109 protein-coding genes and 2 tRNA genes (1 of these 111 cut by a window edge) are annotated in these 114,123 nt (G+C 69.6%); 75 read left to right on the top strand and 36 right to left on the bottom strand.

What is annotated here, in order from left to right:
• Positions 1-220: the 3' portion of a cell division protein CrgA gene (locus tag ACFRAL_RS02370; protein WP_336393996.1), read on the top strand. Its footprint begins 20 nt before the window's first position; the window shows 220 of its 240 coding nt (coding positions 21-240); its start codon lies off the left edge, out of view; it ends in the stop codon at positions 218-220.
• Between the two features lie 182 nt (positions 221-402).
• On the opposite strand, the gene ACFRAL_RS02365 is transcribed toward ACFRAL_RS02370, so the two are convergent.
• Positions 403-1,296, bottom strand: coding sequence for a rhomboid family intramembrane serine protease (locus ACFRAL_RS02365; protein ID WP_336393997.1), 894 nt, complete (start codon positions 1,294-1,296; stop codon positions 403-405).
• 9 nt (positions 1,297-1,305) lie between these two features.
• A complete protein-coding gene (locus tag ACFRAL_RS02360; protein ID WP_336393998.1) occupies positions 1,306-1,878 on the bottom strand; it encodes a peptidylprolyl isomerase in 573 nt (190 codons plus the stop codon).
• 93 nt (positions 1,879-1,971) lie between these two features.
• Here ACFRAL_RS02360 and ACFRAL_RS02355 point away from each other — a divergent pair, with 93 nt between their 5' ends.
• Both ACFRAL_RS02355 and ACFRAL_RS02350 read left to right on the top strand, forming a co-directional pair.
• On the top strand, positions 1,972-2,487 hold the full coding sequence (locus ACFRAL_RS02355; protein ID WP_336393999.1) for a DNA helicase: 516 nt from the start codon (positions 1,972-1,974) through the stop codon (positions 2,485-2,487).
• Positions 2,480-2,977 carry a YbaK/EbsC family protein gene (locus tag ACFRAL_RS02350; RefSeq protein WP_336394000.1) on the top strand — a complete coding sequence of 166 codons (498 nt, stop codon included), beginning with the start codon at positions 2,480-2,482 and terminating at the stop codon, positions 2,975-2,977. Before ACFRAL_RS02355 ends, ACFRAL_RS02350 begins: the two co-directional genes overlap by 8 nt.
• A gap of 52 nt (positions 2,978-3,029) precedes the next feature.
• Here ACFRAL_RS02350 and ACFRAL_RS02345 read toward each other — a convergent pair whose 3' ends face one another.
• The 3 genes from ACFRAL_RS02345 to ACFRAL_RS02335 form a co-directional block, all read right to left on the bottom strand.
• Positions 3,030-3,470 (bottom strand): NUDIX hydrolase, encoded by a 441-nt coding sequence (locus tag ACFRAL_RS02345; protein ID WP_336394001.1) that lies wholly within the window; start codon positions 3,468-3,470, stop codon positions 3,030-3,032.
• Between the two features lie 83 nt (positions 3,471-3,553).
• Positions 3,554-3,626 (bottom strand) — tRNA-Ala (locus tag ACFRAL_RS02340).
• Between the two features lie 11 nt (positions 3,627-3,637).
• Positions 3,638-3,711, bottom strand: a tRNA-Ile gene (locus ACFRAL_RS02335).
• A 73-nt stretch (positions 3,712-3,784) separates the two neighbouring features.
• Between ACFRAL_RS02335 and ACFRAL_RS02330 the strand changes: the two genes are divergently transcribed.
• A complete protein-coding gene (locus ACFRAL_RS02330) occupies positions 3,785-4,510 on the top strand; it encodes a VIT family protein (protein WP_378879315.1) in 726 nt (241 codons plus the stop codon).
• 56 nt (positions 4,511-4,566) lie between these two features.
• Here the strand turns inward: ACFRAL_RS02330 and ACFRAL_RS02325 are convergent, their stop codons facing one another.
• The 7 genes from ACFRAL_RS02325 to dnaA all read right to left on the bottom strand — a co-directional run bounded on the left by ACFRAL_RS02325 (position 4,567) and on the right by dnaA (position 14,656).
• Positions 4,567-4,971 carry a DUF3566 domain-containing protein gene (locus ACFRAL_RS02325; RefSeq protein WP_336394003.1) on the bottom strand — a complete coding sequence of 135 codons (405 nt, stop codon included), beginning with the start codon at positions 4,969-4,971 and terminating at the stop codon, positions 4,567-4,569.
• Positions 4,968-7,598: a DNA gyrase subunit A gene (gene gyrA / locus ACFRAL_RS02320; RefSeq protein WP_336394004.1), complete on the bottom strand. Its 2,631-nt coding sequence runs from the start codon at positions 7,596-7,598 to the stop codon at positions 4,968-4,970. The genes ACFRAL_RS02325 and gyrA overlap by 4 nt, the downstream gene beginning before the upstream one ends.
• A gap of 49 nt (positions 7,599-7,647) precedes the next feature.
• Positions 7,648-9,684, bottom strand: coding sequence for a DNA topoisomerase (ATP-hydrolyzing) subunit B (gene gyrB / locus ACFRAL_RS02315; protein ID WP_336394005.1), 2,037 nt, complete (start codon positions 9,682-9,684; stop codon positions 7,648-7,650).
• A 121-nt stretch (positions 9,685-9,805) separates the two neighbouring features.
• Positions 9,806-10,330: a DciA family protein gene (locus ACFRAL_RS02310; protein WP_336394006.1), complete on the bottom strand. Its 525-nt coding sequence runs from the start codon at positions 10,328-10,330 to the stop codon at positions 9,806-9,808.
• A complete protein-coding gene (recF, locus tag ACFRAL_RS02305) occupies positions 10,323-11,531 on the bottom strand; it encodes a DNA replication/repair protein RecF (protein ID WP_336394007.1) in 1,209 nt (402 codons plus the stop codon). The genes ACFRAL_RS02310 and recF overlap by 8 nt, the downstream gene beginning before the upstream one ends.
• Positions 11,532-11,590: 59 nt before the next feature.
• Positions 11,591-12,745, bottom strand: coding sequence for a DNA polymerase III subunit beta (gene dnaN, locus ACFRAL_RS02300; RefSeq protein ID WP_336394008.1), 1,155 nt, complete (start codon positions 12,743-12,745; stop codon positions 11,591-11,593).
• Between the two features lie 477 nt (positions 12,746-13,222).
• Complete coding sequence (gene dnaA / locus ACFRAL_RS02295) at positions 13,223-14,656, bottom strand: chromosomal replication initiator protein DnaA (RefSeq protein ID WP_336394009.1); 1,434 nt, start codon at positions 14,654-14,656, stop codon at positions 13,223-13,225.
• Positions 14,657-14,966: 310 nt separating this feature from the next.
• Between dnaA and rpmH the strand changes: the two genes are divergently transcribed.
• The 9 genes from rpmH (at position 14,967) to ACFRAL_RS02250 (ending at position 22,498) form a co-directional block, all read left to right on the top strand.
• Positions 14,967-15,104 carry a 50S ribosomal protein L34 gene (rpmH, locus tag ACFRAL_RS02290; RefSeq protein WP_055952712.1) on the top strand — a complete coding sequence of 46 codons (138 nt, stop codon included), beginning with the start codon at positions 14,967-14,969 and terminating at the stop codon, positions 15,102-15,104.
• An 8-nt stretch (positions 15,105-15,112) separates the two neighbouring features.
• Positions 15,113-15,451: a ribonuclease P protein component gene (gene rnpA / locus ACFRAL_RS02285; RefSeq protein WP_378879306.1), complete on the top strand. Its 339-nt coding sequence runs from the start codon at positions 15,113-15,115 to the stop codon at positions 15,449-15,451.
• Positions 15,448-15,804: a membrane protein insertion efficiency factor YidD gene (gene yidD, locus ACFRAL_RS02280; protein WP_378879303.1), complete on the top strand. Its 357-nt coding sequence runs from the start codon at positions 15,448-15,450 to the stop codon at positions 15,802-15,804. Before rnpA ends, yidD begins: the two co-directional genes overlap by 4 nt.
• 8 nt (positions 15,805-15,812) lie before the next feature.
• Positions 15,813-16,949 carry a membrane protein insertase YidC gene (gene yidC / locus ACFRAL_RS02275; protein ID WP_378879300.1) on the top strand — a complete coding sequence of 379 codons (1,137 nt, stop codon included), beginning with the start codon at positions 15,813-15,815 and terminating at the stop codon, positions 16,947-16,949.
• A gap of 36 nt (positions 16,950-16,985) precedes the next feature.
• Positions 16,986-17,504 (top strand): protein jag, encoded by a 519-nt coding sequence (locus ACFRAL_RS02270; protein WP_378879297.1) that lies wholly within the window; start codon positions 16,986-16,988, stop codon positions 17,502-17,504.
• A gap of 46 nt (positions 17,505-17,550) precedes the next feature.
• Positions 17,551-18,174, top strand: coding sequence for a 16S rRNA (guanine(527)-N(7))-methyltransferase RsmG (gene rsmG, locus ACFRAL_RS02265; RefSeq protein WP_378879294.1), 624 nt, complete (start codon positions 17,551-17,553; stop codon positions 18,172-18,174).
• A gap of 1,283 nt (positions 18,175-19,457) precedes the next feature.
• Positions 19,458-19,748, top strand: coding sequence for a GIY-YIG nuclease family protein (locus tag ACFRAL_RS02260; protein WP_378879291.1), 291 nt, complete (start codon positions 19,458-19,460; stop codon positions 19,746-19,748).
• An 867-nt stretch (positions 19,749-20,615) separates the two neighbouring features.
• Complete coding sequence (locus ACFRAL_RS02255; RefSeq protein ID WP_378879288.1) at positions 20,616-21,551, top strand: ParA family protein; 936 nt, start codon at positions 20,616-20,618, stop codon at positions 21,549-21,551.
• Positions 21,551-22,498, top strand: coding sequence for a ParB/RepB/Spo0J family partition protein (locus ACFRAL_RS02250; RefSeq protein WP_336394016.1), 948 nt, complete (start codon positions 21,551-21,553; stop codon positions 22,496-22,498). Before ACFRAL_RS02255 ends, ACFRAL_RS02250 begins: the two co-directional genes overlap by 1 nt.
• Positions 22,499-22,502: 4 nt before the next feature.
• On the opposite strand, the gene ACFRAL_RS02245 is transcribed toward ACFRAL_RS02250, so the two are convergent.
• A complete protein-coding gene (locus ACFRAL_RS02245) occupies positions 22,503-23,762 on the bottom strand; it encodes an RNA polymerase sigma factor (RefSeq protein ID WP_378879284.1) in 1,260 nt (419 codons plus the stop codon).
• Positions 23,763-23,824: 62 nt separating this feature from the next.
• Between ACFRAL_RS02245 and ACFRAL_RS02240 the strand changes: the two genes are divergently transcribed.
• The gene (locus ACFRAL_RS02240; protein ID WP_378879281.1) at positions 23,825-24,172 is read left to right on the top strand and encodes a tryptophan synthase subunit alpha; all 348 of its coding nucleotides are present in this window, start codon (positions 23,825-23,827) and stop codon (positions 24,170-24,172) included.
• Between the two features lie 8 nt (positions 24,173-24,180).
• Here ACFRAL_RS02240 and ACFRAL_RS02235 read toward each other — a convergent pair whose 3' ends face one another.
• The 5 genes from ACFRAL_RS02235 to ACFRAL_RS02215 all read right to left on the bottom strand — a co-directional run bounded on the left by ACFRAL_RS02235 (position 24,181) and on the right by ACFRAL_RS02215 (position 30,249).
• Complete coding sequence (locus ACFRAL_RS02235) at positions 24,181-24,597, bottom strand: YciI family protein (protein WP_378879278.1); 417 nt, start codon at positions 24,595-24,597, stop codon at positions 24,181-24,183.
• Between the two features lie 210 nt (positions 24,598-24,807).
• Complete coding sequence (trxA, locus tag ACFRAL_RS02230; RefSeq protein WP_336394020.1) at positions 24,808-25,200, bottom strand: thioredoxin; 393 nt, start codon at positions 25,198-25,200, stop codon at positions 24,808-24,810.
• 19 nt (positions 25,201-25,219) lie between these two features.
• Positions 25,220-26,206 carry a thioredoxin-disulfide reductase gene (gene trxB, locus ACFRAL_RS02225; protein ID WP_336394021.1) on the bottom strand — a complete coding sequence of 329 codons (987 nt, stop codon included), beginning with the start codon at positions 26,204-26,206 and terminating at the stop codon, positions 25,220-25,222.
• A 150-nt stretch (positions 26,207-26,356) separates the two neighbouring features.
• Positions 26,357-27,970, bottom strand: coding sequence for a murein biosynthesis integral membrane protein MurJ (gene murJ / locus ACFRAL_RS02220; RefSeq protein ID WP_336394022.1), 1,614 nt, complete (start codon positions 27,968-27,970; stop codon positions 26,357-26,359).
• On the bottom strand, positions 27,967-30,249 hold the full coding sequence (locus ACFRAL_RS02215) for a DUF6049 family protein (protein WP_378879273.1): 2,283 nt from the start codon (positions 30,247-30,249) through the stop codon (positions 27,967-27,969). Before ACFRAL_RS02215 ends, murJ begins: the two co-directional genes overlap by 4 nt.
• Before the next feature lie 163 nt (positions 30,250-30,412).
• Here ACFRAL_RS02215 and ACFRAL_RS02210 point away from each other — a divergent pair, with 163 nt between their 5' ends.
• From ACFRAL_RS02210 to ACFRAL_RS02195, 4 genes are all read left to right on the top strand, one after another.
• Positions 30,413-31,942, top strand: a complete 1,530-nt coding sequence (locus ACFRAL_RS02210; RefSeq protein ID WP_378879270.1) for a methyltransferase — start codon at positions 30,413-30,415, stop codon at positions 31,940-31,942.
• A gap of 40 nt (positions 31,943-31,982) precedes the next feature.
• The gene (locus tag ACFRAL_RS02205; protein ID WP_378879267.1) at positions 31,983-33,410 is read left to right on the top strand and encodes a CCA tRNA nucleotidyltransferase; all 1,428 of its coding nucleotides are present in this window, start codon (positions 31,983-31,985) and stop codon (positions 33,408-33,410) included.
• A gap of 61 nt (positions 33,411-33,471) precedes the next feature.
• Positions 33,472-34,821, top strand: coding sequence for a transcriptional regulator (locus ACFRAL_RS02200; RefSeq protein WP_378879264.1), 1,350 nt, complete (start codon positions 33,472-33,474; stop codon positions 34,819-34,821).
• 109 nt (positions 34,822-34,930) lie between these two features.
• The gene (locus tag ACFRAL_RS02195) at positions 34,931-36,481 is read left to right on the top strand and encodes an aldehyde dehydrogenase family protein (protein WP_378879261.1); all 1,551 of its coding nucleotides are present in this window, start codon (positions 34,931-34,933) and stop codon (positions 36,479-36,481) included.
• A 243-nt stretch (positions 36,482-36,724) separates the two neighbouring features.
• Here the strand turns inward: ACFRAL_RS02195 and ACFRAL_RS02190 are convergent, their stop codons facing one another.
• Positions 36,725-37,918, bottom strand: a complete 1,194-nt coding sequence (locus tag ACFRAL_RS02190; protein WP_336394028.1) for a hypothetical protein — start codon at positions 37,916-37,918, stop codon at positions 36,725-36,727.
• 89 nt (positions 37,919-38,007) lie between these two features.
• Between ACFRAL_RS02190 and ACFRAL_RS02185 the strand changes: the two genes are divergently transcribed.
• The 5 genes from ACFRAL_RS02185 (at position 38,008) to rplI (ending at position 41,046) form a co-directional block, all read left to right on the top strand.
• Complete coding sequence (locus ACFRAL_RS02185) at positions 38,008-39,207, top strand: acyl-CoA dehydrogenase family protein (protein ID WP_336394029.1); 1,200 nt, start codon at positions 38,008-38,010, stop codon at positions 39,205-39,207.
• Between the two features lie 149 nt (positions 39,208-39,356).
• Positions 39,357-39,725 (top strand): 30S ribosomal protein S6, encoded by a 369-nt coding sequence (gene rpsF, locus ACFRAL_RS02180; protein WP_336394032.1) that lies wholly within the window; start codon positions 39,357-39,359, stop codon positions 39,723-39,725.
• A gap of 5 nt (positions 39,726-39,730) precedes the next feature.
• Complete coding sequence (locus tag ACFRAL_RS02175) at positions 39,731-40,261, top strand: single-stranded DNA-binding protein (RefSeq protein WP_336394033.1); 531 nt, start codon at positions 39,731-39,733, stop codon at positions 40,259-40,261.
• Positions 40,262-40,327: 66 nt separating this feature from the next.
• Positions 40,328-40,582, top strand: coding sequence for a 30S ribosomal protein S18 (gene rpsR / locus ACFRAL_RS02170; protein WP_045301896.1), 255 nt, complete (start codon positions 40,328-40,330; stop codon positions 40,580-40,582).
• Between the two features lie 11 nt (positions 40,583-40,593).
• Positions 40,594-41,046, top strand: a complete 453-nt coding sequence (rplI, locus tag ACFRAL_RS02165) for a 50S ribosomal protein L9 (RefSeq protein ID WP_336394034.1) — start codon at positions 40,594-40,596, stop codon at positions 41,044-41,046.
• 336 nt (positions 41,047-41,382) lie between these two features.
• Here rplI and ACFRAL_RS02160 read toward each other — a convergent pair whose 3' ends face one another.
• Both ACFRAL_RS02160 and ACFRAL_RS02155 read right to left on the bottom strand, forming a co-directional pair.
• Positions 41,383-42,735 carry a chaplin family protein gene (locus ACFRAL_RS02160; RefSeq protein WP_378879254.1) on the bottom strand — a complete coding sequence of 451 codons (1,353 nt, stop codon included), beginning with the start codon at positions 42,733-42,735 and terminating at the stop codon, positions 41,383-41,385.
• Between the two features lie 117 nt (positions 42,736-42,852).
• A complete protein-coding gene (locus tag ACFRAL_RS02155; protein ID WP_378879251.1) occupies positions 42,853-43,833 on the bottom strand; it encodes a hypothetical protein in 981 nt (326 codons plus the stop codon).
• Positions 43,834-44,421: 588 nt separating this feature from the next.
• Here ACFRAL_RS02155 and dnaB point away from each other — a divergent pair.
• Positions 44,422-45,795, top strand: coding sequence for a replicative DNA helicase (gene dnaB / locus ACFRAL_RS02150; RefSeq protein ID WP_336394039.1), 1,374 nt, complete (start codon positions 44,422-44,424; stop codon positions 45,793-45,795).
• A 62-nt stretch (positions 45,796-45,857) separates the two neighbouring features.
• On the opposite strand, the gene ACFRAL_RS02145 is transcribed toward dnaB, so the two are convergent.
• Together ACFRAL_RS02145 and ACFRAL_RS02140 are read right to left on the bottom strand one after the other, a co-directional pair.
• Entirely contained in the window at positions 45,858-46,388 is a 531-nt protein-coding gene (locus ACFRAL_RS02145) for a putative immunity protein (RefSeq protein ID WP_378879248.1), read from the bottom strand.
• Positions 46,388-46,828 (bottom strand): DUF6194 family protein, encoded by a 441-nt coding sequence (locus ACFRAL_RS02140; protein WP_378879245.1) that lies wholly within the window; start codon positions 46,826-46,828, stop codon positions 46,388-46,390. The genes ACFRAL_RS02145 and ACFRAL_RS02140 overlap by 1 nt, the downstream gene beginning before the upstream one ends.
• 88 nt (positions 46,829-46,916) lie before the next feature.
• On the opposite strand from ACFRAL_RS02140, the gene ACFRAL_RS02135 reads away from it, so the two are divergent.
• From ACFRAL_RS02135 to ACFRAL_RS02120, 4 genes are all read left to right on the top strand, one after another.
• A complete protein-coding gene (locus tag ACFRAL_RS02135; protein ID WP_378879243.1) occupies positions 46,917-47,624 on the top strand; it encodes a MerR family transcriptional regulator in 708 nt (235 codons plus the stop codon).
• Between the two features lie 231 nt (positions 47,625-47,855).
• On the top strand, positions 47,856-48,080 hold the full coding sequence (locus ACFRAL_RS02130) for a hypothetical protein (RefSeq protein WP_378879241.1): 225 nt from the start codon (positions 47,856-47,858) through the stop codon (positions 48,078-48,080).
• A 120-nt stretch (positions 48,081-48,200) separates the two neighbouring features.
• On the top strand, positions 48,201-48,617 hold the full coding sequence (locus tag ACFRAL_RS02125) for a hypothetical protein (protein ID WP_336394044.1): 417 nt from the start codon (positions 48,201-48,203) through the stop codon (positions 48,615-48,617).
• Between the two features lie 361 nt (positions 48,618-48,978).
• A complete protein-coding gene (locus ACFRAL_RS02120; protein ID WP_378879238.1) occupies positions 48,979-49,881 on the top strand; it encodes an Abi family protein in 903 nt (300 codons plus the stop codon).
• Between the two features lie 118 nt (positions 49,882-49,999).
• On the opposite strand, the gene ACFRAL_RS02115 is transcribed toward ACFRAL_RS02120, so the two are convergent.
• The gene (locus ACFRAL_RS02115; protein ID WP_378879235.1) at positions 50,000-50,128 is read right to left on the bottom strand and encodes a hypothetical protein; all 129 of its coding nucleotides are present in this window, start codon (positions 50,126-50,128) and stop codon (positions 50,000-50,002) included.
• A gap of 77 nt (positions 50,129-50,205) precedes the next feature.
• Here ACFRAL_RS02115 and ACFRAL_RS02110 point away from each other — a divergent pair, with 77 nt between their 5' ends.
• From ACFRAL_RS02110 to ACFRAL_RS02095, 4 genes are all read left to right on the top strand, one after another.
• Positions 50,206-50,475: a hypothetical protein gene (locus ACFRAL_RS02110; RefSeq protein WP_378879233.1), complete on the top strand. Its 270-nt coding sequence runs from the start codon at positions 50,206-50,208 to the stop codon at positions 50,473-50,475.
• A 346-nt stretch (positions 50,476-50,821) separates the two neighbouring features.
• On the top strand, positions 50,822-51,805 hold the full coding sequence (locus ACFRAL_RS02105; RefSeq protein ID WP_378879231.1) for an ABC-three component system protein: 984 nt from the start codon (positions 50,822-50,824) through the stop codon (positions 51,803-51,805).
• Positions 51,802-52,278: an ABC-three component system middle component 2 gene (locus ACFRAL_RS02100; RefSeq protein WP_378879229.1), complete on the top strand. Its 477-nt coding sequence runs from the start codon at positions 51,802-51,804 to the stop codon at positions 52,276-52,278. Before ACFRAL_RS02105 ends, ACFRAL_RS02100 begins: the two co-directional genes overlap by 4 nt.
• Positions 52,279-52,281: 3 nt before the next feature.
• A complete protein-coding gene (locus ACFRAL_RS02095; protein ID WP_378879227.1) occupies positions 52,282-54,144 on the top strand; it encodes an AAA family ATPase in 1,863 nt (620 codons plus the stop codon).
• An 840-nt stretch (positions 54,145-54,984) separates the two neighbouring features.
• Here ACFRAL_RS02095 and ACFRAL_RS02090 read toward each other — a convergent pair.
• The gene (locus ACFRAL_RS02090) at positions 54,985-55,977 is read right to left on the bottom strand and encodes a LacI family DNA-binding transcriptional regulator (RefSeq protein WP_378879226.1); all 993 of its coding nucleotides are present in this window, start codon (positions 55,975-55,977) and stop codon (positions 54,985-54,987) included.
• A gap of 104 nt (positions 55,978-56,081) precedes the next feature.
• On the opposite strand from ACFRAL_RS02090, the gene ACFRAL_RS02085 reads away from it, so the two are divergent.
• From ACFRAL_RS02085 to ACFRAL_RS02065, 5 genes are all read left to right on the top strand, one after another.
• A complete protein-coding gene (locus tag ACFRAL_RS02085) occupies positions 56,082-57,419 on the top strand; it encodes an MFS transporter (protein WP_336394051.1) in 1,338 nt (445 codons plus the stop codon).
• A gap of 34 nt (positions 57,420-57,453) precedes the next feature.
• On the top strand, positions 57,454-62,499 hold the full coding sequence (locus tag ACFRAL_RS02080) for a family 78 glycoside hydrolase catalytic domain (protein WP_378879223.1): 5,046 nt from the start codon (positions 57,454-57,456) through the stop codon (positions 62,497-62,499).
• Between the two features lie 69 nt (positions 62,500-62,568).
• Positions 62,569-63,402 carry an SDR family NAD(P)-dependent oxidoreductase gene (locus tag ACFRAL_RS02075; protein ID WP_378879220.1) on the top strand — a complete coding sequence of 278 codons (834 nt, stop codon included), beginning with the start codon at positions 62,569-62,571 and terminating at the stop codon, positions 63,400-63,402.
• A gap of 42 nt (positions 63,403-63,444) precedes the next feature.
• A complete protein-coding gene (locus ACFRAL_RS02070) occupies positions 63,445-64,329 on the top strand; it encodes an alpha/beta fold hydrolase (protein WP_336394054.1) in 885 nt (294 codons plus the stop codon).
• 17 nt (positions 64,330-64,346) lie between these two features.
• Positions 64,347-66,983 carry a family 78 glycoside hydrolase catalytic domain gene (locus ACFRAL_RS02065; RefSeq protein ID WP_378879216.1) on the top strand — a complete coding sequence of 879 codons (2,637 nt, stop codon included), beginning with the start codon at positions 64,347-64,349 and terminating at the stop codon, positions 66,981-66,983.
• Positions 66,984-67,300: 317 nt separating this feature from the next.
• Here the strand turns inward: ACFRAL_RS02065 and ACFRAL_RS02060 are convergent, their stop codons facing one another.
• Positions 67,301-67,561 carry a hypothetical protein gene (locus tag ACFRAL_RS02060; RefSeq protein WP_378879214.1) on the bottom strand — a complete coding sequence of 87 codons (261 nt, stop codon included), beginning with the start codon at positions 67,559-67,561 and terminating at the stop codon, positions 67,301-67,303.
• A gap of 72 nt (positions 67,562-67,633) precedes the next feature.
• The gene (locus ACFRAL_RS02055) at positions 67,634-67,759 is read right to left on the bottom strand and encodes a hypothetical protein (protein WP_378879211.1); all 126 of its coding nucleotides are present in this window, start codon (positions 67,757-67,759) and stop codon (positions 67,634-67,636) included.
• A 130-nt stretch (positions 67,760-67,889) separates the two neighbouring features.
• Here ACFRAL_RS02055 and ACFRAL_RS02050 point away from each other — a divergent pair, with 130 nt between their 5' ends.
• From ACFRAL_RS02050 to ACFRAL_RS01990, 13 genes are all read left to right on the top strand, one after another.
• Positions 67,890-68,183 carry a hypothetical protein gene (locus tag ACFRAL_RS02050; RefSeq protein WP_378879209.1) on the top strand — a complete coding sequence of 98 codons (294 nt, stop codon included), beginning with the start codon at positions 67,890-67,892 and terminating at the stop codon, positions 68,181-68,183.
• 249 nt (positions 68,184-68,432) lie between these two features.
• A complete protein-coding gene (locus tag ACFRAL_RS02045; RefSeq protein WP_378879206.1) occupies positions 68,433-69,707 on the top strand; it encodes an endo-1,4-beta-xylanase in 1,275 nt (424 codons plus the stop codon).
• A 193-nt stretch (positions 69,708-69,900) separates the two neighbouring features.
• Positions 69,901-70,743, top strand: a complete 843-nt coding sequence (locus tag ACFRAL_RS02040; RefSeq protein ID WP_378879200.1) for a MerR family transcriptional regulator — start codon at positions 69,901-69,903, stop codon at positions 70,741-70,743.
• Between the two features lie 248 nt (positions 70,744-70,991).
• On the top strand, positions 70,992-71,288 hold the full coding sequence (locus ACFRAL_RS02035) for a hypothetical protein (protein WP_378879198.1): 297 nt from the start codon (positions 70,992-70,994) through the stop codon (positions 71,286-71,288).
• Between the two features lie 76 nt (positions 71,289-71,364).
• Positions 71,365-71,793: a hypothetical protein gene (locus ACFRAL_RS02030; protein ID WP_378879195.1), complete on the top strand. Its 429-nt coding sequence runs from the start codon at positions 71,365-71,367 to the stop codon at positions 71,791-71,793.
• 133 nt (positions 71,794-71,926) lie between these two features.
• Entirely contained in the window at positions 71,927-72,604 is a 678-nt protein-coding gene (locus ACFRAL_RS02025) for a phosphatase PAP2 family protein (protein WP_378879192.1), read from the top strand.
• 118 nt (positions 72,605-72,722) lie between these two features.
• Positions 72,723-73,205 carry a DNA alkylation repair protein gene (locus tag ACFRAL_RS02020; RefSeq protein WP_378879189.1) on the top strand — a complete coding sequence of 161 codons (483 nt, stop codon included), beginning with the start codon at positions 72,723-72,725 and terminating at the stop codon, positions 73,203-73,205.
• A 60-nt stretch (positions 73,206-73,265) separates the two neighbouring features.
• The gene (locus ACFRAL_RS02015) at positions 73,266-73,583 is read left to right on the top strand and encodes a hypothetical protein (RefSeq protein WP_336394070.1); all 318 of its coding nucleotides are present in this window, start codon (positions 73,266-73,268) and stop codon (positions 73,581-73,583) included.
• A 126-nt stretch (positions 73,584-73,709) separates the two neighbouring features.
• On the top strand, positions 73,710-74,462 hold the full coding sequence (locus ACFRAL_RS02010; protein ID WP_378879185.1) for an SDR family NAD(P)-dependent oxidoreductase: 753 nt from the start codon (positions 73,710-73,712) through the stop codon (positions 74,460-74,462).
• Positions 74,463-74,538: 76 nt separating this feature from the next.
• A complete protein-coding gene (locus tag ACFRAL_RS02005; protein ID WP_336394072.1) occupies positions 74,539-75,777 on the top strand; it encodes an amidohydrolase in 1,239 nt (412 codons plus the stop codon).
• Between the two features lie 16 nt (positions 75,778-75,793).
• The gene (locus tag ACFRAL_RS02000; protein ID WP_378879181.1) at positions 75,794-77,041 is read left to right on the top strand and encodes an MFS transporter; all 1,248 of its coding nucleotides are present in this window, start codon (positions 75,794-75,796) and stop codon (positions 77,039-77,041) included.
• Positions 77,042-77,179: 138 nt separating this feature from the next.
• The gene (locus ACFRAL_RS01995; protein WP_378879177.1) at positions 77,180-78,697 is read left to right on the top strand and encodes an MATE family efflux transporter; all 1,518 of its coding nucleotides are present in this window, start codon (positions 77,180-77,182) and stop codon (positions 78,695-78,697) included.
• 33 nt (positions 78,698-78,730) lie between these two features.
• Positions 78,731-79,981 carry an alpha/beta fold hydrolase gene (locus tag ACFRAL_RS01990; protein ID WP_378879174.1) on the top strand — a complete coding sequence of 417 codons (1,251 nt, stop codon included), beginning with the start codon at positions 78,731-78,733 and terminating at the stop codon, positions 79,979-79,981.
• Positions 79,982-80,034: 53 nt separating this feature from the next.
• Here ACFRAL_RS01990 and ACFRAL_RS01985 read toward each other — a convergent pair whose 3' ends face one another.
• Positions 80,035-82,317, bottom strand: coding sequence for an esterase-like activity of phytase family protein (locus tag ACFRAL_RS01985; RefSeq protein WP_378879171.1), 2,283 nt, complete (start codon positions 82,315-82,317; stop codon positions 80,035-80,037).
• A gap of 127 nt (positions 82,318-82,444) precedes the next feature.
• On the opposite strand from ACFRAL_RS01985, the gene ACFRAL_RS01980 reads away from it, so the two are divergent.
• A complete protein-coding gene (locus ACFRAL_RS01980; protein WP_378879168.1) occupies positions 82,445-83,380 on the top strand; it encodes an aldo/keto reductase family oxidoreductase in 936 nt (311 codons plus the stop codon).
• Positions 83,381-83,479: 99 nt separating this feature from the next.
• On the opposite strand, the gene ACFRAL_RS01975 is transcribed toward ACFRAL_RS01980, so the two are convergent.
• Complete coding sequence (locus tag ACFRAL_RS01975) at positions 83,480-83,659, bottom strand: CsbD family protein (protein WP_336394078.1); 180 nt, start codon at positions 83,657-83,659, stop codon at positions 83,480-83,482.
• Between the two features lie 63 nt (positions 83,660-83,722).
• Positions 83,723-84,508: a hypothetical protein gene (locus ACFRAL_RS01970; RefSeq protein WP_336394079.1), complete on the bottom strand. Its 786-nt coding sequence runs from the start codon at positions 84,506-84,508 to the stop codon at positions 83,723-83,725.
• 127 nt (positions 84,509-84,635) lie between these two features.
• Here ACFRAL_RS01970 and ACFRAL_RS01965 point away from each other — a divergent pair, with 127 nt between their 5' ends.
• Entirely contained in the window at positions 84,636-85,433 is a 798-nt protein-coding gene (locus ACFRAL_RS01965; protein ID WP_378879164.1) for an alpha/beta fold hydrolase, read from the top strand.
• A 25-nt stretch (positions 85,434-85,458) separates the two neighbouring features.
• Here ACFRAL_RS01965 and ACFRAL_RS01960 read toward each other — a convergent pair whose 3' ends face one another.
• Positions 85,459-85,899, bottom strand: coding sequence for a hypothetical protein (locus tag ACFRAL_RS01960; protein WP_336394081.1), 441 nt, complete (start codon positions 85,897-85,899; stop codon positions 85,459-85,461).
• 165 nt (positions 85,900-86,064) lie between these two features.
• Here ACFRAL_RS01960 and ACFRAL_RS01955 point away from each other — a divergent pair, with 165 nt between their 5' ends.
• From ACFRAL_RS01955 to ACFRAL_RS01945, 3 genes are all read left to right on the top strand, one after another.
• The gene (locus ACFRAL_RS01955; RefSeq protein WP_378879162.1) at positions 86,065-87,441 is read left to right on the top strand and encodes a pyridoxal phosphate-dependent decarboxylase family protein; all 1,377 of its coding nucleotides are present in this window, start codon (positions 86,065-86,067) and stop codon (positions 87,439-87,441) included.
• 103 nt (positions 87,442-87,544) lie between these two features.
• A complete protein-coding gene (locus ACFRAL_RS01950) occupies positions 87,545-88,258 on the top strand; it encodes an acyl-CoA synthetase (protein ID WP_336394083.1) in 714 nt (237 codons plus the stop codon).
• Positions 88,255-88,599, top strand: coding sequence for an amino acid transporter (locus ACFRAL_RS01945; RefSeq protein WP_336394084.1), 345 nt, complete (start codon positions 88,255-88,257; stop codon positions 88,597-88,599). Before ACFRAL_RS01950 ends, ACFRAL_RS01945 begins: the two co-directional genes overlap by 4 nt.
• A gap of 23 nt (positions 88,600-88,622) precedes the next feature.
• Here ACFRAL_RS01945 and purB read toward each other — a convergent pair whose 3' ends face one another.
• Positions 88,623-90,005, bottom strand: a complete 1,383-nt coding sequence (gene purB, locus ACFRAL_RS01940) for an adenylosuccinate lyase (protein ID WP_378879159.1) — start codon at positions 90,003-90,005, stop codon at positions 88,623-88,625.
• A gap of 44 nt (positions 90,006-90,049) precedes the next feature.
• A complete protein-coding gene (locus tag ACFRAL_RS01935; RefSeq protein ID WP_336394086.1) occupies positions 90,050-90,556 on the bottom strand; it encodes a low molecular weight protein-tyrosine-phosphatase in 507 nt (168 codons plus the stop codon).
• Between the two features lie 166 nt (positions 90,557-90,722).
• Here ACFRAL_RS01935 and ACFRAL_RS01930 point away from each other — a divergent pair, with 166 nt between their 5' ends.
• The 3 genes from ACFRAL_RS01930 (at position 90,723) to ACFRAL_RS01920 (ending at position 96,053) form a co-directional block, all read left to right on the top strand.
• Positions 90,723-93,968, top strand: a complete 3,246-nt coding sequence (locus ACFRAL_RS01930) for an ExeM/NucH family extracellular endonuclease (protein ID WP_378879156.1) — start codon at positions 90,723-90,725, stop codon at positions 93,966-93,968.
• A gap of 154 nt (positions 93,969-94,122) precedes the next feature.
• Positions 94,123-94,425 carry a hypothetical protein gene (locus ACFRAL_RS01925; protein WP_378879153.1) on the top strand — a complete coding sequence of 101 codons (303 nt, stop codon included), beginning with the start codon at positions 94,123-94,125 and terminating at the stop codon, positions 94,423-94,425.
• Complete coding sequence (locus tag ACFRAL_RS01920) at positions 94,422-96,053, top strand: hypothetical protein (RefSeq protein WP_378879150.1); 1,632 nt, start codon at positions 94,422-94,424, stop codon at positions 96,051-96,053. Before ACFRAL_RS01925 ends, ACFRAL_RS01920 begins: the two co-directional genes overlap by 4 nt.
• Here ACFRAL_RS01920 and ACFRAL_RS01915 read toward each other — a convergent pair.
• Positions 96,028-96,417, bottom strand: coding sequence for a phage holin family protein (locus ACFRAL_RS01915; protein ID WP_336394090.1), 390 nt, complete (start codon positions 96,415-96,417; stop codon positions 96,028-96,030). The two genes, ACFRAL_RS01920 and ACFRAL_RS01915, sit on opposite strands and share 26 nt — an antisense overlap.
• A 99-nt stretch (positions 96,418-96,516) precedes the next feature.
• Here ACFRAL_RS01915 and ACFRAL_RS01910 point away from each other — a divergent pair, with 99 nt between their 5' ends.
• The 11 genes from ACFRAL_RS01910 to ACFRAL_RS01860 all read left to right on the top strand — a co-directional run bounded on the left by ACFRAL_RS01910 (position 96,517) and on the right by ACFRAL_RS01860 (position 107,920).
• Positions 96,517-97,638 (top strand): histidinol-phosphate transaminase, encoded by a 1,122-nt coding sequence (locus tag ACFRAL_RS01910; RefSeq protein WP_336394091.1) that lies wholly within the window; start codon positions 96,517-96,519, stop codon positions 97,636-97,638.
• Complete coding sequence (locus ACFRAL_RS01905; protein WP_378879146.1) at positions 97,635-98,801, top strand: thiamine pyrophosphate-dependent enzyme; 1,167 nt, start codon at positions 97,635-97,637, stop codon at positions 98,799-98,801. Before ACFRAL_RS01910 ends, ACFRAL_RS01905 begins: the two co-directional genes overlap by 4 nt.
• Before the next feature lie 62 nt (positions 98,802-98,863).
• Entirely contained in the window at positions 98,864-99,829 is a 966-nt protein-coding gene (locus tag ACFRAL_RS01900) for an alpha-ketoacid dehydrogenase subunit beta (RefSeq protein WP_336395027.1), read from the top strand.
• A gap of 76 nt (positions 99,830-99,905) precedes the next feature.
• Positions 99,906-101,300, top strand: coding sequence for a dihydrolipoamide acetyltransferase family protein (locus ACFRAL_RS01895; RefSeq protein WP_378879144.1), 1,395 nt, complete (start codon positions 99,906-99,908; stop codon positions 101,298-101,300).
• A 61-nt stretch (positions 101,301-101,361) separates the two neighbouring features.
• A complete protein-coding gene (locus tag ACFRAL_RS01890; RefSeq protein ID WP_378879141.1) occupies positions 101,362-102,378 on the top strand; it encodes a metal ABC transporter solute-binding protein, Zn/Mn family in 1,017 nt (338 codons plus the stop codon).
• Positions 102,375-103,205 carry a metal ABC transporter ATP-binding protein gene (locus ACFRAL_RS01885; protein ID WP_378879139.1) on the top strand — a complete coding sequence of 277 codons (831 nt, stop codon included), beginning with the start codon at positions 102,375-102,377 and terminating at the stop codon, positions 103,203-103,205. The genes ACFRAL_RS01890 and ACFRAL_RS01885 overlap by 4 nt, the downstream gene beginning before the upstream one ends.
• A complete protein-coding gene (locus ACFRAL_RS01880; RefSeq protein ID WP_336394096.1) occupies positions 103,202-104,080 on the top strand; it encodes a metal ABC transporter permease in 879 nt (292 codons plus the stop codon). Before ACFRAL_RS01885 ends, ACFRAL_RS01880 begins: the two co-directional genes overlap by 4 nt.
• Before the next feature lie 45 nt (positions 104,081-104,125).
• A complete protein-coding gene (locus ACFRAL_RS01875) occupies positions 104,126-104,539 on the top strand; it encodes a transcriptional repressor (RefSeq protein WP_336394097.1) in 414 nt (137 codons plus the stop codon).
• 58 nt (positions 104,540-104,597) lie between these two features.
• Positions 104,598-105,605 (top strand): permease, encoded by a 1,008-nt coding sequence (locus ACFRAL_RS01870; protein ID WP_378879134.1) that lies wholly within the window; start codon positions 104,598-104,600, stop codon positions 105,603-105,605.
• Positions 105,598-106,488, top strand: coding sequence for a TIGR03943 family putative permease subunit (locus ACFRAL_RS01865; RefSeq protein ID WP_378879131.1), 891 nt, complete (start codon positions 105,598-105,600; stop codon positions 106,486-106,488). Before ACFRAL_RS01870 ends, ACFRAL_RS01865 begins: the two co-directional genes overlap by 8 nt.
• On the top strand, positions 106,478-107,920 hold the full coding sequence (locus tag ACFRAL_RS01860) for a hypothetical protein (RefSeq protein WP_378879128.1): 1,443 nt from the start codon (positions 106,478-106,480) through the stop codon (positions 107,918-107,920). The genes ACFRAL_RS01865 and ACFRAL_RS01860 overlap by 11 nt, the downstream gene beginning before the upstream one ends.
• Before the next feature lie 166 nt (positions 107,921-108,086).
• Here the strand turns inward: ACFRAL_RS01860 and ACFRAL_RS01855 are convergent, their stop codons facing one another.
• Positions 108,087-109,727: an MFS transporter gene (locus ACFRAL_RS01855; protein WP_378879126.1), complete on the bottom strand. Its 1,641-nt coding sequence runs from the start codon at positions 109,725-109,727 to the stop codon at positions 108,087-108,089.
• Positions 109,728-109,801: 74 nt separating this feature from the next.
• On the opposite strand from ACFRAL_RS01855, the gene ACFRAL_RS01850 reads away from it, so the two are divergent.
• From ACFRAL_RS01850 to rpsN, 4 genes are all read left to right on the top strand, one after another.
• Positions 109,802-110,500 carry a DNA-3-methyladenine glycosylase gene (locus ACFRAL_RS01850; RefSeq protein ID WP_378879124.1) on the top strand — a complete coding sequence of 233 codons (699 nt, stop codon included), beginning with the start codon at positions 109,802-109,804 and terminating at the stop codon, positions 110,498-110,500.
• Between the two features lie 140 nt (positions 110,501-110,640).
• Positions 110,641-110,877 (top strand): 50S ribosomal protein L28, encoded by a 237-nt coding sequence (gene rpmB / locus ACFRAL_RS01845; protein ID WP_013584774.1) that lies wholly within the window; start codon positions 110,641-110,643, stop codon positions 110,875-110,877.
• Entirely contained in the window at positions 110,877-111,047 is a 171-nt protein-coding gene (rpmG, locus tag ACFRAL_RS01840; protein ID WP_018173550.1) for a 50S ribosomal protein L33, read from the top strand. Before rpmB ends, rpmG begins: the two co-directional genes overlap by 1 nt.
• A gap of 3 nt (positions 111,048-111,050) precedes the next feature.
• Positions 111,051-111,356, top strand: coding sequence for a 30S ribosomal protein S14 (rpsN, locus tag ACFRAL_RS01835; protein ID WP_127820367.1), 306 nt, complete (start codon positions 111,051-111,053; stop codon positions 111,354-111,356).
• A 65-nt stretch (positions 111,357-111,421) separates the two neighbouring features.
• Here rpsN and ACFRAL_RS01830 read toward each other — a convergent pair whose 3' ends face one another.
• Entirely contained in the window at positions 111,422-112,291 is an 870-nt protein-coding gene (locus ACFRAL_RS01830; RefSeq protein WP_378879119.1) for a potassium channel family protein, read from the bottom strand.
• A 60-nt stretch (positions 112,292-112,351) separates the two neighbouring features.
• Here ACFRAL_RS01830 and ACFRAL_RS01825 point away from each other — a divergent pair, with 60 nt between their 5' ends.
• Both ACFRAL_RS01825 and ACFRAL_RS01820 read left to right on the top strand, forming a co-directional pair.
• The gene (locus tag ACFRAL_RS01825) at positions 112,352-113,494 is read left to right on the top strand and encodes an alpha/beta hydrolase (RefSeq protein ID WP_378879116.1); all 1,143 of its coding nucleotides are present in this window, start codon (positions 112,352-112,354) and stop codon (positions 113,492-113,494) included.
• A 260-nt stretch (positions 113,495-113,754) separates the two neighbouring features.
• Complete coding sequence (locus tag ACFRAL_RS01820) at positions 113,755-114,042, top strand: HU family DNA-binding protein (RefSeq protein ID WP_336394104.1); 288 nt, start codon at positions 113,755-113,757, stop codon at positions 114,040-114,042.
• Positions 114,043-114,123 lie beyond the last annotated feature (81 nt).

Genomic DNA, 114,123 nt, shown 5'->3' with positions numbered 1-114,123 from the left:
CGACGACCCGCTCGTCGAGCGCGCAGAAGGCGAAGCCGCACCCAACCCGGTGTGGTTCAAGCCGATCATGATCGGACTGATGCTCATCGGTCTCGTGTGGATCCTCGTGTTCTACCTGAGCGGAATGGCGTGGCCCATTCCCGGCATCGGTGCGTGGAACCTGGTGATCGGCTTCGGCATCGCCTTCATCGGCTTCCTCATGACGACACGCTGGCGCTAGCGCGTCGCCAGCAGAAGCCCCGGTCTCTGATGACCGGGGCTTTTCCGTGTGCCGATGCCGTCCGTCGTGGCATCCGACGGTTGTTAACAACCCTGTTAACAGGTGTGAATTACACAGGTGTGATTCTCCCCACCTGTGGATGAACCTGTGGATAAGTCCACCCGGCCGCTCGAACGGGCAGGCTACAGGAGGATCAGCGAGGGGAAGACGACGGGCACGAACAGCAGTGCCACGAGTCCTGCGCCGACGACGACGAGCAGGCCGATCTGCAGGCCGCGCTGACGCACCGCACGCGTGCGCGTGAAGATGAACGCCACGAGCAGGCCCACCAGAAGGCCGCCGATGTGCGCCTGCCACGAGACGTTGAAGCCGGGGATGAACCCGATGACCAGGTTGACGCCCAGCACGATCGCGATCCCCGCGATGTTCGCGCCGATGTGGCGGCCGATCACCAGCAGCGCGCCGAACAAGCCGAAGATCGCTCCGGATGCCCCGACCACGGGTGTCGTGAACGACAGCAGCGTGACCGCCACGGAGCCGCCGAGCGTGCTGAGGACATAGAGGGTGAGGAATCGCCAGCGACCGAGCAGCGGCTCGAGGCTGCGGCCGATCATCCACAGCGCCAGCATGTTGAGGCCGACGTGCCAGAACCCGGAGTGCACGAGCGAGACGGTGACGAGCCGCCACGGCTGGAATTCACCGTTGAACTGCGGGTAGAGCGCGGGGGCCCAGTAGAGGAGCGCGCCCTGCACCGCGTCGCCGACGCCGCCGGGGATCAGCGACAGCAGGAAGACGAACGCGGTCAGCGCGATGATCGTGTAGGTGACGACCGGCTGCCCGGCAGACGCCGACAGCGCCCGCGGGCGAGACCACCGACGCTCGGCCTTGCGCTGCGCAGGGGACTGCGCCTTCTGCTGGTCGCGCAGGCACTCCGGGCAGATCACGCCGACGGCGGCGGTGGTCTGGCACTCCGGACAGATCGTGCGCAGGCACCGCTGACAGAGCACGAAGCTCTGGCGATCGGGGTGCCGGTAGCAGAAGTTCTCGCGGTTGCGGCTGAGGTCGTCGGTGGTCACGCGCTGCGGTCAGACCGTGGCGACGTCGATCGACTCGATTACGACGGGCTCCACCGGACGGTCGCCGGCAGCGGTCGGGACCTCGCTGATGGCGTCGACGACGGCCTTCGACGCGTCGTCGGCGACCTCGCCGAAGATCGTGTGCTTGCCCTGCAGCCACTCCGGGCCGCGGCCGCCCTGACCGGGAACCGTGATGAAGAACTGCGAGCCGTTGGTGCCCTCGGGCTGGCCGGTGATGGCGTTGCGGCGAAGACCGGCGTTGGCCATGGCGAGCTTGTACGGCGCGGTGAAGGTGAGCTCGCCGTTGATCTCGTCGTTGAAGTTGTAGCCGGGACCGCCGACGCCCTGACCCAGCGGGTCGCCGCCCTGGATCATGAAGCCCGAGATGATGCGGTGGAAGATGACGTCCTTGTACAGGGGGCCCTCGCCGGGCTTGCCCGTCGCGGGGTGCGTCCACGCCTGCGAGCCGTCGGACAGGCCGATGAAGTTCTGCACCGTGCGCGGCGCGTGGTCGCCGAACAGGTTGACGACGATGTCGCCGTGGTTGGTGTGGATCGTTGCGACTGCGGTGTGAAGCGGCATTCATACATTGTCTCAGAGTTCCCTGCAACCCCTGCCGTCCGGGCGGAGGTCTGGCAAGATGAAGGAGACCGACATCCCCAAAGGGAGGGCACCGTGAGCCTCAGCCGCAAGCGCAAGAAGGAACTCGTGAAGCTGCAGAAGCAGGCCAGCAACCTGTGGGAGACGCAGCAGGTCCTGGTCGGAGAGGCGGCATCCATGGCCCGCGAGGCCAGCCGCCAGCTCGGCAACTACGGTCGCGAGCAGGTCAAGCCGCAGGTCCAGGCCAACTACGACCGCTACGCCGCGCCGTATGTCGACAAGGGCAAGAAGGTCGTCAACAGCACGATCATCCCCGCCGCCGGTGCCGTCATGGGCTCTGCGATGTCGGTGTGGGATGCCGCGAACGACACGCGCGAGCGTCTGGCGGGCGGGCGCGGCCTCGATCTCAAGGCATCGTTCCGCAAGGCGGCTCCCGAGCCCGTCAAGAAGGGCATCGGCGCCGGCGGCTGGATCGCCATCGTCCTGGGCGTCGCCGCGGCTGTCGGTGTGCTGTACGCGGCATGGCAGACGCTGCGTGCCGACGACGAGCTGTGGGTCGCGGACGACCCGCTGCGCGCGCCGGATGCCTGAGTCCGCGACCGACGAGAGTTCCACCGGCACCGACCGCGTCCGCGCGGCCGCTGCCGCGCGCGGTCTGGCGATCGAGATCCGCGAACGCCCCGCGGCGAACAGCCTCCCGGAGGCGGCAGCCATCCTCGGCATCCCGCCGTCGGGGATCGTGAAGACGCTCGTGGTCAAGCGCAGCGACGACACGTTCCTGTTCGCGCTGATCCCGGGGGACCGCGCGATCTCGTGGCCGAAGCTGCGCGCCGTCGTGGGGGTGAACAAGCTCCAGTTGCCCGACCCGGCGCGCGCCCTGGCCGCGACCGGCTACGAGCGCGGCACCATCGTGCCGCTCGGCAGCACGCACGACTGGCCGGTCTACGCCGACAGCGCGATCGTGGGTGAGCGCATCGCGATGGGCGCCGGCGCGCACGGTTACAGCATGTTCGTGGACGCCGACGATCTCATCGCCGCGTACGGGGCCACGGTCGCCGACATCTCGCAGCCGATCGACTGACGGCTCGAAGCGCCGCGCCGCTCGACCGGGCGGCCGCGTCCCCCGCCGGGCCTCAGCGTTTCCGGGGCAGTTCGATGCCGGCCATCTCGATCGCGATGTCAACGAGCTTCACGCGCTGGAGCCCTTTGACATCCGAGAGGGGGAACCACTCCGCCCGGTCGGTCGAGCCGTCCTGCTCGTGGCGCAGGCGTCCGCCGGTGACACGGGCGCGGTAGACGATGCGGAGGGTATGCAGCGGTGCCTCGGCCTGCGGCGTCAGCCGCCGCCCCGGCGGGATGACGCGGGAGTGGATGCCGAGAAGTCGCTCGATCGCGACCCGGTAGCCGGTCTCCTCCCGCACCTCGCGGCGCGCCGCCCGCTCGGGGTCCTCGCCGGGCTCCAGCCCGCCGCCCGGCATCGTCCACGCTGACCGGCGCCCTTCGTTCCAGTGGGCGAGCAGGATCCGGTCATCGTCATCGACGATCACCGCGTAGGCAGCGACGCGGAGGTCCATGATTCACCCTAACCGCGGGGCGGTCGTGAGAACGAGAAGCCGGCCCTGGTCGGGACCGGCTTCGTGTGGAGGTGCATCTTCTGTGGAGCCTAGGAGATTCGAACTCCTGACATCCTGCTTGCAAAGCAGGCGCTCTACCAACTGAGCTAAGGCCCCGGGGCTTACGGTGGGGCTACCAGGACTTGAACCTGGGACCTCTTCATTATCAGTGAAGCGCTCTAACCGCCTGAGCTATAGCCCCGTCGTCGCGGCGCTTGCGCCCCGCAACCTCCAAGACTTTACCCGACGGATGGCGATTTCACGAATCGGGCTGGTTGACTGGTGCCGTGACCACGAACGCGCACCCGGACGAGCCCCACGGCGCAGGAGTGGGGCAGCGACTGAACTGGTTGCGCGCGGGCGTCCTCGGCGCCAATGACGGCATCGTCTCGGTCGCGGCGCTCGTCGTCGGCGTCGCCGGCGCGACCACCGACACCGGCGCTCTCTTCACCGCCGGCATCGCCGGGCTCGTCGGCGGCGCGATCTCGATGGCGCTCGGCGAGTATGTGTCGGTCAGCAGTCAACGGGACTCCGAGCGCGCCCTCATCGCCAAGGAGCGCGGTGAGCTGCGCGACATGCCCGAGGCCGAGCTGGACGAGCTGACCGGGCTGTACCGGGCCCGCGGCCTCTCGGACGCGACCGCCCGCCAGGTCGCCGAGGAGCTCACCGCGCACGACGCGCTGTCGGCACACCTGGAGGTCGAGCTGCACATCGACCAGGAGGACCTCGCCAACCCGTGGCACGCCGCGATCTCGTCGGCGATCGCATTCACGCTCGGCGCTCTGCTGCCGCTCTTGGCGATCCTGCTTCCGCCGCCGGAATGGCGGGTGCCCGTGACCTTCGTCGCGGTGCTGCTCGCCCTCGCCGCCACGGGCACGCTGTCGGCGGTCCTGGGCGGTGCGCCGCGCCTGCGCGCGGCCGCCCGGCTCGTCATCGGCGGCGCGCTGGCGCTCGCGGTGACGTGGATCATCGGCACGATGCTGGGCACGGCCGTCGTCTGACCCGCCAACGCGAAGCGCCGGCACCCGAATCGGATGCCGGCGCTCGGACGTTACGGTCAGTTGGAGGTGAACCCGACCAGCAGGCCGCCGGTCACCTTGACCGCGAGGTTGTAGATGCCCGCGATGACGGCGCCGAGGACGGTGACGACGACGAGGTTGAGGATCGCCACGACGGCCGAGAAGGCCAGCACCTGGGGGAAGCTCACGAAGTGCGACAGCAGGATGCTGCCGTCGGAGAAGCTCGAGAAGAACTCGTCCGCCTTCGCGATGAGGCCGGTGGTCTGCACCACCAGGAACACCATCACGAACGCCACGACGGTGACCACGGCGATCGCGATGGCGGCGAGGAAGGACAGCTTCACGGCCGACCAGAAGTCGATGTACACCAGGCGCAGGCGGACCTGCTTGGCGCTCGTCTTGTGGCTGGATTTCTTGGCGAGCTTGTCGGCTACTGTGCTCATGAGTCGGTGCTCTCTTCGGGGGTCTCGGGCGAGGCATCCGTCCCGGCGGGGACCTCGGGTGACGGGGCCTCTTCGGCGCCGTCGGCGGCTGCGTCGTCTGGTTCTTCGGCCAGGCCCCGTTCGCCGTTGCGTGCGATCGCGAGGATGCGATCGGCTTCGTCGGAGCGGGCGAACACGACTCCCATCGTGTCTCGACCCTTGGCGGGGACCTCGGCCACGGCAGAGCGTACCACCTTGCCGCTGGCAAGAACCACCAAGACCTCGTCGTCCTCCGAGACGATGAGACCGCCCGCGAGATCGCCGCGATCCTCGCTCAGCTTGGCCACCTTGATGCCCAGTCCGCCCCGGTTCTGCACCCGATACTGGTCGACCGAGGTCCGCTTCGCGTAGCCGCCCTCGGTGACCACGAAGACGAATCCCTCGTCGCTGGCGACGGATGCCGACAGCAGGCTGTCGCCCGCCCGGAAGTCCATGCCCTTCACGCCCGAGGTCGAGCGGCCCATGGGCCGCAGCGCCGAGTCGGTGGCGGAGAAGCGCAGCGACATGCCGTGCCGGCTGATGAGGAGGATGTCGTCGCCCTCGTCGACCAGCAGCGCGCTGACGACCTCGTCGTCGGGACCCGCGTCGGCGTCGCCGGTCTCGTCGGGCACCTGACCGCGGAGCCTGATCGCGATGATGCCGCCCTGGCGGTTGGTGTCGTATTCGCTGAGGCGCGTCTTCTTCACCAGGCCGTTGCGGGTCGCGAGCACGAGGTAGGTCGCCACCGAGTAGTCGCGGATGTCGAGGATCTGCGCGATCTCCTCGTCGGGCTGCAGCGCGAGGAGGTTGGCGACGTGCTGGCCCTTCGCGTCGCGACCGGCCTCCGGCACCTCGTACGCCTTCGACCGGTACACGCGACCCTTGTTCGTGAAGAACAGCAGCCAGTGGTGGGTCGTCGTGACGAAGAAGTGCTCGACGACGTCGTCGGCGCGCAACTGGGCGCCCTTGACGCCCTTGCCGCCGCGGTGCTGCGACCGGTAGTTGTCGCTGCGCGTGCGCTTGATGTAGCCGTCGCGCGTGACGGTGACCACCATCTCCTCTTCGGGGATGAGGTCCTCCACCGACATGTCGCCGTCGTAGCCGGGCAGGATGTGGGTGCGGCGCTCGTCGCCGAACTTCTCCACGATGCTGGTCAGCTCGTCGCGCACGATCGAGCGCTGGCGCGCCGGCTTGACGAGGATGTCGTTGAGATCGGCGATCTTCGCCTCGAGGTCGGTCGCCTCGTCGACGATCTTCTGACGCTCGAGGGCTGCCAGGCGGCGCAGCTGCATCTGCAGGATCGCGTCGGCCTGGATGTCGTCGATCTCCAGCAGCGACTTCAGTCCCTCGCGCGCGTCGTCCACGGTCGGCGACCGGCGGATGAGCGCGATGACCTCGTCGAGGGCGTCGAGCGCCTTGAGGTAGCCGCGCAGGATGTGCATGCGCTTCTCGGCCTCGCGGAGCCGGTAGGTCGTGCGACGCACGATGACGTCGATCTGGTGCTCGATCCAGTACGACACGAAGCCGTCGAGCGGGAGAGTACGCGGCACGCCGTCGACGATCGCGAGCATGTTCGCGCCGAAGTTCTCCTGCAGCTGCGTGTGCTTGTACAGGTTGTTCAGCACGACCTTCGCGACGGCATCCCGCTTGAGCACCACCACGAGGCGCTGCCCGGTGCGGTCACTGGTCTCATCGCGGATGTCGGCGATCCCGGTGATCTTGCCCTCGCGGGCCAGATCGCCGATCTTCACCGCGAGGTTGTCGGGGTTGACCTGGTACGGCAGCTCGGTGATGACGAGGCAGGTGCGACCCTGGATCTCCTCGATGGAGACGACCGCACGCATGGTGATCGAGCCGCGCCCGGTGCGGTAGGCCTCGCGGATGCCCTTCGTGCCGAGGATCTGCGCACCCGTCGGGAAGTCGGGGCCGGGGATGCGCTCCATGAGCGCCTCGAGCAGCTCCTCGCGCTTGGCCTCCGGGTTGTCCAGCGCCCACAGCGCACCCGCCGACACCTCGCGGAGATTGTGCGGCGGGATGTTGGTCGCCATGCCGACCGCGATGCCGACCGAGCCGTTGACCAGCAGGTTGGGGAAGCGCGCCGGCAGGACGGACGGCTCCTGGGTCTGGCCGTCGTAGTTGTCCTGGAAGTCGACGGTCTCTTCTTCGATGTCGCGCACCATCTCGAGCGCGAGCTGAGCCATCTTCGTCTCGGTGTACCGCGGGGCCGCAGCGCCCATGTTGCCGGGCGAGCCGAAGTTGCCCTGGCCCTGGGCCAGCGGGTAGCGCATCGACCATGGCTGCACGAGGCGTACGAGCGCGTCGTAGATCGCCGTGTCGCCGTGCGGGTGGTACTGGCCCATCACCTCGCCGACGACGCGCGCGCACTTCGAGAACGACTTGTCGGGGCGGAAGCCGCCGTCGTACATGCCGTACAGGACGCGCCGGTGCACGGGCTTGAGGCCGTCGCGCACGTCGGGCAGCGCGCGGCCGATGATGACCGCCATCGCGTAGTCGAGGTAGCTGCGCTGCATCTCCAGCTGCAGGTCGACCTGGTCGATACGGCCGTGCTCGTGTTCGGCGTTCGGGTCGGGACGCTCTTCGTCTGCCATGTGTGTCTTTCGTGTTCTCCGTGAACCGGTGCGTGGACCTGTCCGCGGCTCAGATGTCGAGGAAGCGGACGTCCTTGGCGTTGCGCTGGATGAACGTGCGGCGGGATTCGACGTCCTCGCCCATCAGCACCGAGAAGATCTCGTCGGCGGCCGCCGCGTCGTCGATGGTCACCTGGCGGAGCGTCCGCGTGCGGTGGTCCATCGTCGTCTCCCACAGCTCCTTGGCGTTCATCTCACCGAGGCCCTTGTAGCGCTGGATGCCGGAATCCTTGGGGATCCGCTTGCCGCCTGCCAGTCCGTCCTCCAGCAGCGCGTCGCGCTCCTTGTCGGAGTACACGTACTCGTGCGCGGAGTTCGACCACTTCAGGCGGTACAGCGGGGGCATGGCGAGGTAGACGAAGCCGGCCTCGATGAGTCCGCGCATGTACCGGAACAGCAGCGTCAGCAGCAGCGTGGTGATGTGCTGGCCGTCGACGTCGGCATCCGCCATCAGCACGATCTTGTGATACCGCGCCTTGCCGATGTCGAAGTCCTCGCCGATGCCCGTGCCGAAGGCCTGGATCATCGCCTGGACCTCTTTGTTGGACAGCGCCTTGTCGAGGCGGGCGCGCTCGACGTTGAGGATCTTGCCGCGCAGCGCCAGGATCGCCTGCGTGTGCGGGTCGCGGCCCTGCACCGCCGAGCCGCCCGCCGAGTCCCCCTCGACGAGGAAGATCTCACTGATCGACGGGTCCTTGCTGGTGCAGTCCTTGAGCTTGTCGGGCATCGCGGCCGACTCGAACACGCTCTTGCGGCGGGCGGTCTCGCGCGCCTTGCGTGCGGCGAGGCGGGCGGAGGCCGCGTCGATCGCCTTGCGGATGACGTTCTTGGCCTGCGTCGGGTTGCGGTCGAACCAGTCGCCGAGCTTGTCGCCGACGACCTTCTGGACGAACGCCTTCGCCTCGGTGTTGCCGAGCTTCGTCTTGGTCTGCCCTTCGAACTGCGGCTCGGAGAGCTTCACCGAGATGACGGCCGTGAGCCCCTCGCGGATGTCCTCGCCGGTGAGGTTCTCGTCCTTCTCCTTGAGCATGTTCTGCCCGCGGGCGTATCGGTTGACCAGCGTCGTGAGGGCGGCGCGGAACCCCTCCTCGTGGGTTCCGCCCTCGTGCGTGTTGATCGTGTTGGCGAAGGTGAACACGTTCTCGGTGTAGCTCGTCGTCCACTGCATGGCCAGCTCGATCGAGATGTGGCGCACGGTGTCCTCGGACTCGACCTCGATGATCTCGTCGTTGACGACGTCCGCGTGGCGCACCTTGTTGAGGTGCTCCACGTAGTCCACGAGACCTCGCTCGTAGAGGAAGTCGTCGTGGCGGGGCTGCGGCTCACTCATTCCGTCGGCCGGGTCGTCGTCGGGCATGAGCGCCTGCGGCCGCTCGTCGCGCAGGCTGATCCGCAGTCCCTTGTTGAGGAACGCCATCTGCTGGAAGCGCGTGCGCAGCGTGTCGTAGTCGAACTCGACGGTGTCGAAGATGCCGGGGTCGGGCCAGAACGTGATGATCGTCCCGGTCTCGGTGCTCTCCTCGCCTCTCTCCAGCGGCGCCTGCGGCTGCCCGCCGTCGCGGTACGACTGCCGCCACACGTGGCCCTCGCGCCTGACCTCGACCTCGAGGCGGGTCGACAGCGCGTTGACGACGGAGGAGCCCACGCCGTGGAGGCCGCCCGAGACCGCGTAGCCGCCGCCGCCGAACTTGCCGCCGGCGTGGAGGACGGTGAGGACCACCTCGACGGTCGACTTGCCCTCGGTGCGGTGCATGCCGACCGGGATGCCGCGGCCGTTGTCGATGACGCGGACGGCGCCGTCCTCGAGGATCGTGACGCTGATCGCGTCGCAGTAGCCGGCGAGCGCCTCGTCGACCGAGTTGTCGACGATCTCGTAGACCAGGTGGTGCAGACCGCGTTCGCCGGTGGACCCGATGTACATGCCGGGTCGCTTGCGGACGGCTTCGAGGCCCTCCAGGACCTGGATGGCATCTGCCCCGTATTCGCTGGGAGCCCGGTCGGGCGTTTCGGGTTCCTCGGAAACGTTGTCGGGGTTGTCAGACGTCATCTTCGCGATGGCTCCAAATCCTTCGGAGGGGACCCCGACAGTCTATCGGGTAACGCCTCGATCACGACGCTCTACGCCCGTATGAGCGCATGAAATCCTTCCGGACGGCTCCTGACGTGGTTCAGCCGTAGGTATCGCGCGGACCCCGCCCTGGAATCGTTCTGGGACCCCATTTCCAGGAGGGGACGTCCGGCCCGATGAAGCGGACTGCGTCGACCCCGGCCTCGGGGAACCGCCGGACGATCTCCGAGAGGATGTGCGCGCGCATCAGCTGGAGCTGCTTCGCCCACGCCGTCGAGTCCGCCTGGACCGTCAGCGTTCCCCCCGAGAATGCGACCGGGCGGGTGTGCCGAGCGGTGTCCTCACCGGCGACCTCGGCCCAGGCGCGCACCACGTCCTCACGGGCGAGCTGGGCATCCCACCCCGCTTCGCGCGTGAGATCGGAGAGCACGTCGCCCACTCCGCGCGGGTCGCGGCCGGGAGCGAACGGCAGGTTCTCGTCGTCCTCGGTGCGCCGGCGGCGCTTGCGGTACGAACGCGCCGACGGCTCGAGGCCGCGCAGGCGCAGGTAGGTCGCGATGGTCTCGGGCAGCGCCGCGCGGTCGGCCCCCGCGCCGGATTCCGGGCCCGTCGACGGGTCAGGCATCGGCCCGCTCCTCGTCCACGCGCCCGATGATCCGTCCCGCCTCCACGCGCACCATCCGGGCGCGGAGGTTCTCGGGGACGTCTCCTTCGACGGCCGCGGTGACGACGACCTGCTCGTATCCGGCGGCCAGGTGGGCCAGACGCGCGCGGCGATCGGCGTCGAGCTCGGCGAACACGTCGTCGAGGATGAGCACCGGGTCGCCGAGCTGCGAGTCCGCTCGCAGGAGCTCGGCCGAGGCGAGGCGCAGCGACAGCGCCACCGACCACGACTCGCCGTGCGACGCGTAGCCCTTCACCGGCAGGCCGCGGATCCGCAGCAGCAGGTCGTCGCGATGCGGGCCGACGAGCGTGAGCCCGCGCTCGAGCTCGGACGTTCGCCGGGCCGAGAGCGCCAGCCGGAAGAGCTCTGCGATGCGTGCGGTAGAGGCATCCGGAGCCGGTCCTGCGCCGGACGCGCCCGACGCCGGTGCGGGCGATCCGTCGGCGTCCTCACCCGTGTCGGCGCCCGCGACCGACAGCGCCCATTCGATCTCGGGGTTGTGGTCGGCGCCGGCGATCGCGGTGTACGCGGCCGCGAGGGGCGTGGCGAGGTCGGCGGCCAGCGCCAGCCGCGCGGCGATCAGCTGAGTGCCGAGGGAGACGAGCTTGTCGTCCCACACGTCCAGCGTGGACAGGGCGTCGCCGCGGATTCCGCGCGCCCTGGCGGACTTGAGCAGCGCCGTGCGCTGCTTGAGGACCCGCTCGTAGTCCGAGATCACGCCGGCCATGCGCGGCGCGCGCTGCACGAGGAGCTGGTCGGCGAAACGACGCCGAGCTGACGGGTCGCCGCGGACGATCTGCAGATCCTCGGGCGCGAACAGCACGACCTGCGCGTAGCGCGGGAGCTCGGCCGGCTTCACCGTCGAGCCGTTGACCCGAGCCTTGTTGGAGCCCTGCCGGTTGATCTGCGCCTCCAGCTGCACGCGCCGGTCGCCGTGAGCCAGCCGGGCGCGGATGATCGCGGCATCCGCCCCATCGCGCACCATGGGCGCGTCGTTCGAGACGCGATGCGAGCCCAGCGTCGCGAAGAACCCGATCGCTTCGGCGAGGTTCGTCTTGCCCTGGCCGTTGCGGCCGACGAAGACGTTCGGACCCGGCCCGAGCTCGACGTCGGCTGCCGCATAGTTGCGGAAGTCGACCAGACTCAGGTGCTCCACGATCACCGGACAAGCCTAGTGAGCGCTGCCGACGCCCGGTCCCCGGCCGCCCGGCGGCCGCCGGGTCACCGCAGGAGCAGGTTCGGCTGCAGCAGATAGCGGAACGAGTCCGAGCCTGCCCGGTCGACCGAGGTCTGCGGCGTGATCAGCACGGGGCTGAGCTTGTTCGCGTTCTCGCTCGACGTGAACGTGATGCGGACGAACTCGCTCTTGACCGCGCCGAGCGACTCCAGCAGGTACTGGGGGTTGAGGCCGAGCGTCACGTCGTCGCCGCCCTGCAGCGTGGCGTCGACCGACTCCGTCGCACGGGCCTGCTCGGTGCCCGAGGCATCCATCGACACGCTGTCGGCCGTGAACGTGAACCGCAGCGGGGCCGAACGGTCCAGCACGAGCGACACGCGGCGCACCGCCTCGGCGAGCTCGGCCGTGTTGACCACCGCGTGGTGATCGGTCTGCTCGGGGAAGAGGCGCCGCACCGGCGGGAAGTTGCCCTTGATCAGCAGCGAGGTCACCGTCTTGTTGCCGGCGGTGAAGGCGATGATCTCGCGGTCGCCCGACCCCGAGAACGCGATCGAGATGTCGCCGCCGTGCGCGAACGTCTTGCCGACCTCGGTGAGCGTGCGGGCGGGGACGAGCGCCGTCGTCGCCTCCTCACTCGCGGTGGAGCCGCCGTCCCACGGGATTTCGCGCAGCGCGACGCGGTAGCGGTCGGTGGCGACGAGGCTGAGGCTGGTGCCCGACACCTCCAGCTGCACACCGGTCAGCACCGGGGTGACGTCGTCGCGGGACGCCGCGAAGGCGACCTGCGAGATCGCGGTGGCGAAGTCCTCCGACGGCACGAGACCCGAGTCGCCCGAGACCTCCGGGATCGCGGGGTACTCCTGCACCGGCATGGATGCGAGCGTGAAGCGCGCCGACCCGCATGTCAGCAGGATGCCGCCGTCCTGATCGACCTCGATCTGGATGGGGGCGTTCGGCAGGCGGCTGGCGATGTCCGACAGCAGGCGGCCGTGCACCAGGATCGTGCCCGGCTCGTCGACGGTGGCCTCGATGGTCGTGCGTGCCGAGGCCTCGTAGTCGAATGCCGCGAGCGAGAGACCCGCATCGGATGCCTCGATCAGCACGCCCGCCAGGATCGGCTGGGGGTTGCGCTGCGGCAGAAGCTTGACGACGAACGACACGGCTTCGCTGAACACATCGCGATTGACGTGGAACTTCACGAACGCTCCCTCTGCAGCGGACCCGCAGGCTACGGGCTCGGGGTACTCATGCTAGTGCCAGCACCGGCGATTGCCAGTCCGGGTCTGTCCGAGCCCTTGTCCACAGTGAAGGTCATCGGACGGGATTCATCAGAGAGATTTCTTGTCATGGTGTTAACGGCTGTGGAAACTGTGGAGAACGTCCGACTCGCCAGTCGGCACACGGAAACCACAAGAGTGTGAGTTGTGGAGCGGCTGCGGACGGACTTCGGGACGACGGATGCCGCGGCCGCCGGCATCCCCCATTCATCCACAGGCATCCCACCGGTGTGCACAGGCGTTTCCGCAGGCTTCGAGAGTTATCCACAGGTTTTCCACACTGTGAAGAACCGGATGATCGCGCTCCCTCGGCCCCGATGTCAAGAACTTCTTCCGGCATATGCGCAAGCGGGCCCCCGACTGCGCATCGGGGGCCCGCTCCGTGGCTGGGAGGGGTCGTCAGCGGCCGTTCCGACCGAGCTGAGCGGTGATCTCCGTGACCTGGTTGTAGATCGAGCGGCGCTCCTTCATGAGCTCGCTGATCTTCTTGTAGGCGTACATCACGGTGGTGTGGTCGCGGTTGCCGAACAGCTGCCCGATCTTCGGCAGCGACAGGCTCGTGCGCTCACGGCACAGATACATCGCGATCTGGCGGGCCTGCGCGACCTGCTGCGAGCGGCTCGAGCCGTAGAGGTCGTCGACGGTGAGCTTGAAGTACGCGGCGGTCGCCGTGATGATGTCGGTCGGCGAGACCACGTTCGCGTCGTCCTGGTCGACGATGTCCCGCAGCACGGTCTGGGCGAGCGACATGTCGAGCGTGGAGCGGTTGAGGCTCGCGAACGCCGACACGCGGATCAGGGCGCCCTCGAGCTCGCGGATGTTGCTGGAGACGACGGTGGCGATGTACTCCAGCACCTCGTCGGGGATGTGCAGCCGCTCGGACTGCGCCTTCTTGCGGAGGATCGCGATGCGCGTCTCGAGGTCGGGTGCCTGCACGTCGGTGATGAGACCCCACTCGAAACGGCTGCGCATGCGGTCCTCGAACCCGGTCAGGTGCTTCGGCGGGACGTCGCTCGTGATCACGACCTGCTTGTCGTGGTCGTGCAGCTGGTTGAACGTGTGGAAGAAGGCCTCCTGCGTCTCGGCGCGGCCCTGCAGGAACTGGATGTCGTCGATCAGCAGGATGTCGACATCGCGGTACCGGGCCTGGAACGCCGAGCCGCGGTTGTTGGCGATCGAGTTGATGAAGTCGTTGGTGAACTCCTCGCTCGACACGTACCTCACGCGGATTCCGGCATAGAGGCTGAGCGCGTAGTCGCCGATGGCGTGCAGGAGGTGCGTCTTGCCCAGTCCGGAGTCCCCGTAGATGAAGAGCGGGTTGTACGCCTTCGCGGGAGCCTCGGCCACCGCGACCGCCGCGGCATGCGCGAAGCGGTTGGATTGGCCGATGACGAAGTTGTCGAACGTGTACTTCGGGTTGAGCCGGGTGTCATTGCGGGAGGTGGATGCCGCGTCCGCCGGCTCCTCGAGCGGTGGGCGTCCCACTTGCGGCGCGGCGGGCGGCGAGACGACGCTGGACTGAAGCGGGATCGGCGCGGTCAGGTGCGCGTCCGCGAGGTCGGGATTGACGACGACCCGGAAGTTCGACGCCGGGTCCTGGACGTCCTCGGCCACGCGGGTCAGCGCCTCGAGGATCGGCGCCCGCATGCGCTTGGTGAACTGCGCCGCGGTGAGGTCGTTCGGCACGTCGAGATAGAGGGTGCCGCCCATGACGCCCTGCGGCACGGCCAGGCTGATGAAGCCATGCAGCTGCGGGGTGATGCGATCGTCTCGCACGAGTTCGTCCAGGACGGCGGTCCAGACAGGAACATCTGGAACTTCGTGCGATGACATGGCCCCCCCGGGTTGTTGACGATTCCACCCGATGCCGCGGAAACGTCGGTCCGAGCCTGTGGATAACTGCCGGAGCCACGCTAGTCAGCGGGCGTCCCGTGAGCAAACTCCACTGTAGATCCGGCCTGCGTGTCGGTGCCAGGGTCCCGCCGTCACCGGGGGCATAATGACACGTTCCCCTCTCGGTTTGAGTTCTCGGGCGTCTCGACGTAGCCTTGATCGGTTGACTTATGCCCCCGTGGCAGTCGCCCCTGTACACACGTCCCCGGTCTCGAGCGTCCCGGTGACACCTGATCGGAAGTAGTTCCTCATGAGCAAGCGCACCTTCCAGCCCAACAACCGCCGCCGCGCCAAGAAGCACGGCTTCCGCGCCCGCATGCGCACGCGCGCCGGCCGCGGCATCCTTTCGGCTCGTCGCGCCAAGGGGCGCACCGAGCTCTCGGCCTGAGCCGAGCGGTGCTCGCGAGGCCGAACCGACTCACCCGCGGAGCGGATTACAAGGCCGTCGTCCGTAGGGGTCGTCGGTGTGCCGAAGCGCACACCGTCACCTATGTCAGCCGCGTCGTGACCGATGGTCCGGCGCGGTTCGGCTTCATCGTCAGCCGCCAGGTCGGCGGCGCCGTGATGCGCAACACCGTCCGGCGCCGGCTGAAGGCGCTGTGCTTCGAGTCCCTCGGCTCGGTCGCGCCCGGAAGCGACGTCGTGATCCGCGCCCTGCCGAGTGCGGCGTCGGCGTCGTTCGCCGAGCTGCGCACCGACGTGACGAAGTGCCTCCCGCGGAGCGCCGCCGCATGAGCGTGCTCCCGGCCTATGCACTCGGAAACGCCCGGTTCGAGGCATCCGATTCCCTGCGCAGCATCCCGCTGCTCCCCCGCAACGCGGTCCTCGCGCTGCTCCACGGTTACCGCGCCACGATCTCGCACACCTACGGCGACGTCTGCAAGTACTACCCGTCGTGTTCGGCGTACGCCGTCGGCGCGGTGCAGCAGCACGGCGCGGTCGTCGGGTCGGCCATGACTGCCGCCCGCATCGCGCGCTGCCACCCGTGGGCGGCCGGCGGCGTCGATGACGTGCCCCCGCACAAGAACTTCCGGCACGCGCTGACCCCTCACGGGTTCGTCGTGCCCGCCCCCACCGGAAAGGACTGATCCGCCGCATGGATCTCTTGCTGGCCTCCACCCCCGCGCCCGAACAGACCGGCGGAGGATTCGACCTGTTCGGGATCATCCTGTGGCCGCTGAAGTGGGCGGTCGAGGCCGTGCTGGTCTTCTGGCACTGGCTGTTCACCGCGATCGGTCTGCCGCCGGCAGACGGCATCACGTGGGTGCTGTCGATCGTCGGCCTCGTGATCGTCGTCCGCTCGGCGATGATCCCGCTGTTCGTGCGGCAGATCAAGAGCCAGCGAAAGATGATGGAAATCGCTCCTGAACTGCGAAAAGTTCAGGAGAAGTACAAGGGCAAGCGTGATCAGCTCTCCCGCGAGGCGATGAGCCGCGAGACGATGGCGCTGTACAAGAAGCACGGCACCACGCCCGTCTCCTCGTGCCTGCCGCTGCTCGTGCAGATGCCGGTGTTCTTCGCGTTGTTCAGCGTGCTCAACGACGTGACCCGCCACTACAACGCCGGCGTCGGCGGTGTCGGGCTGCTCAACGCCGAGCTCACCGCGGAGTTCTACAACGCGAAGCTCTTCGGCGTCGCCTCGCTGCACGAGACGCTCATCGACGCGATCAACACCGGCAACACCCCCGCGATCCTCATCCTTCTCACGCTCGTCGTGCTGATGATCGTCTCGCAGTTCTTCACGCAGCTGCAGATCATCTCGAAGAACCTGTCTCCCGAGGCCAAGACCGGCCAGGCGTACCAGATGCAGAAGATCATGCTGTACGTCCTGCCCTTCGCCTTCGTCTTCTCGGGTGTCTTCTTCCCGCTGGGTGTCGTCATCTACTGGTTCGTGTCGAACCTGTGGACGATGGGCCAGCAGTTCCTGGTCATCCGTGAGATGCCCACGCCCGGATCGGACGCGGCCAAGGAGCGCGAGGAGCGCCTCGCTCGCAAGGGCAAGGCGATCGACGCGTCGGGCAAGGTCGTGCCGATGGAGAAGTACCAGGCCGAGCAGCAGCGTCTGTTCGAAGAGGCCGAGCGCGCCAAGGCCGCGGCGCCCAAGCGTCAGCAGCCCGTCAGCAAGCAGCGCGCGAAGAAGCAGGCGCAGAAGCAGCCGGGTGCCAAGCCGGGCGGCGGCAAGCCGGCGGATGAGACGGATGCCGGTGCCCCCGGCCCGCGTCCGGCATCCTGAGTCCCCTTTCGACCCGCTCCCCCGAGGAATCCCGTCATGACCACGTCTCCTGACTTCGCCGCTACCGACGCTCGCGACGAGCGCGTTCCGGCGACCGTCGCCCAGCTCGAGGAGGAAGGCGACATCGCCGCCGACTTCATCGAGGGCCTGCTCGACATCGCCGACATCGACGGCGACCTGGATCTCGACGTCCGCGCCGGGCGGGCGTACGTGTCGGTGGAGGCTCCCGCCGGCGGCTCGGTGGCGCTCATCGCGGCACCCGACACCGTGCAGGCCCTTCAGGAGTTGACGCGGATCGCCGTGCAGAGCCGCACCGGGCGGTTCTCGCGGCTGATCCTCGATGTCGGCGGGTCCCGCGACGCGCGGCAGCACGAGCTCGCCACGCTCGTCGACCGTGCGATCGCCCGACTGGACGAGGGCGCGTCGCAGGCTTCGCTTCCGGCGATGTCGAGCTACGAGCGCAAGGTGGTCCACGACATCGTCGCCGAGCGAGGTTTCGTCTCCGAGTCGTACGGCGAGGGCGCCGATCGTCACACCGTGATCCGGCGCGGCTGAGCGCCGACGTTTCACGTGAAACACTGCCCGGCCTGTCGGAGTGACCATGATCGAGATCGAGCAAGAGCCCGCCGCAGCTGCCGAGATCTTCGGCGACCGGATCGAGGTCGCGCGGCGTTTCACGGAGGCCCTCGGCCGTCACGGCGAGGAGCGCGGGCTCATCGGTCCGCTCGAACCGCCGCGCCTGTGGTCCAGGCACATCCTCAACAGCGCCGTCATCGCTCCCCTGTTCCACGGGCGGGTCGGCGACGTCGGCTCTGGCGCCGGGTTGCCCGGTCTGGTGCTGGCGATCGCTCGCCCCGACGTGGAGTGGGTGCTGATCGAGCCGATGGAACGCCGCGTCGCGTGGCTGTCGGAGCAGGTCGAGGCGCTGGAGCTCGAGAACGTTGAGGTGCTACGGGCTCGCGCGGAGGACTGGAAGCGCGGTCCGGTGCTGGACGCTGTCACCGCACGTGCGGTCAGCGCGCTGCGCACCCTGGTGCCGATCACCGCTCCCCTGGTGCGTAACGGTGGCGAACTGATCCTCCTCAAGGGCACGAGCGCCGCGAACGAGATCGAGGCCGCTGACAAACAGCTCCGCAAGTTCAGGCTGACGAACGCCCGCGTCGAGATCGTGGGCGAGGGCCTTCTCCCCGAACCCTCCCGGGTGATCCGAGCCACCGTCCGCTGACCGTATCTCCGCGGTACGTTTCACGTGAAACATCGCTCGTGGTCCGCGCCGCTCGTCCCGTAGCGCGCCCCGGCGACCGCATCTCCCCGCCTTCTCATTCCCCGCCGGTCGAGTGGCGAGGTACGAGCGTATCGAGACCCGCGTCCGGCCCTCGCCGGTCGAGTAGCGAGGTACGAGCGTATCGAGACCCGGGTTCGGCCCTCGCCGGTCGAGTAGCGAGGCCTGAGCGTATCGAGACCCGGGTCGCCCCCGTTCACTTGCCGGTCGAGTAGCGAGGTACGAGCGTATCGAGACCCGGGTCGCCCCCGTTCACTTGCCGGTCGAGTAGCGCGTACGAGCGTATCGAGACCTACTGGCCACGGACCGCACAACCTTCTGATCGCGCCCGTCGACCACCGAGGCCCGCTATCGATACCTGTGCCGATCTTCCGGTCCCGCACTCGGACCTCACCGCGCCCGAGCCTTCTGCGCCGCCGAGCTCCATGCACTTCCGGTCCGCATCGCGCGGTCTCAGCGGATGTGGTGCCGCAGCTTCAGTCCTACCCCGCACTCGCCGGCCGAGTATCGAGGCACGAGTGTATCGAGACCTGTTCACAGTCCGCGGTGGGCCGAGGAGGAGTTCGCGCGCATGGCGGGTAGAACGTGCGTACGGCTCGCTTCAGCGCTGCGACACCCTGCACTCGCCGGTCGAGTAGCGAGGGACGAGCGTATCGAGACCACCACCTGTTCGTCGGCCAGTCACCGACTCGAAGACCGCATACTCGGGGCTGGCCGTGGCCTGTCAATGTCGATCGCGTGAGATTCTGCACAGAGCGGCTGCCGCGCCTGCGGGCTGATTTCGCCCTAAACCCTCGGGCCCCTTGCTCGCCCAAACCATGCCGCCTGGGAATGGCGGCGACGTGCGGCGACGTTTCACGTGAAACATCCACGTACTCACTTCACGTGGGCAAATAATGAGAGAGCCAGCCCACCGGGCCGTTTCACGTGAAACATAGCCGCGGTGCTTCAGTCGGCGTCCGGGCAACCATGCGACCGGCGCGACTCGAAACGCGCCGACTTCTTGGGGAAGCCGTCGTGTGCGCGACTGATCCCCAACGGGACGGCGCTGGCTCAGCGCCGGGGGATGCAAGGTGTGGTGGGAGAGCTGACAGCCTCTTCGCGACGGGGGCGGATGGCATCCTGGACCGCGTCGCCGCTCCTCCCCAGCACGGAGCCGCCCGCGTTGACTCCACAGCCCGTACGACGCGAGCCGTCGTCTCGAGCCAAGTCGCAACGATAGCCCGATGGCCTACATGTACATTCTCCAATGCACCGACGGCTCCCTCTACGTGGGGAGCACCCTGAACCTCGAGCACCGAATCGCTCAGCACAACGAGGGTGAAGGGGCTGAATACACCAAGACGCGTCTCCCTGTGCATCTCCTCTACTTCGAACAGTTCGATCGGGTCGACGACGCCTACCGACGGGAGAAGCAGGTGCAAGGGGTGGAGCCGAGCCAAGCGCATCGCGTTGGCCACCGGGCACCTGGAGTCGCTGCCGGCGCTCAGCAAGAAGCGGTTCGTGGACACATCTGAAGGCTGAGTGCGGATGCGGAGTGTGAGTTGTTTCACGTGAAACATCGGGATCGAGAACACGACTCCGATCTTCCACCCCGCCGGTCGAGTAGCGAGGTACGAGCGTATCGAGACCACGCGCTGGGTATCCCCGCTCCCCCTGACCGATCGGGAGGTCTCGGCACACGTGGTCGCGCTGCAGATGCAGCGGGCCCAGCTCGGCGCCGTGTTGCCGCACGGAGCGGACGGGATCCGCTCCGGTCTCGATGCGTTCCTCCGCTGCTCGACCGGTCGGGCGCGGATCTTGAGAGGGCTACGGTCCCGGCCGGCTGATTCCTCCGGTTGGTGTGGCTTGTGGCCCGCGACGGGGTGGTGCCGAAGGCGCCGACCGGCGGGATGTAGCGTTGGGGTCTCGATACGCTCGTTCCTCGCTACTCGACCGGCGGTCTCGGTATGGTCTGCACCATTCCGGGGTCGGGGGTCTCGATACGCTCGTTCCTCGCTACTCGACCGGCGGTCTCGGTATGGTCTGCACCATTCCGGGGTCGGGGGGTCTCGATACGCTCGTTCCTCGCTACTCGACCGGCGGGGGAAGAGTTGAGGGTCTCGATACGCTCGTTCCTCGCTACTCGACTGGCGGTCTCGGTATGGTCTGCACCATTCCGGGGTCGGGGGTCTCGATACGCTCGTTCCTCGCTACTCGACCGGCGGGGGGCGGGTGGGTCTCGATACGCTCGGTCCTCGCTGCTCGACGGGCGAAGGCGGTGTTTCACGTGAAACATCGGGGAGCGAAGGCGCAGGAAGGGGACGTCGCGGAAGGCGGCGGGGGTGGCTCGGGATAGAGTGGAAGGCGTTGTTCACCGGCTCGCGAAAGGGAGAGTGTTTCACGTGAAACAGCCCGACGAGACCGAAGCTCCGGCATCCTTCTCGTTCGACGACTCACCGATCGCCCGGGAAATCGCAGATCTCTCCGCTCGCCGGAAGGTCCTGGAAGCAACAGACGTCCAACTCTCCGGCCGCACCCGCGTGCTGACGGTGTCGAACCAGAAGGGCGGCGTGGGAAAGACCACGACCACCGTCAATCTCGCCGCCGCACTCGCCGACCGAGGCGCACGCGTGCTCGTGATCGACCTCGATCCGCAAGGAAACGCCTCCACGGCTCTCGGCGTTCCGCACACCGCTGAGACGCCCAGCGTGTACGACGTGCTGATCGACGAGTTCCCGCTCGCCGACATCGTGCAGGTCAGCCCTGAGTCGCCGAACCTGCTGTGCGCCCCGAGCACCATCCATCTCGCCGGCGCAGAGATCGAGCTCGTCTCGCAGGTCGCCCGCGAGCACCGGCTGCGCACGGCCGTCGAGGAGTACCTCGATACCCTCCAGGAGCGCCTCGACTTCATCCTCATCGACTGCCCCCCGTCGCTGGGACTGCTCACGATCAACGCCTTCACCGCCGCCGGCGAGCTGCTGATCCCGATCCAGTGCGAGTACTACGCGCTGGAGGGACTCAGCCAGCTGCTCGGCACCGTGCGAATGATCCAGAAGCACCTGAACCCGCGGCTGCATCTGTCGACGATCATGCTCACCATGTACGACGGCCGCACCCGCCTCGCCCAACAGGTCGCCGACGAGGTGCGTCAGCACTTCCCCCGCGAAGTGCTGCAAACCGTCATCCCCCGCTCCGTACGCGTCTCCGAGGCGCCGAGCTTCGGTCAGACCGTCATCGCCTACGACGGTCAGTCCGCCGGCGCGATCGCGTACCGTGAAGCGGCCGTGGAGATCATCCGGCGCGACAGCGCCTCGAACGAGGAAGAAGAGGACGCCTGATGGCTGCGAAGCGCACGGGACTCGGACGTGGAATCGGTGCACTGATCCCGACCAACGAGCAGGTCGAGGAGCGCCCCGCGGACGTGTTCTTCCCCCGGCCCGTCGCGGTCGAGGAGATCGAGGAAGACCTGGTCGACGTGCCGGGCGCACGCCTCGCGCACATCGACCCGCACGCGATCGTTCCCAACCCGCGCCAGCCCCGCACCAACTTCGACCCCCAGCACTTCGCCGAGCTCGTCCACAGTGTCCGTGAGTTCGGCGTGCTCCAGCCCGTCGTCGTGCGCACCAACGAAAACGGCGAGTACGAGCTCATCATGGGTGAGCGCCGCACCCGTGCCGCGCGCGAGGCGGGACTGACGTCGATCCCCGCGATCGTCCGCGACACGGCCGACGAGCACCTCCTGCGCGACGCGCTCCTCGAGAACCTGCACCGCTCCGAGCTCAACCCCCTCGAAGAGGCGTCGGCGTATCAGCAGCTGCTCGAGGACTTCGGCATCACCCAGGAGGAGCTGGCGACCCGCATCGGGCGTTCGCGTCCTCAGATCAGCAACACGATCCGCCTGCTCAAGCTGCCGATGCCGGTGCAGCAGCGGGTCGCCGCCGGTGTCCTCACCGCCGGCCACGCGCGCGCCATCCTCTCGCTCGAGGACCCGGCGTCGATGCAGCGTCTCGCCGACAAGATCGTGAACGAGGACCTCTCGGTGCGTGCCGCCGAGGCCGCCGCGAAGCTTCCGGATGCCTCCCCCACGCGCGCGGTGAAACCTCAGGCCGGCTCCCGCCGTGCGCACCTCGACGACGTCGCCGAGCGGCTCGGTGACCGCCTCAACACCCGCGTCAAGATCTCGCTGACCGCCAAGAAAGGCCAGATCAACATCGATTTCGCGAGCATTCAGGATCTGAACCGCATCCTGGCCGAGCTCGGCGAGACGGGATACGGCGACAACTGACGCCTCACGCGCCGAGCGCGGCGGCCCGGCGTCGCAGCAGAGCGGCCTCGGCGTCGTTGCCCGGAAGGCCGGCGGCGTCCAGGAACGCGGCGGCCGCGGCGTCCGGTCGTCCTATCCGCTCGAGAAGCTCGGCCCGCACCGCCGCGAACGGGCGGAAGCCGGCCAGCTCCGGCTCGAGGGCGTCCACGGCGGCCAGGGCCTGCTCTGGACCCTCGACCATCGAGAGGGCGACGGCGCGGTTGAGCCGCACGACGGCTGACGGCGCCAGCGCGGCGAGTGCGTCATAGAGGCGGAGAATCCGGTCCCAGTCCGTGTCGGCGAAGGTCGGCGCCACCGCATGGCACTGGGCGATGAGGGCCTGGACGCCGTAGTAGCCGAGTCCGCGGGGGGCGGCATCCGCTCTTCTCATCGCGTCGTTGCCCCGGCCGATCGCCGACCGGTCCCAACGGCGCCGGTCCTGGTCCTCGAGGGTGACCGGAAGGCCGTCGGCGCCGACCCGCGCGGCGAACCGCGACGACTGAAATTCCATCAGCGCGATGAGCGACCAGATCTCGGGCTCGCCCGGCATGAGCGCGGCGAGCTGCCGTCCCAGGCGCACGGCTTCTCGGGCGACGTCGGGGCGGATGTGCCCCTCCCCGTCCGCGGCGGCATAGCCCTCGGTGAACAGCAGATAGATCACCTGCAGCACGCTCGCCAGCCGTGCCGGGCGCTCGGCGCGATCCGGAACCTCGAACGGCACGTGCTCCGCGGCGAGCGATCGCTTCGCGCGCACGATGCGCTGCTGCACGGTGGGCACGCTCATGAGCAGGGCGCGGGCGATCTGCTCGGTGGTCAACCCGGCCACCGTGCGCAGGGTCAGGGCGAGCCGGGTCTGAGCGGGCAGGATCGGATGACACGCCACGAAGACGAGGCGCAGTACGTCGTCGTCGATGGCGTCGGGGTCGGCCTGGTCCGGCACCGGGTCCGCGGACTCCGCGACGATCGCGTCGGTGACGAAGAGCGGCTCGCGCTGGGCCAGGCGCTCCCGGCGACGCCAGCCGTCGATCGCGCGCCGCTTGGCGACGGACATGAGCCAGGCTCCGGGGTTGTCGGGGATGCCGCTGCTCGACCATGCCGCGAGCGCCTCGACGAGCGCCTCCTGGGCCAGGTCCTCCGCCCAGGCGAAGTCGCCGGTGTGCCGGGTGAGAGCTGCCACGATGCGGGCGGACTGCGCGCGCCACACTGCCTCGACCGCCCGGCGCGCGTGCTCGTCGTGGTCGGTCATGCTGTCAGCGTAAGCGAGGCGGAATGAGCCACGGCGTCGGCCGGGCAACGTACCCTTGACGGGTGGCCCACAACGAGCAGACCCCGCGCCGGCGCGCGAGCCTCGAGCTCCTGCGCGCCGAGGCGGCCGACGAGCTGTCGGTGCTGGTCACCGAGCGGCTGCGCGCGGGAGAAGATCCGTGGGACTTCATGGACGAGCTTCCGACCGTGGATGAGCTGGTTGTCCTCATCCTGCGTGCCGAGAACATCGCCGCGAACGGCGGCGCTCTGCCGAACGCGAGCCGGCACTACCGGGTGCTGCGCCAGATCTCGCTGGACTACCCGCCGCTGACGCGCGCCGTGTGGAGGCTCCTCGGGGACACCGAGACGCACCGCCGCTGGGACGCGACGGTGCGTGCCGACGCACACTGAGGGCCGCATCAGGAGTTGGCGGCGCGCCACTCCTGCTCCTTCGCGACCCACTCGTCGCTCTGGTCGAAGTCGCTGATCTCGTTGACGCGACGAACCTCCAGTGACGTGCCGGGGCCCAGGGGGCACTTGCGCGCCCAGTGCTCCGCTTCTTCGCGCGACGCGACCTCGAGGATCCAGAACCCGGTGAAGACCTCGCGAGCCTCTGCGAAGGGTCCGTCGGTGACCACGGGAGGGACGGAGTCGAAGTCCACACGGAAGCCTTCCGCGGCATCGGAAAGGCCCTCCGCGCTGAGGAAGACGCCCGCCTTCTGCAGTTCCTCGTTGTACGCGCCCATGGCGGCGTAGACGGCCGCCATGTCGGTCGTGGTGGGGTCGAAGGCGGCAGCGGCCGCGGCGTCGACGTTCATGATGAGCATGTATCGCATGGGTGTTCCTCTCGTAGGGGCTGATCGCCCGTTCGGGGGCCCTTGTGGGCTTCACCTGGTACGTCGAACGATCGGGGCCCCGATCGACATCCGCCGAGAAGATCTTTCCAGAGTCAACGGATTCCGAAAACGGAATATGACGGAGAACCGCATGAGACGACGAAACCCCGCCGGCCGGAGCCGACGGGGTCTCGTGAAATCAGCGGGGACTCAGCCGATGTACGCGGCGAGGTCCTGCTCGAGGGCGAACTTGGGCTTGGCGCCGATGATCGTGGTCTCGACCTGGCCCTTGTTGAACACCTTCATCGCGGGGATCGACGTGATCTGGTACTTCATCGCGAGATCGGGGTTCTCGTCCACGTTCAGCTTGAGGATCGTGATCTTGCCGGGGTGCTCCGACTGGATCTGGTCGAGGACGGGCGAGACCATGCGGCACGGCCCGCACCACTCGGCCCAGAAGTCGACGAGCACCGGGCCGTCAGCCTGGAGCACGTCCTGCTCGAACGTGGCGGAGGTGGTCGCCTTGGCGGTCATCTGATTCTCTCCTTCGGTGGAAGTCTTCGTGAGGGGTTGAACGTGGTCCGCGGCGGGATTGTTCCCCACGTGCCGCGGACTCCCAGGTTCAGACGGGGGTCACCTCGGGCAGCCCCGCGATCTGGTCGCCGTGCGCGTCGGGCTCCCCCGCCTCGCCGAGAGCGGCGAGGTAGTGCTCGAGGTCGAGGGCCGCGACCGTGCCGCTGCCCGCCGCGGTGACGGCCTGCCGGTAGGTGGGGTCGATGACGTCGCCGGCGGCGAAGACGCCCGGCACCGACGTGCGCGACGAGCGCCCGTCGACCCAGACCGTGCCCTCCGGGGTCAGCTCCAGCTTGCCGTGCACGAGGTGCGTGCGGGGGTCGTAGCCGATCGCGACGAAGACGCCGTCCAGCGGCAGCTCGCGCGTGGAGCCGTCGACCGTGTCCTGCAGCACGACGCCGCTGACCGCCTCGTCGCCCAGGATGTCGACGACCTCGGCGTTCCAGATGAACTCGATCTTCTCGTTCTTGAACGCGCGGTCCTGCATGATCTTGGACGCGCGCAGCTCGTCGCGGCGGTGGATGACGTACACCTTCGATGCGAACTTGGTGAGGAAGGTGGCCTCCTCCATCGCGGAGTCGCCGCCGCCCACCACGGCGATCACACGCTCGCGGAAGAAGAAGCCGTCGCACGTGGCGCAGTACGAGACGCCGCGACCCGACAGGCGGGTCTCACCCTCGATGCCGATCTTCCGCGGGGCGGAGCCGGTCGCGAAGATCACGGAGTCGGCCTCGTGCGTGGCGCCGCTGCCGAGGGTGATCTTCTTGACCGCGCCGTCGACGTCGAGCGAGACGACGTCGTCGTACAGCACCTCGGCGCCGAACTTCTCGGCCTGCTCCTGCATCTTCGCCATCAGGTCGGGACCCATGATCCCCTCGGGGAATCCCGGGAAGTTCTCCACCTCGGTGGTGTTCATCAGCTCGCCGCCGGCCTCGACCGAGCTCGCCACGACGAGCGGGCTCAGATTCGCCCGGGCGGCGTAGATGGCGGCGGTGTAGCCCGCGGGGCCCGAACCGATGATGATGACCTGACGCACGTGCGCACCTTTCCTCGTGGAACCCCGGGCTCCCGTCGACGGAGCGGGGCTTCCGGATGCCTCAACACATGGTAACCGCGTGGCATTCCGCGCCCTCCCCCTTGCCGACGCGGCGCGACACGTCTACACCGGCCGGAGGCGCAGGGTGTCTCAGCCGCGCCCCGGCAGGAACCGTCGGACCAGGCCCACGGCCACGGACAGCTCGGGCGCGCGCAGCAGCGCCAGGAATCCCGCGTAGACCACGAGGACGACGACCCCGATGATCGCCGCACCGACGGCGCCGAGCACCTTGTCGGCGACGGTCCACCCGTCCACACCCCCCAGCAGCTGGAAGGTGAGCCAGCCGGCGCCGGCGGCCGGAACGGCGGCCAGCGCGAACCGGCCGAGCGACAGCATCCAGGATCCCACCCGGATGCCTCCGAGCCGGCGGTGCAGGAGCCACGTCGCGACGATCACCTGCACGACGCTCGCCAGCGACTGCCCGAGCGCGACGGCCGCCGTCAGCCGGGAGGCCGGCAGCACGCCCGCGGTGAACGCCCACAGCGCCCCCCACGCGGTGAGCACGACGAGCGTGCACTGCAGGATCGTGAAGAGGAACGGCGTGCGGGTGTCGTCGTAGGCGTAGAACGTGCGCTGCACCACGAACAGCACGGCGAGCGGGATGAGGCTGATGAGGTAGCACAGCAGGACCGCGGATGCCGCGACCGCCTCGTCCGGACTGTCGGTGAAGATGCGGGATGCCGGGATGGCCGCGACTCCGAGCGCCGCCGTGGCACCCACCACGAAGAGCCCGAGGGTGCGGATGCTGCGGCCGATGTCACCCCGGACGTCCTCGTCGCGTCCCGCCGCGGCGTGCTCGCTGAGCTGGGTGAAGTACGGCGTCCCGATCGAGAGCACGATGATCGAGTACGGGAGCATGAACAGCAGCCAGGCGTTGCCGGCCACGAAGACGCCGGGGTCGCCTTCGGGGATGCGCGACATCACCTGCGACTGCACGATGCCGGCGAGCTGGCCCGCGAGCACCATGAGGAAGGTCCAGCCGGCCAGCCGGCCGATCTGGCCGAGCCCGACGCCGCGCCACCCGAAGTCGGGTCGCACGTGCAGGCCCGTCTTGCGCCAGAACGCGAACAGGATCGCGGTCTGCACGACGATGCCGAGGGTCGCGGTGCCCGCGAGCACCGCGATCATCACGGGCGTCCACTGCGTGGAGCTCCCGGCCGGGCCGAACAGCCAGATGAAGGCCACGAAGCCGGCGATGGAGACGAGGTTGTTGACGATCGGCGCCCACGTGTACGGCCCGTAGACCCGTCGCGCGTTGAGGGATTCGCCGACGAGCGCGAACAGCCCGTAGAAGAGGATCTGCGGCAGGCACCAGTAGGCGAAGGCGGTCGCCAGCGCCTGCTGCTCGGGAGGGAACGCCGGCGCGTAGAGCGCGACCAGCCAGGGCGCCGCCGCGGTCGCCACCAGCGTCGTGCCGAGGAGCACCACGGTGCCGAGGGTGAACAGCTTGGAGACGAAAGCCCGCCCGCCGTCGTCATGGGCGGCGGCCTTGACGATCTGCGGCACGACGACGGCGCTCAGAAGACCCGTCGAGATGATGGCGTAGATGTTGTTGGGCAGCTGGTTCGCGACGGCGAAGGCGTTGCCGCCCGCCGTGGTCGCGCCCACCGCCGACACCAGGACGACCGCGCGGAGGAAGCCCGTCAGGCGCGACACGACCGTGCCCGCGCCGATGAGCACACTCGCGCGCCCTATCCCGCTCACGGCTTCGTCTCCTCGCGGGGCTGCGGCTCTTCCACCGCGCCGTCGGGGCCGGGCTCCGCCGCGACGGCGGTGTCGGCCGGGACGGCGGTGTCGGCCGCGACGGCGGTGTCGGCCGCGACGGCGGTGTCGGCATCCGTCCCGCGCCGGCGCCGACGCACGCGGAGCACCGTGCGGACGATCCCCATGATCAGCAGCGCTCCGACGAGCACGGCGAGGGCCCCGATGCCGACGCCCTCCCAGTCGGCCCACACGTTGACCTCGACCGACTCGGGCTCGCCGATCGCGACGAAGGCCGGGCTGCGCAGCTGCAGCGTGAGGGTGACCTCGCCGCGTCCCACCCGCGCCTGCACCGGGACCTCCACGCGCGTGTTGCTCTGCGCGGTGGCGACGACGGGCGTCTCGTTCTGCACGTCGAGCCGCAGGTTGTCGCGTGTCGTGTAGAGCACGAGGTTGACGGGATACGGCAGGTCGTTGCGCACCCAGAAGCGCAGCGAGGCGTTCGATCCGTAGAGGTCGTTCGGAACCGTGGGGAGCAGCGCGACCGACCCGAGCGTCGTCCTGGTCTGCTCGCGGTGCTCGGCGATGGCGGCGGCCCAGTCGGGGTCGCCGACCCAGGCGACGCCGAGGAGCTGGAGGATCTCGTTGCGCTCCGGGCCGTTGAGCAGTGAGGGCTCGTCCAGGATGGTCGCGAACCGGCCGAGCTCGCCCTCGTCGGCGACGAGGGTCGCCGCGGCCGCCGCGCGCTCGGTGGACGGCTCGACGCCGGTCAGCGCGATCTCGTCCGAGGCGCTCGTGGTCACCGCCGGCAGGCTGCGGGGCAGCACATCGGGCGCGGTGACGGCGGCGGAGATCGCCGCCTCCATCCCCACGCGCGAGCGGCCGTCGCCGCGGCCGAGGGTGACCAGCACGGGACCCTGCGTATCGGCCGTGGCGAACGCGAGGTAGGCGGTGGCGGCCGACAGCGGTGCGCCGCGCAGCCAGGACTCCTCGCTGCGCGACGCCTCGTCGAGCGCCGTCGAGACGTCGCTGTCGTAGACGAGCACCTCGGACTCGCCGACGACGCCGTGGGCGGCGACGGTGCGCCCGGCGGCTCCCGGCTCGGTCGTCGCGGACGGGATCACCGTGATCGAGGGCACGCCGCCGTCGGTCGGGATCTCGCCGAGCTGCGCCACGACGTCGGCGTCGGCGGTGCCGTCGGCCGGCCAGTAGACGCCAGCTCGTGCGGCGGGCCCGATGTCCAGGAGCTCATCGGTGCTCGGCAGCGCTGGTCCCGGCGGCGCGGTCGGCGTCGGACTCGCGGCGGTAGGGTCGCCGGGCGTCGGTGTCGGCGTGGGGGTCGGGCTGGGGGTGACGTCCGCGAAGTCCGACGGGGACATGTAGGCCCGGAACGACGTGGGCGCCAGGAGGCGGGGGAGGTCGGCCTGCAGCTGGGGGGTGACGTCCGCGTCGCCGAACTGCAGCGCGAAGCGGGAGTTCTGCATGCTCTCGAGCTCGGCGAGCCACTCCGCGGCCGACTCGGGCGCCGACGTTCCGAGCACGCGGATCGAGGCGGGCACCGCCGGATCGACCGCGAGGATCGCCTGGGTGCCTCGCACGGCGTCGAGCTGATCGGTCAGACTGCCCTCGGGGCCGGTCAGCACCGCCAGCTCATCGGCCGTCAACAGCCCTGCGCGGAGGGGGCCGGCGGTGATGGGGACGATCACGCCGAGTCCGACGTCGGCCGCCTCGGCCGGGGGCACGATCATGACGCTCACCGAGGTCACGGTGCCGGAGGCGTCCTCGTACGACGCCGAGAGGGGGTAGACGCCCGGGGCGCGGTCCGCGATTGCCGGATCGTCCGCCGGGACCGTCACCCCGCGCACCTGGAACGACCCGGACGCCACGATCCCGGTCGAGGTCGTCGCGATCGGCTGCAGCGAGGGATCCGGCGCACCCTCGAGCCACCTCGTGAGCGCGGTGCGGTCGGTCAGCGGAGCGGTGCCGAGCGAGAGCGTGACGTCGACCGGCGCCAGGTCGGCGGCCGTGCCGTTCTGCAGCGAGATCGAGACGCTCAGCGACTCGCCGGCTCGCACGACGCCGTTCGCAAGCGGAGAGAGCGTGAACGCCGTCGTCCCGGGCGGCACGGCCGACGTGGGGGTGGGCGTGGGCTCGGGGGACGGTGCGGCGAGGGACGGGGCCGGCAGCAGGAGGGTCGCGAGCACGGCCAGCGCGGCGACGGCGGCGGTCACGAGGCGCTGTGCGCGGCGAGGCGTGCGCCGCAGTGCTCGCGGTTGGGTCACGATCATCCTGTCGGGGGTTCGCTCCTGTGCGATGTCCTGACCGCACGATCGACTGCGATTCTACGGTCCGCGCCTCCGAGCCCGCCGGATGCCGGGCCGCACCGGCGTCACGTGCCGCGGACGTCGGCACGACGGCGGCCCGCTCGCGCGGTTGAATGGTCGGATGCTGCGCGAACCGGATCCCGCCCGCTGCCGCGACCTCGCCGCCGACCTGCGCGACGCGGGGTTCACCGCCGAGGCGCTGCGGGATGCGTGGGGGCAGGCCGCGGATGACGCGATCGCGCGGGGGCTGCGCTCGCCGGCGTCGCGCGGGCTGGGGGACCGCGAGGATCCGCTGGCCGTGCTGGGCAGGCTTCTGGTGCTCGGGATGCCGCAGGCCGCGGCATCCGTCGATCGTGCACTCGTCCGCACCGGCGCCGAGGGCCTGACCCGGCTGGGGCTCGCGTCGGCGGAGGGCGGCGAGGTGCGCCCGCTGGCGCTGGTGCGGCCGCAGTCGTACGCCGACGAGACGGGATCCGGGCATTGGTGGGTCGCGAGCGATCTCGACGAGGCGGCGCTCGGCGGGCCGCTCCCCGAGGACCACGTGCTCGGGGTGGGCGGCGCGTCGCTGACCCTGGCGGGCCTGCAGCTGCCCACGCCGGCGGCGCGGGGACTGGACATCGGCGCCGGATGCGGCATCCAGGCGCTGCGCGCCCGCGCCCACGTCGACCACGTCGTCGCCACCGACATCTCTGCGCGCGCCCTCGCGTTCACGCGGCTGAACGCGCTGCTCAACGGCGTGGACGGCATCGAGGTGCGGCAGGGAAGCCTGTTCGCGCCGGTCGAGGGGGAGCTGTTCGACCGGGTCGTGTCCAATCCGCCCTTCGTCATCACGCCGCGCGTCGCCGATGTGCCGGCGTACGAGTACCGCGACGGCGGCATGGTGGGCGACGACCTCGTGGCGGCCTTCGTCTCAGGGGTGGGCCGCCACCTCGCACCCGGCGGTGTCGCACAGCTGCTGGGCAACTGGGAGACCCGCGACCGCATCGCGGGCCTGGACCGCGTGCGCGGGTGGATCGAGTCCTCGCCCGTGCCGCTGGACGCCTGGGTCGTGGAGCGCGAGCGACTGGACCCGCTGTCGTACGCCGAGCTCTGGGTGCGCGACGGCGGGACGCTTCCCGGCACGCCGGGCTTCGCGCGCCTCGTCGATGCGTGGCTCGACGACTTCGGCGCGCGCGGCGTGACCGAGGTGGGCTTCGGTTACCTTCTCCTGCGGCGGCCGCTCGACGGCGTGCCGACCCTCTCCCGGTACGAGACGCTCCACGCCGCGCTCGCCGGCGACGGCCTCGGCGCTCACCTCGCGGCGGCGCTCGACGCGCACGACCGCCTCGGCACCCTCGACGACGCCGCGCTCGCGGCATCCGTCCTCCTGGTGGCGCCCGATGTCACCGAGGCCCGCCACCACCTCCCCGGCGCTGACGACCCCACGATCATCGAGCTGCGGCAGGGCGGCGGGTTCGGGCGGGCTCTCGGGGTCGACCCCGGTCTCGCCGCACTCGTCGGCGCGTGCGACGGGGACCTGCCCGTCGGGGTGCTGATCGACGCGATCGCCGAGCTGCTCGAGGTCGACGCCGGCGCCCTGCGCGCGGATCTGCTGCCGCGCGTGCGCGAGCTGCTGTTCACGGGCTTCCTGCGGTTCGTCCCCGGCGGCTGACCGCGCGGCGGGAGAGGACGCGCTCGGTAGGCTGGAACCCATGCTCAACATGGCCGAGGGCATCGCGCGCCTCGGCGCGCTCGCCGAATCCCCCGTCGTCGCCGCGCTCGCCCGTGCCTTCTCCGACGCCGGGTTCGACCTCGCCATCGTCGGCGGGCCCGTGCGCGACGCGCTGCTGGGCCGCACCACCAACGACCTCGACTTCACCACCGATGCGCGGCCGGATGACATCCTGCGGATCGTCACCCCCGTGTCGACGGCGCAGTGGGACATCGGCCGCGCGTTCGGCACGATCGGTGCGCGCGTGCACGGCGAACAGGTCGAGATCACCACGTACCGCGCCGACAGCTACGACGGCGTCACCCGCAAGCCCACGGTCGAGTTCGGCGACACGATCGACGGCGACCTCCTGCGTCGCGACTTCACCGTGAACGCGATGGCGCTGCACGTGCCCGGCCAGACGCTCATCGACCCGACGGGCGGCGTCGAGGATCTGGTGCGCGGCGTGCTGCGGACGCCGACCGATCCCCACGTCAGCTTCGGCGACGATCCGCTGCGCATGCTCCGCGCGGCGCGCTTCGCGTCGCAGCTGGGCTTCGAGGTCGACGACGCCACCGTGTCGGCCATGGCCGAGCTGCGCCAGACGCTCGAGATCGTGAGCCCCGAGCGCATCCAGGGCGAGCTGGCGCGCCTGCTGGCGACCGACGACCCGGTGCGCGGCATCCGCCTGCTCGTGCAGACCGGTCTCATGAACGAGTTCCTTCCCGAGGTCCCGGCGCTGCAGCTCGAGGTGGACGAGCACCACCACCACAAGGACGTCTACGAGCATTCGCTGACGGTGCTGCGGCAGGCCATCGATCTGGAGAAGACACGGCATCCGGATGCCGCGCCCGACGTGCCGCTGCGGCTGGCGGCGCTCCTCCACGACATCGGCAAGCCGGCGACGCGGCGCCTCGAGCCCGGCGGCGGGGTGACGTTCTACCACCACGACATCAAGGGCGCCCGGATGGCGCGCAAGCGGCTTCAGGCGCTGCGCTTCGACTCGGCCACCATCGCTGCCGTGACCCGGCTCATCGAGCTGCACCTGCGCTTCTTCGGCTACTCCGAGGGCGCGTGGACCGACTCCGCCGTGCGCCGGTACGTGCGCGACGCGGACGCCGAGCTCGAGCGTCTCCACATCCTCACGCGGGCGGACGTCACCACCCGGAACGTCAAGAAGGCGACACGGCTGGCCCGCGCGTACGACGACATCGAGCGCCGCATCGACGAGCTCGCCGCGCAGGAGGAGCTCGAGGCGATGCGTCCCGAGCTCGACGGCAACCGCATCCAGCAGGTGCTGGGCATCAGCCCGGGCCGCGAGGTCGGCGAGGCGTACCGCTTCCTGCTCGACCTGCGGCTGGACGAGGGGATCGTGGGCGAGGACGAGGCCGAGCGGCGCCTGCGGGAATGGTGGGCCGCGCGGGCCTGAACCGGCGGTCGACCCTGCCCCTACACTGGACGCACGCTCCCCGACGTCGATCGGAGCCGCCGTGTCCTCACCGTGGTCGCAGCGACGGGAGGTGTCGCCCGAGACCTCACGCCTGCTCATCGAGCGCGCCCATGAGGAGCTCGTCGCCGGCAATGCGGGAGACGAGCGCCTGCGCGACGTCCGCGCCCTCGTGCGCGAGTCGTGGCGCCGCTCGCTCGAGGGCCTGGTCGCGGCGGAGGCCCTCCCGCCGCTCGATCTGACGGCCGACGAGCTCGAGGCCTACCGGCGCGCCCACCCGCTCGCCGGGGTGATCGACATGGTGCGCGGGCTGCTGCTGCCCGGCGAGGCATCCGAATCGGGCGTCGTCGTGGCCGTGGGCGATGCGGCGGGACGGCTGCTGTGGGTGGAGGGCGACCGGCACGTCCGCAGCCTCACCGGAGCGATGGGCTTCGTCGAAGGCGCGAACTGGTCGGAGGACGCGGTGGGCACCGCCGCGCCCGGGACGGCGCTCACGCTCGGCCGGTCGGTGCAGATCAGCGGCGCGGAGCACTTCAACCGGCTGGTGCAGCCGTGGTCGTGCACGGCGGCGCCCGTCCACGACCCCGAGACGCGCCGCATCCTCGGCGTCATCGACGTCACCGGGGGTGTGGAGGCGGTGACCCCGCAGGCCCAGCTCCTCGTGGACGCGACGGCCCGCGCCATCGAGGGAGAGCTGCTGGTGGCACGCCTGCGCGAGCGCGCGGCCGTTCGACACGCTCCCGAATCGACGCGGGGGGCCCGCCGCACGCCGACACGGCGCCCTGAGCCGACGCGGGCGACCCTCCGCGTGCTCGGGCGGGATCGGGCGCTGCTCGAGGTGGTCGGCGAGGGTGTCCAGACCCTGTCGGAGCTCGGCCCCCGGCACGCCGAGCTGCTGCTCATGCTCGCCGTGCACCGGCAGGGCCTGTCGGCCGAGCGCCTCGGCGAACTCGTCTACGGCGATCGGGAGGGCTCGGTGACGCTCCGTGCCGAGATGGTGCGGCTGCGCAGGGCGCTCGCGCAGACAGCTCCCGCCCTCGTGCCCGAATCCCGCCCGTACCGGCTCGGCGTCGAGGTCGAGACCGACGCCCACCAGGTGCTGTCGCTCCTCGATCGCGGCGCGCACCGGGTCGCCCTCGCGGCATACCGCGGCGACGTGCTCCCCGACTCGGTCGCGCCCGGTGTGGAGGAGTTCCGCGAGACCGTCCGCACGGCGCTGCGCGAGGCGCTGATGGCGGAGGCGTCCGTCGACGTCCTGCTCGCGTTCGCCGAGACGGATGCCGCCGCCGGCGACGTCGAGCTGCTGCGGCTCTGCCTCTCGATGCTGCCTCCCCGCTCTCCCCGGCGCGCGGGGCTGGTCGCCCGCATCGAGAAGCTCGAGTCCGACGAGTAGCCGCCCGCGACGGCCTGCTCGGGGTCGCGCAACGTTGTGCAACCTGGCCCGGCCTACCTTCGACCCATCGCGACGACGACCGTCGCGGACAGCGTCGAAGGAGACCATCATGACCATCGTCGAAGAGGGCGTCTCGAGCATCTACGCCGCTCCCGGGCAGCGCGGCTCGATCGCCGACTACCGCCCCCGCTACGGCCACTACATCGGCGGGGAGTGGGTCGAGCCGATCAAGGGCCAGTACTTCGAGAACATCAGCCCCGTCAACGGCAAGCCGTTCACCGAGGTCGGCCGCGGCACGGTCGAGGACATCGACCGCGCGGTGGACGTCGCGTACAAGGCGTTCGAGTCGTGGAAGCGCACGACGCCCGCCGAGCGCGCCGTGATCCTCAACAAGATCGCCGACCGCATCGAGCAGAACCTCGAACGGATCGCCGTCGCCGAGACCTGGGAGAACGGCAAGCCGGTGCGCGAGACCCTGGCCGCCGACATCCCGCTCGCCGTCGACCACTTCCGCTACTTCGCCGGCGTCCTGCGGGCGCAGGAGGGCTCGCTCAGCCAGCTCGACGAAGACACGGTGGCGTACCACTTCCACGAGCCGCTCGGGGTGGTGGGCCAGATCATCCCGTGGAACTTCCCCATCCTGATGGCCACGTGGAAGCTCGCTCCCGCGCTCGCCGCGGGCAACTGCGTCGTCCTGAAGCCCGCCGAGCAGACACCGGCGTCGATCCTCTTCCTCTTCGACATCATCGGCGACCTGCTCCCCGCGGGCGTCGTGAACATCGTGAACGGCTTCGGCATCGAGGCGGGCGCGCCGCTCGCGCAGCACAAGCGCATCCGCAAGGTCGCCTTCACCGGCGAGACCACGACGGGCCGGCTCATCATGCAGTACGCGTCGCAGAACCTCATCCCGGTGACGCTCGAGCTCGGCGGCAAGAGCGCGAACGTCTTCTTCGAGGACGTCGCCCGCTCCACTGACGACGGCTACTACGACAAGGCGCTCGAGGGCTTCACCTTCTTCGCGCTCAACCAGGGTGAGGTGTGCACCTGCCCGTCGCGCGCCCTCATCCAGCGCTCGATCTACGACCGCTTCCTCGGCGACGGCCTCGAGCGCGTGTCGAAGATCGTGCAGGGCAACCCGCTGGACCCCGCGACGATGATCGGCGCTCAGGCGTCCAACGACCAGTTGGACAAGATCCTGAGCTACATCGACATCGGCAAGCAGGGTGGCGCGAAGCTGCTCGCCGGCGGTGAGCGCGTGGACCTCGGCGGCGACCTCTCGGACGGCTTCTACGTCGCCCCCACGGTGTTCGAGGGCACCAACGACATGCGCATCTTCCAGGAGGAGATCTTCGGTCCCGTCGTCTCGGTCACGTCGTTCGACGACTTCGACGACGCCATCTCGATCGCCAACGACACCCTCTACGGCCTCGGTGCGGGGGTGTGGAGCCGCTCGGGCGACACCGCGTACCGCGCCGGACGCGCGATCGAGGCCGGCCGCGTCTGGACGAACACGTACCACCAGTACCCCGCGCACGCGGCGTTCGGCGGCTACAAGCAGTCCGGCATCGGGCGCGAGAACCACCTCAAGATGCTCGACCACTACCAGCAGACGAAGAACCTGCTGGTGTCGTATGCCGACGGGGCGATGGGCTTCTTCTGATCCTCCCCGCAGACCCGGGCGGAGCGCCCCACGCCCGCCCGGGTCGTCCCGGCGGCATATTCGTCACCGGCCTTCCGGCCCGGCCCCCGTCGAGATCGCGGTTTCTCGGCGAACGACCACGTCATCGGCGCCGATAGCGTGCGATCTCGCCGAGTACGCGGTTACTCGGCGTTGACGAAGGACGCGCGAATGTCCTGCTCGGTGAATGCGTGCATGATTCCTTGCTTCCGGGAGGCCCGTGATTCAGGGGAAGAACGAGCCGCCGAGGCGGGAGAGGATCCACAGCACCACGACGACACCGCCGACGACGATCGACACCCACGGGATCCCGCGCTGCAGACGGCGTCCCTCGGGGGCGACGCCCGGCGGCGGCCGCAGCGACTCGAGCGGGGGCGTGAAGGGAACGGCGGATGCCGCGCCGGCGTGGTCCGCGCCGCCCGCGGCGGTCGCAGCGCCCTGGGTCGAGGCATCCGCCGCCAGGCGCTCGTCCCGCCACCGCGCCCACTGCGCGAGCTTGTCCAGCAGCGCGCCGACCACCGAGAACAGCCACGCCCACGTGGCGGGGTCGAGAGTCGAGAAGTCGCGCTTGGCGTACAGGAAGAGCCAGTCGTCGACGATCTCGACGTCGAGCGCGGCGGCGTTGTCGATGAAGCGCGCCATGATGTCGGGCGTGAAGAGGTAGAGGGCGTCGCGCTCGTAGTCCGCGGGGCAGTAGAGCGCGAAGTAGCGGTCGAAGTCGCCCTCGAGACTGAGGCGCTGGTCGCGGTCGATCGTCATCGGCAGGTTCGAGCCGAACAGCGAGTTGTTGCTCGTCGCGTCCAGCACGATGTGCGGCAGCGGGGTGTCGAGCTTGACCGCGACGTAGCCCCAGTGGTGGGTCTGCCGGTTCTTGCCCGAGCCGGTCGTGTAGCGGTGATTCCCGAACTCGACGAAGCGGGGGACGTCGCCGCGGATGAGGTCCCTCGCCTGCCGTGAGCTGCCGATCGAGAAGATCATGCCCGGCAGGCCGGGGCCGTCCAGCGCCGGCAGGTACGTCATCCCGTTGGCGCGCGCGAACCGGTCGAACCGGTACATGCGCTCCTGCCTGCCGCGGGTGCCGCGGACGAAGAGCGTGATCGCGAGGGCGGCGATCACGCCCAGCACGATCAGGGGGAACAGCGCGAACAGCACGCCCAGTCCGCCACCGCCGCTGATGCCCGACGACAGCGCCCCCACGACGGTCGACACGATCGTCAGCGCGACCGAGCCGAACACGATGAGGAAGACGGCGCCGAGGACGATGGCGACGAACGGGCTGCTCCCCGATCCCGGGAGCCGGCCGGTGCGGCGAAGCTCGTCGGCGAAGGCGCGGGGTGCGCCGTGCGGCACGGGCTCCACGAGCGGACGCGCATCGAAGGGATACGTCGTCGCCGAGCGGGCAGCGGAGGGATCGCTCACCCGACCACGGTACCGGCGGCCGGGTCCAGTCCAGGGTTCTGCACGCCCGCGCCCGGGAAGGCATGATCGGAGGGACGCGAGGAGGCGCCATGACCGATGCCCGCAGGGACCCCGACGACCTCGACGCGCTGCGCGAGGCATCCGACATCCTCGGCATCGACGCACTGCTCAGCGCCGAGGAGCGGTCGGCCCGCGACCGCGTGCGCGCGTTCGTCGACGACGAGATCCGCCCTCACATCGCCGACTGGTTCGACCGCGCCCACTTCCCCGTCGAGCTCGCCCCGGCCCTCGGGCGGCTGGGCGTGCTCGGCATGGAGCTGGAGGGGTACGGATGCCCCGGCCGCAGCGCCGTCGAGTACGGCCTGGCCGCGCTCGAGCTCGAGGCGGGTGACTCCGGCATCCGCACCTTCGTCTCGGTGCAGGGCTCGCTGGCGATGGGGTCGATCCACCGCTGGGGCAGCGCCGAGCAGAAGGAGCAGTGGCTGCCGGCGATGGCCGCCGGCGAGGTGATCGGCAGCTTCGGCCTCACCGAGCCCACCGCCGGCTCCGACCCGTCGAGCATGAAGACGTTCGCCCGTCGTGACGGCGGCGACTGGATCATCACCGGGGCGAAGCGATGGATCGGGCTGGCCTCGGTCGCCCGGCTCGCGGTCGTGTGGGCGCAGACCGACGACGGCGTCCGCGGCTTCCTCGTGCCGACCGACGCGCCCGGCTTCGAGGTGACGGTGCTCGCGCCGAAGGGCTCGATGCGCGCCTCCGTGCAGACCGAGCTCCGCCTGGACGGCGTGCGGGTGGAGGCATCCGCTCTGCTTCCGGGTGCGCGCGGACTGCGCGGGCCGTTCTCGGCGCTGAACGACGCGCGCTACGGCATCGTGTGGGGTGCGCTGGGCGCCGCGCGCGACAGCTACGAGGCGGCGCTGCGGCACGCGTTGCGAAGGGAGCAGTTCGGCCGGCCGATCGCCGGCTTCCAGCTCACGCAGCGCAAGCTCGTGGACATGGTGGTCGAGCTGCAGAAGGGTGCGCTGCTCGCGCTCCACATCGGACGGGCGAAGGATGCCGGCACCCTGACGCCCACGCAGGTCTCGCTGGGCAAGCTCAACAACGTGCGGGAGGCGATCGAGATCGCCAGGGAGGCGCGGACGATCCTCGGCGGCGACGGCGTGCTGCTCGAGCACTCGCCGATCCGCCACGCCGCCAACCTGGAGTCGGTGCGCACCTATGAGGGGACCGACGAGGTGCACACCCTCGTGCTCGGACAGCACCTCACGGGACTCGGCGCCTTCCGCTGAACCGGCGATTCGGCGACGGTTGCGGCATCCGGTACCATTGGAGGGTTGTCCGCACGCGTTCTATACGCGGGAAGCCGGATGACGTGCAACACACCCTCCTGCTGCCGGGAAATGCCCGGCAGCCGTTCTAGTCCGAAGGAGGTGGGTTAGTGACGCACCAGTACGAACTCATGGTCATTCTGAACCCTGAGATCGACGAGCGCCAGGTCGGCGCCAACCTCGAGAAGTTCCTGAAGGTCATCACGACCGACGGCGGGACCATCGAGAACGTCGACATCTGGGGCAAGCGCCGTCTTGCGTACGAGATCCAGAAGAAGAACGAGGGCATCTACGCCGTCGTCAACTTCACGGCGACCGCCGCGACCACGCAGGAGCTCGATCGCCAGCTGAACCTCAGCGAGCAGATCATGCGCACCAAGGTCCTCCGCGCCGAGGAAGCGATCGCCATGATCGCCTCCGAGAAGCAGCGTGCCGACGAGCGCGCCGCCCGCAAGAGCGCCAAGGCTGCGAAGGCCTGAGGAACATGGCCGGCGAGACGATCATCACCGTCGTGGGGAACCTCACGGCAGATCCCGAGCTGCGTTACACGCAGAACGGCCTCCCCGTCGCGAACTTCACGATCGCGTCGACGCCGCGCAACTTCGACCGTCAGGCCAACGAGTGGAAGGACGGCGAAGCACTGTTCCTCCGCGCGAGCGTGTGGCGTGAGTTCGCCGAGCACGTGGCCGGCTCGCTGACCAAGGGCATGCGGGTCATCGCGACCGGCCGGCTGAAGCAGCGCAGCTACCAGGACCGCGAGGGCAACAACCGCACCGCGATCGAGCTCGAGGTCGACGAGATCGGCCCGTCGCTGCGCTACGCGACCGCACAGGTCACCCGCGCTGCGGGCGGCTCCGGTGGCGGCGGCAGCTTCGGCGGTGGCGGCGGCCAGTCCCGTCCGGCGCAGGTCGCCGACGAGCCGTGGTCGACGCCCGGTTCGTCCAACGCCGGCGGTGCCGGTGGCGGCGATGCCTGGGCCGCCCCGGGCGCCTACGGCGACGACACCCCGTTCTGATCTCAGAAGAAGATTCCGGATGCCTCGTGACGAGGCATCCGATCAAGAAAACGTAAAGGAAGCACCATGGCTGGAAAGGCAACCGGCGACCGCCGGAAGCCGCGGAAGGGCGCGAAGAACGCGGCCCCCGCGAAGGCGATCCGTGTCGGTCTCATCGACTACAAGGACGTCGCGACTCTTCGCAAGTTCATCTCGGAGCGTGGCAAGATCCGCGCCCGTCGTATCACCGGTGTCTCGGTGCAGGAGCAGCGTCTGATCGCCAAGGCGATCAAGAACGCGCGCGAGATGGCGCTCCTGCCCTACGCCGGCGCTGGCCGCTAAGGAGTACCGACATGGCAAAGCTCATTCTCACGAACGAGGTGGCCGGGCTCGGTAGCGCCGGTGACGTGGTCGAGGTCAAGAACGGGTACGCCCGCAACTACCTCATCCCCCAGGGCTTCGCGGTCGCATGGACCCGCGGTGGCGAGAAGCAGGTGGCGTCGATCCGCGCCGCCCGCGAGTCGCGCGCGATCCACGACCACGAAGAGGCTGTGGCTCTCAAGAACAACCTCGAGACCAACAAGGTGCGCCTCGCCGTCAAGGCCGGCGCCGAGGGTCGCCTGTTCGGTGCGGTCAAGACCGCCGACGTCGCGGACGCGGTCAAGGCCGCGGGTCTCGGTGACCTCGACAAGCGCAAGATCCACATCACCTCGCCGATCAAGTCGACGGGCGAGCACGAGGCGACGGTCCGTCTTCGCGACGACCTCACCGCCGTGATCACCCTGCAGGTGGTCCCCGCCAAGTAAGCCTCGGCTTTCGAAGCGACACACGGATGCCGCGGACCTTCGGGTCCGCGGCATCCGTCGTCTCCGGGGGGAGTCCGACGCGGATGCCGCGAGCCCCCCGGTTCACGGCATCCGCGCGTGGCATCTCCGCCGAGATGACGGTCCCGAACCGTCGATCGCGGCGGAGATGGTCGTGCTCCGCGGCCCGTGGCGTCCGGTCCAGGCAGCGCCGGACTCCACGGGCCGGGAGATCGTGGTGGTCTGGGGGGTGCGGGAGGGCTGCTGGGGACAGCCCTCCCGCTGCTCACGCGGGTCGAGGCAAGGGGCGTCTGGGGAACGTCGACTTGCCCCGTCGACTCACGCGGAGCGGCGCCGCGAAGCGCGCGCGATGGCGCCCGCTGCCAGGAGGGAAAGACCCAGCAGCAGGAACGGCATCGCGCCCGATCCTCCTGTCGCGGCGAGCTGTGCGACCGTGCCGGCCGACGCGTTCGAGCCGGTCATGCCGTCCGACGCGGTCGGGCCGACCATGCCGCCCGATCCGCCGTCGCCCGGGGTTCCGTCGTGACCCGGGTTCCCCGGCGTGCCAGGGTCGGTGGGGTCGGTCGGGTCCGTCGGATCGGTGGGGTCGGTCGGGTCCGTGGGATCGGTCGGATCGGTGGGGTCGGTCGGGTCCGTGGGATCCGTCGGAACGACCGGGCCGGTGGTGGAGCTGTCGCCGATCACCGAGACGGCGTTGCCGCCGATGACGACGGGCAGCGAGATCGGCGCGAGCACCTGCGTGCCGCCGAGGAGCGATCCGTCGCCCGCGGTGCCGCCGACGACCGCACCGCCGCCCGTGCCCGGCGTCGTGGTGGCGCCGGTCGAGCTGCTGTCTCCGATGACCGAGACGGCGTTGCCGCCGGCGGTGATCGGGGCGGTGACCGGTGCGACGACCTGGGTGCCGCCGAGGACCGAGTCCTCGCCGCCGGTCCAGGCGTCCGTGCCGCTCGAGCTGCTCGGCGCGGGCGACGCGGTGGTCGCTCCCTCGCTCGAACTGTTGCCGACGACCGAGATCGCGTTGCCGCCGGCGGTGATCGGGGCGGTGACCGGTGCGACGACCTGGGTGCCGCCGAGGATCGAGTCCTCGCCGCCGGTCCAGGCGTCCGTGCCGCTCGAGCTGCTCGGTGCGGGCGACGCTGTGGTCGCTCCCTCGCTCGAGCTGTCGCCGATGACCGAGATCGCGTTGCCCGAGACCGTGACGGGCGCGGCGACCGAGGCGACTCCCTGCGTCCCCGAGAGGATGCCGTCGTCGCCGGACGTCTCGGCCGCAGCAGGCTGAGCAGCCGGTGCGGGTGCGGTCGTGGCATCCGACGACTCACTGTCGCCGGCTACCGACACCGCATTGCCGACGACGGTCACCGGCACGTTCACCGAGACGAGCGCCTGCGTGCCCGACGCGGCGCCGTCCTGGCCGCCTGTCGTCGCGTCCGCGGGTGCGGGATCCGACGTGGGAGCGGCGGCGGTGCTGCCGTCGCTGTGGGAGTCGCCGATGACCGACAGCGACGTGCCGCTGACGGTGACCGGGAGTGTGACGTCGATGACGGCCTGGCTGCCAGAGAGCAGCCCGTCGTCACCGGTGGTCTCGGCCGCGGTCGCGGCCGTGGCGCCGAGCAGCGTGATGCCGCCGGCGAGAAGCGTGCCCCACAGGGCGCGCTTGCAGAAAGTACGCATTGGTGTTCCCCTTTGTGATCGATCGGATGCAGCGCGCGAAGAGGCGCCGCTCAGCGCGGGAGGCGCGCTGAATCTCTGCCGCACTGCGCTCGTGAGAGCGAGGCGGCGGAGAGCCGATCAGTCGGGGGAGACGTCGGTGGAACCGGCGGGCGCCGGCGGTGCGTGATCGTCCTCGGGACCTGCTCGGCGCACCCAGGCACGGTGTGCGGCGAGTGGAACGAGGGCGATGAACGCCCAGGCGCCGGGACCCGCACCACCGGGTCCCGCGGAGGTGGAGGGCAGGCAGAGCCCGCCCGGAGAGCTGGAGGGCCCGCTCGCGCTGAGCGCGGCGGACGAGACGTACAGCGCTTCCGCCGCAACAGCGGAGGCGACGGATGCCGCAGCCCAGGCGGTATGCAAGGCCGCTGCGGCGGTGGCGGAGGCGCTCGCAAGGAGCGTGACGGCGCCGCCCGCGATGGTGGGCGTCTCGCTCGGCCAGGCGCTGTCGGCGGGGTCCGAGAGTCCCGGCAGACCCGGCGTGCCGGGGGTCGAGGGGAGTTCGCCGACGGGCGGCAGACCGACCGTCGTGCCCGTCTCGACGACCGCGCCCACGAGGTCGTCGAGCGTCTCATCGACCGTGTCGCCGAGGTCGGTGACGGCGTCGTCGAGGCCGACGGCGGTGGCGAGGTCGCCGACCACGGGCACGGCGGTGACGACGTCGACCACGGGCTCGGTGATGCCGCTGACGACGCCACCCGACACCGCGTCCGAGACCGGCTGAGCGACGGTCGTGACCGCCGAGCCGACGACGTGCACGACCTGGCTCACCGGCTCCTGCACGGGCTCCGGCGTCGAGGCGACGACCGTGTTGACGGCGGTCGTCGCGCCTGTCGTGACGGTCGAGACCGTCTGGGTCACCGTCGCCGCTGTCGTGTCGACGGCGGCCGTCACGGTTCCGAGTGCACCCCCGAGCAGTCCCCCGTCGTCGGTCTCATCCGCCTGCGCGTGTCCCAGCCCGAAGCCGAGGACCAGTGAGAGGACGATCCAGGCGAACGCGGACACGGTCCCGATGAGGGCCAGCCGCACGATCCTCGGCAGCTGCGAGGTTGCGATCTCCACGTTCACCTCCCACGACGAAAGAGCCGCACGTTCCGGACGGATCGTGCGTGAGGGTGCCTGGATTAGAGAGGCTAGCGCGCGAGTGATGCGCTGTCCAGAGGATTCTCGAGCGGGTTGCGACCTGCTCATTTTGAGTGTGAGGGCTGTTGCGAGCGGGCCGGAATTGTGCACAGGGCGCCGCCGGAGACTCAACCTTCAACCCTGACTTCAAGCACGTCTCTCTCCACAGGTTGTGAATGAAGCACATCCAGGTCACACGCGCTTTCCACGCCGGATCTGAAGGAATGACGCGAGGTTGTCCACAGGGGTTCTGCACAACTGCGACGGCGTTTCGCGCAGGCTTTCCACACAGTTATCCACAGGCGCTGTTGCGAGTGTCGGAGGGGATCCATAGCGTTGGGGGCGGCCCATTCGGGAACGCGTGTCGCACGGCTGGGGGCAGTGTGACAGCCGGCGCAGTGCGACGCGAAGGTGAGCGGAAGAGGGCGTTCCGCTGCGCGTTCGTGCGTTGTCGGCGCGCCCGCGCCCACAGCACCAGACGACGAACAACGATGACCGTGACCGAACGGCAGGGAGGACGCGCAGCGTATGTCGATCGCCGACATCTCCGAAGAGCGCATGGGGGGTCCCCGCGACTTCGAGCGCACTCCCCCGCACGATGTGCTGGCGGAGCAGAGCGCGCTCGGCGGAATGCTGCTGTCGAAGGACGCGGTCGCCGACGTCATCGAGACGCTGCGCGGCGCCGACTTCTACATCCCGAAGCACGAGCTGATCTTCGAGGCGATCCTCACCCTCTACTCGCACGGCGAGCCCACCGACGTGGTCGCCGTCACCGATGAGCTCATCAAGACGGGCGAGCTGCAGCGCGCGGGCGGCGCCGACTACCTCCACACCCTGACGTCGATCGTCCCGACGGCCGCGAATGCCGGGTACTACGCCTCGATCGTCTCTGAGCGCGCCCTGCTGCGTCGTCTGGTCGAGGCCGGCACCCGCATCGTGCAGATGGGGTACTCCGGCCAGGGTGAGGCGCTCGACCTCGTCAACAACGCACAGGCCGAGATCTACTCGGTCACGGGGGCCGAGCAGGCCGAAGACTACGTGCCGCTCACGATCGCGGTCGACGCCGCAGTCGAAGAAATCGAGGCCGCACGCGGGCGCGATGGCCAGATGACCGGCATCCCGACCGGCTTCTCGGGTCTCGACCAGCTGACCAACGGCCTGCACCCGGGGCAGATGATCATCATCGCGGCGCGACCGGCGATGGGTAAGTCGACGCTGGCGCTCGACTTCGCGCGGTCGGCGGCCGTCAAGCACGACATGCCCACGATCTTCTTCTCGCTCGAGATGGGGCGCAGCGAGATCGCGATGCGCCTGCTCAGCGCCGAGGGAGCGATCCCCCTGCAGTCCATGCGCAAGGGCACGCTCGACTCGCGCGACTGGACGACCGTGGCCGCGACGCGCGGCCGCATCAACGATGCCCCGCTGTACATCGACGACAGCCCCAACATGACGCTCGTCGAGATCCGCGCGAAGTGCCGCAGGCTCAAGCAGCGCGCGGGCCTGAAGCTCGTCGTCATCGACTACCTCCAGCTCATGACGTCGGGCAAGCGGGTCGAGTCGCGTCAGCAGGAGGTGTCGGAGTTCTCACGAGCACTCAAGCTGCTCGCGAAGGAGCTCGGCGTCCCGGTCATCGCGCTCTCGCAGCTGAACCGTGGCGCCGAGCAGCGCGCCGACAAGAAGCCCGCGCTGTCCGACCTGCGTGAGTCGGGCTCGATCGAGCAGGACGCCGACATGGTCGTGCTCCTGCACCGCGAGGCCGCCTACGAGAAGGACTCGCCGCGCGCCGGCGAGGCCGACCTCATCGTCGCCAAGCACCGCAACGGCCCGACCGACACCATCACCGTCGCGTTCCAGGGCCACTTCTCGCGCTTCACCGACATGGCCCCGGGCGACTTCGGGTAGGTGAATCTCGCGCTAACGTCTCCAATTCTCAATGCAGACGTCCTGATCGGCGCGGGGAGGGACTACGCCAGACCAGCTTGGATGGCGCGGATGTTCGCTGCGAGGACGCCTCGACTGAGGAGACCAGGCCCGAGCGGGCCACTCGTGTCCTGACCGAGCAGCGGAAGCTGTCGTAGTGCGGTCTTGGCTTCCGGGCTCAGGTGGTTGAGCTGCCAGCAGATCTCTGCTCGGACTGCGTCCATCTGATCGGGTTTCGACAAGCCCACAGCTTTCGCCGCGTATGCGGCGGCCCCGAGGGCATGCGCGCCCATGTGGGCCACGCCGGCGGCTTGCGCCGCTGCGCGCGCGGCCGCGATGGCCTGCGGGCTCGCGACCTCGTGCGCAGCGCGTCCCGCAACGAAGCGGCGACGGATCTCACCCGCGGCACCGAGCTCGCCGCGCGCGAATGCCCGCGTGCGAGCGATCGCATCGCGTGGCCGCGAGTCGTCGGGCGACTCCGACTCGAAGATCGCGAGGACTCGTTCGGCGCAGTCAGCCGCCCACGATGCCCCGATCCGGCGATCAGCCTCGCTCAACGCCTGCGGCGATCCCATCACGCGCTGCCAGCACGACGAGATGCGCGAGCTCGTGCAGCCTCATGCGCGTCGTGCAGCAGCGAGATCACGTGCTCCGACGTCGCGGACGCCGGATTCACCACCGACACCCATCCGGCCGCCCCGTACAGAGGGTGCGAGACGAACACGTCGGCGTCGGCGGGGCTCGCACCGTCATCCGCGATCTGCGGTGCGCGATCGCGTCCGACGTGGATGTTCACGCGGAACCGACCAGACTCGTCCAATCTCGATTCCTCGTCATCGGGATAGTTCTTCGTCACGATCGTCCCGTACGGCTGCGTCCGCTCCGGCATCGCTCCATCCGGGGCGTAGTAGAAGAACGCGTCACCCCACGCCACCTCCGGCGAACCGCTCCCCTCTCCGGGGATGACCACGAGCACACCCTCGAAGCCGCTGACGGCATCGACAATCTCCTTCATCTCCATCCTTCCATCGTCACGTTGAAGTGCTTATGTGGACCTTGGCGAGATGGGAGCATGCATGCCAGCCAAAAAGTCTCAAGAGACGATGTTCACGACGGCCGCGGTCGCTCGAATGGTCGGCTATTCCACACAGCAAGTTCGCGACCTCGAACGGCTCGGAGTGCTCCCCGCCGCCGAGCGCACCCCCAACGGATACCGCTGTTACCAGGCGCGCCACATCGTCGCGCTCCGCGCCTATCGCGCACTGGTCGCCGCGATCGGATCCGTGCCGGCGCGACAGATGATGCCCACGCTGGTGCACGGCACCCTCGAAGCCGCTGCAGAGAAGATCGATGACCTGCACGCCCTGCTGGCGCGCAGTCGTGAACACGTCCGCGAAGCTAGCCGCGGTCTCCAGGCGGTTCTCGCCGACACCACACTCGTCTTCGACGACCGCGACTCCATGACGATCAGCGAGCTCGCGGACGCCCTCGGTGTCCGCTCGTCGGCGCTGCGCCACTGGGAGCATGAAGGCCTCGTCAACCCGGATCGGATCGGTCAGTCGCAGACCCGTCGATACAACGCTCGAGCGATCACGGAGGCACGTATCGTCGCAGCGCTCCGAAGCGGCGGACACCGCATCCCACCGATATCGCGCGTACTCGCCCAGCTTCGCGAGCACGGACTGACGTCAGAGGCTCAGGCGCTTCTCGACGAGCGGCTGTCGGATCTCAGTCACCGCAGCGTCGCGCTGCTCGCCGCATCAGGACAACTCCACGCACTCCTCAGCGATCGACAGCAGACTGCCGCGTGAAGGTGGCAGTCGGCACGGGGATGGCCGTCGCACAACCGGCCGAGGAGTCCCGTCTGACAAGACCGTGATGTCGCGGTTGGCGTGCCCCTGCGGGCATCTTCATCGGGCGGGGTAAACGGGCCTCACCGATTCGAGCGCCTGCGAGACTCCTTGAGGCCGGGACACGGCGCGGTTGGACCGACGAACGCGCTGTTCCACCTCCCCAACCGCTAGACGCTCGGGACTCCGGTGATGGATGCCGGCGATATGACCGATCGTGATCGTTCCCTGTCTTGGCGGGTTGCAGCGGTGGTCGGCAGGACACTCGCGAAGGCGCTTGGCTTCTTCCTCTCGGTCGTCAAGTTCTTCTCGGTCGTCAAATTCTTCTCGGTCGTCAAACCGCCCGAGCAGATGAATGCCCAGACGATGCTTCCGCCAGAGGCCTTTCCGCCCCGCGCGGACGAATATCGGCCCTAGAGCAGACGAGGTCAAACGCCTCACGCGCTCGAGGACCCTCAACCGACACCAACGACCGGCATGAGAGCGGCCAAAGAGCTCGGCCGCTTCACTGTCGGGGATCGGCGCTAGCGTCGATTCGTGATCGAGATTGCCCGAACCCGCCGCACGTCTAGTGCCTCGGCATCGCTGTTCTTCGAGCGCTGGTGCGCGATCGAAACACACCCCGAGTGGGCGCCGAGCATGGAGTATTTCAAGCTGTCAGAGCCCTTCGGATTGGGCGCCCGCGGAGTCCTGAAAGCGGTCGGTGGTCAAGAGTCACCGTTCCGCGTCACGACAGTGGGGCCGGGCTTTGTCTATGCCGACACCACCGAACTCGATGGGGCGGAGTTGACCGTGCACCACGAGGCCGTCGAGGGGCTCGACGGTACTGAGGTCACACTGTCTGCATGGCTCGACGGGCCAGCCGAAGCGCAACTGGCAAGGGGAATGTCTGCCGAGGTTCAGCACAGCCTGGAGCACGACCTGGCCGCGCTCGCAGCGCTACTCGAGGGCTAGCATCAGTCGGCGAGCCAGGCGTTAGTGCCTGCGCACGCGGAGACACGATCGAACGAGCGCTGCTTGGTTCCTGAGCGCGCAGGAGACCGTCTCCGGTTGCCCGTTCGCGGACCGCCATTCGCACGCTGATCGATCGTCGGTGCGCTCGACGACTGGTTGTCGCGTCGTGCGCCACTCAGCGCCACTTCCTCGCGGACTGACCCTCAGGGTGGCGCTGTGACGGAGCGAACGTGGAACGTAGAGGATGCTTGGGAACTCCGCTTTGAGATTGCATCTCCGTGACCAGCTGCCATAGGATGTAGTCAACATTCGGACCCACTCGGCGCAAGCTGGGTGGGTTCTTCGTTTCGGGGAGCAGCAGTTGAAGAGCTGGATTGACCTCAACGCGCAGGTGCAGAAGCATCTAGACCGGGGGCTCGACCTGGCCGACGTTCCGCGTCAGCGGTTTGCCATGTTCCTCTACTCGAGCAACTACTACCGCGTAAGCGGATACGCGCGTTGCTTCTACGAGGCCGACGTAGATCGGTACCGCTCGGGGACAACGGCAAGCCGACTCATGGATGTCTACGACCTCGACCGTGCAGTTCGAAACTCAGTGCTCGACGGAGTCGGTGTCCTCGAACCGACGCTTCGAAGCAGAGTTGCCTTCCACGTCGCGAAGGTAGTCGGAGGCGGCGACGGGTACCTTGACGAGAGTCTCTATCTGCCGGATAGGGATGCGCCGGATCCCCAGGACGAGCCCGCTATGAGGCGTTGGCAGGCTCAGGTCAAGAATCGCGACAAGGTGCTGGCGAGCTTTCGTGACATTCAAGATCGAGACGAGATATTCATCCAGCACCACGTCAAGAACGGCGACCCTGTTCCGTTCTGGGCAGCAATCGAAGTCGTCTCGATCGGAACCTTCTCGCGCTTTCTGCGTGCGCTGCGTGACAAGAGCCTCCTAGCACCGGTAACCAAGTCACTCTCGCTCGAAGATGAGCGAAAGCTGCTGCAGGCGGTTCAGAACATTGCGTTCCTGCGAAACATCGCCGCGCACCACGGCCGGCTTTGGAACCGCAGATTCGACGGCCATGTCACGCTGCCGCAGGTAGCTCTCAGTGTGAAACGCCAGTACGTCTCGACCACGACTCCTGCCGCCGCGCTGACACTGCTTGCCGGCATGGTGGACCAGATCGAGGGACGCAGATCCTACTCAACAAGCTTGCTGGACCTGGTCCACTCGGTGCCAGATCTCTTGGATGGCTACTACCAACCAATCCTCTAGCCACGACGGCCGCTGGCGGTCGGGCGACCCCGGGACTGTCATCGCCGATGAGTTGAGCTGTCTCAGCGACCGCTCAACGACCGGTATCCGAGCGCTCTCGCGTGGATCGCGCAGCGGCTCAGGGCTTGCCTTCGTCGATCCACCTCGTGTGGGCCTTGAGCGCATGACCAACCCCAAGCCGCACTACAAAGTAGAGCGCGATGGCGATGATCGCGAGCCCTCCACCGTAGATAAGGAACAGCATCATCCACCCATCGAATCCAAAGAACATAGGTTGAATGTAGCGACATCGCACGTAGGCCGAGTCGACTGTGCCCAGGCACGGTGGACGACCCGCAATGGTGCGGCCGGCCGCCAGCCGCGCAGTCGGTCTATAGCGTCGCCCGAGAGAGGAACGAGACCTACTGCCTCGTCGAGGAAACCGACGGTTGGCATGTGTTCCACAGCGAGAGAGGCAATCGCAACAGCGAACGCGTCTTCGTGTCCGAGCCCGCGGCAAGCGACGAGTTGGTGCGGTTGGTGACCAACGACGGTGCGATTCAGCAGATAATCCAGACCGACACAGGCGCGGGTCGTCAACGACCGGGCGCCTGACGCTCGCAGGCGGACCGCGCCCGCACGCTGGCGGACCCGCTTGCGGGCATCGAGGCTCACTGTCTGGGCGGCGGCCAGATCGATTCGGCACCCATCTGATGGCCCCCCGACTGGATCGACTTTGCACCGCAAGCCGCGCTCGACGCGGGTGGAAGCGTCGATAGTCTTTCTCGATACGGTCAGAGCGCGTCTGGTGCGATTCGACCCCGAAATCGTCCGAGGGCAACGTCGAGGAGGACCATTGGCGAGTGAGCCAACGCCACGGGCGACGCTGTCAGATCTAGCGCGACCCAGTGCCGAGTTGCTCGGAGCGGGTGCCGGATCACCTGTTCCCCCGGCGCAGCGAGTGTACTTCTACGCGCCGGGCGATTGGGAAGAGTTCATTCTTGAGTGGGCGACGGCGCTTGGCGAGACGTACGTGCAGGTAAAGCGAATCGGTGGCGCTGGCGATCAAGGCATCGATGTGGCGGGTCTCCTGAGTGACCACGGATTTGAGGGAGAGTGGGACTGCTACCAGGCGAAGCACTACTCCGACGCCCTCACGCCGTCGACGGCGATCCCGGAGATATTCAAGATGTTCAGGCACGTCGCCGACGGCCACTACACCATGCCTCGCCGGTATGCGTTTGTCGCGCCGAAGGGCTGCGGACCGACACTTAATCGGCTCCTAAGCCATCCATCGGAAATGAAAGCAAAGGTTCTCGATGCTCTTAGCGACGGCTCGCCTGCCACCCGGGACCTCGCCCCTGACACGCTGCAAGCGCTCAAGTCGCTGATCCAGAAGACTGACTTCAAGATGTTCGTCGCCATCCAGCTGATCGAATTGATCGACGGACACGCGCGTACCAACTACCACGCCTTTCGCTTTGGAACCTCGCTTCCGCAACGCGATGCGCCCGCAGAACCGCCGCTCGAACTTGAAGCGCACGAGAGTCGTTATGTTGCGCAACTGGTTGAGGTCTACTCCGAGCTTGACCCGGACAACCCTCTGATGCCCGAGACCATTGCAGGACACGATGTGCACGGAGCGCACTTCAGACGCCAGCGCCAAGCGTTCTACAGCGCGGAGGCGCTCCGCGTATATGCCCGAGACTCGGTTCCCCCCGGCACCTTCGAGTCGCTCCTGGACGACGTGCATGCTGGAGTTGTCGAGATCGCGGAGGCACCCCATTCATCTGGTCGAGATCGCTTGACAGCAGTGTTGACGCATGCGACGCAAGTCCAGCTCGACTCGCATCGCTTGGTGTCCGTGACAGGCCCTGAGGACCGTAAGGGGCTGTGCCATCAGCTAGCAAATACAGACCGGCTTACCTGGGTGAGCAAGAAATGACCTCACAGCTTAATGGCCAACTTGAAGTCGGCCTTAGGGTTAGCGTCCTCCTCGCATCGGTGTTTCCACGGGGCTTGGACATCGGGAGGCTGGTACTCCTCGACTACGCACTACTGCACAGCGGGGATCTTGGAGGCCCGAGCAGCATCCACCCCCCGCTTCCGCTAAGGAGCGGCGAGCTCGGTATGAAGCGCGCTGTGATCTCGGCGGGTGCCGAACTGGCCTGCCGAGTCGGGCTCGCCGAAGCGAGCGCTGAAAGTGACGGAATCGTTCTGGTCGCCACCGAACGCGCGCCGGGGTTTTTGGGGTTGCTTCGCTCGCCCTACCTCCGCGAACTGTCTGATCGGGCAAAGTGGGTTTCCGATTCGTTTGGCGAGATCAGCGACCAAGCCATCCGCGAGCAGATGAGCGAGGTCTTTGGACATCGCGCGGAGGAGTTTCATTCGACGGATGAGAGCGGGGCCGGAATCTAGCCGATGATTACGATCACCCACCTAACAATGACCGGTCAGAACGTTCCCGACGCGACAGTCCAGTTCGGCCCTCGACTTACGCTTGTTCGAGGCCCATCGGACACGGGTAAGTCGTTCATCGTTGACGCCATCGACTTCGCTCTTGGCGGATCCTCGCTGAAAGAGGTGCCCGAGCGCGAAGGCTATGACAACGTAATGTTGGGAATCCGCACGGGCGCAGGCGAGTCTTTCACTTTCGTTCGGTCTGTCAGCGGCGGACGTATCGGTGTCTACGAGGAGTTGCTCGCCGAAAGACCCACCGCGCCGCCAGACTTCACTCTTGCCTCCAAACACAATCCCGCGAGCGAAGACAACCTTTCTCGATTCCTGCTCCGCGAGGTCGGCCTCGATGACAAGCGAATCCGTAAGAACGCTCGGAACGAGACTGATTCACTCAGCTTCAGAAACCTTGCGCACCTCACTGTCGTCGATGAGACGCAGATGCAGTCGGAACTATCCCCTGTCCTGACAGGGAACTACACGACTCGAACCAAGGAAGTCTCAGTCTTCAAACTGATGCTCGAAGGGGAGGACGACTCTTCGCTCCAACCCATCGTGTCGACCACTGAGAGGACGCGAACTCGCGCAGCCAAGGCAGAAGTCCTTGAGTCCCTGATCGCCGCACTCGCAGGACGCCTAAGCGACACCGCCGATCGAGCGGAACTCCTCGACCAGTTGGCGCGGCTGAACAAGGCTATGGAGGAGCACTCCACAGCGTTGAGTGCCGTGGTGCGCCGGCAAACCGAAGCCGCGAGGGCCGTCTCGGAGGCGGAGAGCGGCCAACTTGCGCTTCGGAAGCGGTACTCAGAAGTGACTGCCCTCCGGTCGCGCTTGGAACTTCTCGAACAGCAGTACGCTTCGGACCTCGCCCGGCTGGAGATGATCTCGGAAGCTGGAGACCTGCTGGGCTTCTTTGGCACCGGCGTGTGTCCTTTCTGCGGGTCGACGCTAGGCGCCGAGCATCCTCGTTCGCACTCGGAAGATGAAGATGTTTCCGGTTCGATCCTCGCTGAGATTGAGAAGACGCAGTCGCTTCGGAGTGACCTGCAGGCCACACTCGAGGATCTTGATATTGAGAGGAATGCCATCCGAGGGGAGCACTCGGATGCGAAGTCGACGCTTCGTGCACTTGAGCAGAGTCTCGCAGCCATCGACCAAGAGCTCCGTCCAAATAAGACGACGCTCAATGAACTTGCAGCCACGAAGGCGTCCGTCGAGAAGGGGCTCGCGCTCTATGAACAACTCGATGACTTGCGTCTGACATTGACCGAGGTCATGACCGAAGCTGAGAAGGACGTTGCGACTGCTGCTGGGTCCATCGGCTATTCGTTGCTCGACGCGTTCTCGGCGGAGATGGCCACGCTGCTGGAAGAGTGGGGCTTCCCGGATAGCTCGAGCGTTCGTTACGACCGCGCGGAGCAAGATGTGATTGCCGGCGGCCAGGCGAGGGCCGCCCATGGCAAGGGCGTGCGAGCGATCCTCCACGCAGCATTCACTCTGGCATTGGGGCAGTACTGCATCAAGAAAGACCTTCCCCACCCAGGATTCGTGATCATCGACTCGCCGCTTGTCACGTATCGCCCGCCGGACGAGCTCGCGCAGGTCCCAGACTCGACCGATTCGATCCCGGTCGATCTGGTGGCACGGTTCTACGCGTCGCTTCAGGATGCGGTAGGCGTGCAAGTGATCGTGATGGAGAACACCGATCCACCCGAAGGACTGGCTGCAGGAGCGTCGGACGTAGTCTTCACCAAGTCCACCGCGGGTCGATACGGCTACTTTCCGGTGAGCCGCGCCCAGAAGGTGATCGAGTCAAGAAACGACTGAGATAGCCCAGGACCGACGTCGAACGCTCGGCGGTACCAGCCGCCGAAGGGCAGGAAGTCACTAGCTCAACTGCGCCCCCCGCTGGGGGATCCTGGGGACCATCGTTGCGGCGTGGCGAAGCGGACCGAGAGCGACGAGCACTATGTCCTCGATCTGTGTGACGAAGCGCTTGGGGTCGCAGCTCAACGGCAAGCAAGATTCGACTGGCTTAGGGGCGACTTGTCGCCGACTTCAGGTCGCGCGACTGGCAGTCGTCCAACGTCGTCTCGTCTCGTAGCCAGACGGCGAGGTGGGTCGCTGGAAGCTGTGCCCACAGGGCCCCGAGCGAACGCTCGGCATTCCGCCCGAGTCAGACCCTCGGCGCGATGCCCGCAAGCGGGCGCGATGCCCGCAAGCGGATGCCCTTCGCACGCGCTAATGCCCGCACGCGACGGACCGAGTACGTGCAATGCCCGTTTACGGATGGCGACCGAACGCTCCGATGGCCGCCCGCGTCCGGCCGCTGCCGGGGAATGCTTGTTTGGGGTGCTCCGCTGCGGACGGACCTACTTCTTCCCGCCGAAGAGCCCGCCGAGAAGTCCGCCGATGTCAATGCCGCCCGCGGAGGATTCCCCGCCGGAGCCACCGCCGCTGAGCAGTCCACCGATGATGTCCCCATGCCGCCTCCGCCCGCGGAGGTACCGGAGCCGGCCGGGCCTGCCGCGCCACTCTGCTTGTTGGCGATCAGACCGAGGACAAAGGGCGCCAGGATTGGCAGGAGCTTCCCGAACTCGACGCCAGGCCGTCTGAGGCTTCGCGGATCGACGCGGGCTAATGGGCGCGCCTTATGCGCCGTCTCGTTCAGGTCGTTTCGCGCACCACGAGGTGAGCGTCGGTCTCGGGACCGGCGAGCGGAGGAGCGGATCCGGTGGCTGCGCTGAGTGCCAGCTGGGCGAGGAATCGGCCGAGACCTGCATTGTCGACTCGCACGGTTGAAAGTGCGGGGACGAGGAGTCTGGCGAGGGGTGTGTCATCGTGTCCGACGATCGCCAGCCGTTCAGGTACCGCGATGTCGGACCGTAGCGCGGCGCCCAGCAGCATGGCCGCGATGTCGTCGTTGTAGGCGACTACGCCGTCGACGCTGCGGTCCATCCAGCCGCGCAGCTGGTCCGCGGCGGTGTCCTCGCTGATCGTGGCCTCGGCGACGAACCCCGAGCCCGTGTGTGCCTGCAGTGTCTGTCGTGCGAGGTCGCGTCGCTGTGCGACGAGATCCGCGATCCGCGGATCGCCCGACCCTGCGAAGGCGAGCCGTCGACGCCCTCGTGCAATGAGGTGCTCCACCTGCAGCCGTGGCCCGTCCACGAAGCCCAGCTCCCCGTCAGCACCTTCCTCGCCTGCGGCGACCGGCGGCATGATGTGTTGCACACCGCTTGCGCGGATCTCGGTGAGCTGTTCCCGGGTGAACGGCGCCATACCCATGATGACGTCAGGGCGGAGCGTTTCCCACAGCGGTCGCGCCTGCCCGCCGGGATGCGGGGTCATCGTGACGAGCGAGTAACCGGCTTCATCCAGCGCGAGCGAGGCCTCGTCGAGGTGCGTCCGCATGCTGTAGTCGAGTGGCCAATCCGGCAACACCAGCAGGACGATCCGGCTCCGGCCGCTCGCCAGAGCCTGCGCCGCACTGTTCGCGCGATAACCCAGCCGCTTCGCCTCCGCCAGAACGCGGTCCCGCGTCGCCGCCGGAATGGTCTGACCGGGGGTGTCGTTGAGCACGAATCCTACGGTCGCCCGTGACAGGCCCAGAGATCGGGCGACATCGGCCGCGGTGACTCGCTTGGCCTGTGCTCCGGGCATCTGATCTCCTCGTGCGACTTGCGCGTGCTAGTGGAGATACCGTAGCATCCTGAATCAGTAACTAGCACGCGCTAGCAACTCATCCTGACAATGGAGTCTTTGAAATGACCCCGAGCAACGAAGAACCGCTCATCACCCCTCTTCCTGCGACCATCCCCGCGCCGACGGCCAATGCCGTGGAGCTGGACGAGGCGGCCCACCCGGCTCCCGAGCTGCCGAAGGTGGGCGCTCGCTACATCTGGTTCATGGTGCTGGCGCAGTTCGGCGTCTTCATGGCCTTCATCACGCCGCTGGCGATCTCGCTCACCATCCGCGTCAACACGCTGGCCCCCGGCCACCCCGAGTACCTGGGGTACATCACCGGCGCCGGCGCGCTGTTCGTGATGCTCACCTCGCCGTTCATGGGCATCTGGAGCGACCGCACCCGCACCCGGATCGGGCGCCGCCGGCCCTTCATGGTGGGTGGGATGCTCGTGGGCGTGCTCTCGCTGATCGTGATGGCACTTGCGCCGAATGTCTTCATCGTGGGGTTGGGCTGGGTCCTCGCGCAGTGGGGTTGGGGCACCACGCTCAGCAACCTGCAGATCTCCACCGCCGACCGGCTGCCCGAGTCGCAGCGCGGCAAGGTCGCCGGCCTGACCAGCTTCGCGACGCAGATCGCCCCCGTCTTCGGCGTGATCCTCGCCCAGTTCTTCACCGGCGACCCGCTCCTGCTGTTCCTGGTCCCGGGTGCGGTGGGTGTGCTCTTTGTCCTGCTGTTCGTGATGCTCGTCCACGAGGACGACAGCCGGGCGCTGCCGAAGGATCCGATCACGGTCGTTCAGCTGCTGTCGAAGTACATCTACAACCCGCGCAAGCACCCCGACTTCTCGTGGAACTGGCTCGGCCGCTTCCTCTTCTACACCGGCATCACCTTGAACACGACCTACACGGCGTTCTTCTTCGCCGACCGCCTCGGCATCAGCGTCGAATCCATCGCGGGCATCATCGCCTCGCTCAGCCTGGGCGGCATCCTCGCGGTGACCCTCGGTGCCATCGGCGGAGGCTTCCTCTCCGACCGTCTGAAGCGGCGACGGCTGTTCGTGCTGCTGGGCGGGGTAATCATGGCGGCCGGGATGCTGCTGCAGGCGTTCGCCACCGACATCACCTTCCTCATCGCCGGGTCGCTGATCACCTCCGTCGGACTCGGCCTGTTCGCAGCCGTCGACCAGGCGCTGCTGCTCGATGTGCTGCCCGAGCGCGAGACCGACGCCGGCCGCTTCATGGGCATCACCGGCTTCGCGACCTCCATCCCGCAGTCGATCGCTCCGCTGGCGGCATCCGGAATCCTCCTGATCGGGGTGACCGGAGACGAGCGCAACTACACGCTGCTGTTCATCGTCGCCGCCGTCGCGGTGGTCCTCGCAGGCGCCGTCGTGCTCCGCATCCGCTCCGTCCGCTGACCCGATCGCTCCCTAGCAGAAAGCTTCGTTGCAGATGTCTCTCACCGTCGCACCCGTCCGATTCGAGCACCACCGTGATGCTTTCGGCATCGGCGACGCCCGTCCCCGGCTGTCGTGGATCACGACGGATGCCCCGGACGGCTGGTCGCAGGCCGCCTATGAGGTGCAGCAGCGCGGCGGTGAGAGCATCCGCGTCGACAGCGGCGAGTCCGTGCTCGTGCCGTGGCCGTTCGGCACGCTGAGCTCACGTGAGCGCCAGGAGATCCGCGTCCGCGTGCACGGCGACGACGGGTCCGTCAGCGGATGGAGCGACTGGGCGGTTGTCGAGGCGGGGCTGCTGGAAGCATCCGACTGGTCCGCGCAGTTGGTGGGTCCGGCTGATCACGACATCGCCTCACCCCTGGTGCGCGGGTCCTTCACCGCGCAGGGCGGCGAGGTGGTCCGGGCGCGGGTCTACGCGACTGGCCACGGGCTGTTCCAGCTCGAGATCAACGGGCAGCGGGTTGGTGATGACGAGCTGGCTCCCGGTTGGACTGCATATGAGTCGCGGATGCGGTACACCACCTACGACGTCACGGAACTGGTGCGCGCCGGCCGCAATGTGATTGGCGCCTGGCTGGGCGACGGGTGGTGGCGCGGTTACCTCGGCTGGGGTGAGAAGAAGGCGCTCTACGGCACCGATCTCGGGGTGCTCGTTCAGCTGGAGATCGACTTCGCGGATGGCAGCCGGCAGACCGTCGCCTCCGACTCGGAGTGGCTGGCCGGGACCGGCCCGATCCGGTCTGCCGACCTCTACAACGGGGAGGACTACGACGCCCGGGCATTCGACCCGGCATGGTCGACGACGGATGCCTCGGCCCTGGGCTGGGCGCCAGTGGCGGTGCGCGACCTCGGCGACGTGGAGCTGGTCGCACCGGACGGCTCGCCCGTGCGGGTCGTGGAGACCCGCGCGGTGCAGGATGTGCTCACCTCCCCATCGGGCGCCACCATCCTCGACTTCGGACAGAATCTCGTCGGCCGGCTGCGGATCACCGTCTCCGGCGAGTCTGGCACGACGATCACGCTCCGCCATGCAGAGGTCCTCGAGCACGGCGAACTCTCCCTCGAACCGCTGCGCGGTGCGAAGGCGACCGACACCTACACGCTCGCCGGAGCGGGCGAGGAGAGGTGGGCGCCGCGATTCACCTTCCACGGGTTCCGGTACGCCGAGATCACCGGCTGGCCCGGCGAGTTCGACCCCGCCGCGGTCACGGCAGAGGTGATCCACTCCGACATGCACCGGACCGGCTGGTTCGAAACCGACAACCCGCTGGTCGACCGGCTGCACGAGAACGTGGTCTGGGGGATGAAGGGCAACTTCGTCGACATCCCTACCGATTGCCCGCAGCGCGACGAGCGGCTCGGCTGGACCGGCGACCTCCAGGTCTTCGCCCCCACCGCAACGTATCTGTACGACTCCGCCGGATTCCTGGTCTCGTGGCTGAAGGACTTGGCCGTCGAGCAGCAGAAGTACGGCGGCACCCCGATGGTGGTCCCCGCGATCGTCACCGGCTACACCGGCCCCACCGCCGGCTGGGCGGACGCCGCCACCGTGGTGCCGTGGACCATCTACCAGGCGTACGGCGACCTCGGCGTGCTCGAGACCCAGTTCGACAGCATGGTCGCCTGGGTCGACGAGGTGACGGCGGCCGCCGGCGCGGACCGGGTCTGGAGTGCCGGGTTCCAGTTCGGTGACTGGCTCGACCCGACCGCGCCTGCTAACCGCCCCGAGCAGGCGCAGACCTACCCGGAGATCGTGGCCACCGCCTACTTCGCGCGCTCGGCCCGCATCGTGGCGGACGCCGCCGCGTTGCTCGGCCGCGCGGCAGAAGCCCAGAGGTACGGAGCGCTCGCCGACGAGGTGAAGCGGGCGTTCGTCCGCGAGTACGTCTCGGGCTCCGGACGCCTGCTCTCCGACTCGGCCACCGCGTACGCCCTCGCGATCACCTTCGACCTGCTCGACGACGCCGATCAGCGGCAGCGCGCCGCCGACCGGCTGGCGGAGATCGTCGCGGGCAACGGCTACAAGATCGCCACCGGGTTCATCGGCACGCCGATCATCACCGACGCCCTCAGCGCCACGGGCCACGCCGAGGTCGCCTATCGACTGATGCTGCAGACGGAGGCCCCGTCCTGGCTGTACACGGTCGAACAGGGTGCGACCACCATCTGGGAGCGGTGGGACTCGCTGCTGCCGGACGGCACCGTCAACCCGAGCGGCATGACCTCGTTCAACCACTACGCCTTCGGCGCCGTCGCGGACTGGATGCACCGTGTGGTGGCGGGTCTTGCGGCCGCGGCGCCCGGATACCGGCGCATCCGCGTGGCCCCACAGCCGCCGCGGCGCGGGCTGACGTCCGCCTCCGCCCGGCTCGAGACCCCCTACGGCACCGCGGCCGCGGGGTGGGCGCTGGCCGACGGTCATGTGCGGGTCTTCGCGACCGTGCCGGTCGGCAGCACGGCCGACGTCGTGCTTCCTTCCGGCCGGACCCTCGAGGTCTCCGCGGGGATGTACGAATGGACGGAGCCGTTCGAAGTCGGCCCGGAGGGTGTCCGCCAATTCACGGTGGACTCGCGGATGGCCGACATCGCGGACCACAAGCCGGCACTCGAGGTGCTGACCGGCGTGATCGCCAAATGGGTGCCCGGCGCGGCCGAGCACATGTCCGGCGGACTGCGCGGCCAGGACGAGGTCACACCGCGACAGATCACCGGCATGCTCCCCGACCCGGCCGGAGTGCTCGCCGACCTCGAACGCGGCTTCGCCGCCCTCAACGCCGGAGAGGAGATTCCTGCCGACATCTACACGATGGCAGAGCCGACCGCGAACGACGCGGACCTGCAGGAGAAGGCCGCGCTGCTGTCCGGCCGCGATTTCTGGTCGACCCGGGACAGGGCGGGCGTGGCCTCGATGGTGATGGTCGACGGTCCGCACGGGGTGCGACGTCAGGACGGCACCGCCGACAACCTCGGCTTCAACGACTCGCTGCCCTCCACCTGCTTCCCGCCGGGGGTCGCGATGGGCTCCACCTGGGATCCCGCCCTCATCCGCGAGGTGGGCGTCGCGCTCGGGGAGGAGGCGCGCGCGCTGAACGTCAACATGATCCTGGGACCGGCGATCAACATCAAGCGGTCCCCGCTGGGCGGTCGCACCTTCGAGTACTTCTCCGAAGACCCGCTGCTGACCGGCGTCCTCGCCACCGAGTACGTCCACGGCGTGCAGTCCACTGGTGTGGGAACGTCGGTGAAGCACTTCGCCGTCAACAACCAGGAGACCGACCGCATGCGCGTGAGCGCCGAGGTCGACCCGCGAGCACTCCGTGAGATCTACCTGCCCGCGTTCGAGCGGGTCGTCAAGGACGCGTCGCCCACCTCGGTGATGAGCGCCTACAACGCGATCAACGGAGTGTTCGCTTCGGAGAACCGCTGGCTGCTCACCGAGCTGCTCCGCGACGAGTGGGGGTTCGACGGACTCGTCGTGTCCGACTGGGGCGCGATCAAGGACCGGGTGGAGGCGCTGCAGGCGGGCCTCGACCTCGAGATGCCGGGCACGGGTGACGAGGGCACCGACGCCATCCTCCAGGCCGTCCGCGACGGCCGCCTGGACCGTGCCGCCGTCGAGCAGGCCGCCGCGCGAGTCGCGGCACTGGTCGACCGCACCCTTCTGCCCGAGGAACCCTCCGCATTCGACGAGGACGCGCACCATGCGCTGGCCCGCCGGGCGGCGGCAGCCGGAGTGGTGCTCTTGCGAAACAAGAATCAGGCACTGCCGCTGCAGGCTGGCCAGAAGGTCGCCGTGCTCGGCGCCCTCGCCGCGGCGCCGCAGTACCAGGGTGGCGGCAGCTCGCACGTCAACCCGACCCGACTGGACATCCCGCTCGACGAGCTGCGCGCCGCCCTGGGCGACGAGAACGTCTCGTACGCCCCCGGATACGCCGACGAGGGCGACCCGGTGGAGCTGCTCACGGACGCCGTTGCTGCGGCCGCGGCGGCAGACGTCGCCGTGGTGTTCGTCGGCCTCTACGAGAAGGACCAGTCCGAGGGGTTCGACCGCACCAGCATCGACCTCCCCGCCGAGCACGTCGCTCTCATCGAAGCAGTCGCCGGCCGCGCCGGGCGCACCGTCGTCGTCCTCTCCAATGGCGGCGTCGTCACGCTGGAGCCGTGGCACGACTCCGTCGACGCGATCGTTGAAGGGTGGGCGCTCGGACAGGCCGTCGGCGGCGCGCTCGCCGACATCCTCACCGGCGCGGTGAACCCCTCCGGGCGGCTCGCCGAGTCCATCCCGCACCGCCTGCAGGATACCCCCTCGTTCCTCAACTTCCCGGGTGAGAACGAGGTCGTACGGTACGGCGAAGGGGTCTTCGTGGGGTACCGGTACTACACCACCGCCGAGCAGCCGGTGCGATACCCGTTCGGTCACGGACTGTCCTACACCACCTTCGCCCACGAACAGCTTGAGGTGGTCGCTACCGGACCCGACAGCGCGCTCGTCCGGGTCACCGTCCGCAACACGGGCGCCGTCGCGGGGGCCGATGTCGTCCAGGTATATGTCTCTCCTGCTGACTCACCCGTGCATCGCCCGGTCCGCGAGCTCGCCGCGTTCCAGAAGGTGCTGCTCGAGCCCGGCGAAGCTCGCACCCTGGAGCTGAGCTTGGAGCGGCGTGCTTTCGCCTACTGGGACACTGTGAAGGACCGCTGGCGCGTCCAGCCGGGGACGTACGGCGTCGAGCTCGGCCGATCCTCCGCCCACATCACCGCCTCCGCACCACTCGACCTGGAAGGCGACACCGATCGACCGGAGCCGCTGAGCCTGGGCTCCACCGTCGGAGAGTGGTTCGGCCACCCCACCGTCGGGCCGGCCCTGATGCAGGCGATGATGGCGAACGCGTCTCCGGAGCAGCTGGCCGCGGCCGAGGACAACGGCAACATGCTGAAGATGGTCGAGTCCATGCCGATGGGACAGTTCGCCCGATTCCCCGGCGTCGAGATCTCCGACGACGCGCTCAACGAACTTGTCGCCCTCAGCCTCACCCGCTAAGCGCGCCGCCACCCGCGCGCATTGTCCCCGGCTCCCTCCGGAGGTGTCCCATGCGCGGGAGCAGCGACCTTGCAGCCCAGGCCGCGCCCCTTCGGGTGCCGCTGCCGATCGAAAGAAGCAGAGATGAAAAGACTGAACGACCGGGTTGCCCTCGTCACCGGCGCCGCCTCCGGCATCGGCCGCGGCACGGCCCTGCGGCTCCTCGCAGAAGGTGCCGACGTCTACGCCGCCGATATCAACCACGACTCCCTCACCGCGCTGACGGGATCCGTCACGGATGATCACACCCGCGCGCGACTGCGCATCCGGCCCATCGACATCAGTGACGAGGCATCCGTCGCCGCAGGCGTCGCGGCGGTCGTGGAAGAGGCCGGCCGGCTGGACGCGCTCGTGAACGCTGCGGGAATCCTCACCGCTGGACACACCCACGAAACCAGCCTCGACACCTGGAACCGGATCCTTCAGGTCAACCTCACCGGCACCTTCCTGATGGTGCGGGAAGCTCTTCCTGCACTGTTGCGCTCCGCACATGGCGGCCGGGTGATCAACTTCAGCTCCACGTCCGCGTTCTACGCCCACCCCTACATGGCTGCGTACTCCGCCAGCAAGGGTGCGATCGCCTCCTTCACACACAGCATCGCGTTGGAGTACGCCAAGCAGGGGCTGCGCGCGGTCAACATCGTCCCTGGGGGCATCGAGAGCGGCATCACCGCCAGCACCCCGGGACTCCTTCCCGCCGACGCGGACTGGACACTGCTGTCCAAATTGTCCTCCGCACTCAAACCGGCGGGAGAGTTCGGCAAACCGGCCGACGTCGCGGCCATCATCGCTACCCTCGTCTCCGACGACGGCGCCTTCATCACCGGCACCGAGATTCGGGTCGACGGCGGCGCCCACATGTGACGGCGTCAAGCCGCTCCACCGACACACAGAACCAGGTATCTCATGTCGATTCGCGCACTGGCGATGGATGCCATCGTCAAGCGCCTCATCGCGCGATCCGGCAACGCGGACGTCTCCGCAGAGATCGCCCGTCGCTACGCCCAGGGACCGCCCGCCCCCGCCGCGGTACCGCCCTCGGTTCAGAAGCGCTTCCACGTCAGCGAAGAGCGAGTTGCCGGTTCGCCGGTCGTCACCCTCCGTCGCCGTGACGCGTCGCGCGGACGCGCCGTCATCTTTCTCGCCGGAGGCGGGTACGCGCATCCCATCTCGTCGGCGCACTGGCAAGCCGTCGCCCAGTATGCAACCGATGCCGAGATCGACGCCGTCGTTCCGCTTTACGAGGTCGCTCCCTTCGGTGACGCGTCGCGCGCCCACAGGTTCGTCGCCCGGGTCCTCGAAGATCAGATCGCGCAGCGCGGCGCGGGCGAGCTGTACCTCGCCGGCGATTCCGCCGGCGGAGGCCTGGCGCTGAGCGTTCTGCAGCGGCACCCGGAGGGCATCCGCGCCGCCATCCTCCTGAGTCCGTGGCTGGACGTCGAACTCGAACACCCCGCAGCGGACGTGCTCGAAAGATGGGACGCCATTCTCGATCCTGTCGAGCTGCGGCAGTGGGGTTCGGCATGGGCAGCCGACCTGCCGACGTCCGACCCGGCGGTCAGCCCGATCCACGGCCGACTGGTGGGGCTGCCGCCGGTGCACCTGGTCTCCGGAGGTCGCGATCTCCTGCTGCCGCAGGCGCTTGACGCCTACGGCAGGCTGCGAAAGGCCGGTAACGCCGGCAGCCTCACCTACTCTCCCGACGCCAATCACGCCGTGGGCCTCAGCGGCTCGGCTACGCCGGAAGCAAAGCGCGTGCGCGACGAAGTCGTCCGTGTCCTGCGATCCTGATCAGGAAGAAGCTCACCATGTCGACACTTGAGAGAACGTCACCGGCCGCCCATCTCGCCGGGGCGACTTGGATCACCACGCCGGAGCCCGCGCCCCCGGCCGGGCAGCGCCCCGCGTACGAGTTCCGACGCAGCTTCACCGTGCCCGGCGCCGCGAGAAAAGCGACCCTGACCGTCACCGCGCACGGCGTCTACGAAGCATTCCTCAACGGAGAACGCGTCGGCGACCTCGAGCTCACGCCAGGGATCACCAGCTACCGCAAGACGCTCCAGGTGCAGCAGTACGACGTGACCGCGTCGACCGTCGAAGGCGACAACGAGCTGCTCATCGTCCTCAGCGACGGCTGGTTCCGCGGCCGCGTCGGCGCGCACCGTGTACCCGACAGCTTCGGCACCCAGACCGCCCTCGTCGCCGCTCTCTCCATCGAGACGACAGAAGGCAGCACGGAGGTCGTCACTGACGGTACGTGGGAGACGGGCATTGGGGCGATCATCCAGGCTGACCTGATGGACGGACAGACCAGCGATCTGCGCCGCCTCGGCGCTACCGAGTGGCGACCCGTTGTGACCGCTGATGATCCGCTGACACTCGATGAGGACCGGTTGGTGTGGTCGGTGGCCCCACCGGTGCGTAAAGCCGAATCCTTCACTCCCATCTCGATCGAGCGTCTGCCGTCTGGCCGGCAGATCGTCGACTTCGGACAAATTCTCAACGGCTGGGTCCGGCTCTCCCTGCTCGGCCCGTCGGGCACCACCGTCCACCTCACGCATGGGGAAGCGCTCGACCACGACGGTGACCTCACCCTTCGACACCTCGATATCACCGTCGCGCCCGGCCTGCCCAAGCTTCCGGTCGGACAGCGGGACACCGTCATCTCCCGCGGAGAACAGACCGACGTCTTCGAGCCCCGGCACACCAGCCATGGCTTCCGCTTCGTCGCCGTCGACGGACTCGACGAGGACCTGACTGCGGATGACATCACCGCGTACCAAGTGCGAACCGACCTCCGCCACACCGGCACGTTCGCCTGCAGCGACTCTCGGCTCAACGAGCTGCACCGCATCGCCGTCGCCAGTTGGCGAGCGAATACGCTCGACATCCCGACCGACTGCCCGCAGCGGGAACGATGGGGCTATACAGGCGACTTCCAGATCTTCGCCCGCAGCGCCGCGTTCCTCGACGACATCGCCGGGTTCGCCCGCAAATGGCTGACCTCGCTGGCGGACGACCAGCACGCAGACGGCAAGATCACCAATGTCGCGCCGAACTGCGGCATCGAACCCGTCCCCGTCATCCCCATCTCCTTCGACGGCTCCGCCGGCTGGGGTGATGCCGCGACGATCGTCCCGTCGGAGCTGTACCGTGCCTACGGTGACCCGACCATCCTGACCGAGACCGCACCCATGATGCGTCGCTGGGTGGACTATGCCGCCAGAACCGCAGCCGGCGACCGCCACCCCAGCCGCACCGCCAACCGGCCCGCGCCCGCACCGCACGAGCGATACCTCTGGGACACCGGATGGCACTGGGGCGAATGGCTGGAACCCGACGTCCCCTTCAACCCGCAAGGCGACCCCGCGATCGTCGCGACGGCGTACTTGGCACACTCGGCCCAGCTCACCGCAAACGCCGCCAGGGTGATCGGCGACGACGAGGCGGCTGAACACTACTCTGCCCTCTCACAGAGCGTCGCCGACGCATGGCGCACCGAATTCCTCAACGCCGACGGAACCCTCACCGTCCCCACCCAGGCCAACTACGCCCGCGGCCTCGCCTTCGACCTCATCCCCGCAGAACTGACGGCTGCCGCAGCGGATCACCTCGTGCGGCTGATCGAGGAGAACGGCACGCACCTCGGCACCGGATTCCTCTCCACCGGGATGCTGCTCCCCGTCCTCGCGGACCACGGCTATGGCGACGTCGCCTACAACCTGCTGTTCCAGACCGACGAACCCGGGTGGCTCGTCATGCTCGAACGCGGCGCAACAACGGTCTGGGAGTCGTGGTCGGGCATCGACCAGGACGGCAACCCGCACGAGTCGCTCAACCACTACTCCAAAGGCGCGGTCATCACCTTCCTGCACGAGTACGTCGCCGGGATCACCCCGGCTGAACCCGGCTACACGAAGGTGAAGATCCGCCCCCACCTCGAGGAGCGTCTGACATGGGCGGAAGGGACGGTCGAGACCAGGCACGGCCCCATCAGGAGCCGCTGGCAGCGCGACGGACGCAACGCCACCCTCACTGTCAGCATCCCGGACGGCGTAACCGGGACAGTGCATCTCCCCGATGGCAAGTCGCAGGAAATCACCGCGAGCAGCAGCACGTGGAGCTTCAGCGTGCCGGTGCGACCCGCGCGCACGCCGTACAACGATGTGCGCGCCTTCAACCGTCCGACGACTCTCGCGTCCTCGGAGGAATCGAAGGAATCCCTTGACTGGGGTCGGATCGACCCGGACGCCACGACCCTCGGCGAACTCCTGGACGACCCGGCGTCACGCGAGGTGTTTGACCAGGTCGCGCCCGACGTCGCAGATAGCCCGATGATCGCAATGGCGAGACCGATTCCATTGAACACGTTCCTGGCGGCCGCGGCAGAATTCATCCCATCAGACGACATCCGAAAGCTCCGCGTGCAGCTCTCCAAGCTGTGACGCCCCCCACGTCCCGTCGCCGCCAGCTTGGCCGAGTTTCGCGACTGGGGCGACTGCCTCTGCTTGAGGCGCCGCCGCAGGTTGCTCGGGCATCCATGGTTCAGCTGGCTTCGGGCACAGCGCACGGCTTGGCCCCCACCAGGCGTCATGCGGACCGAATGGTCGGGCTTACAGAGCCGCAGAGTTTGGTCCCTCCTCGGTCCGCAACGTTTAACGCACGCCGGCGGTCCCGCTTTCGTTCGCTGCACGCAAGAGGATCGGACGTGCCTCTCCGACGGGGTGTGATGGGCCAGACTCGGGCAGTTCGGCTCGTGGCATTAGAGCTCGAGGCTTTCGCCCCCGTCCGCATACTCATCGTGACTGGTATTGGGCTCGGTCGCCTGTGCGCCGAGAGCGACGGCATCGAGTTCGTGGCGAAGATACTTCGGAGCCTGAACGCGCCAGGCGTCGGTCACCAGCTCGGCCAGATGGTCCGCCTTGATCGCGGCCAGCCGGAAAGCCACTTTCGGCTCACCCCAGGGCGTGGTCGTCCGCAGGAACAAGTCGGGCTCCATCTGGACCAGAGCGAATCCATCCATCCGGTCCGCGACCTTGACGGCGACGACGAGCTCGGTTGCGAGAATCGCACGAATGTCGTCGGGGATGCTGGGTCATGGGTGGCACTCCCACGCATACAGCTTTCTCCGGACGAACCACGCGGTGCCACCCGTCGTCGCGCGCTCCTCGCTGCCGGGCAGGCCATTGGCGATCCTGCGCACGTCGTCGAGGGTGGCCACGGCGCGATCCTACGCCGCCCACACGACATCGATGCCGCTTCTAGCGAGCAGACGAGTGCTTTCGAGGCAGCCGTATACGCGCATCGCGCGAACACGGATCCCGGCGCTCACGCGTCGATAGTGTCGACGCGTGAGCGAACGGAAGAGATCGACCCTGGCGTGGGTGATCGCCGGTGTCATCGTCGGCATCGGCTGCATCGTGCTGCTCATCGGGGTGCTGACTCCGATGACGTTCGGCTGGTTCGCCTATCAGCCAATCGCCGATGCGACATTCGTGCCCGGTGGCGGCGGCGTCTTCCTGTCCCGCACGACGATCGCCGGCTGGGTGGTTCTCACGATCGGTCTCCTGACGGTCGCCTTCCTCGCCGGCCGGCATGCGGCGCGAGCGCGCCCCAATCGACTTCACCCGGATTCCGCGGACTGACAGCTGGCCGCCGAGACGGTCCGTCGAACGCTCATTGTTCGAAAGGGGATCGAGATCCGCATCGAAGAAGGGACTACTCCTGGGGTTGGCTGTAGGGATTGCGTGCGGGTGGCTGGCAGTTCGTCGGATCGATCCCGTGGTCCAACACCTGTTGATAGACACCCTGAGCGTCGCTGGCCGGTGTGACAAGACATGCGAATATGTCGGGAAGAGAAACAAAACACCTCGCCCTAATCTGAAGGAGAGCGGATGTCGGCGCCCGACCTCTCGCATCGGTTCCGGGAGATCTCCCTCAAGCTGATCGCCCCCGACGGCACCCCCCTCACGGACGGGCCCGTCACAGTGGAGCAGACACGGCACGCGTTCGGCTTCGGGAACATCGGCTTCGACTTCGTCGAGCTGCTCGGTGGGCCGCCTCAAAGTGACCGCGGCGCTTCACGGGTCTTCGGCGGCGCAGACACCGACCGGGCGGTGCCGCTCCTGGACGCCTGGCTCGATCTGTTCGACAGCGTCACCCTCCCGTTCTACTGGCGCGGCTTCGAGCCGCAGCCGGGGCGTCCCGACACCGCTCGGCTCCTCACGACGGCTCGCTGGTTCGCGGACCGAGGCGTGCGGGTCAAGGGGCATCCGCTCGTCTGGCACACGCTCGCCCCGCGCTGGCTCCAGGAGCGGACCGATGCGGAGGTCGAGGCCACGATCCGCGACCGCATCGTCCGAGAGGTCACCGCCTTCACGGGGGTCATCGACCTGTGGGACGCAATCAACGAGGCGGTGATACTGCCGGTCTTCACGGCGGAGGACAACGCGGTCACCCGGCTCGCTCAGGCAAAGGGTCGCGTGGGGATGGTGCGTCTGGCGTTCGAGACGGCGCGCGAGGCGAATCCGTCCGCCCGGCTCGTGTTGAACGACTTCGACCTCAGCACGGACTACGAGCGGCTGATCGAGGAATGCCTCGACGCGGGGGTGCGGATCGACGCCCTCGGCCTGCAGACACATATGCACCAGGGCTTCCGAGGCGAGGAGAACATCTGGAACATCCTCGAGCGATTTGCCCGCTTCGGCCTGCCGCTCCAGCTCACCGAGACGACATTGCTCTCGGGCGACCTCATGCCGGCGGAGATCGTCGACTTGAACGACTATGTCGTCGACTCGTGGCCCTCCACGCCCGAGGGTGAGGCCCGACAGGCCGACGAGCTCGTGCGGCACTACCGCACGGTTGTGGCGCACCCCGCGGTGGAGTCGCTCACCTATTGGGGGCTGACCGACGAGGGGTCATGGCTGGGCGCGCCGTCGGGGCTTCTCCGTTCCGACGCATCACCCAAGCCCGCCTACGGTGCCCTGCGCGGCCTCATCCGCGGGGACTGGTGGCACGCTCCCCAGGCGTTGCGTCCCGACGCGGACGGGCGCGTCCGGGTGCGCGGCTTCGCTGGAGATTATCGCGTGACGGCATCCCAGGGCTCCGCGCACTTCTCGGTTCCGAGCGCGGCCGACGGCTCCACCGTGGAGACTCGCCTGCGCGGCTGATGTAAGCGCGCATTCGATCCGGTGATGAAGAAGTCGTTGGCTGCGTCGCCGTCAGCATCGTCGGAGTCAGCCACAACCCTGCGAGCCGGACGCCGGCTCGTTGAGGGCAACAGCGCCCGCGGCGCGTGCGGACCGCCATCCGCTCCGCCCTCTTGCGGTTCCGCTTGACCTTCTCACTGTGTCAGGGTCGATCGTGGTCTCCATCATGTACACCATCGGAGAGTTCGCAGCATACGGGCGTGTGAGCGCGCGAATGCTGCGGCACTACGACGCCATCGGGCTGCTCAAGCCCGCTCGGGTCGACCCGTCCACGGGATACCGGCGCTACGACTCCTTGCAGCTGTCGGACCTCCTCCGGATCGTCGACCTCCGCGGATTCGGGTGCTCGCTGGACGATGCCGCCGAGGTGCTCTCGTCGAATGATCGGGATGCCGCCACTCGCGCGATCCTGGCCCGCCGACGCGAGGAGCTCACGGATTCGATCGCCGCAGATGCCGCACGCGTCGCCCGGATTGATGCGCGACTCTCCCGCCTGGAAGGAGCTCGCACCGTGAGCGGAATCACCTACACCTCCCTGCCCGCCGTCACCGTCTATGCGACAAGCGAGATTGCTCCCGGTAGCGGGCCCGAGAACGTCTCGCCCGTTGTCGATCGCATCCTGCCCCCGCTCCTTCGCGCGCTGCAGGAATCGGGCGTCGACTTCAAGGAGCCAGGAATCTTCTGGTACGAACCGGTCGACGGCAGTGACGACATGCGCGTGTGGGTTTCGTGGATCGCCGGTGGCGATCCCGTCGAGAATCCGGCATGGGAGGTCGTCACACTTCCCGAGATCCCGCACGCTGCCGTCTTCGACTACCGCGGCGACATGCCCGGAATCGGCGACGCCTGGCACGAGTTCATGACAGGCCTTGCTCGAGCTGGGGTGACGATGGCCGGCCCAGGACGCGAGGTCTACCTGGAGTCAGAACCGCTGCCGCAGTCGCAGTGGCTCACCCAGCTCCAGCAGCCGATCATCGGCATCCCCGCGACAACGTAACCGAACCGGCACACGTTTCCGTGCGCTCAACGACGTCAAGCGCGCAGACACGGCGACACCGGACTCGGCTTGTGTGAGCCGCTCAGACAATCGGCTCCGATGAGGGACCGGCCGCAGGCGGACGGACACGCTGGGATCGCAGGTCGAGACCTGCAGCCGTGGGCCGACGTGTGGCATCCACACCTCACCGACCGGAAGGCATGAAGGTGCGCGTTGCCAGGCCCGCCCGGCGGTGCAACACTTCACGCATGGCCGAGAGCACCGTGGCTGCGAAAGAGGCAGCCTCGGCAGGGGAAGCGGCGAACGCCCGACGCAACCCGTACATGGTCACCCTCGTGATCGTCGGCGCACTCGCATGGGTCGTCGCGTTCATGCTGTGGAACGTGCTCGTCCAAGTGACCGATTACACGACGTATGACCGCGAGACAGCTTCGGCGTTGGCGACGTGGATCAACATCCTGCTCCTCAGCGGTGTGGCCGCCATAGTCGGGGCGGTCGTGATTGCGGGCATAGCTCGCGAACTTCGCAACATGACCGGCAGCTGACCCACGCCAAGCACCACACACTGCCAATCTCGCGCACGCAGAGCGAGAGACTGCCGCACACCTTCGCTAGATTCGCGTGGTGACTCATCTTCGTCGCGCATCGTGCGGGCTCGTTGCGCTCGCGCTGTCAGTCGGGCTCACCGGCTGTTCGCTCGATTCGGTCATCTGGGGAACGGACGGCGCGCGCGTGATCCAGACCACCGAGGAGCTCATCGACGCCATGGCGGGTGGGAATCCGACCGATCTCGTCTGCGCCGACTCCGAGGCGGAGCTCGGAGGCCCGAGCGATTGGCTGGGCCTGTCGGCCGGCGAGCCGGAGCACTTCTTCGCAGACTATTGGGAAGAACAGGTTCCGCTCGATCCTCAATGGAACATCAACCTCGAGGGCCTGCCGGAGGGTCTGGCACCCGGCTCAGCGCTCCCAGGTGACGTGTTCTACCGCGAGACCGACGAGGGCCTCTGCGTGATCGACGTCGCATGGGCAACCCTCGTGGCCGAAGGCTGACAACCCGCCTGGCACACTGCAGGCGGAGGATGACCGGAGTCTCGCAGCGGGCCGACCGTGGTGGCGTATGTCTATGGAGCGGTGAGAAGCTCCGACGTACTCCCGTCGCCCGCAGCGCCATTACGATGCGGGCATGCCGTTGCTCCGAGCCGTCGTCCTGTCGGGGCTCGGCGCGGTCGCGGTGTTGACCGCGGCTGGGCGGGCGATGCGGCTTCTCGGCGGCGACGACCCACGCGAGGATCGGGCCGTGCGTGCGCTCCAGGACGCGTTCGGCCACGGATCGGACGATGGCGCCGTCGCGGCTGACCCCGCCGTCCCGACTGGGCTACGCGAGCCGATCGACCGGGTCACCGAGCTGCTCTCGTGGTACTCCGGCGTGCCGCAGACCATCGCGAACGGTGCGATGTGGTGCGGAATCACCTGGTGGTTGACGCGGGACCGGCGCTCAGCGGTCGCGCCAGCGGCGGCGCTCGCCCTCGAGACCGCGTGCTTCGTCGCGTCCGCGGCGCTCGTGGGGCGGCCACGACCCCAGGGGGTGTGGCGCCCCGAGCAGCCACACGCGACGTCGTCGTTCCCCTCCGGGCACACCGCGGCAGCCTTCGCGCTCCACGGCACGCTCGCCGACCTGCTCGATAGCCACGGCGCCCGCGGCGCGCGGCTCCTCCGCCCCCTCCTTCGGTACGGCATTCCCGGCGCGATCGCGTTCTCGCGGGTCTACCGCGGCCAGCATCACATCTCGGACACCGTCGTAGGCACCATGCTGGGACGATGGAGCGCCGCTGTGGTGCGGCGGGAGTTGCTCTCGTCGTAGGCGGGCGGGATGCCGCCGCCCGGCGGGCGCGCAGGCCTTGCAGGTCGCCCGTTCACGGATCGGCAAGCCGCACGCGATCACTGATCATCGGTAGATCGTCGTCGACGAGGATGGTGATGTGGAATCACCCGCCGCCGCCTTCATCGACCGCACGCTACGGGCCGAGGCGTCGGAGTGGCGCACGTGGGCGGATGGCGATGCGTCGGTCGGCGGGCTCCGGGTCTACGGCGCCTCGGTCGGCGCGATCCGCGGCACCGTCCGCGACGCGCTCCGGAGACATCGCGGACTCGAGCACGACGACATCACCGCACTCGCGTCGGAGCTGTGGGCGGCGCCCGTCTTCGAGCGCCGCTTCGCGGCGATCGTGCTGCTGCAGGGGCAGGTGGACGCGCTCAGCGGCAACGACCTCACCCGCATCGAGGGGTTCCTCCGCGACGCCCGCGTTCCAGATCTCATCGAGCCGCTTGCCCTGGACGTCGTGCGACCGCTGCTCGCCCGCCTCACGGGCACTGAGGCCGATCGCGCCCGGCGCATCGAGGCCCGCTGGGCTTCGGCCGATGCTGAGGGCCTGCGTGCTGCTGCCGCCCTCCTGGCGGGATAGGCGCGAAGGGTGTCCGCGCACCCGGGTGCGCAGCATCCGACATCCGCGCACAATGGCGGCATGACAGCGCAGAAGGCCATCGTGCGGATGTGGCGAGGCAGTGTGCGGAGTGAAGACACCGACGAGTACGTCGCGTACATCGAACGCACCGGTATGAGGGAGTATCGCGAGACGCCCGGGAACCTCGACGCGTGGATGCTGACACGCGACCTCGGCGACGGCACGACCGAGATCGTGACGGTGTCGCGCTGGCAGAGCCTCGAGGCGATCAAGGGCTTCGCCGGCGCGGACATCGAGACCGCCGTCTACTACCCCGAGGACGACCGGTTCCTCGTGGATCGCGACGATGTGGTCCGCCACTGGACCCAGGTGTCGTAGCGCATGAATTCGCGCGCCCGCGGTCCGACATGCGCGCCGTCCTTCGAGCGGCCATTAGTGTCGGGCGGAATGACCGAAGGAAGGGCGCGAGGCGGCGCCCTTCGGAGTGAGTGACTGAGGAGCGACATGGACTACTTCGATCTGACCGGCCGGCGAGCTCTGGTCACCGGAGGCAACCGCGGTCTCGGTCTTGCGATCGCGCACGCGCTCGCAGCCGCCGGCGCTCACGTGGTCCTGGGCGTCCGCGATCCGGACGGCGCGGAACAACCACTCCGGGCGATCCGGGCTGAGGGCGGTTCCGCATCCTCGATCACGCTCGATGTCACGCAGCTCGATGAGGCCAGAGCGGCGATCGACGCGGCATCCGATGATGGCGTGTTCGACATCCTCGTGAACAACGCCGGCGGTGGGGTGAACGCGCCGGCGATCGACGTCACGGAGGCCGATTTCGACGCGGTGTGGTCGCTGAACGTGCGTTCGGCACTGTTCCTCTCACAGCACGTCGCGCGCTCGATGCCGGCCGGGGGCGCGATCGTGAACATCGCGTCGCAAGCAGGCATCGTGGCGCTGCCCGGCGAGTCGTCGTACTGCATCGCAAAGGCGGCGATGCTGCACATGACTCGCTGTCATGCGGTCGAGTGGGGCGACCGGGGCATCCGCGTCAATGCGGTCGCCCCCACGTTCATCGAAACCGACGGCACGGCCGAGGCGCTGTCCGACCCCGAGTTCCACGCCGACGTCATCGACCGGATCGCGGCGCTGCATCGGATCGGCAAACCTACCGAGGTGGCCGGAGCCGTCGTGTTTCTCTGCTCTCCCGCGGCGTCGCTGATCACCGGCCACACGCTGGTCGTCGACGGCGGGTGGACCATCCGCTGAGCCTGACGCGGTGGTTCCACGAGAAGCTCAGCATCGCCCGCTGGGGTGTCTGAGGTCCCGGCGTAGGTTGGAGGGCATGGCTCGCATTCTCGCCGTCACCGGCGGCTACGTCGTCCCTGTCAGCGCTGACCCCATTCCGAACGGCACGGTGATCGTCACGGACGGCGTCGTGTCGGCCGTCGGCGGACCCGACACCGAGGTCCCCGACGGCGCGGAGGTGGTCGACGCGTCCGGCAGCTGGGTGCTTCCGGGATTCGTGGAGTCCCACGGTCACCTCGGGGTGCACGAGGAGGGCGAAGGGTGGTCCGGCAACGACACCAACGAGATGACGGATCCGAACGGGTCGCGCCTGCGCGCCCTCGACGGCATCGACATCGAGGAGATGGGCTTCCGCGACGCGCTGCGCGGCGGTGTGACGACCGCGGTCATCAAGCCGGGATCGGGCAACCCCATCGGCGGCCGCACCGTCGCCATCAAGACCTGGGGCGGCCGGACGGTCGATGAGCAGATCCTCGCCGCAGACGTGTCGGTGAAGGCGGCGCTGGGCGAGAACCCGAAGCGGGTCTACGGCGAGCTCAAGCAGACGCCGTCGACACGCCTGGGCGTGGCATCCGTCATCCGCAGCGCGTTCACGGCGGCACAGCACTATGCCGACAAGCGTGACGCCGCCCTCGCCAAGGACGAGCCGTTCGAGCGGGACCTCGGCAAGGAGACGCTGGCCGCCGTGCTGGCGGGCGACCTCCTCTGGGATCAGCACTGCCACCGGCACGACGACATCGCGACGGCGATCCGGCTCGCGGAGGAGTTCGGCTACACGCTGGTCGTCAACCACGGGACCGAGGCGCACAAGATCGCCGATGTCCTCGCCGAGAAGCAGATTCCCGTCATCTTCGGCCCGATGCTCACCTCGCGATCGAAGGTCGAGCTGCGCGACCGCGGCATCGGCCACCTCGCGCTCGTCGCGCAGGCGGGCGTCAAGGTGGCCATCACGACCGACCACCCGGTGGTCCCCATCGACCAGATCCGCCTGCAGGCGATCCTCGCGATGCGCGACGGCCTGCCCGCCGAGACGGCTCTCGCCGCGCTCACGGTCAATCCGGCTGAGATCCTGCGTCTGCACGATCGTGTCGGCGCCCTCGAGGTCGGGCGCGACGGCGATGTGGTCGTATGGTCGGGCGACCCGCTCGCGGTCGAGTCGCGCGTGCAGCGGGTCTTCATCGAGGGGCGCGCGGTGCTCGAGCCGGCGGACGGCGCTGCGGACACGCGCGTCGTCGAGCGGTGGGAGCGCTTCGGCCGCACAGCGTGGATGGCGTGACCCCGACACGACCGTCGTGAGCGCGCACCCCGCTGACGCCGCGCCGCCGCCGCGCGGCTCGTTCGGGCGGTACTGGACGGCGGCGGCGATCAGCTCGTTCGGCACCGCCGTCACGGCGGTCGCCATGCCGGTGCTCGTGGTGCAGCTGCTGAGCGCGACCCCGTTCGAGGTGGGCATCGTGAACGCCGCGCAGTTCGTGCCGTACGCCCTGCTCGGGCTGATCGCCGGCGCGTACACGGATCGCTGGCGCCGCAAGCCGATCCTGGTCTGGTCGAGCATCGGCCGAGCACTCTCGCTCGGCGCGATCCCGGTGCTCTGGCTGGCCGGCGTGCTCGAGATCTGGATGCTCGTGGTGCTTCTGCTGCTGTTCGGCTCCTTCTCGGTGTTCGGGTTCGCGGCCACGCAGTCCTTCCTCCCCCGGCTCGTACCTCGGTCTTCACTGGTGGTGGCCAATGCGCGACTGGATCAGACGGATGCCGCAGCCCAGACAGTCGGCCCGGCGCTGGGTGGCGGACTCGTCGCGTTGCTGGGAGCGCCGATCGCGCTGGCCGTGGACGCGGTCAGCTATCTCGTCGACGCGCTGCTGAACGCGAGCATCCGCGTCGATGAGCGGCGGGAGCGCCGCCCCGAGCGCAACCTCCGCCGCGAGATCCTCGAGGGGCTGCGCTGGGCATACGCCCACCGGACGCTCGGACCGCTCGCGGTGTCGACGCATGTCTGGTTCTTCGCCAACGGGATCGCGTTCACGGTGCTCTCGCTGCTGGCGCTGCGATCCCTCGGCTTCACCGCCTTCACGTTCGGGCTGCTGCTGGCGGTCTCGGGATCGGCGGCTCTGCTCGGCGCGACCTTCGCGTCGGGATTCGGGTCGTGGCTGGGCACCGGGCCGGCGATCATCGTCGCCCGTGCGGCCTATCCGATCGCGTGGCTGGTGGTGGGGGCGACGGCGTGGCTGTGGGCGGAACCCGTGCTCCTCTATATAGCGCTCGCGATCCACGGGCTGGCCGCCGGCGTCGAGAACGCCAACGAGATGGGCCTGCGGCAGGCGGTCACGCCCGACTCCCTGCTCGGACGCGTGAACGCGAACATCCGCTCCGCCAACCGGACCGCGGCGGCGCTCGGCGCCCTCGCCGGCGGCGCGGCGGCAGGTCTCGTCGGTGACGCGTGGACGCTCGTCGTCGTGGCGATCGTCTTCGCCGTCGCCGCGATCGTCGCGGTGCTGTCGCCGCCGCTTCGGGCGATGAAGTCTTTCCCCGAATCGGACTGAGTCACGGTCATCGCCGGTATTCGGGCGTGAAGGATCCGAATCGATTCGATAGTATGGGAGGTCTGTCGCCGCACGGTCTTTCGCAGCCGCGGTCGCGGCATCCGCCCTCTTTCCGCACTCTCGTTCAAGAGCCGCCCCATGCCTACCGCCCTGACGACGGGCCGCCCCTGGCACGTCATCGTCCTGTTCTCCGTCCCGCTCCTCATCGGCAACGTGGTGCAGCAGCTGTACCACGTGATCGATGCGATCGTCGTCGGCCGCCACCTGGGCGTCGATGCGCTCGCCGCGGTCGGGGCCACGGGAAGCATGCTGTTCCTGCTGCTCGGGTTCGCCTGGGGTCTGACGTCCGGCTTCGCCATCCCCACGGCGCAGGCGTTCGGCGCCCGCGACTTCGCGGCGGTGCGGCGCTCGGTCGCGGCCGGCACGATCCTCACCGCGGCCTACACGGTCGTGCTGACCGTCGGCGCGCCGCTCTTGAGCGAGCCGCTCCTCGTGATGCTGCAGACGCCCCCCGAGCTGATGGACGACGCCGTCGTCTTCGCGCAGATCAGCTTCCTCGGCGCGGGCGCGATGATGTTCTTCAACTACCTTTCGGCGATCATCCGGGCGATCGGCGACTCGCGCACCCCGCTGCTCTTCCTGTCGCTGGCGTGCGGGCTCAACGTCGGGCTCGTCATCCTCATGGTCGGCCCGCTGGCCTGGGGCGTCGCCGGGGCGGCGCTGGCGACCGTCGTGTCGCAGGCGATCTCGGTGCTCCTGTGCCTGGAGTTCATGCGGCGACGGATGCCGGTGCTCCACGTCCGCCGCGAGGACTGGCGGGTCAGCCGCGCAGAGCTCGCCGACCACCTGCGCCTCGGACTGCCGATGGGCTTCCAGGCGTCGATCATCGCGATCGGGACGCTGTCGGTGCAGGTCGCGCTGAACACGCTGGGCGCGGACGCCGTCGCGGCATACACCGCCGCGTCCCGGGTCGACGGCCTCGCCGTCGCGCTGCTGCAGTCGCTGGGCCTCGCGGTGTCGATGTTCGTCGCCCAGAACCACGGCGGCGGCCGCCCCGACCGCATCCGGCGCGGCGTCACGCAGGCGACGTGGATCGCCGTGGCCGCCTCGATCGTCCTCGGCGTGCTCCTCATCGCCTTCGGTGCGGCGCTCGTGCGGCTGTTCGTGGGCGAGGGTGCCGTCGAGGTCGTCGGCATGGCCGCGCAGATGCTGGCGATCAACGGCGCGACGTACTGGATCCTCGGCATCCTGTTCGTGCTGCGCGGCGCGCTGCAGGGGCTGGGCCACACGCTGATCCCGACCGTCACCGGCGTGATCGAGCTCGTGATGCGCGTGGGGGCGGCGGTCGTGCTCGGCGGCATCTTCGGCTTCATCGGGGTCGCAGCGAGCAATCCTCTCGCGTGGCTGGGTGCGGTGCTCGTCCTCGTGCCGGCGTACATCCACGCGCACCGGCAGCTCGCGCACGCGCCGGTCACGCCGATGGTCGCCACCCCCACCACGCCCATCCCGGTCATCGGCCCCACCGACGGCTCGATGGTCGTGGACGCGGTCGTCACGCAGCCGATCGTGCTCCCGGCGGCGGCGCGGCAGCCGGGCCGGCACCGGCGGCGGTTCCCGGTGCTCTCCGCGCGCGACCGGCGTCGCACCCGGGGCTGACCGCCGTCGGCGGGTGCCCTTAGGCTCGACCGCATGCCCGTGACGATGCGCCGCATGCAGGACCTGACCATCCACGACCACACGCTGACCGTTCCGCTGGTGTGGGACGACGCGGCCGACGGCCGCACGATCGACATCCACGCGGCCGTCGTCGCGCGGGAGGGCGGCGAGAGCCTGCCCTACCTGGTGTTCCTCCAGGGGGGACCGGGGCACGAGGCACCCCGTCCCTTCCACTCGCCGCCGGGACCGTCGTGGCTCGACGAGGCCCTCGAGCACTACCGTGTCGTGCTCCTCGACCAGCGCGGCACCGGTCGATCGACACCCGTCGGCGACCGCGACCTCGAGCGCGGCACGGCCGATCTCGCCGAGTACATCACCCACCTCCGCGCGGACTCGATCGTGCGCGACGCCGAGGCCCTTCGCGAGCACCTCGGCACGCCGACGTGGAGCGTGCTGGGCCAGTCGTTCGGCGGGTTCACCACGTTGGCATACCTGTCGACGGATGCCGCCTCCCTCGCGGAGGTCTACATCACCGGCGGGCTCAGCGCGGTGGGCCGCCACCCCGACGACATCTACGCGCTCGCGTACGACAAGCTGCGCGACGCGTCGGAGCGGTACTACCGGCGCTTCCCCGGGCATCGGGACGCGATGCGGCGGGTGGTCGACCTCGCGGACCGCGGTGAGCTCGTGCTCCCGGGCGGCGAGGTCGCATCGGTGTCACGGGTGCGGTCCGTCGGCTCGCTGCTGGGATCCAACGACGGCTGGCAGACGCTCTGGTCCCTCCTCGAGCTGGATCCGCACACCAACGCGTTCCGGCACGATCTCCTCGCCGCCCTGCCGTTCGGCCCGCGCAACCCGCTGTACTACGTCTTCCACGAGTCCAGCTACGCCGACGGCCACGCCACGCGATGGTCGGCCGAGCGCACCGAGCCCGACGACTTCCGCGACGATCCGACGCTGCTCACCGGCGAGCACGTGCGGAGGGAGTGGGCCGACACCGTGCCCGGCCTTCAGCCGTGGCGCGACGTGACGCTCGAGCTCGCGGAGTTCGAATGGCCTCAGCTCTACGACGCCGCGGCGATCGCCGCGTCCGGCGCTCGCGGTGCGGCCGCCGTCTACGTCAACGATCTCTTCGTGCCGCTGGAGTTCTCGATGCAGACCGCCCGGCTGCTGCCGGGCGTCGCCACGTGGGTGACGAGCGAGCACGAGCACAACGGGCTGCGCTCAGGCGGCGGGGTGCTGTCGCGGCTGATCGACCTCGCCCACGATCGCGCCGTGCGCTGACACGCGCGAAGGGGCGGAGGACACCGCCGGCATCCTCCGCCCCTCCGCGATGATCAGCCGGCGAGCGTGACGGTGTCGATCGTCACCGCCGCGATGCCGGGGTGGTCGCTGAAGACCCCGTCCATGCCGGCGCCGATGAACGCCTTCAGCTCGCCGTCGAGGTCGCCGTATGCGCTCGGGTCGGCGCTGGAGCGGAAGTCGACCGGGAGGAACTGGTTCTCGGCGCGGAACGTCCAGCCGTGCACCGAGAGCCCCGCCGCGTGCGCGTCGGCGATGACCGGCGTGGGCGTGCCCAGGCGGCCGTCGGCGGTGCGCGGGATCATCACGGACTTCTCCAGTCCGACCCCGTCGGCGTAGGTCGCGATCTCGGCGAGGCCGGCCGGCGTGACGAGGTCCTTGTACGTGCGCGGGTCGCCCGAGGCCGTGAAGTCGTACGGCCGGCCCGAGCCGCTGACCAGCTGCGCGAGCGTGACGTCGGTGAGCGCGTCGAGGTCGCGGAGATTGGCGGTCTCGAAGCTCTGCACGATCACCGGCGCGTCGGCCCGGTCCAGGCCGTTCGCACGCAGCGCCTCGACGAGCGGCTCCTCCATCGACAGCCCGATCGAGTCGAAGTACGACGGATGCTTCGTCTCGGGGTACACGCCGACCGTGCGGCCGTCGCAGCTGATCGAGTGGCGGGCGAGGTCGATGACCTCGTCGAGCGTCGGGATGACGTACAGCCCGTCGAACGCGGTGTTCGCCGGGCGCGTCTGGGGCAGGCGCTCCGTGGCGCGCAGCGTCCGCAGCTCGGCGAAGGTGAAGTCCTCGGTGAACCAGCCGGTGACGGCGGATCCGTCGATGACCTTCGTCGTCTGGCGCGCGGCGAACTCCGGCCGGGTGGCGACATCCGTCGTCCCGCTGATCTCGTTCTCATGACGCGCGACGAGCACGCCGTCCTTCGTCGACACGACGTCGGGCTCGAGGTAGTCCGCGCACTGCACGATCGCCGTCTCGTATGCGGCCAGGGTGTGCTCGGGGCGCGACCCGCTCGCACCGCGGTGGCCGATGAGGCTCACCGTCGACGGCTCGATCTTGGTCTTGTCGAGATCGATGACGGCGAACTCGGTGTCGTCCGGCGTGCCGGGGATGCGCGCGTCGTTGCCGGGGTAGTTGTTGTCGTTGCCGATCAGCAGGCTGCCGTCCTTCAGCTGCACGACGGTCTCGAACGACTGCACGGGCAGCGAGAAGACCTCGCCGGTGCCGTAGCCGTCGCCCGCGCCGATGCCGTACGGGTTGGCGATGCGCAGCGCGTCGAGCACGAGCGTCTTCTCGAGGTAGCCCTCGGCGTCGGTGCGGCGGAGGTCGACCTCGTACACGCGCTTGGTGACCGACTGCTCGCCCTCGAAGTCGTCGCGCTCGATGAGGATCAGCACGTCGCCCCGCACGGTGAACGCGTCGCCGATGACGTTCGGCTCCTGGTCGGTCTGGTAGCTCCACGTGCGGCCGGTGTACTGCCCGGCGCGCGTGTCGAACTCCAGGATCTCGCGGCGGCGCAGGTCGGCGTCGTCGGCGTAGGAGCCCTCGACCACGGGGTACAGGTAGCGTCCGTTGGCCGAGGCAGCCATCGCCTCGAACCCGCGGCTCGCCCGCACGCGGGGCGTCTCGCCCGGCTGCAGGTAGGGGTTCTGCGGCGACTTGGCGCCGTCCAGCGCGTACGGCTTCTCGAGCAGCGTGCCGTCGGCGTCGAAGTGGAGCAGGAAGGGGCCGAACTCCTCGCCGACCCAGAACGTGCCGTCCTTGGCCTTCACGACCGACTCGACGTCGAAGTCGCCGCCGGTGAGCAGGCGCTCGTCGGTGCCGTCGTTGACGATCGGGAAGTCGAGGATGCCGTTGCGGTCGTTGTACGAGATGAACCGCTCGACCTCGATCTCGCCGGCGCCGCCCTCGGCGGTCTGCCAGGCCGGACGCACGAGGTAGTTGCGCAGCAGGAAGTCGGCGGAGTTGCCCTTGGCGCCGAAGCCGTTGTCAGGCTGCGCCCAGAACGTGCCGTCGCCGTTGTCCATCGCAGCCGAGAAGCCGGGGATGACCTGGCCGTTCCAGGGTCCGGTGCGGCCGTTGGCCGGAGTCGCGAGCGCGCCCGAGGCCGGGCCGGGCTCGAGGTGGTCGGCCGACAGGGTGGCGCGGGCGACGAGCGTCGGCACGTGCGTCTGCACGTACGGCGACTGCGACGCCGCGGGGGCAGCGGCGACGGGCTGGGCGGAGGCAGCGGTGGCGGGAAGGAGCGCGACGGCGGTGGCCGTCGCGGCTGCCGCGGCGAGAAGGCGCGGCAGGACGCGTCGTGTGGGGAATCGACTCATGGAGCCGACGCAATCGCGGCCGCCCGGCCTCCCGCTGACGTGCCGGCGACGAATCCGGGACGGATCGGTGAACGTGGAGGGATCGGGCGCCTTGGACATCCCTCTCCGCAGTGCCTAGCGTGAGTCCATGAAGACCATCCGACTCACCGGCATCGACCGCCCGGCACCCGACGTGGTGCTGGGGCTCATGCGCATCCAGGACCTCGACGACGACGCCGTCCGCACCCTCGTGCGCACCGCCCGCGATGCGGGCATCGACTTCTTCGACCACGCCGACGTCTACGGCCGCGACATGCACGGCTGCGAACGCCGCTTCGCCGAGGCGATGCGGCTCTCGCCGTCGGAGCGCGAGCAGATCACGATCCAGACGAAGGCGGGCATCGTCCGCGAGGGGCCGTACTTCGATTTCTCGTACGAGCACCTCATCGAGGCCGTGGAGGGATCGCTGCGTGCGCTCGAGACCGACTACATCGACATCCTGCTGCTTCACCGGCCGGACGCCCTCGTCGAGCCGGACGAGGTGGCGCGCGCCTTCGATGAGCTCGAGGCCGCCGGAAAGGTGCGCGCCTTCGGCGTCTCGAACCACACGCCGCGTCAGATCGACCTGCTCAAGAAGTCGGTGCGGCAGCAGCTCGTCGCCAACCAGATCCAGCTGTCGATCACCCATGCGCCGTCGATCGCGCAGGGCGTGGCCGCCAACATGCAGGGCGAGCAGCAGTCGGTCACGCTCGACAGCGGCGGCATCGTCGACTACTGCCGGCTGCACGACATCGCGATCCAGGCGTGGTCGCCGTTCCAGGCCGGGTTCTTCAACGGCGTCTTCCTGGGCTCTCCCGACTACGCCGATCTGAACGCCGTGATCGATCGGCTGGCCGCGGCGTACGACGTGCCGCCGATCGCCATCGCGGTGGCCTGGATCACACGTCACCCGGCGGCGATGCAGGTCGTGCTCGGCACGACGACGCCCGAGCGCGTGAGCGGTGCCGCGCAGGGATCGGATGTCGCCCTCACCCGTGCCGAGTGGTACGAGCTGTTCCGCGCGGCGGGCTACCGCGTGCCCTGAGCCCACGACGCCGGGCCCCGAGCCCACCTGTCGTGAGCCCCCGGGGTGACACGACGATGCCCCGGGATCCAAGGGATCCCGGGGCATCGAAGGGGCAGGTCACCGATCGCCGGTGAACGCGTCCTTCACGTCGTCGCCGGCCTTCTTCATCTTGGCGCTGAACTGCTCGCCCTGGCCTTCGCGTTCGAGGCGCTCGTTGTCCGTCGCGTCTCCCACGGCCTCCTTGGCCTTGCCCTTCAGGTCTTCTGCGTTGTGCTTCATGTCATCTCCGACGCCCATGGGCATCTCCTTTCCTTGTGGGTTCAGTCCCTTGCGGGTCGAGGTCGTCGCCCGGCGGCGACGTCAGTAGCGTTCTCCGGCGAGTCCGACGCGGTCGACGCGACGGTGGTACCGCATGCCGGCCATGCCGCCCAGCACCGCTCCGGCGAGGGCGATGACGGCGGCGCCGACGGCGGTGAGGATGCCGGTGAGGGTGGCGGTGTCGGCGCTGACCGGGATGCGCGGGAAGATGTCGACGTTCGCGAGGATGTCCCACTGGCTGCCGGCGATCGCGGTGATGAGGGCGATGAGGATCGCGATGACGATCGCCCACAGCCAGACGGCGAGACCCTGCTTGGCACCGCTGAAGCGCGCCATGCGCCCGGCGACATATCCGCCGGCGAAGTAGGCGACGAAGAGCACGAGGGCGATCGCGATGGCGCCGATGACGGTGGCGCCGCCGAGGTTCTCGCTCGCCGCTTCGGCCGCGTCCTCCACGACCTCCGGGGCGGTGAGGCCCGTCGCAGCGCCGATCGCCGCGACGACGGCGGTCAGGAGCACGAGCGCTCCGAGGGCGGTGAGCCACCCGAAGAACGCGGAGCCGAACTTCATTCCGCCGAAGCGCTCCTTCTCGCGCTGGACGACGGTGTCGTGCAGCGAGCCCTCGCGGGCATCGGCGACACCGTCGCGGTCCCGGTCCACAGCCTGCGCGCGTACCGGCTCCCGATCGTCGCGGATGCCGTTGCCGTTCGCGTCGCTCCCCTGGTAGAGGGGGCGAGTGCGATCGTCGCCCGGATCACGCGGCGTTGCTGCGGTCGACCCGGGCGGAACGGTGTTCCGGTTCGGGTCCCGAGGATTGTCGGTGCTCATGCTGCGAACGTATGCCGCCGACCCGGTGCGACTCAGCCGGTTGCCAACTGCGCGCGCGAGGCGTAGCCTATGCGGCCCTCGCGCAGGGGCGTGGCCGGGCGCCGTCGGCGCGGAGCAGAATGGGCGGATGGACGCACCCTCCCCGCTCGCACGCACCGAGATGCCGCCGCCCACGTACGTCATGTCGGCGGAGGGATACCGGGTCGCGACGTACACCTGGGGTGAGCCGGATGCCGAGACCGTCCTGTGCGTCCACGGCTTCGCGTCGAGCTGCCGCGACAACTGGGTCGAGACCGGCTGGGTGCGCGCGCTCACCCGCGCGGGCTACCGGGTCGTCGGGGTGGACCAGCGCGGGCACGGCGCGAGCGACAAGCCGCACGACCCGCTCGCCTACTCGATGTCCGCGTTCGTGGCCGACCTCGTCGCTGTGCTCGACACCTACCTCGTCGACGGCGCCCGCTACGTGGGGTACTCACTGGGAGCGCGCGTCGGCTGGCAGCTGGCCGTCGACGCGCCCGAGCACGTGAGCCGCGCCGTGCTCGGCGGCATCCCCGACGGCCGCCCGCTGGGCCGGCTGCGCATCGAGCAGGCGCGGGCGTATGCCGAGCGCGGCATACCGGTCGAGGATCCGGTGACACAGAACTACGTGCGGCTGGCCGAGCGGGTGCGCGACAACGACCTGCGCGCCCTGATCGCGCTCGCCGAGGGCATGCGATTCGGCGACGCGGACCCGGATCCCGAGCGGCCGCCGCAGCAGCAGGTGCTGTTCGCGACCGGGTCCGAGGACGCCATCCTGCAGCGTTCCCGGGCGCTGGCGTCGACGGCGCCGCACGGGACGTTCGTCGAGATCCCGGGGCGGCACCACTTCAACACGCCGGGGTCCCGGGTGTTCCGAGAGGCGGCACTGGACTTCCTCTCTCCGTGAGCGGAGGACGCCGGCGGGCCCTGAGTCAGGCGACGGCCTGCGTCACGAGGTCGGTGATCCTCTTCTCCACGGCCGGTGTCCACGCGAGCACCGCGAAGCCCACGGGCCACATGTCGCCGTCGTCCAGGCGAGACGGCTCGTCGAAGTTGATCGTGGCGTAGCGCGTCTTGAACTTCGACGCCGGCTGGATGAACACCACCACCTTGCCGTCGGCATCGGCGAAGGCGGGGAACCCGTAGAACGTCTTGGGCACGAGGTCGGGCGCAGTCTCGGAGACGACCTTGTAGAAGCCCTCGGCCAGGACCCTGTCGGTGCCCTCGAGCTTGCCGATCGCCTCGAGCACCTGCTTCGTGCCCGCTTCCCGGCTCTTTCCGGCCTTCGCCTGGGCGCGCAGCTCCTTCGCGCGGTCCTTGACGGCTTCCCGCTCTTCCTGAGTCAGTCCGTCGGACGATGTCTTCCCAGCCATCTTGTTCTCCTTCATGTTCGTGGGGCCGCTTCGCGGCTCGTGATCCTCACGCTATGACGGGTGCCACCGCCCGCGCTTCTCCATTCCTGCCCGATCGGCCGAGTGTTGAACAGCGGGCGTTGCGCCCCTACCGTGAGGTGTCGACCCGAACCCAGGAGCACTCCCATGACCGCGCCCGCCGACATGCACCGGATCTCACCCGACACCACGCGCACCGTCGACGACGTGCTCGACTACGCCCGGCGGCGCGCGCTGTACCAGGACATTCCGCTGGACAAGCCCATGACACCGCGGGAGCTGCAGCGCCTGGCGTCCGGCTCGATCACCCCCGACGGCATCGGCGCGCGCCGCGCGATCGCCCTCTTCGAGAACGTCCTGGCGCCGGCGTGCGTGTCCACGGATCACCCCGGCTACCTCTCGTTCATTCCGTCGGCGCCGAGCAGGGCGTCGCTGGCCTTCGACCTCGTGGTGTCGGCATCCGCCATCTACGGAGGCTCGTGGATGGAGGGCGCCGGAGCCGTCTACGCCGAGAACGAGGTGCTGCACTGGCTCGCGCGGGAGTTCGGGCTCCCCGAGACCGCGGGCGGCGTGTTCGTGCAGGGCGGCACCGTCGGCAACCTCTCGGCACTGGTGACGGCGCGGGATGCCGCGCGCCGGCGACTCGTGGACGAGGGGCGCCCCGCGCCCGCGAGGTGGGTCGTCGTGTGCAGCGCCGAGGCGCACTCCTCGATCGCCTCGGCGGCGGCGGTCATGGACGTCGACATCGCGCCCGCCGCGGTCGACTCGGACGGACGCCTGCGCGCCGACGCGGTCGCGCGGGCGCTGGATGCCCACGGGGACGCCGTCTTCGCGGTCGTCGCGACCGCCGGCACGACCAACTTCGGGATCGTCGACGACATCGCCGGCGTCGGCGCGGTCGCGAAGGAGCGCGGCGTCTGGTTCCACGTCGACGGCGCGTACGGTCTCGCAGCGATGCTCGTGGAGCGCATGCGGCCGGCGTTCGCGGGTGTCGAGCTGGCCGACTCGGTCATCGTCGATCCGCACAAGTGGCTGTTCGCGCCGTTCGACGCGTGCGCCCTCATCTACCGCGAGCCGGCGCTGGCGCTCTCGGCCCACACGCAGAAGGCCGAATACCTCGACACGCTCACCGGCAAGCCGGACTGGAACCCGTCCGACCTCGCCGTCCAGCTCACCCGCCGGGCGCGAGGGCTGCCGCTGTGGTTCTCCCTCGCCACGCACGGCACCGCGCAGTACCGCGCCGCGATCGAGTACGGCATCGACCTCGCGCGGCGCATCGCCGACGAGATCGAGGGGCGCGACGGGCTCTCGCTCGTGCGCGATCCGCAGCTGTCGGTCGTGGTGTTCCGTCGGGACGGATGGTCGCTCGCGGACTACGCGGCGTGGTCGGAGCACCTCCTGGAGGAGCAGCTGGCCTTCGTGGTGCCGAGCTCCCACGCCGGCGAGCCGGTGCTGCGCTTCGCGATCATCTCGCCGCTGACGACGTTCGAGCTGCTCACCGAGATCCTCGACACGCTCGCGTGAGGCGCTGCCGCCCGCCCGCGCCCCGGATGCCTCCCGCCGGGAGCCACGTAGACTGGGTGCATCCGTTCTCGCTTCTGAGAACCCGCCGCCTCGCAGGATCACCGTGACCTCAGCCGATTCCCGCACGTTCGCCGTGCGGCACGTGCAGCTCGCACGTGCCGCCTTCGCGGCGCTCGCGGCGCTCATGATCACGTTCTCGCCCGACCACTCCGCCGGCGTCGGCGGCGCGGTCTTCAGCGGCTTCGCGATCGCCACCGGCCTGGTGCTCCTCGTCTCGGTCTGGCTCGTCTACCCCGCCGGACGCCGCTGGCCTGCCGCCGCGCTCGGCGGTGCGACGATCGTGGCCGGCATGGCCGCCGGCCTCTATCCGCTGCGCACCCCGACGGGCTTCTTCGCCATCGTCATCGTCTGGGCCCTCGTCAGCGGGGCGCTCGAGATCATCGCCGGCTGGCGCGGACTCACCGCGCGCGGCGAGCGGCGCGAGATCGCCCCCGGAGTCGCCGATGCCCGCCCCGCCGCCCCGGTCGGGCCGCGCTCGGAGAGCCGCGACGCCGTCGTCGTCGGAGCCGTCACCGTCCTGCTCGGCGCGGCCATGCTGTTCGTCCAGCCCGCGTACGCCCTGGACTACACGATCGAAGAGGCCCGCGCCACGTACACCCTCACCGGCGTGACGATCGGAGTGGGGCTTTTCGGCGCCTACGCCGCGATCGTCGCCGTCTACCTCGGGATCGCCGGGTTCTCCCCGCGCGCCGCAGCACCCGTCATCGCGGATGAGCCCGTATCCGCCGCCCCGACCCCGCAGAAGGACTCCGCGTGAGCCACGAAAGCCCCACCCGCCGCGACCTCATGAAGCCCCTCCAGCTGCTGGGGCTCGCCTTCGCGGCCGCGCTCTTCGCGGGCGTCGTGACGCTCGTGTCGATGGGCTTCTTCCAGCAGCGCACCGCCGAAGAGGCGCAGGCCGCCGTGATGACGGCGCTCGTCATCGCGGGCGTGAGCTTCATCGCCGTGCTGCTCATCGTCTCGCTCCTGCTGCTGGCCGTCGACCCCGCCCAGGTCACGAAGACGATCGACAAGCCCGTCCTGTTCGACGACGACACCGCCGACGGCGAGCAGGGGCAGAAACCGGATGCCGCGGCATCCGGCGATCCGAAGCCCTGACGCCGCCCCTGCCCGGGCCGCGGTCAGCGCAGCTCGTCGACCAGCCGCGAGGCCAGACCGTCGTAGGTCGACGGCGTGAGCGCGAGGAGGCGCTCCTTCGCCTCGTCGCCGATGTCGAGGCCGCGGACGAACTCGGCGAGCTCGGGGGCGCCCACGCGGCGGCCGCGGGTGAGGTCCTTCAGGAGCGCGTAGGGGTCGCTGATCTGCGAGCGGCCGGCCGCGATCTCGGCGCGCACCACGGTCTGGATGGCCTCGGCGAGCACCTCCCAGTTCGCGTCGAGGTCGGCCCGCAGCACGTCCTCGGCGAGCGAGATCTCCTTGAGGCCGCGCTGCAGGTTGTCGAGGGCGAGCAGCGAGTGACCGAGGGCGACGCCGATGTTGCGCTGCGTCGTGGAGTCGGTGAGATCGCGCTGCAGGCGGCTCGTGACGAGCGTCTGGGAGAGGGTCGACAGCAGCCCGCCCGAGATCTCGAGGTTCGCCTCGGCGTTCTCGAAGCGGATCGGGTTGATCTTGTGCGGCATCGTCGAGGACCCGGTCGCACCGGCGACGGGGATCTGGGTGAAGTACCCGATCGAGATGTACGTCCAGATGTCGGTGGCGAGGTTGTGCAGGATGCCGCCCGCGTGACGCACGCGGTCGTACAGCTCGACCTGCCAGTCGTGCGACTCGATCTGGGTCGTCAGGATGTTGAAGTCCAGCCCCAGGCCCTCGATGAAGGCCCGGGAGACCTCCGGCCAGTCCACGTCGGGAGCAGCCGAGAGGTGGGCCGACCACGTGCCCGTGGCGCCGGAGAACTTCGCGAGGTACTCGCCGCCGTCGATCTGGTCGGCGACGCGGGTGAGGCGCCAGGCGAACACGCCCAGCTCCTTGCCCATGGTCGAGGGGGTCGCCGGCTGGCCGTGCGTGCGCGAGAGCATCGCGGCGTCGCGGTGCCGCACGGCGAGCTCGGTGAGGGCGGCGATGACCTCGCGCAGCTTCGGCAGCCACACGCGCTGCACCGCGCGCTGCACCGTGAGCGCGTAGGAGGTCGAGTTGATGTCCTCACTCGTGCACGCGAAGTGGGTGAGCTCGGCGATGCCGTCGAGGCCCAGCGCCGACAGGCGGTCACGCACCAGGTACTCGATCGCCTTGACGTCGTGGCGGGTCACCGCCTCCTTCTCGGCGAGCCAGTCGATCTCGGCCTGGCCGAACTCGAGGTACAGGGCGCGCAGCCGGGCCTTGTCGCCGTCGGCGAGCGGAGAGGTGCCGAACAGCGAGCGGTCGGTGAGGGCGATCAGCCACTCCACCTCGACCTCGACGCGGGCGCGGTTGAGTCCCGCCTCGGAAAGGTACTCGCCGAGCTCGCCGACCGCGGGCCGGTATCGGCCGTCGAGGGGGCTCAGGGGCTGGGGCGGCAGAGAGGTCACGGTGGCTCCCGTCGATCACGTCGAAGGCGACCTTCGCGCCGACGTCAGGGCGCCGGGCGGATCGCGGGTTCGAGTTGCCGGAAGAGCGCCCGGCTCGCACTCTCGATCATACCGAGCACCTCGTCGAACATTCCGGGCCCGGCATAGTACGGGTCCGGCACGTCGAGGGTCGGGGCGGCCGCGTCGAACGACATCAGCAGCGCGATCTTGTCGGCGTCGGCCTCGCTGCGCGCCCAGCCCCGCAGGATGCGCTCGTGGCTGCGGTCGAGAGCGACGATGAGGTCGCTGCGCGTGAAGTCGCCGTGGGTGAACTGCCGGGCGCGGTGGTGCGTGCCGTCGTAGCCCGCGCGGTGGAGCGCGTCGATCGTCCGCTGATCGGCGCGCTCGCCGACATGCCAGTCGCCCGTGCCGGCGCTCGTCGAGGCCACCCGGGACCCGAAGCCCGAGGCATCCGCGTATCCCCGGAAGACCACCTCCGCCATCGGAGAGCGGCAGATGTTGCCGGTGCATACGAAGACGACGCGGAAGGGCGCCACGTCGCTCGCGGTCATGGGTTCCATTCTGGACCGAGCCGACACCGAACGTTAAGGATCTCTCCTTCCGGACTCTTCCCGTGAGGGATGCCCCTCGCCTAGCTTTGCAGTCAACGGGCGGGCGACCGGCCTGCCCGTGTTCTCATACGCGGCCACCAGACCGCGCGATGCCCGTGGAGGTTCCGTGTCCCCATCACCCCGCAGACTCCCCGCCGCGCTCGCGGCCGCCGCGCTGGCAGCGACAGGCATCGTGGCCTTCGCCGCGCCCGCCGCCGCGGCAGACGGAGACCTGCTGATCAGCGAATACGTCGAAGGATCGTCCAACAACAAGGCCATCGAGATCTACAACCCATCGGACGCCGCGGTGGATCTCGAGGCCGCCGGCTACCAGCTTCGGCAGTACTCGAACGGCGGTGCGACCGCCGGCCTCACGATCAACCTGATCGGGACCGTCGCGCCCGGCGACGTGTTCGTGCTGGCGCACGGCGCCGCCGTTGAGGCGGTCCGCAACGCCGCCGACCAGCTCACCGGCACCACGACGGGCCTCTTCAACGGCAACGACGCGCTGGCGCTGGTCAAGGGCGGTTCCGCGGTCGACGTCTTCGGACAGATCGGCCTCGACCCCGGCGTCGCGGGCTGGGGGGCGGGAACATCCACCGCGACGACCAACAACACCCTGCGCCGCAGCGCGGATGTCTGCGTCGGCGACCCGGACGGCGGCGACGCGTTCGACCCCTCCGCCGGGTGGACCGGCCATGGTCAGGACGCTTTCGACGGTCTCGGCAGCCACACCGCGAACTGCGGCGGTGAGCCTCCCGCCGCGCGCGTGGTGATCAACGAGTTCTCAGCCGACACCACGGGCACGGCCGACGTCGAGTACGTCGAGCTGCTCGCGAGCCCCGCGACGACCGACCTGTCGGCGTACCGCGTGCTCGAGATCGAGGGCGACTTCAGCGGCACGGCGACCGGCACGGTCGACGAGGTCATCTCGTTCCCGGCGGCCGACGCGTCGGGGCGCAGCCTCGCAACGCTCGCCGGCGGCGCGCTGGAGAACGGCACGGTCAGCCTCCTGCTGGTGATCGGCACCTTCCCCGCCGTCGGGACCGACATCGACACCGATGACGACGGCGTCATCGACGACGGCCTCGGCTTCACCGTGGTGGACGCCGTCGCGGTGAAGGACGCCGACACGGACCTCGCATACGGCGGCGTCGTGCTCGGCGTCTCGTACGACGGCCTTGCCTTCGATCCGGGCGGGGCCTCCCGCATCCCGGACGGCACCGACACGAACGCGCCGGCCGACTGGGTGCGCAACGACTTCGACCTCGCCGGGTACCAGGGCACGGCCGGCACCCCCGTCTTCGGGGAGGCGTTCAACACCCCGGGTGCCGCCAACGGAGCCGTTCCGCCGCCCCCGCCGATCGAAGCGGGCTGCGACCTGGAGCTGGTCCCCATCGGATCGGTGCAGGGTTCGGGCGCGGCCTCCGAGCGCGACGGCGACAGCCTGCGCGTGACGGGCACTGTCGTCGGCGACTTCCAGACGGGTGGCTTCGACGGGTTCTACGTCCAGGACGCGGGCGACGACCTCGCCGGCACCTCGGACGGGATCTTCGTGTACTTCCCCGGCGGGCCCGAGGTCTCGGTCGGCGACGTGGTCAACGTGGCGGGCGAGGTCGACGAGTTCTTCGGCCTCACGCAGATCAAGGCCGTCGACCTGGAGGTCTGCGCGACCGGTCAGACGCTGCCCGAGGCCGTCGAGCTGACGCTGCCGGCCACCCCGGAGCAGCGCGAGGCGCTCGAGGGCATGTACGTGACCCTGCCGCAGCAGCTGGCGATCGGCGAGACGTTCGACTTCGGGCGCTTCGGCACGATCAGCCTGACGCTCGGCCGCCAGTATCAGCCGACCGGGCTCTACGACGCGGGCTCGGCGGAGGCGATCGCGCTCGCCGGGAAGAACGCCGCCGAGAGCATCGGCGTGGACGACGGGCGCAGCATCCAGAATCCCGACCCGGCGATCCACCCGAACGGCGAGGAGTTCACCCTGGCGAACACCTTCCGCAGCGGCGACCTCGTCGAGAACACCACCGGCGTCCTCGACTACCGCTTCGACACGTGGGGCGTGCAGGCCACGCAGGGCGCCGACTTCGAGGTCGGCAACCCGCGTCCCGAGGCACCGGAGGTCGGCGGCGAGCTGAAGATCGCGAGCTTCAACGTGCTCAACTACTTCACGACGCTCACGGGCTCCGATGCGCGCGGCGCGAACGACCCGGTGGAGTTCGAGCGGCAGGAGGCGAAGATCGTCACGGCGCTGGCCGAGATCGACGCCGACGTCTTCGGACTCATCGAGATCGAGAACAACGGCACGGCGGTCGCGACCCTCACCGAGGCCCTCAACGAGCGCATCGGCGAGGACGTCTACGACTATGTCGACACCGGCGTGATCGGGGACGACGTCATCACCACGGCGCTCATCTACAAGCCCGCGTCGGTCACGCCCGACGGCGAGCACCAGCTGATGGACCAGTCCGTCGACGCGCGCTGGCTGGACGAGTACAACCGTCCGGGCCTGACGCAGACCTTCGTGGACGCCGAGGGTGCGAAGGTCACCGTCGTGGTCAACCACCTGAAGTCCAAGGGCTCCGACTGCAACGACGTCGGCGATCCGACGGACCCGAACGGCCAGGGCAACTGCAACGGCGTGCGCACCCAGGCGGCGGCGGCGCTCGCCGACTGGCTCGCGACCGACCCGACGGGTGCCGGCGCCGGGCGCGAGCTCATCATCGGCGACCTGAACGCCTACGCCCAAGAGGACCCCATCCAGGTGCTCACGCAGGCCGGGTACACCGACCTGCTGGCGGAGTTCCAGGGGACGGATGCCTACTCGTACGTGTTCGACGGGCAGCTCGGCTACCTCGACTACGCGCTGGCGGGTCAGGACGTGCTGGACGAGGTCACCGGGGCGGCGACGTGGAACGTCAACGCCGATGAGGCGAGCCTCATCGACTACGACATGACGTTCAAGGCGGACGCGCAGGACGCCATCTACGCGCCGGACGCCTACCGGTCGAGCGATCACGACCCCGTGATCGTCGGCCTCTCCCTGACGCCCCCGGACGTGACGCCGCCCACCATCGACGTCGATGCCGACCCGTCGTTCATCCTGGCGCCGAACAACAAGATGCGCACCATCGAGTTCGACGTCGACGCCGCCGATGATCGCGGCGACGTCACGGTGGAGCTCACCGCGGTGACCGCGACGGGCTCCGACCGCGCCGAGTGGGAGATCACGGGCGATCGCACCGTCGAGGTCAAGGCGGTCAACGGCACCGTCTACGAGTTCACCTGGACGGCGACGGATGCCGCGGGCAACACCGCGACCGACACCGCCATCGTGGTCGTGGGCCTGAAGGGCCTCCTTCCGCAGCGGTGACCCCGTCGCGGGGATGCCACCCCGCGTGCGTGACCGGGAGGGGCGTCGTCCGTCGGGACGGCGCCCCTCCTCCCCATCCGGTGAGAGGGCCGCGCTCTGCACGGATCCCCGGCGGCGCGCTCCGCGGGCCCGCCTCTCCCGTGACGATCGAGGGGTGACAGTTCCACCGGCCGCCGGCTCGTCGGCCTCCCGTCTGCAGTCCGTCGCCGGTGCGCTCTCCCGCCTCATCGACCGGATCGCGGATGCCTCTCTCGTCGCGCGGGGACTGGCCGACGCCGTCGACTGGCAGGCACGGGCGGCGCGCGTGTTCCACGACCGCGCCACCGTCTGGGCGGGCGATGTCTCGGGACTCGCGTGCGTGGCCGAGACGGTGCGGCTCGACGTCCTGCGTGCACGGGATCGTGCCGCGTTCGCGGAGGCCCTGCCGGGTCTGCCGCTCACCGCGGAGCACCCGTGAGCGGCGCGCCGTCGGCGGACGGGCCGTGGGACCCGGAACGGGCGGTGCGGGTCGACTCGATGGACCCGTACGGGGGTCTCATCAGCGTGCTGGGCGAGAGCTGGCCCCGCACCGACCGGGGCCTGCAGCTCCAGGCGGGCGGCGCCGTCGCCGTCGACACCGCGACGCTCCGTGCCGCCGCCGAGCGGTTCGCGCACGCCGACGCCGAACTGGAGGAGATCGCGGCGACACTGGCCGGGCTGCGGCGGGAGCTGCGGAGCGAGCCCGCGCACACCGGCGACGCCGAGCTGTCGGCATCCGTCCTCTCCTCGAGGATCGAGGCCGCACAGGCGGAGGCGCGGCGGATCGCCGGGGCGCTGCGCGACGCTGCGCTCGCTTACGAGATGGTCGAGATCCAGGCCGAGCACCGCGCCGCCGTGCTGGCAGGGGACGCCCTTCGGGCAGAGCGGCTGGACGCGCGGTTGAGCGCGCTGGTCGCCGCGCATCCGGGCGCCTGGCGCACGGCGCTCGGCGCGGAGTTCGAGCGGGCCGTGCTGTGGCCGTCCGAGCTGGTTCGGCAGGCGACGCAGTGGGGCGTCGCGGTGGGCGGCACGGTGAGCGAGCCGGGGGCGGCCGTGCTCGGCGCGGGCATGGGTCTCCTCACGCTCGGCGGCGCCGCGTTCGTCGGGTTCGCGGGCACCGGCCGGCTGTCGCGGGATGCCCGCCTCACGGGCACGGCCGGCCCGGTGGCGCTGCGGACCGTGCCCCCCGCCGCGCCGAGCGGCGGGCCGCCGCTCGCGCCGGGCGCCGGGCCGCCGCTCGCGGCGGGTGCCACCGCGACGCCCGGGGCATCCGCCGTCGGGGCGCCCACCGTCGCGGCACCCCCGGGGAACGGAGCCGCCGGGGCCGTGCGCGTTCCGCCCGCCGGACCGGTGGTCGCTCCGCAGAGCCTCGTCGCGGTGACCGAGCGGATGCCGGGAGCCGGCGACGCCCGCGTGCGGGTCGAGCGCTACACGATGCCGGACGGCGGCAGGCAGTTCGCGGTCTACGTCGCCGGCACCCAGTCGCTCGCGCTCGGCGGAAACGACCCGTGGGACAACGCGTCCAACGCGCAGCTCTACGCCGGACAGACGTCGGACTCGTACGCGGCCACCGAAGCGGCGCTTCAGGCGGCCGGGGCGCGGGAGGGCGACGTCGTGCACGCGTTCGGCCACTCGCAGGGGGCGATGATCGCCGGGCACCTGGCGCTCGAGAGCGGCTACGACGTGCGCACCCTCGTCTCGCTCGGCTCGCCGGTGGAGGCCGATGTCGGCGACGGGACGCTGAGCGTCGCGCTGCGCCACACCGACGACCCCGTCGCGGCGCTCGCGGGAGGCGGGCACGGCGAGGGCGTCGGGGCGCCGGGCAGCTTCGTCGCCGAGCGCGTCGCCGACCCGGACGCCGGTCTCGACGATGCGCGCGCCCCGGCGCATCGGCTCAGCGCGTACGCCGAGACGGCGGCGCTCGTGGACGCCTCCACCGATCCGCGCGTCGACACGCTGCGCGCGGTGTTCGCCGACCTCGGCCGCGCCGACACGGTGGCGGTGACCGAGTACGCGGCCACGCGGGGCTCAGCGGGCGGGGTCAGTCCTTCTTCGGGCGGAGGATGATGCCGAAGACCCAGTTGATGAGGGTGATGATGATGGCCGCCAGCACACCCCACCAGAAGTCCTCGACGCGCAGGCCCCAGCTCCACCAGCTGGTGAGCCACGCCGTCAGCCACAGCAGGAACGCGTTGATGAGGAGGCCGATGAGACCCAGCGTGAGGATGTAGAGCGGGAACGCCAGCACCTTGATGACGGTGCCGATGATCGTGTTCACCAGGGCGAAGATCGCCGCGACGATGAGGTAGGTGAGCACGACCTGCAGGGTGTCGCCCGGCGCGAACGGGATGACGGTGACCTGGAGCGCGGGGATCAGGGTGACGACCCAGATCGCGAACGCGTTGACGACGACGCGGATGAGGAAGCCCATAGTGCGCCCAGTCTTCCACGACACCTCGCGGCGGCCAACGGTTCGCGGCGGGGTCCTCTCCGGCAGACGCGGAGCGGTCGCCGCTCGTAGACTCGGGGCGTGACCGACGCTTCCGACATCCCCGTCCGCGTGCGCCCGGAGGTGGCCGCGCTCCCCCCGTACAAGCAGGGCAGGCAGGCGGGCGCCGAGGCGTACAAGCTCTCCAGCAACGAGAACCCGTTCGATCCACTGCCGGGCGTGCTGCAGCGCGTGCAGTCGGCGACGGCCTTCAACCGGTATCCGGATGCCACGGCCGCACGCCTGCGGGAGCGCCTGGCCGAGCGGTTCGGCGTGGGCACCGACGCGGTGCACGTCGGGGCCGGCAGCGTCTCGATCCTCGCGCAGCTGGTGCAGGCGACCTCCGGCCCCGGGGACGAGGTGATCTACGCGTGGCGGTCGTTCGAGGCCTACCCGTGGCTCGCGGTCGTCTCCGGCGCGACACCCGTCCAGGTGCCGCTCGCCGCGGGCGCCCGTCACGACCTCGACGCGATGGCGGCGGCCATCACCGACCGCACCCGCGCCGTCCTGGTGTGCAGCCCGAACAACCCCACCGGGCCGGTCGTCACGCAGGCGGAGTTCGACGCCTTCGTCGCGCGCGTCCCCCGCGACGTGCTGGTCATCCTCGACGAGGCCTACGCCGAGTTCGTCACCGACCCCGACGCCGTCGACGGCGCCGCCGTCCTGGCCCGGGGCGAGAACCCCAACGTCGTCGTGCTCCGCACCTTCTCCAAGGCCTACGGCCTGGCCGGCCTGCGCATCGGCTACGCCGTCGGCCACCCGAGGATCCTCGACGCCGCCAGGACGACCGCCATCCCGCTGTCGGTGACCGCCCACGCCGAGGAGGCGGCGCTGGCGAGCCTCGACGCCGAGGCCGAGCTCCTCCAGCGCGTAAGGGTCATCGCCGAGCGCCGCGACCGCCTCGCCGAGGAGCTGCGCGCCGCGGGCTGGGAGGTCCCGGCCGCGCAGGGCAACTTCGTCTGGCTTCCCGCCGGCGACGAGACCGCCGCCTTCGCCACCGCTTTCGAAGAGGGCGGCCTGATCGTCCGCCCGTTCGCGGGTGACGGCATCCGGATCTCTGTCGGCGAGGAGGAGTCTGTCGAGAAGGTCCTAGGAATTGCGGCATCCGTTGTGAAGAACCTCCCGGAAGGGCACGCGGGGGCGCGGGCTAGCGTGGAACGGTGACCCCGCCTGAAGATTCGGTGACGACCGACGCCGCGGCGCCGGCCGAAGATCCCGCCATCGTCCGCTTCCTCCGCGCGGACGGGACCTTCGCGCCCACGCCCGCCGCCGAGCCCTACCGGGACGCGGTCGACGGCCTCGCCGACGCCGACCTCGAGACGTTCTACCGCGACATGGCGGTCATCCGCGCGTTCGACGTGCAGGCGACCAATCTGCAGCGCCAGGGACAGCTCGCCCTCTGGCCGCCGAGCTACGGCCAGGAGGCCGCGCAGGTCGGGTCCGCACGGGCGGCGCGGACGCAGGATCACATCTTCCCGTCCTACCGTGAGCACGTCGTCACCAAGATCCGCGGCGTCGATTTGATCGACATCATCCGCGTGATGCGCGGACTGACGCACGGCGGGTGGGACCCGACCGACCCCAAGAACGGCAACACCCACATCTACACGCTCGTGCTCGGCTCGCAGACGCTGCACGCGACAGGCTTCGGCATGGGTCTCGTCTTCGACGGCCGCTGCGGCACCGGCGACGCCGACCGCGACGAGGCCGTCATCGTCTACTACGGCGACGGCGCCTCGAGCCAGGGCGACGTGCACGAGGCCATGGTCTTCGCCGCGAGCTATCAGACGCCCGAGGTCTTCTTCCTGCAGAACAACCAGTGGGCGATCTCGGTGCCGGTCTCGACGCAGTCGCGCTCGCCGCTGTACAAGCGCGGCGCGGGCTATGGGATGCCGAGCACGCTGATCGACGGCAACGATGTGCTGGCGAGCTGGGCGGTCACGCGCGCCGCGCTCGACGACGCGCGCGCCGGCGGCGGGCCGCAGGCGATCGAGGCGATGACCTACCGCCTGGGCGCGCACACGACGAGCGACGATCCCACGAAGTACCGCCCATCGAGCGAGGAGGAGGCATGGCGCCGCCGCGACCCCCTCGCGCGCATGAGGGCCTTCCTCCTCGCCCGCGGGGCGTCGGAGGCGTTCTTCGCCGACGTGGACGCGGAGGGTGCGGCTCTCGCCGACGACATCCGCACGCGCACCAACGCGCTGGGCGGACTCGAGCCCGACCAGCTGTTCGCCCACGTGTATTCCGAGCCCCACCCCCTCATGGCCGAGCAGCGCGAGTGGCTCGCCGGGTACGAGGCATCCTTCGAAGGAGGCGCATCGTGACCGACACCGACATCCGGACGACGAGCGCGACGGACGCCGACGCAGCCCCGGCCGTCCAGACGATGCCGCTCAGCCGGGCCATCAACGCCGGCCTGCGCGCGTCCCTCGCCGGCAGCGACCGCGTGCTCCTGATGGGCGAGGACATCGGCAAGCTCGGCGGCGTCTTCCGCATCACCGAAGGGCTGCAGGCCGAGTTCGGCGAGCGGCGCGTGATCGACAGCCCGCTCGCCGAGTCCGGACTCGTCGGCACCGCGATCGGGCTGGCACTGGCCGGCTTCCGCCCGGTCGTCGAGATCCAGTTCGACGGATTCGTCTTCCCCGCGTTCGACCAGATCACCTCGCAGCTGGCGAAGATGACGAACCGTCTCGAGGGCGCGGTGCAGATGCCCGTCGTGATCCGCATCCCCTACGGCGGGCACATCGGTGCCATCGAGCACCACCAGGAGAGCCCCGAGGCGTACTTCACGCACACCCCGGGCCTGCGCGTCGTGAGCCCGTCGACGCCGAACGACGGCTACTGGATGATCCAGGACGCGATCGCCTCGGCCGACCCCGTCATCTTCCTCGAGCCCAAGAGCAAGTACTGGCAGAAGGGCGAGGTCGACACGTCGGCCCGCGCGCTGCCGCTGCACGCGTCGCGCATCGTCCGCCGCGGCACCGACGTCACGCTCGTCGGCCACGGCGCCATGGTGACGACGATGCTGCAGGCCGCCGTGCTCGCCGAGGCCGAGGGCACCAGCATCGAGGTCGTCGACCTGCGCTCGCTGTCGCCCGTGGACTACGGGCCGATCCTCGACTCGGTGCGGCGCACCGGCCGCATGATCTACGCGCAGGAGGCGCCGGGCTTCACGTCGCTCGGCTCAGAGGTGGCGGCGACCGTGATGGAGCGCGCGTTCTATGCGCTCGAGGCTCCGGTGCTGCGCGTGTCGGGGTTCGATGCCCCGTTCCCCCCTGCCAAGCTCGAGGGCTCCTACCTGCCCGACGCCGACCGCATCCTCGAGGCCGTCGACCGGTCCCTCGCCTACTGACCCCCACCCTCGCCTCCTTCCCGATGGCCGGCCTCCCCTGCGAGTGAAGTGACGGGATGCCGCGAAAGGACACCGCATGAGCACCCAGACGTTCGTCCTCCCCGATGTCGGTGAAGGTCTGACCGAGGCCGAGATCGTCCAGTGGCGCGTGGCCCCCGGCGACGCGGTCGCGGTCAACGACGTCCTCGTCGAGATCGAGACCGCCAAGTCCCTCGTCGAGCTGCCGTCGCCCTTCGCGGGAACCGTCGGTGAGCTGCTCGCGGCCGAGGGCGAGACGGTCGAGGTCGGCGCCGCCATCATCACCATCGCCCCCGGCGCGGGGACGGATGCCTCCGGCCCGGCGACCGTCGGGCAGTCCGAGCACGGCGGCCCCGCCGCGCCGGCGCCCGATGCCGGCGAGGGTGCGGTGCTGGTCGGCTACGGCACCGGCGGACACGTCCAGTCGCGGCGCGCGAAGCGCGCGGTGCCGGCGGAGCAGCGGGTCGCGGCATCCGTCGGCGTGATCGCGAAGCCCCCGATCCGCAAGCTCGCCCGCGACCTCGGCGTCGAGCTCGGCGCCGTCACGCCCAGCGGCCCGGCCGGCGAGGTGACGCGCGACGACGTCGTGCGGCACGCGTCGCAGGCGAGCGTCTTCCGCAACATCGAGACGCCCGAGTGGGGCGACGTGCGCGAGGAGACCATCCCGATCCCTGCTCCCGCGGCGGCCACGGCGCCGGCCGCGCACCAGGCCCCGGCGCCGGCGGCTCGGCCGGCTCAGGACTCGGGCGACAGCCGCGAGGAGACCATCGCCGTCAAGGGCGTGCGCAAGGCCACGTCGTCGGCGATGGTGCAGTCCGCCTACTCGGCGCCGCACGTGTCGGTGTGGACCGACGTCGACGCCACCCGCACGATGGAGCTCGTCAAGCGGCTCAAGGCGTCGCCCGACTTCGCCGACGTCAAGGTGTCGCCGCTGCTGATCATGGCGCGCGCCGTGATCTGGGCGGCCCGCCGCACGCCGATGGTCAACGCCGCGTGGGTCGACGCCGAGGGCGGCGCCGAGATCCGGGTGCGCCGCTACGTGAACCTCGGGATCGCCGCCGCCACGCCGCGTGGCCTCCTCGTCCCCAACATCAAGGACGCGCAGGACCTTTCGATGCGCGATCTGGCCCGGGCGCTCGAGAAGCTCACCCTCACGGCGCGCGACGGCAAGACCACCCCGGCCGACCAGCAGGGCGGCACCATCACGATCACGAACATCGGCGTCTTCGGCATGGATGCCGGCACCCCGATCATCAACCCCGGCGAGGCCGGCATCGTCGCCCTCGGCACCATCCGCCAGAAGCCGTGGGTCGTCGACGGCGAGGTCCGCCCGCGGTGGGTCACGACCGTGGCCGGCTCGTTCGATCACCGCGTGGTCGACGGCGACGGGATGTCGCGGTTCATCGCGGACGTCGCCTCCATCCTCGAGGAGCCCGCGCTGCTGCTCGACTGACGATGACGCCGCTCGCCGGAGCGATTTGAGAACGATTCTCATTACCCTTACGCTGGAGGGCATGACCTCCCTGCGACGTTCCCTGCCCGTGCTCGGCCTGGCGGCGGCATCCGCTCTCGTGCTCGCCGGATGCGCGAGCGGGCAGACAGCGGGCAGCGCCGAGGGCGGCGACGCCGCTGACGGGCGACTCTCGGTCGTCGCGTCGACCGACGTGTACGGCGAGATCGCGTCGCAGGTCGGCGGCGACCTGGTCGACGTGACGTCGATCGTGACGAACGCGTCGCAGGACCCCCACTCCTTCGAGCCCAGCGCCCGCGACCAGCTCACCGTGTCGAAGGCCGACCTCATCGTCGAGAACGGCGGCGGCTACGACGCGTTCATCGACGCGCTCATCGACTCCAGCGGCAGTGAGGCGCCGGTCGTCACGGCGGTCGAGCACTCGCACGACTGGCCCGAGAACGAGGGCCACGAGGCCGAGGGCGCCGACGCGGAGACCGAGGGCGCCGACGACGCCGAGGCCGACGACCACGGTCACGAGCACGACCACGTCGAGGGCTTCAACGAGCACGTCTGGTACGACCCGCACACCGTCGCGCACGTCGCGGCGGCGATCGCCGAGGAGCTCGCCGCGCTGAGCCCCGACGATGCCGAGACCTTCGCCGCGAACGCGGAGGCCTTCGGGGCCGAGGTCGAGCAGCTCGAGGCCTCGCTCTCGGACATCGGCGCCGCCCACGCGGGAGAGCAGGTGTTCGTCACCGAGCCGGTGCCCGTGTACCTCGTGCAGGCGGCCGGCCTGGAGAACGCCACGCCGGACGCCTTCAGCGAGGCCGTTGAGGAGGGGCAGGATGTCGCCCCGGCGACGCTGCTGGAGTCCCTCGGGCTGCTGCGCGACGGCGGCGTGCGCGTCGTCATCACCAATACGCAGACGGGCGGCGCCGAGACGCAGCAGATGGTCGACGAGGCCGAGACGCTCGGGATCCCGGTGATCGCGTTTTCGGAAACGCTGCCGGAGGGGGAGACTTACATCTCGTGGATGCAGGCGAACAGCGAGGCGCTCAGCGCGGCGCTGGACGCGTGACCCCCGCCTCGCCGGCGGTCGGGCGTCCGGTCGTCCTCAGCGTCCGCGACGCCGCCCTGCAGCGCGGCGACCGCGAGCTGTGGTCGGGGCTCGACCTCGACGTCCACGCCGGCGAGCTGGTCGCGGTGCTCGGCCCCAGCGGCTCGGGCAAGACGACGCTGCTGCGGGCCATCCTCGGCCTCGAATCCCTCTCGTCGGGCGAGATCGCGGTCGAGGGCGCGCCGGTGACCCGCCGGGGCAACCGTCGCATCGGCTACATCCCCCAGGCGCGCCCGCTGCCGCCCGACACGTCGCTGCTCGGCCGCGACCTCGTCACGCTCGGCGTCGACGGCCACCGGTTCGGCCTGCCCCTTCCGCGCCGCGGCGACCGCGCCCGCGTCGACGCCCTGATCGACGCGGTCGGCGCCCGCGGGTTCGCCGACCGGCCCGTCGGCCTGCTCTCCGGCGGCGAGCAGCAGCGACTGCGCGCCGGGCAGGCGCTCGCCGACGACCCGCGCCTGCTGCTGTGCGACGAGCCCCTCACGAGCCTCGACCTCGCGAACCAGCAGGCGGTGATCGGGCTCATCGACCGGCATCGCCGGGAGAAGGATGCCGCGGTCCTGCTGGTGACGCACGACATCAACCCGCTGCTGGGCAAGGTCGACCGCATCCTGTACATCGCCAACGGCCGATTCACCCTCGGGACGCCGCAGGAGGTGCTGCGCTCGGACGTGCTGACCGCGCTCTACGGCGCGCACGTGTTCGTGCTGCGCGCGGGCGACCGGCTCGTCGTCGTGGGTGCACCGGACGCCGAGGCATCCCACCACCACCACGAGGCGCACGCATGAACTGGGACGACATCGCCGACGCGATGTTCGGGGGTCTGCCGTTCTACGGCGAGATCCTCGCGCTGGTGGCGAACTCGGTGTGGGCGGGCGCCGTGCTCGGGCTCGTCGGCGGGCTCATCGGCGTCTTCGTCATGCAGCGCGACATGGCGTTCGCGGTGCACGGCATCAGCGAGCTGTCGTTCGCGGGCGCCGCCGCCGCCCTCCTCATCGGATGGGACGTCGTGACGGGGTCGATCGTCGGGTCGCTCGTCGCCGCCGCCCTCATCGGCGTGCTGGGGGCGAAGGCCCGCGACCGCAACTCGATCATCGGCGTGCTGATGCCGTTCGGGCTGGGCCTCGGCATCCTGTTCCTGTCGCTCTACGACGGCCGCAGCGCCAACCGCTTCAGCCTGCTCACCGGTCAGATCGTGTCGGTGCAGACCGGCCAGCTCGGCTGGCTGATCGGCATCGGCGCCGTCGTGCTGCTCGGCCTGCTGCTCATCTGGCGCCCCCTGCGGTTCGACTCGCTCGATCCGCAGTCCGCCGCCGCGCGGGGCGTGCCCACGACGGCCGTGTCGCTGGCCTTCATGCTGCTGCTCGGCCTCATCGTCGCCGTCGCCGTGCACATCATCGGCGCGCTGCTGGTGATGGCGCTGCTGGTGACCCCGGCGGCCGCGGCCATGCGCGTCGCGTCCGGACCGCTGTCGGTCCCGCTGCTGTCGGCGCTGTTCGGGTTCGTGTCGGCGGTGGGCGGGATCCTCCTCGCGATCATGGGCACGCTTCCGGTCAGCCCCTACATCACGACGATCTCGTTCGCCATCTACGTGGTGTGCCGCGTGGTCGGCGCCCGCCGCGACCGCGTCACGCGGGCGGCCGTGGGCGCCGGGTCCCGGTGACCCGTGTCCGGCTCGCGCTCAGGACCCGCCGGTAGACTCGCCCCCATGGCCCAGCGCAACACGTGGCAGCGCGAACGCGTGCGCGAAGCCCTCTCCGACGCCAGAGGCTTCGTCAGCGCGCAGTCGCTGCACGCGACCCTCCGCGGCGAGAACACCGGCATCGGTCTCGCGACGGTGTACCGCGCGCTGGCCGGCCTCGCCGCCCAGGGCGAGGCCGATTCGCTGCAGAGCCCCGAGGGCGAATCGCTCTACCGCGCCTGCACGAGCACGGGCCACCACCATCATCTGATCTGCCGCTCCTGCGGGCTGACCGTCGAGATCGAGGCGACGGACGTCGAGCAGTGGGCCAAGCGCACCGCCGAGCGCCACGGATTCCGCGACGCCGAGCACGTCGTCGACATCTTCGGGCTCTGCGGGTCGTGCGCCGCGACCCGGGACGCAGAGCGTGACGCGGACTGAGCCTCAGTCCCGGCAGGCGCAGCGGTCCCCCGGCACGCCGGTCCCGCGGCGCACTCCGGTGACCGCCCGTCTCGAGCCGACGCCGCAGGCGCGCGCCCTGCTGTGGATCGGCGTGGGCGTCGCCGTGGTGGCCGGGCTGTTCCTCATCGACTGGCTCGCCCCGGCGCTGTTCCCCGCACCCCTCCCCACACGGGCGCAGGACGGGCTGACGCTCGCCATCAGCGTGCTCATCGAGTCGCTGCCGTTCGTGGCGCTCGGCGTGGTGCTGTCGATCGTCGTGCAGGTGTGGGTGCCGCCGGGTGTGATCGAGCGATGGATGCCGCGACGCGGGTGGGCCCGCCGGGCCGTGCTGTCGCTGCTCGGCATGATCGTGCCGGTGTGCGAATGCGGCAACGTGCCGTTCGCCCGCGGTCTGCTGATGCGCGGCTTCTCCGTCTCGGAGACCCTCACGTTCCTGATCGCGGCGCCGATCGTGAACCCCATCGTGATCATCACGACGCATCAGGCGTTCGGCTTCAGCGACGGCATCCTCGTCGCGCGCCTGCTGGGCGGGTACGCGATCGCGAACCTCATCGGCTGGCTGTACTCGCGGCATCCGTCTCCCGACGCTCTGCTCACCGACCGCTTCCGCGACACGTGCGAGCTCGTGCTCCACGAGCCGGGCGGCAAGTGGCGGCGCACCCTGGCGCAGTTCGTCATCGAGCTGCGTGCGGTCATGCCGGCGCTCGTCATCGGCTCGGCGCTCGCCGGAGCCGTGCAGGTGCTCATCCCGCGCGAGGCGCTGCTCGCGATCGGGGCCAACCCCGCGCTGTCGATCGTGGCGATGATGGCCCTGGCCATGGTGGTGTCGATCTGCTCCAACGTCGACGCGTTCTTCGCGCTGTCGTTCGCCTCGACCTTCACGCCCGGGTCGATCGTCGCGTTCCTGCTGGTCGGGCCACTCGTCGACGTGAAGATGCTCGCGCTGCTGCGCACGACCTTCACGTGGCGCACGCTCGGCGGGATCGTCGTCGTCGTGGTGCTGTCCGCCTTCGCGATCGGGACGGCGGTGAACCTCCTTGCGTAAGACGGAGTGGGTCGCCACGCGGTGGCTCGGTGTGGGCCTGGCCGCGGTGCTGGCCGTGGTCACGATCTCGCTGGCGGTCACCGGACGCCTCGGGCTGTACATCAACCCCGACTCGACGTGGTTCGCGGTGTCGATGGCGATGGTCGTGCTCGTCGGCACGGTCGCGTCGTTCGCGCTGCCGCTCGGCGCGGAGGCCGACCACGGGCACGACCACGCGCCCGCGGGCGCCGGCCCTGCGCACGCCGGTGAGCGAGCGGCCGCGACGGAGTCGGAGATCTCGACGCTCATCCTCCGCCATCGGGACGCCCAGCCCGATCCGGAAACGACTCGCGGCGACCGCCACGGCGCGCACGGGCACGACGACCACGTCCACCGCAGCCACCCCCTGGCGGTGGCGGCGACCGCGGTCGGCGGTATCGCCGCGTCCGGCGTCGTCGTGCTGACCCTCGTGCTGCCCCCGGCCTCGTTGAGCGCCGAGCTCGCGATGTCGCGCGACGTCGGCGCCACTCCGCTGTTCGGCGGGGCGGACACGGTGCAGCTGGCGTCGACCGGCGACACGGCGTCGTTCGGCGTCGGCGAGTGGGCGACGGTGTTCGCCACCGCGACCAACCCCGAGACGTTCGACGGCGAGCCCGTCGAGCTCACCGGCTTCGTGACGCCGGGTGAGGACGGGGCCTTCGACCTCACCCGCCTGGTCATCACGCACTGCGTCATCGACGCCCAGCCGGCCAGCCTCCCGGTGGTCGTCGGCGAGTCCTCGCCCGACACCGGGCAGTGGGTCACGATCACCGGGACGGTGCGCTCCTCGTCCGACGGCCGGCTCGTGGTCGACGCCGCCGCCGTCGAGGAGATCCCCGAGCCCGAGGATCCGTATGAGTACTGAGCCCGGCCCCCGCACCCGGCGCTCGCAGTCCCGGCACCGCCGCAGCCGCGCGTTCGCCGGGATGTTCGCCGTCGTCGTCGCGGCGCTGGCGGTCGTCGGGCTCGCCGGCGCTGCCGCCAGCGTCGCCCAGGGTCCCCGCGTGACGCAGGTGTCGGTGGATCCGGAGGCGGCGGCCGCGGCATCCGGGTCCCGGCTCATCGTCACGACGACGCAGTCGCTCGCCGAGGTCGACCCCTCGCAGGTGACGATCACCCCCGAGACGCCCTTCGAGGTCGACACGTCCGGTCGCAGCGTCGGCGTGCGGTTCACGCTGCCGCTGTGGGACGACACCGAGTACACCGTCGCCATCGACGACGTCGCCTCCCTCGGCGGCGGCCCGACCGCCGCCATCACCGAGACGTTCCGCACGCCGCCCACCGAGATGTTCCTGCTGCAGCGCGGCGGTGCCGACCAGGCGGGCGGGGCGGACGGCGACCTCATCTACCGCACCGACCTCACCGGGCAGAACGCGGTGCCCGTCTTCCGCCACCCGCACATCGAGGACTTCCGCGCGACCGGCGAGCACCTCGTGGTGTCGGTGCGCACCGACGACGACCAGCCGGGGCTCATCGTGACCGACCTGGACGGCGAGAACGAGCAGGAGCTGCCGCTGCCCGGCGACGGGTTCATCTCGAACCTCCAGAGCGCCGACCGCGGCGAGCGGATAGGGTACACCTTCTCGGACGCCGAGCTCGACGCCGATTCGGGCCGCGAGAGCCGGCTGTTCACGGCCTCGCTCGGCGACGTCGACGCCGAGCCGCGCGAGATCGAGGTCTCGGGCTCCGACCCGCGGGTCGCCGAGTGGCGGTTCGTGCCCGACACCGACAGCATCCTGCTGATGTCGTTCGACGGGTCGCTGCTGCTGACCGGGTCGGGCGCCGATGCCGGCGCGGCGACCGCCCTCGGCGCGGCCGTCGGGATCGACGGCATCGCGCGCGGATCCAGCGAGGCCGTCGTCGACCGCCTCGAGCAGTCCGTGGTCATCGACCTCACCGACGCCGGTGAGGAGCCGCTCGTCGCGCCCGAGGCCGATCTGGGCGGCACCACGTCGGTGACGCCGCTGCCCGACGGCTCGACCATCCGGACCGCCGCGGTGCTCGAGGACGACGTGCCGACGGGCCGCACCTCGGTCGCGCTGGTCGGCGCGGACGGCGCCACGCGCATGCTCACCGAGCTGGCGGAGACGGATGCCGTCATCCAGGTCTGCATATCTCCGAGCGCCCGGTACGTCGCGCTCATGCTGGCGCCGGATGCCGTCACCAACCCGTACGACACCTATCAGCTGCCGCTGCCCGAGCGTCCGCAGACCCGCATCCTGAAGGTGGACGACGGCGAGGAGATCGTCGCGCTCAACGGGGCGTCGATCTCGTGGTGCCAGGTGCCCCCGCTCTGACGCTCCCGCGTGGCATCCGCGCGTATGCACCCCCTTGCCCACGAACCACGATCTCGGCGAGCGACCACGCTACCGTCGCCGACAGCGTGGTCGTTCGACGACGTCGCGGTTACTCGGCGGGCGGTTGCGAAGGCTCGCGGGGGACGGCGGGCGCCGGGGGCTCGCGCTACGACGCGGCGCGGGGCGGTGGAGCGGATGCCTCCCCGGCGGCCGCGGCCGGCTCCGGGAGCTTCGACGGCAGCCCGGACGCCAGCATGAGACCCAGCACCGTCAGGGCGAAGACGAAGAACAGCGACTGCCGCAGCGACTCCACCTGCGTGTCGGCGTAGAGCTGGGCGACCTCGGCGGCGGAGTCGGGGTCGGCGCCGGCATCCGTCAACAGGTCCTCGGCCTGCTGCTGCGAGATGATCGGCGCCCCCTTCGACGCCGTGGCGACGACCTGCTCGCGGATGTCGTCGGGCAGCGTGTCACTCTGCTGCACCGCCGCCGTGAAGCCCGACGTGAGGAGGAGGATGAACACCGATCCGACGACGGCGGTGCCGAACGAGGAGCCGAGGTTCTGGAACGTGCCCTGCAGGCCGCCGACCTCCGACGTGTCGGACTGCTCCACGGCCGACATGTTGACGTTCCCGAGCTGGGAGGCGAGCAGGCCGAAGCCCGCGCCGACGATGAACATGCCGGCGGCGAACGTCCAGTCGGCGAGCTCGGGCTGCACGGCGAGGAAGACGACGAGCACGCCCAGGCCGAGCGTGAGCTGGCCGATGCGGCCGATGTTCTTCGCCGAGCGGACCGTCGACAGGCGCGACCCCACCATCGAGAACACGATGAGGCCGGCCGAGAGCGGGAGGATCTTCAGGCCGGTCTGCAGAGCGTCGAAGCCCAGGATCGTCTGCAGGTACACCGGGATGACGAAGAACAGCGCGGCGATGGCGAAGTACTGCGCCATGAACATCGTCAGGCCGCTGCGCAGCGCGGGGATCCGCAGCAGGCTGACCTTCAGCAGCGGCACGCCGCCGGTCCGCTCGAGATGCTGCTGGCGCCGGACGAACCCCCAGAGCACGAGGATCGACAGCAGGATCAGGTACGCCACGGGTGAGACGCCGAAGGGTGCGAAGGGCTCGCCGTTGATCACGGGCGGGTTCAGCGGCACGACCCAGCCCCATGTCTTGGACTGCAGGATGCCGTAGACCAGCAGCCCGAGGCCGAGCGCCGACAGCACCACGCTGAGCAGGTCGATCTTGAGGCCGCGGTCGCCCGGGACGTCCTTGATGCGGCCCGACACGAGGAGCACGAGGGACATGACGATGGCCTCGGCGACGAAGACGTAGCGCCACGACGAGTACGTCGTGACGAGCCCGCCGATGAGGGGGCCGGCCGCCGCGGCGCCGCCGGTCACCGCGCCGAGCACGGCGAACGCGACCACCCGCGCCCGCCCCTCGTAGTTGATCGCCGCCAGCGCCGCGATCGCGGGGATCACCAGGACGGCGCCCAGGCCCTCGACGAGCGACCAACCCAGCATCAGCACCGTGAGGTTGGGACTCAGGGCCGTCGTCAGCGAGCCGATGCCGTACACGACCGAGCCGATGCGGAAGGCGAGACTGCGGCCCCACCGGTCGCCCAGCTTGCCGCCGGTGAGCATGAAGGCCGCCATCGTCAGCGCATAGAACGTGATGGCCGCCTGCATGCCCGAGATGTCGGTGCCGAGATCGGATGCCACCGTCGAGATCGACACGTTCATCACCGTGCTGTCGAGCACCATGATGAACTGCGCCACGCTCAGCAGGATGAGCACGAACCACTTCCCCATGCGCGAACAGTATCGGTTGCACGGCGACCCGTGCGCGACCCGGGGGCCGCAGGGGCGGACGTAGACTCGCACGCATGGTGCGGCACGGGTGGCGGGCGGCGACCCGTTCGGACCTCGAAGCCCTTCCCGCCGAGGTGGCGCCGAGACTCCTCGGCGCACGCCTCGAGACCGTGGTCGACGGCGAGACGGTGGCCGTGCGGGTCACCGAGGTCGAGGCGTACCACGGCCGTGGCACGGGTCCCGTCCCCGATCCTGGATCGCACGCGCGCATGGGGCCCACAGCGCGCAACGCCACGATGTGGGGCGAACCGGGGCACCTGTACGTCTACCTGAGCCACGGCATCCACTCCTGCGTGAACGTGGTCTGCGGGCCCGAAGGCGTCGCCGGCGGTGTGCTGCTGCGCGCCGGGCAGGTGATCGAGGGGGTGGATGCCGCGTCCCGCCGCCGCCCCGCCGCGCGCACGACGCGCGACCTGGCCCGCGGGCCCGGCCGATTCGGAGACGCCGTGGGGCTGCGGCATCCGCTGCATGACGGCATCGACGCGATCACCGGCGAGCCTCGGCACGGTGCCCGCGCGCGCCTGCAGCTGCTCGTCGACCCGCTCGCCGACATCGCGTCGGGCCCGCGCGTGGGGGTCGCGGGCGTCGCGGGGACGGCGGCGTTCCCGTGGCGGTACTGGGTGCCGGGCGACCCCACCGTGTCGCCCTTCCGCTGGGGGCGCGGCGCGCGGGAGGCCGCCGACAAGGGCGACACGCCGTCCGTGCTAGACTGACTCTTTGTCTGCGCGCACTCCAGCACGCAGTACGTATCCCACTCCCGAACGAGGCCTTCACCGGCCGGGTCGGGCGCGGGGTGCAGACAAGGGATCTTGGGTGGGGCCGTCCGGCTCCACGGTACTAAGGAGACATCACTATGGCAGCAGTGTGCCAGGTGACTGGAGCAGTTCCCGGCTTCGGTCACAACATCTCGCACTCGCACCGCCGGACGAAGCGCCGCTTCGACCCGAACGTGCAGAAGAAGACCTACTTCGTTCCGTCGCTGGGTCGCAACATCAAGCTCAACGTCTCGGCCAAGGGCATCAAGGTGATCGACGCCCGTGGCATCGAGGCGGTCGTGCGTGACCTCCAGGCGAAGGGTGTGAAGCTCTGATGGCCAAGAAGGCACAGGACGTCCGTCCGATCATCAAGCTGCGTTCGACCGCCGGCACGGGGTACACCTACGTGACGCGCAAGAACCGCCGCAACAACCCCGACCGCATCGTGCTGAAGAAGTACGACCCGGTCATCCGCAAGCACGTCGATTTCCGAGAGGAGCGCTGATCCATGGCTAAGAAGAGCAAGATCGCGCGCAACGAGCAGCGCAAGGTGGTCGTCGACCGCTACGCCGCCAAGCGCGCCGAGCTGAAGAAGGCGCTCGTGTCGCCGACGTCGACCGACGAGGAGCGCGAAGCCGCTCGCGTGGGCCTGCAGAAGCTGCCCCGCAACGCATCGCCCGTCCGCGTTCGTTCGCGCGACGTCATCGACGGCCGCCCTCGCGGTGTCCTCACGAAGTTCGGCATCTCGCGTGTCCGCTTCCGTGACATGGCGCACCGTGGCGAGCTGCCCGGCGTGACCAAGTCGAGCTGGTAAGCACCCGCTTCACCGGAAGGCCCGGAGTTCCTCGGAACTCCGGGCCTTCCGCATATCCGGGGGCATCACGACAGCTGATGCCCGTGGCTGCCGGCGACGGCCCGCAGCACCGCGTCGGTGGACTCGCCCGTCACGTGCGCGTACTGATCCGTGAGTACGCGGGCCAGCTCATCCAGCCCCTGTTCCAGGAACGCCCCCTCGATGCGAACCTCGCCGTTGCCGGACTGCAGGGCCTGATCGCGCAGCTCCATGGCGTAGCCGACGGCGCGGGCGGCCGACAGCCGCTCGTCGCGCTCGGCGAAGTAGAAGATCTCGGTGTTCTGCACGAGATCGGCGGTCAGCTCGGCGATCGCCCGCCCGACGGAGGCGATGACGGATGCCGCCCTGCCGGGAGGCAGCTCCGGCGGCAGCGCGGTGATCCCCGAGCGATGGAGGCTCGTCAGCTCCACCGCCAGCGCCCGCCGGCGGGCGAGAGCGGGGTAGAGCTGCATGAACCACGAGACGGACGCCGACAGCAGCGCGAACCCCGTCAGGGCCTCCAGCGGCGACAGGAGCCGGATCAGCGGCTCGGCGGGAACCACGTCGCCCAGGCCCAGAGTGGTGAGGGCGACGAGCGAGTAGGTCAGCGCCTCGACGAACGGGTGATAGTCGTTCGGATCGAGATCGCTGTACGAGAAGCCGTCGGGGAAGTGCGGCAGGTAGATCAGGGCCCACCCGACGGTGACGAGCACGATCCACACCCCGATCGTCACGAGGATCGTCAGCGGCCCGCCGACCGTCGGCAGGGCGGGCCGGCGGTGCGACACCGACCAGGCCGCCCGGAACATGTAGGTGGTCAGGCGCCCGGTGGAGGCCGGACGCAGCAGGGTGTGGAACACGTCGTTGAGCGCGACGACGATGAGCAGCACGCCGGCGATGGTGCTCACGACGGTCATGACGCCACGGTATTCGCCCGGGAGCACCGACGGCAGGCGCTCTCGACGCAAGATAGGATCATGCCGCTCGACCCGTTCTTCGAGGAGCGCCTGCGGGTGCACCGCAGGTACATGTTCGATCAGGCTCTCGGCTCGGTGCGATCGAGACTCGCAGCGCTCTGGCCGTTCGACCGCGGCGGGACGGCGGCTCCTGCCGCGGCGAAGGCTTCCGACAAGCCCGCGCCGGACGCCACGTCCCACGCGGACCCCACGGCGCTGAAGCCCGGGGCGGCGACGCCCCATGCCGAGCATCGGTCCCGATCCCGCGCCCGTGCCCGTGCCCGGCACCGCCGTGCGGCGATCGCATGGGACCGCACCGAGCTGCGCACGGTCGGGACGCCGGGCCCAGAGGTGCGCACCACCGAGCACGAGGTGGCCGTGCCGGGGCATCCGTCCGTGCGCGTGCGGATCTATCACCCGCCGGTCGTGGGCGACGCGCCGGTGCCTGCGGTGCTGGCGTTCTTCGGCGGCGCGTTCCGGATCGGGGGGATCGACTATCCGACGACGGATGCCGCCTACCGCCGCCGGTGCATCGACGCCCACGTCGCCATCGCCGCCGTGAACTATGCGCTCGCGCCGGAGCATCGCTGGCCGGTGCAGGTCGAGCAGGCCTACGCTGCGCTGGACTGGCTCTTCGGAGCCGCCGGCGAGGTGGGCGTGGACGCCGATCGGGTCGGCCTGCTGGGGGTCTCGGCGGGAGGAAACATCGCCGCGGCGCTCACGCTCGTCAACCGCGATCGCGCGCGGCATCCGCTCCGCCTGCAGGTGCTCGAGGTGCCCGTCGTCGACCTCACCGGTGCACACCTGGATCTGCGCGCCACTCGAGCGCTGCGCATCCCGAGCTTCCTGGCGTTGCGCGAGCTCCGCTCGGTCGCGCGCACCTATCTCCCCCGCGCCCAGGACGCGCGCGACGCCTACGCGTCCCCGTTGCGCGCGGCATCGCACGAGGGCCTTCCGCCGGCGGTCATCCTCACCGCCGAGTACGACCCGCTGCGCGGCGACGGCGACGCCTACGGCGCCGCTCTGCGCGCCGCGGGGGTCGACGCGAGCGTCGTGCGGTACCAGGGCGTCACGCACGACACCCCGATCTTCACCGGCGTGCTGCCGGCCGCCCGGCGCTGGCACGACGACGTGGTGACGGCGCTTCGCCGGCTGCACGCCTGAGGCCGCGGACGGCCCCGACAGCGGCCCGGCCGTGGCCCACGGGAAGTGATCGCGGTGGGCGAAATCCGGCCCCAGAGGCCACAGGAGCCCCAGAAATCACGCGACACACCGCCAGAAACCTCCGAAAACCGCGGAAATACGCGGTTCTGTCGGCGTCGTCGGGTACATTCGGTCCCGGTCGACAGGACCAGCCGGGGGGCTACGCCATCCGGTCCGAGCAATGACAAGACGGCACTCGTCGTCTTTGGAGGACACAACCAATGGCCGACAAGACCATCACCAAGACCGAGCTCGTCGCGAGCATCGCGAGCGCGACCGGCCAGAGCCAGTCCGCCGTCTCGGGCGTGCTCGACTCCCTCTTCTCCACCGTCTCCGACGCGGTCGCCAACGGCAGCAAGGTCTCGATCCCCGGCTGGCTCGCCTTCGAGCAGGTCGCCACCTCGGCCCGCACCGGCCGCAACCCGCAGACCGGCGAGGAGATTAAGATCCCCGCGGGCAAGCGCGTCAAGGTCACCGCCGGCTCGAAGCTGAAGGCCGCCGTCAAGTAATCCGACGCAGACCTCGAGAAGAGGGGGTGGGGCCGCCCCCCGCCGCCCCCCGTCGGTTGGTGCGCCCCCCCCGGGCCCCGC

The organism is Microbacterium sp. NPDC056736 (assembly GCF_042790415.1).
Classification (GTDB): Bacteria; Actinomycetota; Actinomycetes; order Actinomycetales; family Microbacteriaceae; genus Microbacterium.
This window is presented reverse-complemented; position numbering and strand designations above follow the sequence as displayed.

Excerpts from the sequence above, each read along its gene's own strand:
- ACFRAL_RS02360 (WP_336393998.1), bottom strand. The coding sequence starts at position 1,878 with ATGCCGCTTCACACCGCAGTCGCAACGATCCACACCAACCACGGCGAC.
- ACFRAL_RS02350 (WP_336394000.1), top strand. The coding sequence starts at position 2,480 with ATGCCTGAGTCCGCGACCGACGAGAGTTCCACCGGCACCGACCGCGTC.
- ACFRAL_RS02345 (WP_336394001.1), bottom strand. The coding sequence starts at position 3,470 with ATGGACCTCCGCGTCGCTGCCTACGCGGTGATCGTCGATGACGATGAC.
- ACFRAL_RS02325 (WP_336394003.1), bottom strand. The coding sequence starts at position 4,971 with ATGAGCACAGTAGCCGACAAGCTCGCCAAGAAATCCAGCCACAAGACG.
- gyrA (WP_336394004.1), bottom strand. The coding sequence starts at position 7,598 with ATGGCAGACGAAGAGCGTCCCGACCCGAACGCCGAACACGAGCACGGC.
- gyrB (WP_336394005.1), bottom strand. The coding sequence starts at position 9,684 with ATGACGTCTGACAACCCCGACAACGTTTCCGAGGAACCCGAAACGCCC.
- ACFRAL_RS02310 (WP_336394006.1), bottom strand. The coding sequence starts at position 10,330 with ATGCCTGACCCGTCGACGGGCCCGGAATCCGGCGCGGGGGCCGACCGC.
- dnaA (WP_336394009.1), bottom strand. The coding sequence starts at position 14,656 with ATGTCATCGCACGAAGTTCCAGATGTTCCTGTCTGGACCGCCGTCCTG.
- rpmH (WP_055952712.1), top strand. The coding sequence starts at position 14,967 with ATGAGCAAGCGCACCTTCCAGCCCAACAACCGCCGCCGCGCCAAGAAG.
- yidD (WP_378879303.1), top strand. The coding sequence starts at position 15,448 with ATGAGCGTGCTCCCGGCCTATGCACTCGGAAACGCCCGGTTCGAGGCA.
- yidC (WP_378879300.1), top strand. The coding sequence starts at position 15,813 with ATGGATCTCTTGCTGGCCTCCACCCCCGCGCCCGAACAGACCGGCGGA.
- ACFRAL_RS02270 (WP_378879297.1), top strand. The coding sequence starts at position 16,986 with ATGACCACGTCTCCTGACTTCGCCGCTACCGACGCTCGCGACGAGCGC.
- rsmG (WP_378879294.1), top strand. The coding sequence starts at position 17,551 with ATGATCGAGATCGAGCAAGAGCCCGCCGCAGCTGCCGAGATCTTCGGC.
- ACFRAL_RS02260 (WP_378879291.1), top strand. The coding sequence starts at position 19,458 with ATGGCCTACATGTACATTCTCCAATGCACCGACGGCTCCCTCTACGTG.
- ACFRAL_RS02250 (WP_336394016.1), top strand. The coding sequence starts at position 21,551 with ATGGCTGCGAAGCGCACGGGACTCGGACGTGGAATCGGTGCACTGATC.
- ACFRAL_RS02245 (WP_378879284.1), bottom strand. The coding sequence starts at position 23,762 with ATGACCGACCACGACGAGCACGCGCGCCGGGCGGTCGAGGCAGTGTGG.
- ACFRAL_RS02235 (WP_378879278.1), bottom strand. The coding sequence starts at position 24,597 with ATGCGATACATGCTCATCATGAACGTCGACGCCGCGGCCGCTGCCGCC.
- ACFRAL_RS02210 (WP_378879270.1), top strand. The coding sequence starts at position 30,413 with ATGCTGCGCGAACCGGATCCCGCCCGCTGCCGCGACCTCGCCGCCGAC.
- ACFRAL_RS02205 (WP_378879267.1), top strand. The coding sequence starts at position 31,983 with ATGCTCAACATGGCCGAGGGCATCGCGCGCCTCGGCGCGCTCGCCGAA.
- ACFRAL_RS02195 (WP_378879261.1), top strand. The coding sequence starts at position 34,931 with ATGACCATCGTCGAAGAGGGCGTCTCGAGCATCTACGCCGCTCCCGGG.
- ACFRAL_RS02185 (WP_336394029.1), top strand. The coding sequence starts at position 38,008 with ATGACCGATGCCCGCAGGGACCCCGACGACCTCGACGCGCTGCGCGAG.
- ACFRAL_RS02175 (WP_336394033.1), top strand. The coding sequence starts at position 39,731 with ATGGCCGGCGAGACGATCATCACCGTCGTGGGGAACCTCACGGCAGAT.
- rpsR (WP_045301896.1), top strand. The coding sequence starts at position 40,328 with ATGGCTGGAAAGGCAACCGGCGACCGCCGGAAGCCGCGGAAGGGCGCG.
- rplI (WP_336394034.1), top strand. The coding sequence starts at position 40,594 with ATGGCAAAGCTCATTCTCACGAACGAGGTGGCCGGGCTCGGTAGCGCC.
- ACFRAL_RS02160 (WP_378879254.1), bottom strand. The coding sequence starts at position 42,735 with ATGCGTACTTTCTGCAAGCGCGCCCTGTGGGGCACGCTTCTCGCCGGC.
- dnaB (WP_336394039.1), top strand. The coding sequence starts at position 44,422 with ATGTCGATCGCCGACATCTCCGAAGAGCGCATGGGGGGTCCCCGCGAC.
- ACFRAL_RS02145 (WP_378879248.1), bottom strand. The coding sequence starts at position 46,388 with ATGGGATCGCCGCAGGCGTTGAGCGAGGCTGATCGCCGGATCGGGGCA.
- ACFRAL_RS02140 (WP_378879245.1), bottom strand. The coding sequence starts at position 46,828 with ATGAAGGAGATTGTCGATGCCGTCAGCGGCTTCGAGGGTGTGCTCGTG.
- ACFRAL_RS02135 (WP_378879243.1), top strand. The coding sequence starts at position 46,917 with ATGTTCACGACGGCCGCGGTCGCTCGAATGGTCGGCTATTCCACACAG.
- ACFRAL_RS02130 (WP_378879241.1), top strand. The coding sequence starts at position 47,856 with ATGGATGCCGGCGATATGACCGATCGTGATCGTTCCCTGTCTTGGCGG.
- ACFRAL_RS02115 (WP_378879235.1), bottom strand. The coding sequence starts at position 50,128 with ATGATGCTGTTCCTTATCTACGGTGGAGGGCTCGCGATCATCGCCATC.
- ACFRAL_RS02100 (WP_378879229.1), top strand. The coding sequence starts at position 51,802 with ATGACCTCACAGCTTAATGGCCAACTTGAAGTCGGCCTTAGGGTTAGC.
- ACFRAL_RS02095 (WP_378879227.1), top strand. The coding sequence starts at position 52,282 with ATGATTACGATCACCCACCTAACAATGACCGGTCAGAACGTTCCCGAC.
- ACFRAL_RS02090 (WP_378879226.1), bottom strand. The coding sequence starts at position 55,977 with ATGCCCGGAGCACAGGCCAAGCGAGTCACCGCGGCCGATGTCGCCCGA.
- ACFRAL_RS02085 (WP_336394051.1), top strand. The coding sequence starts at position 56,082 with ATGACCCCGAGCAACGAAGAACCGCTCATCACCCCTCTTCCTGCGACC.
- ACFRAL_RS02080 (WP_378879223.1), top strand. The coding sequence starts at position 57,454 with ATGTCTCTCACCGTCGCACCCGTCCGATTCGAGCACCACCGTGATGCT.
- ACFRAL_RS02070 (WP_336394054.1), top strand. The coding sequence starts at position 63,445 with ATGTCGATTCGCGCACTGGCGATGGATGCCATCGTCAAGCGCCTCATC.
- ACFRAL_RS02065 (WP_378879216.1), top strand. The coding sequence starts at position 64,347 with ATGTCGACACTTGAGAGAACGTCACCGGCCGCCCATCTCGCCGGGGCG.
- ACFRAL_RS02060 (WP_378879214.1), bottom strand. The coding sequence starts at position 67,561 with ATGGATGGATTCGCTCTGGTCCAGATGGAGCCCGACTTGTTCCTGCGG.
- ACFRAL_RS02045 (WP_378879206.1), top strand. The coding sequence starts at position 68,433 with ATGTCGGCGCCCGACCTCTCGCATCGGTTCCGGGAGATCTCCCTCAAG.
- ACFRAL_RS02035 (WP_378879198.1), top strand. The coding sequence starts at position 70,992 with ATGGCCGAGAGCACCGTGGCTGCGAAAGAGGCAGCCTCGGCAGGGGAA.
- ACFRAL_RS02025 (WP_378879192.1), top strand. The coding sequence starts at position 71,927 with ATGCCGTTGCTCCGAGCCGTCGTCCTGTCGGGGCTCGGCGCGGTCGCG.
- ACFRAL_RS02015 (WP_336394070.1), top strand. The coding sequence starts at position 73,266 with ATGACAGCGCAGAAGGCCATCGTGCGGATGTGGCGAGGCAGTGTGCGG.
- ACFRAL_RS02010 (WP_378879185.1), top strand. The coding sequence starts at position 73,710 with ATGGACTACTTCGATCTGACCGGCCGGCGAGCTCTGGTCACCGGAGGC.
- ACFRAL_RS02005 (WP_336394072.1), top strand. The coding sequence starts at position 74,539 with ATGGCTCGCATTCTCGCCGTCACCGGCGGCTACGTCGTCCCTGTCAGC.
- ACFRAL_RS01995 (WP_378879177.1), top strand. The coding sequence starts at position 77,180 with ATGCCTACCGCCCTGACGACGGGCCGCCCCTGGCACGTCATCGTCCTG.
- ACFRAL_RS01990 (WP_378879174.1), top strand. The coding sequence starts at position 78,731 with ATGCCCGTGACGATGCGCCGCATGCAGGACCTGACCATCCACGACCAC.
- ACFRAL_RS01985 (WP_378879171.1), bottom strand. The coding sequence starts at position 82,317 with ATGAGTCGATTCCCCACACGACGCGTCCTGCCGCGCCTTCTCGCCGCG.
- ACFRAL_RS01980 (WP_378879168.1), top strand. The coding sequence starts at position 82,445 with ATGAAGACCATCCGACTCACCGGCATCGACCGCCCGGCACCCGACGTG.
- ACFRAL_RS01975 (WP_336394078.1), bottom strand. The coding sequence starts at position 83,659 with ATGGGCGTCGGAGATGACATGAAGCACAACGCAGAAGACCTGAAGGGC.
- ACFRAL_RS01970 (WP_336394079.1), bottom strand. The coding sequence starts at position 84,508 with ATGAGCACCGACAATCCTCGGGACCCGAACCGGAACACCGTTCCGCCC.
- ACFRAL_RS01965 (WP_378879164.1), top strand. The coding sequence starts at position 84,636 with ATGGACGCACCCTCCCCGCTCGCACGCACCGAGATGCCGCCGCCCACG.
- ACFRAL_RS01960 (WP_336394081.1), bottom strand. The coding sequence starts at position 85,899 with ATGGCTGGGAAGACATCGTCCGACGGACTGACTCAGGAAGAGCGGGAA.
- ACFRAL_RS01955 (WP_378879162.1), top strand. The coding sequence starts at position 86,065 with ATGACCGCGCCCGCCGACATGCACCGGATCTCACCCGACACCACGCGC.
- ACFRAL_RS01935 (WP_336394086.1), bottom strand. The coding sequence starts at position 90,556 with ATGACCGCGAGCGACGTGGCGCCCTTCCGCGTCGTCTTCGTATGCACC.
- ACFRAL_RS01915 (WP_336394090.1), bottom strand. The coding sequence starts at position 96,417 with ATGGGCTTCCTCATCCGCGTCGTCGTCAACGCGTTCGCGATCTGGGTC.
- ACFRAL_RS01900 (WP_336395027.1), top strand. The coding sequence starts at position 98,864 with ATGCCGCTCAGCCGGGCCATCAACGCCGGCCTGCGCGCGTCCCTCGCC.
- ACFRAL_RS01895 (WP_378879144.1), top strand. The coding sequence starts at position 99,906 with ATGAGCACCCAGACGTTCGTCCTCCCCGATGTCGGTGAAGGTCTGACC.
- ACFRAL_RS01890 (WP_378879141.1), top strand. The coding sequence starts at position 101,362 with ATGACCTCCCTGCGACGTTCCCTGCCCGTGCTCGGCCTGGCGGCGGCA.
- ACFRAL_RS01880 (WP_336394096.1), top strand. The coding sequence starts at position 103,202 with ATGAACTGGGACGACATCGCCGACGCGATGTTCGGGGGTCTGCCGTTC.
- ACFRAL_RS01875 (WP_336394097.1), top strand. The coding sequence starts at position 104,126 with ATGGCCCAGCGCAACACGTGGCAGCGCGAACGCGTGCGCGAAGCCCTC.
- ACFRAL_RS01860 (WP_378879128.1), top strand. The coding sequence starts at position 106,478 with ATGAGTACTGAGCCCGGCCCCCGCACCCGGCGCTCGCAGTCCCGGCAC.
- ACFRAL_RS01855 (WP_378879126.1), bottom strand. The coding sequence starts at position 109,727 with ATGGGGAAGTGGTTCGTGCTCATCCTGCTGAGCGTGGCGCAGTTCATC.
- ACFRAL_RS01850 (WP_378879124.1), top strand. The coding sequence starts at position 109,802 with ATGGTGCGGCACGGGTGGCGGGCGGCGACCCGTTCGGACCTCGAAGCC.
- rpmB (WP_013584774.1), top strand. The coding sequence starts at position 110,641 with ATGGCAGCAGTGTGCCAGGTGACTGGAGCAGTTCCCGGCTTCGGTCAC.
- rpmG (WP_018173550.1), top strand. The coding sequence starts at position 110,877 with ATGGCCAAGAAGGCACAGGACGTCCGTCCGATCATCAAGCTGCGTTCG.
- rpsN (WP_127820367.1), top strand. The coding sequence starts at position 111,051 with ATGGCTAAGAAGAGCAAGATCGCGCGCAACGAGCAGCGCAAGGTGGTC.
- ACFRAL_RS01830 (WP_378879119.1), bottom strand. The coding sequence starts at position 112,291 with ATGACCGTCGTGAGCACCATCGCCGGCGTGCTGCTCATCGTCGTCGCG.
- ACFRAL_RS01825 (WP_378879116.1), top strand. The coding sequence starts at position 112,352 with ATGCCGCTCGACCCGTTCTTCGAGGAGCGCCTGCGGGTGCACCGCAGG.
- ACFRAL_RS01820 (WP_336394104.1), top strand. The coding sequence starts at position 113,755 with ATGGCCGACAAGACCATCACCAAGACCGAGCTCGTCGCGAGCATCGCG.